Source organism: Stenotrophomonas sp. TWI700 (assembly GCF_039673645.1).
Lineage (GTDB): Bacteria > Pseudomonadota > Gammaproteobacteria > Xanthomonadales > Xanthomonadaceae > Stenotrophomonas > Stenotrophomonas maltophilia_AA.
On the sequence record NZ_JBDJMB010000005.1, the window covers coordinates 1 to 109483 of the forward strand.

At 66.4% G+C, this 109483-nt stretch carries 119 protein-coding genes and 6 tRNA genes (1 of these 125 cut by a window edge); 74 read left to right on the forward strand and 51 right to left on the reverse strand.

All coding sequences use genetic code 11. The features are described from left to right. Window positions 1–107 precede the first annotated feature (107 nt). From pstS (ABE473_RS05630) to ABE473_RS05660, 7 genes are all read right to left on the reverse strand, one after another. On the reverse strand, window positions 108–1199 hold the full coding sequence (gene pstS / locus ABE473_RS05630) for a phosphate ABC transporter substrate-binding protein PstS (protein ID WP_346488769.1): 1092 nt from the start codon (window positions 1197–1199) through the stop codon (window positions 108–110). 311 nt (window positions 1200–1510) lie between these two features. Continuing rightward, window positions 1511–2530, reverse strand: a complete 1020-nt coding sequence (pstS, locus tag ABE473_RS05635; RefSeq protein ID WP_179459336.1) for a phosphate ABC transporter substrate-binding protein PstS — start codon at window positions 2528–2530, stop codon at window positions 1511–1513. A 123-nt stretch (window positions 2531–2653) separates the two neighbouring features. Continuing rightward, a complete protein-coding gene (locus tag ABE473_RS05640; protein WP_346488770.1) occupies window positions 2654–3433 on the reverse strand; it encodes a hypothetical protein in 780 nt (259 codons plus the stop codon). 104 nt (window positions 3434–3537) lie between these two features. Next, window positions 3538–4749 carry an OprO/OprP family phosphate-selective porin gene (locus ABE473_RS05645; protein ID WP_179459334.1) on the reverse strand — a complete coding sequence of 404 codons (1212 nt, stop codon included), beginning with the start codon at window positions 4747–4749 and terminating at the stop codon, window positions 3538–3540. A gap of 179 nt (window positions 4750–4928) precedes the next feature. Continuing rightward, a complete protein-coding gene (gene nth, locus ABE473_RS05650; RefSeq protein ID WP_346488771.1) occupies window positions 4929–5603 on the reverse strand; it encodes an endonuclease III in 675 nt (224 codons plus the stop codon). Further along, on the reverse strand, window positions 5603–5965 hold the full coding sequence (locus ABE473_RS05655) for a hypothetical protein (RefSeq protein ID WP_346488772.1): 363 nt from the start codon (window positions 5963–5965) through the stop codon (window positions 5603–5605). The genes nth and ABE473_RS05655 overlap by 1 nt, the downstream gene beginning before the upstream one ends. 3 nt (window positions 5966–5968) lie before the next feature. Further along, window positions 5969–6751, reverse strand: coding sequence for an enoyl-CoA hydratase-related protein (locus tag ABE473_RS05660; protein WP_346488773.1), 783 nt, complete (start codon window positions 6749–6751; stop codon window positions 5969–5971). A gap of 167 nt (window positions 6752–6918) precedes the next feature. Here ABE473_RS05660 and ABE473_RS05665 point away from each other — a divergent pair, with 167 nt between their 5' ends. The 3 genes from ABE473_RS05665 to ABE473_RS05675 all read left to right on the forward strand — a co-directional run bounded on the left by ABE473_RS05665 (window position 6919) and on the right by ABE473_RS05675 (window position 9398). Next, window positions 6919–7620: an FKBP-type peptidyl-prolyl cis-trans isomerase gene (locus ABE473_RS05665; RefSeq protein ID WP_176989918.1), complete on the forward strand. Its 702-nt coding sequence runs from the start codon at window positions 6919–6921 to the stop codon at window positions 7618–7620. Between the two features lie 87 nt (window positions 7621–7707). After that, window positions 7708–8511, forward strand: coding sequence for a CoA pyrophosphatase (locus tag ABE473_RS05670; protein WP_346488774.1), 804 nt, complete (start codon window positions 7708–7710; stop codon window positions 8509–8511). Next, a complete protein-coding gene (locus ABE473_RS05675; protein WP_346488775.1) occupies window positions 8508–9398 on the forward strand; it encodes a sulfurtransferase in 891 nt (296 codons plus the stop codon). Before ABE473_RS05670 ends, ABE473_RS05675 begins: the two co-directional genes overlap by 4 nt. A 68-nt stretch (window positions 9399–9466) precedes the next feature. On the opposite strand, the gene ABE473_RS05680 is transcribed toward ABE473_RS05675, so the two are convergent. Further along, on the reverse strand, window positions 9467–10036 hold the full coding sequence (locus ABE473_RS05680) for an N-acetylmuramoyl-L-alanine amidase (RefSeq protein ID WP_346488776.1): 570 nt from the start codon (window positions 10034–10036) through the stop codon (window positions 9467–9469). Between the two features lie 57 nt (window positions 10037–10093). Between ABE473_RS05680 and ABE473_RS05685 the strand changes: the two genes are divergently transcribed. From ABE473_RS05685 to ABE473_RS05695, 3 genes are all read left to right on the forward strand, one after another. Then, window positions 10094–10621, forward strand: coding sequence for a hypothetical protein (locus tag ABE473_RS05685; RefSeq protein ID WP_346488777.1), 528 nt, complete (start codon window positions 10094–10096; stop codon window positions 10619–10621). Between the two features lie 107 nt (window positions 10622–10728). Then, window positions 10729–12873 (forward strand): bifunctional 23S rRNA (guanine(2069)-N(7))-methyltransferase RlmK/23S rRNA (guanine(2445)-N(2))-methyltransferase RlmL, encoded by a 2145-nt coding sequence (gene rlmKL, locus ABE473_RS05690; protein ID WP_123729701.1) that lies wholly within the window; start codon window positions 10729–10731, stop codon window positions 12871–12873. Window positions 12874–12888: 15 nt separating this feature from the next. Next, window positions 12889–13425 carry a GNAT family N-acetyltransferase gene (locus ABE473_RS05695; RefSeq protein ID WP_346488778.1) on the forward strand — a complete coding sequence of 179 codons (537 nt, stop codon included), beginning with the start codon at window positions 12889–12891 and terminating at the stop codon, window positions 13423–13425. A 96-nt stretch (window positions 13426–13521) separates the two neighbouring features. Here ABE473_RS05695 and ABE473_RS05700 read toward each other — a convergent pair whose 3' ends face one another. The 3 genes from ABE473_RS05700 to ABE473_RS05710 are packed head-to-tail and all read right to left on the reverse strand — an operon-like array spanning window position 13522 to window position 15862. Then, window positions 13522–13857: a DUF3325 domain-containing protein gene (locus ABE473_RS05700; RefSeq protein WP_346488779.1), complete on the reverse strand. Its 336-nt coding sequence runs from the start codon at window positions 13855–13857 to the stop codon at window positions 13522–13524. Next, the gene (locus tag ABE473_RS05705; RefSeq protein ID WP_346488780.1) at window positions 13854–15470 is read right to left on the reverse strand and encodes a PepSY-associated TM helix domain-containing protein; all 1617 of its coding nucleotides are present in this window, start codon (window positions 15468–15470) and stop codon (window positions 13854–13856) included. Before ABE473_RS05705 ends, ABE473_RS05700 begins: the two co-directional genes overlap by 4 nt. Then, window positions 15467–15862, reverse strand: coding sequence for a DUF3649 domain-containing protein (locus tag ABE473_RS05710; RefSeq protein WP_346478549.1), 396 nt, complete (start codon window positions 15860–15862; stop codon window positions 15467–15469). The genes ABE473_RS05705 and ABE473_RS05710 overlap by 4 nt, the downstream gene beginning before the upstream one ends. A gap of 360 nt (window positions 15863–16222) precedes the next feature. On the opposite strand from ABE473_RS05710, the gene ABE473_RS05715 reads away from it, so the two are divergent. Both ABE473_RS05715 and ABE473_RS05720 read left to right on the forward strand, forming a co-directional pair. After that, window positions 16223–18610 carry a TonB-dependent receptor gene (locus tag ABE473_RS05715; protein WP_346488781.1) on the forward strand — a complete coding sequence of 796 codons (2388 nt, stop codon included), beginning with the start codon at window positions 16223–16225 and terminating at the stop codon, window positions 18608–18610. Then, window positions 18610–19905, forward strand: a complete 1296-nt coding sequence (locus ABE473_RS05720) for an aminotransferase class V-fold PLP-dependent enzyme (protein ID WP_346488782.1) — start codon at window positions 18610–18612, stop codon at window positions 19903–19905. Before ABE473_RS05715 ends, ABE473_RS05720 begins: the two co-directional genes overlap by 1 nt. A 63-nt stretch (window positions 19906–19968) precedes the next feature. Here ABE473_RS05720 and ABE473_RS05725 read toward each other — a convergent pair whose 3' ends face one another. The 3 genes from ABE473_RS05725 to ABE473_RS05735 form a co-directional block, all read right to left on the reverse strand. After that, entirely contained in the window at window positions 19969–21261 is a 1293-nt protein-coding gene (locus tag ABE473_RS05725; protein ID WP_179459321.1) for a DUF445 family protein, read from the reverse strand. 113 nt (window positions 21262–21374) lie between these two features. Next, window positions 21375–22250, reverse strand: a complete 876-nt coding sequence (locus ABE473_RS05730) for a plasmid replication/partition related protein (protein ID WP_346488783.1) — start codon at window positions 22248–22250, stop codon at window positions 21375–21377. A 79-nt stretch (window positions 22251–22329) separates the two neighbouring features. Beyond that, window positions 22330–23682, reverse strand: a complete 1353-nt coding sequence (locus ABE473_RS05735; protein WP_346488784.1) for an aspartate aminotransferase family protein — start codon at window positions 23680–23682, stop codon at window positions 22330–22332. 114 nt (window positions 23683–23796) lie between these two features. On the opposite strand from ABE473_RS05735, the gene ABE473_RS05740 reads away from it, so the two are divergent. Continuing rightward, complete coding sequence (locus ABE473_RS05740; protein ID WP_346488785.1) at window positions 23797–25299, forward strand: aldehyde dehydrogenase; 1503 nt, start codon at window positions 23797–23799, stop codon at window positions 25297–25299. Between the two features lie 6 nt (window positions 25300–25305). On the opposite strand, the gene ABE473_RS05745 is transcribed toward ABE473_RS05740, so the two are convergent. After that, window positions 25306–25935, reverse strand: a complete 630-nt coding sequence (locus ABE473_RS05745) for a hypothetical protein (protein WP_346488786.1) — start codon at window positions 25933–25935, stop codon at window positions 25306–25308. Window positions 25936–26108: 173 nt separating this feature from the next. Here ABE473_RS05745 and ABE473_RS05750 point away from each other — a divergent pair, with 173 nt between their 5' ends. Further along, entirely contained in the window at window positions 26109–27386 is a 1278-nt protein-coding gene (locus ABE473_RS05750; RefSeq protein ID WP_346488787.1) for an MFS transporter, read from the forward strand. Here the strand turns inward: ABE473_RS05750 and ABE473_RS05755 are convergent, their stop codons facing one another. The 4 genes from ABE473_RS05755 to ABE473_RS05770 form a co-directional block, all read right to left on the reverse strand. Further along, window positions 27387–27848, reverse strand: a complete 462-nt coding sequence (locus ABE473_RS05755) for a bacteriohemerythrin (RefSeq protein ID WP_346478557.1) — start codon at window positions 27846–27848, stop codon at window positions 27387–27389. Between the two features lie 70 nt (window positions 27849–27918). Further along, entirely contained in the window at window positions 27919–29265 is a 1347-nt protein-coding gene (locus ABE473_RS05760; protein ID WP_346488788.1) for a diguanylate cyclase, read from the reverse strand. Between the two features lie 737 nt (window positions 29266–30002). Beyond that, window positions 30003–31565 carry an MASE1 domain-containing protein gene (locus ABE473_RS05765; RefSeq protein ID WP_346488789.1) on the reverse strand — a complete coding sequence of 521 codons (1563 nt, stop codon included), beginning with the start codon at window positions 31563–31565 and terminating at the stop codon, window positions 30003–30005. 663 nt (window positions 31566–32228) lie between these two features. Further along, the gene (locus ABE473_RS05770) at window positions 32229–33467 is read right to left on the reverse strand and encodes an FAD-binding oxidoreductase (RefSeq protein ID WP_346488887.1); all 1239 of its coding nucleotides are present in this window, start codon (window positions 33465–33467) and stop codon (window positions 32229–32231) included. Between the two features lie 244 nt (window positions 33468–33711). Between ABE473_RS05770 and ABE473_RS05775 the strand changes: the two genes are divergently transcribed. From ABE473_RS05775 to ABE473_RS05805, 7 genes are all read left to right on the forward strand, one after another. Then, on the forward strand, window positions 33712–34470 hold the full coding sequence (locus tag ABE473_RS05775) for a gamma-glutamyl-gamma-aminobutyrate hydrolase family protein (protein ID WP_346488790.1): 759 nt from the start codon (window positions 33712–33714) through the stop codon (window positions 34468–34470). Further along, window positions 34467–35864: a glutamine synthetase family protein gene (locus ABE473_RS05780; protein WP_176989561.1), complete on the forward strand. Its 1398-nt coding sequence runs from the start codon at window positions 34467–34469 to the stop codon at window positions 35862–35864. Before ABE473_RS05775 ends, ABE473_RS05780 begins: the two co-directional genes overlap by 4 nt. 132 nt (window positions 35865–35996) lie before the next feature. After that, window positions 35997–37103, forward strand: coding sequence for a polyamine ABC transporter substrate-binding protein (locus ABE473_RS05785; protein ID WP_102789220.1), 1107 nt, complete (start codon window positions 35997–35999; stop codon window positions 37101–37103). A 172-nt stretch (window positions 37104–37275) separates the two neighbouring features. Beyond that, window positions 37276–38409 (forward strand): polyamine ABC transporter ATP-binding protein, encoded by a 1134-nt coding sequence (potA, locus tag ABE473_RS05790; protein WP_319208268.1) that lies wholly within the window; start codon window positions 37276–37278, stop codon window positions 38407–38409. Further along, window positions 38406–39317 carry an ABC transporter permease subunit gene (locus ABE473_RS05795; protein WP_176989562.1) on the forward strand — a complete coding sequence of 304 codons (912 nt, stop codon included), beginning with the start codon at window positions 38406–38408 and terminating at the stop codon, window positions 39315–39317. Before potA ends, ABE473_RS05795 begins: the two co-directional genes overlap by 4 nt. Continuing rightward, complete coding sequence (locus tag ABE473_RS05800; protein ID WP_176989563.1) at window positions 39314–40159, forward strand: ABC transporter permease subunit; 846 nt, start codon at window positions 39314–39316, stop codon at window positions 40157–40159. Before ABE473_RS05795 ends, ABE473_RS05800 begins: the two co-directional genes overlap by 4 nt. 75 nt (window positions 40160–40234) lie before the next feature. After that, entirely contained in the window at window positions 40235–41599 is a 1365-nt protein-coding gene (locus ABE473_RS05805; protein WP_346488791.1) for an NAD-dependent succinate-semialdehyde dehydrogenase, read from the forward strand. Window positions 41600–41768: 169 nt separating this feature from the next. On the opposite strand, the gene ABE473_RS05810 is transcribed toward ABE473_RS05805, so the two are convergent. The 8 genes from ABE473_RS05810 to miaB form a co-directional block, all read right to left on the reverse strand. Then, on the reverse strand, window positions 41769–42767 hold the full coding sequence (locus ABE473_RS05810; protein ID WP_346488792.1) for a magnesium and cobalt transport protein CorA: 999 nt from the start codon (window positions 42765–42767) through the stop codon (window positions 41769–41771). Between the two features lie 15 nt (window positions 42768–42782). Beyond that, entirely contained in the window at window positions 42783–44036 is a 1254-nt protein-coding gene (locus ABE473_RS05815) for a DUF4105 domain-containing protein (protein ID WP_346488793.1), read from the reverse strand. 8 nt (window positions 44037–44044) lie between these two features. Further along, window positions 44045–44926 carry a transporter associated domain-containing protein gene (locus ABE473_RS05820; RefSeq protein ID WP_176989567.1) on the reverse strand — a complete coding sequence of 294 codons (882 nt, stop codon included), beginning with the start codon at window positions 44924–44926 and terminating at the stop codon, window positions 44045–44047. Window positions 44927–44991: 65 nt separating this feature from the next. Beyond that, window positions 44992–45585, reverse strand: coding sequence for a hypothetical protein (locus ABE473_RS05825; RefSeq protein ID WP_346488794.1), 594 nt, complete (start codon window positions 45583–45585; stop codon window positions 44992–44994). Between the two features lie 80 nt (window positions 45586–45665). Then, a complete protein-coding gene (locus ABE473_RS05830; RefSeq protein WP_346488795.1) occupies window positions 45666–46352 on the reverse strand; it encodes a hypothetical protein in 687 nt (228 codons plus the stop codon). 54 nt (window positions 46353–46406) lie between these two features. Next, window positions 46407–46892 carry an rRNA maturation RNase YbeY gene (ybeY, locus tag ABE473_RS05835; protein WP_346488796.1) on the reverse strand — a complete coding sequence of 162 codons (486 nt, stop codon included), beginning with the start codon at window positions 46890–46892 and terminating at the stop codon, window positions 46407–46409. Further along, window positions 46889–47875: a PhoH family protein gene (locus ABE473_RS05840; protein WP_346488797.1), complete on the reverse strand. Its 987-nt coding sequence runs from the start codon at window positions 47873–47875 to the stop codon at window positions 46889–46891. Before ABE473_RS05840 ends, ybeY begins: the two co-directional genes overlap by 4 nt. A gap of 328 nt (window positions 47876–48203) precedes the next feature. Beyond that, window positions 48204–49535 (reverse strand): tRNA (N6-isopentenyl adenosine(37)-C2)-methylthiotransferase MiaB, encoded by a 1332-nt coding sequence (miaB, locus tag ABE473_RS05845; RefSeq protein WP_346488798.1) that lies wholly within the window; start codon window positions 49533–49535, stop codon window positions 48204–48206. 251 nt (window positions 49536–49786) lie between these two features. Here miaB and ABE473_RS05850 point away from each other — a divergent pair, with 251 nt between their 5' ends. The 6 genes from ABE473_RS05850 to ABE473_RS05875 all read left to right on the forward strand — a co-directional run bounded on the left by ABE473_RS05850 (window position 49787) and on the right by ABE473_RS05875 (window position 54924). Continuing rightward, entirely contained in the window at window positions 49787–50740 is a 954-nt protein-coding gene (locus ABE473_RS05850) for a lytic transglycosylase domain-containing protein (RefSeq protein ID WP_346488799.1), read from the forward strand. Between the two features lie 171 nt (window positions 50741–50911). Next, window positions 50912–51532, forward strand: a complete 621-nt coding sequence (gene petA, locus ABE473_RS05855; RefSeq protein WP_176989573.1) for a ubiquinol-cytochrome c reductase iron-sulfur subunit — start codon at window positions 50912–50914, stop codon at window positions 51530–51532. A 2-nt stretch (window positions 51533–51534) separates the two neighbouring features. Further along, window positions 51535–52794 carry a cytochrome bc complex cytochrome b subunit gene (locus tag ABE473_RS05860; RefSeq protein ID WP_319208240.1) on the forward strand — a complete coding sequence of 420 codons (1260 nt, stop codon included), beginning with the start codon at window positions 51535–51537 and terminating at the stop codon, window positions 52792–52794. Window positions 52795–52831: 37 nt separating this feature from the next. Then, complete coding sequence (locus ABE473_RS05865; protein ID WP_346488888.1) at window positions 52832–53533, forward strand: cytochrome c1; 702 nt, start codon at window positions 52832–52834, stop codon at window positions 53531–53533. Between the two features lie 160 nt (window positions 53534–53693). After that, complete coding sequence (locus ABE473_RS05870; RefSeq protein WP_019186262.1) at window positions 53694–54329, forward strand: glutathione S-transferase N-terminal domain-containing protein; 636 nt, start codon at window positions 53694–53696, stop codon at window positions 54327–54329. Window positions 54330–54480: 151 nt separating this feature from the next. After that, on the forward strand, window positions 54481–54924 hold the full coding sequence (locus ABE473_RS05875) for a ClpXP protease specificity-enhancing factor (protein ID WP_179459302.1): 444 nt from the start codon (window positions 54481–54483) through the stop codon (window positions 54922–54924). Window positions 54925–54958: 34 nt separating this feature from the next. Here the strand turns inward: ABE473_RS05875 and ABE473_RS05880 are convergent, their stop codons facing one another. The 4 genes from ABE473_RS05880 to ABE473_RS05895 form a co-directional block, all read right to left on the reverse strand. Further along, window positions 54959–55315: a DUF3301 domain-containing protein gene (locus tag ABE473_RS05880; RefSeq protein ID WP_019186192.1), complete on the reverse strand. Its 357-nt coding sequence runs from the start codon at window positions 55313–55315 to the stop codon at window positions 54959–54961. Between the two features lie 84 nt (window positions 55316–55399). Further along, the gene (locus ABE473_RS05885) at window positions 55400–56404 is read right to left on the reverse strand and encodes a DUF2272 domain-containing protein (protein ID WP_346488800.1); all 1005 of its coding nucleotides are present in this window, start codon (window positions 56402–56404) and stop codon (window positions 55400–55402) included. A gap of 67 nt (window positions 56405–56471) precedes the next feature. Next, window positions 56472–57332, reverse strand: a complete 861-nt coding sequence (gene nadC / locus ABE473_RS05890; RefSeq protein WP_346488801.1) for a carboxylating nicotinate-nucleotide diphosphorylase — start codon at window positions 57330–57332, stop codon at window positions 56472–56474. Next, window positions 57329–57598 (reverse strand): Trm112 family protein, encoded by a 270-nt coding sequence (locus ABE473_RS05895; protein WP_176989579.1) that lies wholly within the window; start codon window positions 57596–57598, stop codon window positions 57329–57331. Before ABE473_RS05895 ends, nadC begins: the two co-directional genes overlap by 4 nt. A gap of 59 nt (window positions 57599–57657) precedes the next feature. On the opposite strand from ABE473_RS05895, the gene purE reads away from it, so the two are divergent. Together purE and ABE473_RS05905 are read left to right on the forward strand one after the other, a co-directional pair. Beyond that, window positions 57658–58161, forward strand: coding sequence for a 5-(carboxyamino)imidazole ribonucleotide mutase (gene purE, locus ABE473_RS05900; protein WP_019186188.1), 504 nt, complete (start codon window positions 57658–57660; stop codon window positions 58159–58161). Next, a complete protein-coding gene (locus ABE473_RS05905) occupies window positions 58158–59306 on the forward strand; it encodes a 5-(carboxyamino)imidazole ribonucleotide synthase (RefSeq protein ID WP_346488802.1) in 1149 nt (382 codons plus the stop codon). The genes purE and ABE473_RS05905 overlap by 4 nt, the downstream gene beginning before the upstream one ends. 35 nt (window positions 59307–59341) lie before the next feature. Here ABE473_RS05905 and ABE473_RS05910 read toward each other — a convergent pair whose 3' ends face one another. After that, window positions 59342–59923, reverse strand: coding sequence for a Fe-Mn family superoxide dismutase (locus ABE473_RS05910; RefSeq protein ID WP_346488803.1), 582 nt, complete (start codon window positions 59921–59923; stop codon window positions 59342–59344). 129 nt (window positions 59924–60052) lie between these two features. Between ABE473_RS05910 and grxD the strand changes: the two genes are divergently transcribed. The 11 genes from grxD to ABE473_RS05965 all read left to right on the forward strand — a co-directional run bounded on the left by grxD (window position 60053) and on the right by ABE473_RS05965 (window position 74368). After that, window positions 60053–60373, forward strand: coding sequence for a Grx4 family monothiol glutaredoxin (grxD, locus tag ABE473_RS05915; protein ID WP_176989582.1), 321 nt, complete (start codon window positions 60053–60055; stop codon window positions 60371–60373). Window positions 60374–60387: 14 nt separating this feature from the next. Next, window positions 60388–61110: an SDR family NAD(P)-dependent oxidoreductase gene (locus tag ABE473_RS05920; RefSeq protein ID WP_346488889.1), complete on the forward strand. Its 723-nt coding sequence runs from the start codon at window positions 60388–60390 to the stop codon at window positions 61108–61110. A 334-nt stretch (window positions 61111–61444) separates the two neighbouring features. Then, window positions 61445–64699, forward strand: a complete 3255-nt coding sequence (locus ABE473_RS05925) for a TonB-dependent receptor (RefSeq protein ID WP_346488804.1) — start codon at window positions 61445–61447, stop codon at window positions 64697–64699. Window positions 64700–64976: 277 nt separating this feature from the next. Further along, entirely contained in the window at window positions 64977–66365 is a 1389-nt protein-coding gene (gene ppnN / locus ABE473_RS05930; protein WP_121042205.1) for a nucleotide 5'-monophosphate nucleosidase PpnN, read from the forward strand. 161 nt (window positions 66366–66526) lie between these two features. Beyond that, complete coding sequence (locus tag ABE473_RS05935) at window positions 66527–67042, forward strand: Tfp pilus assembly protein FimT/FimU (RefSeq protein ID WP_346488805.1); 516 nt, start codon at window positions 66527–66529, stop codon at window positions 67040–67042. Then, window positions 67039–67503 carry a type IV pilus modification protein PilV gene (gene pilV, locus ABE473_RS05940; protein ID WP_346488806.1) on the forward strand — a complete coding sequence of 155 codons (465 nt, stop codon included), beginning with the start codon at window positions 67039–67041 and terminating at the stop codon, window positions 67501–67503. Before ABE473_RS05935 ends, pilV begins: the two co-directional genes overlap by 4 nt. Beyond that, on the forward strand, window positions 67500–68693 hold the full coding sequence (locus ABE473_RS05945; protein ID WP_346488807.1) for a PilW family protein: 1194 nt from the start codon (window positions 67500–67502) through the stop codon (window positions 68691–68693). The genes pilV and ABE473_RS05945 overlap by 4 nt, the downstream gene beginning before the upstream one ends. Before the next feature lie 7 nt (window positions 68694–68700). Further along, window positions 68701–69186, forward strand: coding sequence for a PilX N-terminal domain-containing pilus assembly protein (locus ABE473_RS05950; protein WP_346478582.1), 486 nt, complete (start codon window positions 68701–68703; stop codon window positions 69184–69186). Beyond that, a complete protein-coding gene (locus tag ABE473_RS05955) occupies window positions 69183–73781 on the forward strand; it encodes a PilC/PilY family type IV pilus protein (RefSeq protein WP_346488808.1) in 4599 nt (1532 codons plus the stop codon). Before ABE473_RS05950 ends, ABE473_RS05955 begins: the two co-directional genes overlap by 4 nt. A gap of 23 nt (window positions 73782–73804) precedes the next feature. Continuing rightward, window positions 73805–74221, forward strand: a complete 417-nt coding sequence (locus ABE473_RS05960; RefSeq protein WP_346488809.1) for a type IV pilin protein — start codon at window positions 73805–73807, stop codon at window positions 74219–74221. A 70-nt stretch (window positions 74222–74291) separates the two neighbouring features. Continuing rightward, window positions 74292–74368, forward strand: a tRNA-Asn gene (locus tag ABE473_RS05965). Window positions 74369–74437: 69 nt separating this feature from the next. Here the strand turns inward: ABE473_RS05965 and ABE473_RS05970 are convergent. Then, window positions 74438–74971, reverse strand: coding sequence for a GspH/FimT family pseudopilin (locus tag ABE473_RS05970; RefSeq protein ID WP_346488810.1), 534 nt, complete (start codon window positions 74969–74971; stop codon window positions 74438–74440). 152 nt (window positions 74972–75123) lie between these two features. Between ABE473_RS05970 and uvrB the strand changes: the two genes are divergently transcribed. Continuing rightward, window positions 75124–77154, forward strand: a complete 2031-nt coding sequence (gene uvrB, locus ABE473_RS05975; protein WP_346488811.1) for an excinuclease ABC subunit UvrB — start codon at window positions 75124–75126, stop codon at window positions 77152–77154. A gap of 106 nt (window positions 77155–77260) precedes the next feature. Further along, window positions 77261–77335 (forward strand) — tRNA-Val (locus ABE473_RS05980). Here ABE473_RS05980 and ABE473_RS05985 read toward each other — a convergent pair. Then, window positions 77286–78305 (reverse strand): tyrosine-type recombinase/integrase, encoded by a 1020-nt coding sequence (locus tag ABE473_RS05985; protein WP_346488890.1) that lies wholly within the window; start codon window positions 78303–78305, stop codon window positions 77286–77288. The two genes, ABE473_RS05980 and ABE473_RS05985, sit on opposite strands and share 50 nt — an antisense overlap. A 502-nt stretch (window positions 78306–78807) precedes the next feature. Further along, window positions 78808–79026 (reverse strand): hypothetical protein, encoded by a 219-nt coding sequence (locus ABE473_RS05990; RefSeq protein ID WP_313424674.1) that lies wholly within the window; start codon window positions 79024–79026, stop codon window positions 78808–78810. A 621-nt stretch (window positions 79027–79647) separates the two neighbouring features. Here ABE473_RS05990 and ABE473_RS05995 point away from each other — a divergent pair. The 10 genes from ABE473_RS05995 to ABE473_RS06040 all read left to right on the forward strand — a co-directional run bounded on the left by ABE473_RS05995 (window position 79648) and on the right by ABE473_RS06040 (window position 90886). Next, window positions 79648–82056, forward strand: coding sequence for a DNA internalization-related competence protein ComEC/Rec2 (locus tag ABE473_RS05995; RefSeq protein ID WP_346488812.1), 2409 nt, complete (start codon window positions 79648–79650; stop codon window positions 82054–82056). 3 nt (window positions 82057–82059) lie between these two features. Continuing rightward, entirely contained in the window at window positions 82060–82734 is a 675-nt protein-coding gene (locus tag ABE473_RS06000) for a MotA/TolQ/ExbB proton channel family protein (protein WP_346478589.1), read from the forward strand. 3 nt (window positions 82735–82737) lie between these two features. Continuing rightward, the gene (locus ABE473_RS06005) at window positions 82738–83160 is read left to right on the forward strand and encodes a biopolymer transporter ExbD (protein ID WP_019183376.1); all 423 of its coding nucleotides are present in this window, start codon (window positions 82738–82740) and stop codon (window positions 83158–83160) included. Continuing rightward, window positions 83157–84905: a lipid A export permease/ATP-binding protein MsbA gene (msbA, locus tag ABE473_RS06010; RefSeq protein ID WP_176989596.1), complete on the forward strand. Its 1749-nt coding sequence runs from the start codon at window positions 83157–83159 to the stop codon at window positions 84903–84905. The genes ABE473_RS06005 and msbA overlap by 4 nt, the downstream gene beginning before the upstream one ends. Then, complete coding sequence (gene lpxK / locus ABE473_RS06015; protein WP_346488813.1) at window positions 84905–85927, forward strand: tetraacyldisaccharide 4'-kinase; 1023 nt, start codon at window positions 84905–84907, stop codon at window positions 85925–85927. The genes msbA and lpxK overlap by 1 nt, the downstream gene beginning before the upstream one ends. 66 nt (window positions 85928–85993) lie before the next feature. Beyond that, window positions 85994–86767, forward strand: coding sequence for a 3-deoxy-manno-octulosonate cytidylyltransferase (gene kdsB, locus ABE473_RS06020; RefSeq protein ID WP_179459284.1), 774 nt, complete (start codon window positions 85994–85996; stop codon window positions 86765–86767). A gap of 103 nt (window positions 86768–86870) precedes the next feature. Further along, window positions 86871–88286: a hypothetical protein gene (locus ABE473_RS06025; RefSeq protein WP_346478592.1), complete on the forward strand. Its 1416-nt coding sequence runs from the start codon at window positions 86871–86873 to the stop codon at window positions 88284–88286. Beyond that, window positions 88283–90130: an excinuclease ABC subunit UvrC gene (uvrC, locus tag ABE473_RS06030; protein WP_179459282.1), complete on the forward strand. Its 1848-nt coding sequence runs from the start codon at window positions 88283–88285 to the stop codon at window positions 90128–90130. The genes ABE473_RS06025 and uvrC overlap by 4 nt, the downstream gene beginning before the upstream one ends. A gap of 9 nt (window positions 90131–90139) precedes the next feature. Beyond that, window positions 90140–90763, forward strand: coding sequence for a CDP-diacylglycerol--glycerol-3-phosphate 3-phosphatidyltransferase (gene pgsA / locus ABE473_RS06035; RefSeq protein ID WP_176989601.1), 624 nt, complete (start codon window positions 90140–90142; stop codon window positions 90761–90763). 47 nt (window positions 90764–90810) lie between these two features. Continuing rightward, a tRNA-Gly gene (locus ABE473_RS06040) sits at window positions 90811–90886 on the forward strand. An 89-nt stretch (window positions 90887–90975) separates the two neighbouring features. Here the strand turns inward: ABE473_RS06040 and ABE473_RS06045 are convergent. Beyond that, entirely contained in the window at window positions 90976–91320 is a 345-nt protein-coding gene (locus ABE473_RS06045; RefSeq protein ID WP_346488814.1) for a hypothetical protein, read from the reverse strand. 206 nt (window positions 91321–91526) lie between these two features. On the opposite strand from ABE473_RS06045, the gene ABE473_RS06050 reads away from it, so the two are divergent. The 5 genes from ABE473_RS06050 (at window position 91527) to ABE473_RS06070 (ending at window position 93734) form a co-directional block, all read left to right on the forward strand. Further along, window positions 91527–91602: transfer RNA gene (locus ABE473_RS06050), tRNA-Gly, on the forward strand. 146 nt (window positions 91603–91748) lie between these two features. Beyond that, window positions 91749–91824: transfer RNA gene (locus ABE473_RS06055), tRNA-Gly, on the forward strand. Window positions 91825–91901: 77 nt separating this feature from the next. Beyond that, window positions 91902–91975, forward strand: a tRNA-Cys gene (locus ABE473_RS06060). Between the two features lie 233 nt (window positions 91976–92208). Continuing rightward, window positions 92209–93207, forward strand: a complete 999-nt coding sequence (locus ABE473_RS06065; protein ID WP_346488815.1) for a hypothetical protein — start codon at window positions 92209–92211, stop codon at window positions 93205–93207. Further along, a complete protein-coding gene (locus tag ABE473_RS06070) occupies window positions 93204–93734 on the forward strand; it encodes a hypothetical protein (protein ID WP_346488816.1) in 531 nt (176 codons plus the stop codon). Before ABE473_RS06065 ends, ABE473_RS06070 begins: the two co-directional genes overlap by 4 nt. Here ABE473_RS06070 and ABE473_RS06075 read toward each other — a convergent pair. From ABE473_RS06075 to ABE473_RS06090, 4 genes are read right to left on the reverse strand one after another with little or no spacing between them, the layout of a single operon-like run. Then, the gene (locus tag ABE473_RS06075; RefSeq protein ID WP_346488817.1) at window positions 93731–94756 is read right to left on the reverse strand and encodes a tyrosine-type recombinase/integrase; all 1026 of its coding nucleotides are present in this window, start codon (window positions 94754–94756) and stop codon (window positions 93731–93733) included. The two genes, ABE473_RS06070 and ABE473_RS06075, sit on opposite strands and share 4 nt — an antisense overlap. A 1-nt stretch (window position 94757) precedes the next feature. Continuing rightward, complete coding sequence (locus ABE473_RS06080; protein ID WP_070427019.1) at window positions 94758–94970, reverse strand: DUF4224 domain-containing protein; 213 nt, start codon at window positions 94968–94970, stop codon at window positions 94758–94760. Continuing rightward, on the reverse strand, window positions 94960–95259 hold the full coding sequence (locus tag ABE473_RS06085; protein ID WP_346488818.1) for a hypothetical protein: 300 nt from the start codon (window positions 95257–95259) through the stop codon (window positions 94960–94962). Before ABE473_RS06085 ends, ABE473_RS06080 begins: the two co-directional genes overlap by 11 nt. Window positions 95260–95272: 13 nt before the next feature. Next, window positions 95273–95980, reverse strand: a complete 708-nt coding sequence (locus tag ABE473_RS06090) for a hypothetical protein (protein WP_346488819.1) — start codon at window positions 95978–95980, stop codon at window positions 95273–95275. A gap of 7 nt (window positions 95981–95987) precedes the next feature. On the opposite strand from ABE473_RS06090, the gene ABE473_RS06095 reads away from it, so the two are divergent. Then, window positions 95988–96485: a hypothetical protein gene (locus ABE473_RS06095; protein WP_346488820.1), complete on the forward strand. Its 498-nt coding sequence runs from the start codon at window positions 95988–95990 to the stop codon at window positions 96483–96485. Between the two features lie 38 nt (window positions 96486–96523). Here ABE473_RS06095 and ABE473_RS06100 read toward each other — a convergent pair whose 3' ends face one another. The 10 genes from ABE473_RS06100 to ABE473_RS06145 form a co-directional block, all read right to left on the reverse strand. Next, window positions 96524–96760 (reverse strand): hypothetical protein, encoded by a 237-nt coding sequence (locus tag ABE473_RS06100; RefSeq protein ID WP_346488821.1) that lies wholly within the window; start codon window positions 96758–96760, stop codon window positions 96524–96526. Next, window positions 96753–96971 (reverse strand): hypothetical protein, encoded by a 219-nt coding sequence (locus tag ABE473_RS06105; protein WP_346488822.1) that lies wholly within the window; start codon window positions 96969–96971, stop codon window positions 96753–96755. The genes ABE473_RS06100 and ABE473_RS06105 overlap by 8 nt, the downstream gene beginning before the upstream one ends. Continuing rightward, window positions 96964–97524 carry a hypothetical protein gene (locus ABE473_RS06110; protein ID WP_346488823.1) on the reverse strand — a complete coding sequence of 187 codons (561 nt, stop codon included), beginning with the start codon at window positions 97522–97524 and terminating at the stop codon, window positions 96964–96966. Before ABE473_RS06110 ends, ABE473_RS06105 begins: the two co-directional genes overlap by 8 nt. Then, entirely contained in the window at window positions 97521–98060 is a 540-nt protein-coding gene (locus ABE473_RS06115) for a hypothetical protein (protein WP_346488824.1), read from the reverse strand. The genes ABE473_RS06110 and ABE473_RS06115 overlap by 4 nt, the downstream gene beginning before the upstream one ends. Next, the gene (locus ABE473_RS06120; RefSeq protein WP_346488825.1) at window positions 98053–98235 is read right to left on the reverse strand and encodes a hypothetical protein; all 183 of its coding nucleotides are present in this window, start codon (window positions 98233–98235) and stop codon (window positions 98053–98055) included. Before ABE473_RS06120 ends, ABE473_RS06115 begins: the two co-directional genes overlap by 8 nt. After that, window positions 98223–98357: a hypothetical protein gene (locus ABE473_RS06125; protein WP_346488826.1), complete on the reverse strand. Its 135-nt coding sequence runs from the start codon at window positions 98355–98357 to the stop codon at window positions 98223–98225. The genes ABE473_RS06120 and ABE473_RS06125 overlap by 13 nt, the downstream gene beginning before the upstream one ends. Then, on the reverse strand, window positions 98354–98542 hold the full coding sequence (locus ABE473_RS06130) for a hypothetical protein (RefSeq protein ID WP_346488827.1): 189 nt from the start codon (window positions 98540–98542) through the stop codon (window positions 98354–98356). The genes ABE473_RS06125 and ABE473_RS06130 overlap by 4 nt, the downstream gene beginning before the upstream one ends. Further along, on the reverse strand, window positions 98539–98961 hold the full coding sequence (locus ABE473_RS06135) for a hypothetical protein (RefSeq protein ID WP_346488828.1): 423 nt from the start codon (window positions 98959–98961) through the stop codon (window positions 98539–98541). Before ABE473_RS06135 ends, ABE473_RS06130 begins: the two co-directional genes overlap by 4 nt. Beyond that, complete coding sequence (locus ABE473_RS06140; protein WP_346488829.1) at window positions 98958–99155, reverse strand: hypothetical protein; 198 nt, start codon at window positions 99153–99155, stop codon at window positions 98958–98960. Before ABE473_RS06140 ends, ABE473_RS06135 begins: the two co-directional genes overlap by 4 nt. A gap of 486 nt (window positions 99156–99641) precedes the next feature. Further along, complete coding sequence (locus ABE473_RS06145; RefSeq protein WP_346488830.1) at window positions 99642–100160, reverse strand: hypothetical protein; 519 nt, start codon at window positions 100158–100160, stop codon at window positions 99642–99644. A gap of 14 nt (window positions 100161–100174) precedes the next feature. Between ABE473_RS06145 and ABE473_RS06150 the strand changes: the two genes are divergently transcribed. The 14 genes from ABE473_RS06150 (at window position 100175) to ABE473_RS06215 (ending at window position 106876) form a co-directional block, all read left to right on the forward strand. Continuing rightward, window positions 100175–100720 carry a hypothetical protein gene (locus tag ABE473_RS06150; RefSeq protein ID WP_346488831.1) on the forward strand — a complete coding sequence of 182 codons (546 nt, stop codon included), beginning with the start codon at window positions 100175–100177 and terminating at the stop codon, window positions 100718–100720. A 58-nt stretch (window positions 100721–100778) separates the two neighbouring features. Beyond that, on the forward strand, window positions 100779–100964 hold the full coding sequence (locus ABE473_RS06155; RefSeq protein WP_313424187.1) for a hypothetical protein: 186 nt from the start codon (window positions 100779–100781) through the stop codon (window positions 100962–100964). Window positions 100965–100993: 29 nt separating this feature from the next. After that, window positions 100994–101185, forward strand: coding sequence for a hypothetical protein (locus ABE473_RS06160; RefSeq protein WP_346488832.1), 192 nt, complete (start codon window positions 100994–100996; stop codon window positions 101183–101185). A 6-nt stretch (window positions 101186–101191) separates the two neighbouring features. After that, complete coding sequence (locus ABE473_RS06165) at window positions 101192–101506, forward strand: helix-turn-helix domain-containing protein (protein WP_346488833.1); 315 nt, start codon at window positions 101192–101194, stop codon at window positions 101504–101506. Window positions 101507–101509: 3 nt separating this feature from the next. Next, a complete protein-coding gene (locus ABE473_RS06170) occupies window positions 101510–102397 on the forward strand; it encodes a helix-turn-helix domain-containing protein (protein WP_346488834.1) in 888 nt (295 codons plus the stop codon). Next, entirely contained in the window at window positions 102387–103040 is a 654-nt protein-coding gene (locus ABE473_RS06175; RefSeq protein WP_346488835.1) for a hypothetical protein, read from the forward strand. The genes ABE473_RS06170 and ABE473_RS06175 overlap by 11 nt, the downstream gene beginning before the upstream one ends. Further along, window positions 103040–103249 carry a hypothetical protein gene (locus ABE473_RS06180; RefSeq protein WP_346488836.1) on the forward strand — a complete coding sequence of 70 codons (210 nt, stop codon included), beginning with the start codon at window positions 103040–103042 and terminating at the stop codon, window positions 103247–103249. The genes ABE473_RS06175 and ABE473_RS06180 overlap by 1 nt, the downstream gene beginning before the upstream one ends. Continuing rightward, on the forward strand, window positions 103249–103614 hold the full coding sequence (locus ABE473_RS06185; RefSeq protein WP_346488837.1) for a Ref family recombination enhancement nuclease: 366 nt from the start codon (window positions 103249–103251) through the stop codon (window positions 103612–103614). Before ABE473_RS06180 ends, ABE473_RS06185 begins: the two co-directional genes overlap by 1 nt. Next, window positions 103611–104081: a hypothetical protein gene (locus ABE473_RS06190; RefSeq protein ID WP_346488838.1), complete on the forward strand. Its 471-nt coding sequence runs from the start codon at window positions 103611–103613 to the stop codon at window positions 104079–104081. The genes ABE473_RS06185 and ABE473_RS06190 overlap by 4 nt, the downstream gene beginning before the upstream one ends. 49 nt (window positions 104082–104130) lie before the next feature. After that, window positions 104131–104334 (forward strand): hypothetical protein, encoded by a 204-nt coding sequence (locus ABE473_RS06195; protein ID WP_346488839.1) that lies wholly within the window; start codon window positions 104131–104133, stop codon window positions 104332–104334. A gap of 31 nt (window positions 104335–104365) precedes the next feature. Further along, on the forward strand, window positions 104366–105025 hold the full coding sequence (locus ABE473_RS06200) for a hypothetical protein (RefSeq protein WP_346488840.1): 660 nt from the start codon (window positions 104366–104368) through the stop codon (window positions 105023–105025). Between the two features lie 428 nt (window positions 105026–105453). Then, window positions 105454–105876 (forward strand): type II toxin-antitoxin system HicB family antitoxin, encoded by a 423-nt coding sequence (locus tag ABE473_RS06205; protein ID WP_346488841.1) that lies wholly within the window; start codon window positions 105454–105456, stop codon window positions 105874–105876. Between the two features lie 257 nt (window positions 105877–106133). Next, entirely contained in the window at window positions 106134–106340 is a 207-nt protein-coding gene (locus ABE473_RS06210; protein WP_346488842.1) for a hypothetical protein, read from the forward strand. Next, window positions 106337–106876, forward strand: a complete 540-nt coding sequence (locus ABE473_RS06215) for a glycoside hydrolase family protein (RefSeq protein WP_346488843.1) — start codon at window positions 106337–106339, stop codon at window positions 106874–106876. The genes ABE473_RS06210 and ABE473_RS06215 overlap by 4 nt, the downstream gene beginning before the upstream one ends. 164 nt (window positions 106877–107040) lie before the next feature. Here ABE473_RS06215 and ABE473_RS06220 read toward each other — a convergent pair whose 3' ends face one another. Further along, complete coding sequence (locus tag ABE473_RS06220; protein WP_346488844.1) at window positions 107041–107253, reverse strand: hypothetical protein; 213 nt, start codon at window positions 107251–107253, stop codon at window positions 107041–107043. Window positions 107254–107397: 144 nt separating this feature from the next. Here ABE473_RS06220 and ABE473_RS06225 point away from each other — a divergent pair, with 144 nt between their 5' ends. The 6 genes from ABE473_RS06225 to ABE473_RS06250 all read left to right on the forward strand — a co-directional run. After that, window positions 107398–107694 carry a hypothetical protein gene (locus ABE473_RS06225; protein WP_346488845.1) on the forward strand — a complete coding sequence of 99 codons (297 nt, stop codon included), beginning with the start codon at window positions 107398–107400 and terminating at the stop codon, window positions 107692–107694. Between the two features lie 20 nt (window positions 107695–107714). Further along, the gene (locus ABE473_RS06230) at window positions 107715–108047 is read left to right on the forward strand and encodes a DUF1064 domain-containing protein (RefSeq protein ID WP_088432515.1); all 333 of its coding nucleotides are present in this window, start codon (window positions 107715–107717) and stop codon (window positions 108045–108047) included. After that, the gene (locus ABE473_RS06235; protein WP_346488846.1) at window positions 108047–108337 is read left to right on the forward strand and encodes a hypothetical protein; all 291 of its coding nucleotides are present in this window, start codon (window positions 108047–108049) and stop codon (window positions 108335–108337) included. Before ABE473_RS06230 ends, ABE473_RS06235 begins: the two co-directional genes overlap by 1 nt. Next, window positions 108337–108675: a hypothetical protein gene (locus tag ABE473_RS06240; protein WP_346488847.1), complete on the forward strand. Its 339-nt coding sequence runs from the start codon at window positions 108337–108339 to the stop codon at window positions 108673–108675. The genes ABE473_RS06235 and ABE473_RS06240 overlap by 1 nt, the downstream gene beginning before the upstream one ends. A gap of 203 nt (window positions 108676–108878) precedes the next feature. Next, window positions 108879–109283, forward strand: a complete 405-nt coding sequence (locus ABE473_RS06245) for a hypothetical protein (protein ID WP_253247633.1) — start codon at window positions 108879–108881, stop codon at window positions 109281–109283. 16 nt (window positions 109284–109299) lie between these two features. Further along, on the forward strand, window positions 109300–109483 hold the 5' portion of the coding sequence (locus ABE473_RS06250) for a terminase TerL endonuclease subunit (protein ID WP_346488891.1). 1640 nt of this gene lie beyond the right edge of the window; the window shows 184 of its 1824 coding nt (coding positions 1–184); it begins with the start codon at window positions 109300–109302; its stop codon lies beyond the right edge, outside the window.

Genomic DNA, 109483 nt, shown 5'->3' on the forward strand with positions numbered 1-109483 from the left:
GTGGTCGGGCGGGGCGGCGCCGGCCTCCGGGTGGGGTGGGGGGGGGGGGGGGGCCCCCCCCGCCACTACGATCGGTCAGGCCCGCGCCGCGCGCGGGCCTGCCTTTTTCACTTGAACTCGCTGGTCCAGTACGCTTCGATCTGGGTCACCAGCTCGGCCGGCAGCGGCACGTAGTGCAGTTCGTTGGCCTGGGCCTGGCCCTTCTCGAACGCCCACTTGAAGAACGCCAGGGTGTCCTTGCTGCGCTGGGCATCCTTGGGCTGCTTGTGCATCAGCATGAAGTTGGTGGCGGTGATCGGCCATGCCTGGTCGCCCGGGGCATTGGTGATGACCAGGTTGAAGTCCTTGGCGCTGGCCCAGTCGGCGCTGGCGGCGGCAGCGGCGAAGGTTTCCGCGCTCGGCTGCACCCAGTTGCCGGCGGCGTTCTGCATCGAGGCATACGGCATGCCGTTCTGCAGCGCGTAGGCCAGTTCGACGTAGCCGATCGAGCCCTTGATCTGCTTCACGTACGACGCCACGCCTTCATTGCCCTTGCCACCCACGCCATCCGGCCACTGCACCGAGGTGCCTTCGCCGACCTTGCTCTTCCAGTCCGGGCTGACCTTGGAGAGGTAGTTGGAGAAGTTGAAGGTGGTGCCTGAACCGTCCGAACGGTGGACCAGGGTGATCTTGCCGTCCGGCAGTGTGACGCCCGGGTTGGCGGCGACGATGGCCGGGTCGTTCCAGGTCTTGACCTTGCCCAGGAAGATGTCGGCCAGCAGGGCGCCGCTGAGGCGCAGCTTGCCGGCTTCCAGGCCGTCGATGTTGACCACCGGGACTACGCCGCCGATCGCCGACGGGAACTGGCCGAGGCCGGCCTGGGCCAGCTCTTCGCTGCTCAGCGGCTTGTCGGAGGAACCGAAATCAACGGTGCCGGCCTTGATCTGGGCGATGCCGCCACCCGAGCCGATCGACTGGTAGTTGATCTTGGCGCCGGTGGCGGTGTTGTAGTCGGCCGACCACTTGGACACCAGCGGGAAGATGAAGGAGGCACCGGCACCGGAAATCTCGGCGGTGAGGCGGTCGCCTGCGGCGGGGGCGGCGGCGGGCGCGTCGGTGGCCGGCGCGGTGGCCTGGCCTTCAGCGCCCGGCTTGCAGGCGGAAAGACCCAGCGCGATGGCCAGGGAAAGGGCGGCGATGCTGGCCGTGTGCAGTTTCATGCGTCACTCCATAGCGGGATAAGAGCCGGTCTTCCCGGCGACGCGACTATGAAATGATGTTTTTGTTACAGCTTGATGACGCCGTGACCGGGCGCACGCAAAGCCTTGCGGCACAAGGGCCGGGCTCGCAGGGGCAGGCAATAAAAAGGCGCGGAGCCTTGCGGTCCGCGCCCGATGGCGCCGGAAGGGGGAGAGAGGACCCTCCGGCGCCATTGCACTGTCCGGTGGGTTGCGTCGGGGGCGACGCGTACCGACCCACGGTCGGTACCTACCGGTAGGTCACCACCGTGGGTGGTGACGCCGTCGATCGATCAGTACTTCAGGTTCTGCGACCAGTAGGTCTCGATCTGCTTGACCAGGGTGTCCGGCAGCGGGACGTAGTCGAGCTGCTTGGCCTGGGCATCGCCGCTCTTGTAGATCCAGCGGAAGAACTCCTGGGTGGCCTTGGCATTGGCCACGTTCTTGGGCTGCTTGCGGACCAGGATGAAGTTGGTGGCGGTGATCGGCCACGCATCGGCGCCCGGGGCGTTGGTCATGACCAGGTAGAAGTCCTTGGCGCTGGCCCAGTCGGCGCTCGCCGCCGCGGCGGCGAACGAGGTGTCGCTCGGCAGCACGATCTTGCCCGCGGCGTTCTTCATCGCGGCGTAGGACATCTTGTTCTGCAGCGCGTAGGACAGTTCGACGTAGCCGATGCCGCCCTTGATCTGCTTCACGTAGGCGGCGACGCCTTCGTTGCCCTTGCCGCCGATGCCGACCGGCCACTGGACCGACGTGCCTTCACCGACCTTGGTCTTCCACTCCGGGTTGACCTTGGACAGGTAGTTGACGAAGTTGAAGGTGGTGCCCGAACCGTCCGAGCGGTGCACGACGGTGATCTTGCCGTCCGGCAGCTTGACGCCCGGGTTCAGCGCGGCGATCGCCGGGTCGTTCCAGGTCTTGATCTTGCCGAGGAAGATGTTGCCCAGGGTCGGGCCATCCAGCTTCAGCGCGCCCGGCGCGATGCCGGCCACGTTGATCACCGGGACCACGCCGCCGATGACCGACGGGAACTGGGCCAGGCCGGCTGCCGCCAGTTCTTCCGGCTTCAGCGGGGCATCGGAGGAGCCGAAATCAACGGTCGCGGCCTTGATCTGGGCGATGCCGCCACCGGAACCGATGGACTGGTAGTTGACCTTCTTGCCGGTCGCGGTGCTGTAGTCGGCCGACCACTTGGACATGACCGGATAGATGAACGAGGCGCCCGCGCCGGTCACATCGGCGGCATTGGCGGCGAACACGGACGACGCGGCGAGGACGGCAACGGCGGCGCGCGACTTGAAGGCGTGGATCACGGGGTGGCTCCTGGGATGGATGAAGGTGCGGGGTGTCCCGCCCGGTGCTCATTCCATAACGGTTCGATGACAGCGCAGCGACTGTCATATGACCACCTCGTGACACGCCTTCCGGGCGGGGTGTCACAACGGCTGCAGCGCCTCCGGGACCGCGTAGCGGTGGCCGTCGAAGCGCAGCACATGGCGTTCGCCTTCCACCGGCGTGTCCTGGTCGCGGCAGGTGTCGCCGTCCATCCAGCTGTGCTTGGTGACCCGGCGTTCGCGCAGGACGAGGTCGGCCAGGCCGTGCCTGCCTTGCGGGCCGACCGCGACGGTGCGCGTCACGTCGGTGGATTCACCGGCGCAGCGGGTGTCCCATTCGGCCTGGTAGCTGCGCAGCACCATGGGAGGGCCGAGCGTGCGCAGCGTGCCTGCCTGCACCGCCAGCAGCTGCAATTGTTCTTCGCTGAAAGGATTGGGCCCGGAACCATTGCGCCGCTGCACGCGCAGGCCGAACGCGAGGGTGTCCGGCGCGAGCTGGTAACGCGCGGTATCCAGCTGCATGCCGTCGAAGAAAAACGCATCGCTTTCGAGTGCACCGGGCAGCACCGTCCATGCGCGCGTGGCGAGGGTGTCGGAATCGATCACCAGCACCTCCACGTCGCCGTCGCGGGCGTCGTTGTCGCCCCCATCGCGCCAGACCGGCGTGGCCAGCAGGGTCAGCTCGGGGCGCGCCGGCCAGCGCCGGCAGACGCTGGCGGACGTGTCACGGGTGTAGCCGGGGCGATCGGGCAGCGCGCCGTCGGCCCGCACCACGTATGCCTCGTCCGCGGCGGCCTGGGTATCGTGGCAGTCCTGCGCGTGGGCGGGCAGGGCGGCGGCACTGCACGCGACGGCCAGCAGCAGCGGGAGTGCGGTACGCATCGGGGTCCATCCATGGGGCAAAGGGCGCCCAGCATACCCGCGCACGGGCACGAAAAAAGGCGCAGCCGAAGCTGCGCCTTTGTGTCACACGCGTGTTGCAGGGCTTACCAGAAGAACTGCAGGCGCGCTTCCAGGATGTTCGGATCGTCATTCACGAACGTACGGGCGGTGGAGCTGTACTTCTTGCTGTCCACCATCACGTAGTTCAGGGCGAACTTGGTGTTGGAGCGCCAGTAGTAGTTCACGCCCACGGTCCAGATGTCCATCTTGCCGCCGAGCACGCCATCGACGATCGGCGGGCGACCGGCCACCGGATTCGCCGACAGGTTGCCGTCGTTGAGGTCCATGTGGTCGTAACGCGCGCCCAGCTGCCACATGCCGCGGCCCGGCTCGTCCGGCAGGCCGGTGGTCGGGGTGCCGCCCTTGTAGCCCCAGGTTTCGCCGGTGATGTTCCACAGGCCGCTGACGTAGTAGCCGTCGCTGCTGTAGTTGTCGCGGGTGTAACGCTTGGCCTTGCTGGTGTAGTACTCGGCCTGGGCCTTGAACGGGCCGCCGATATACATCGCTTCGGCACCGATCGTGCTGACCCGGTCGGTGTCGACCAGGTTGCCGCTGTCGACCAGGCGCGCGGTGGCCAGGTCGGCGTTGGGACGGGCGCGCACGCGCAGGGTGTCCGCATCGGTGTCGTAGTCGACATAGCTCAGGCCGAAGTGCAGGACCTGGCCCTTGTCATTGATCGGCGCCCAGGTACCACGCGCGCCGTAGCCGCTGCCATGGGCCAGGTTGCGGGTCAGCTCGCGGCCGAAGGCGCTGGCGGTGACCGACCAGTTCGCATCGCCGATGCTGTAGGCCGCGCCGAGGCGGCGGGCCACGGCATAGGTATTGGTGACCGTGGCCTTGGAGATGAAGTCGTTGTTCTTGGTGCTGGACAGTTCTTCCAGGCTGTTGGGCTGCTTGAACTGGCCGAACTGCACGAAGTGGTTGGCGTTGCCGGCCAGCTTGTACTTCAGGTTGGTGTCCAGGAACTTGTCGGCCTTGGCGTCGTAGCCCACCACCCATTCCACGTTGCCCGGGCCCTTGCCCTTGAGCACCAGCTCGGCGCGGCGCAGCTCGAACTCGCTGTTCTTGCCGTTGCCGGCGTCGCCGCCATTGAGGTCGGTCACATCGTTGTCGAACCAGTTGCCGTCGGCCTGGACCAAGCCCTCGAACGTGATTTCCGAACCGCCGATCACATCGATGGCCACTTCAGCGTGAGCGGCCGGAACGAACAGCGCAGCCACCACGGCCGCAGTAAGAAGTTGGCGATGCAGTTTCATGGAAGGAGCCTTGCAGGCAGGTGGGAAGATGCTGCGCAGGCTAATTAGTGAAGATTGCGTAAATGTGACAGTTTCAGACAAACCGTCATCTGCCGTATCCCAAGCGGCGTCAGGGGCTGCCATTTATCCCCGGTGGAGATGACCGCCGGGTTGCGTCCATATGGCAATCGCGCCCCCGTTCAGGCGGCGGTCTTTTCCTTGAACCGGCACAGGTCGCGGATCACGCATTGCGGGCAGTCCGGCTTGCGTGCCTTGCACACGTAGCGGCCGTGCAGGATCAGCCAGTGATGCGCATCGAGCAGGAACTCGGCGGGGATCACCTTGACCAGCAGGTCCTCCACCGCGCGCACGTCCTTGCCCGGCGCCAGGCCGGTCCGGTTGGAGACGCGGAAGATGTGCGTGTCGACCGCCATCACCGGTTCACCGAACGCGGTGTTGAGCACCACGTTGGCGGTCTTGCGCCCAACGCCGGGCAATGCTTCGAGCGCGGCGCGATCGCGCGGCACCTCGCCGCCGTGCTGGTTGACCAGCATCGCGCAGGCGGCGATCACGTTCTTTGCCTTGGCGTTGTACAGGCCGATGGTGGCGATGTACTTCTTCAAGCCCTCCTCACCGAGGTCGAGGATCGCCTGCGGCGTGTTGGCGACGGGAAACAGCTTGCGCGTGGCCTTGTTGACGCCGACGTCGGTGGCCTGCGCAGACAGCGTCACCGCCACCAGCAGTTCGAAGGGTGAGCTGTACTCCAGTTCGGTCCTGGGGTGCGGGTTGAGCTCGCGCAGGCGGGTGAACATTTCGATCACATCGGCCTTGGGCATGCGCGTGCTGCGTGCGGCGGTTTTCTTCATCGTGGCCATCAGGGGAAACGCCCGGCCGCCTTCGCCTTGGCGCGCGCGAGAATCGCGGCGGCGGCCGAGGGCAGGGCGGGTTTCTGGATGTCGGGTGTGGGAGGCGGCGCGCGGCGCGCCTCCCGTTCGGCGGCGCGGCGGGCGAGCCGCTGCCCGCGTTGGCGATAGCGTTCGCGTGCATCCCAGGCGCGCTGCAGCTGCTGCTGTGCGTGCTTGAGGCGCTGTGGCAGATCGGGATGGTCGGCCAGCAGGTGCTCGTCGCCCGGCTGCGGGACGTAGTCCATCAGGCCGGCCGCAAGCGCGGCGTCCCAGTGATCGTCACGCACGAGTGCCAGCAGCTGCGCTGGCGAAGCGGTATCGGAAGGCGACATGGCTCAGCGGTTCTGGAACACCGGCGGGCGGCGCGCGAGGAAGGCGCTGGTGCCTTCGCGCATGTCCTCGGTGGCGAACATCAGGCCGAACTGCGCGCTCTCGTATTCCAGACCTTCGCCCAGCGCGCACTCGCCGCCGATGTGGATGGCATCCAGGATGCCGCGCAGCGCCAGGGGCGCGGCCGAGGCAAGCTGCGACGCCAGTGCGTGGACGCGGGCATCCAGATCGGCGGCCGGGACGACCTCGTTGATGATCCCCAACTGCGCGGCGCGGGCGGCCGTGATCGGGGCGCCGAGCAGGCACAACTCCAGCGCGGCGGCGCGGCCACACAGACGCAGCAGGCGCTGGCTGCCACCGAAGCCGGGGATCAGCCCCAGATTGATCTCCGGCTGGCCGAGTCTGGCGGTCTCGGCGGCCACCCGCAGGTGGCAGGCCATGGCCAGCTCCAGCCCGCCACCCAGCGCGAATCCATTGATTTTGCCGATGACCGGCTTGGGCATCCGCTCGATGCGCCGCATCAACCCCTGGCCCAGCAGCGAGAAATCACGACCCTGAACCGCGCTCAGGCCGTTCATTTCGGCGATGTCGGCCCCGGCAACGAACGCCTTGGGCCCGGCGCCGGTCAGCACCACCACCCGCACGTCCGCATCGGCGGCGGCCGCGGCGAAGGCGGCATCCAGGGCTTCCAGCGTGGCCCGGTCGAGGGCGTTGAGCTTGTCCGGGCGGTTGACCGTCACGGTGCGTACGGCACCATCGTCCATAATCGCGATAAGGGCGTCGGCCACGGCAGGACTCCTGAAAACGTTAAAAAATAGTGATGTTGAACTCTTGAAACGAAGTCAGGTCAGAGCCTCCGTCGTTAGTGGCGGTTCAACGTTGCGGCGGCTATCCTAACCCGTCGCCTCAGGGCGGCCCAACGCGTCCTGAGTTACCACCCCTGGAGAAAAGTTTGATGAAGTTGCGTTCTATCGCGGTCGCCGTCGCGGCCCTGGCCCTGACGGGCAATGCCTTCGCCCAGGACACCTCGTCCGAAAAGGGCAAGCTGAGCTATTACTTCGGTTACGACTACGGTAACAACCTGGCTGAACTCACCGCACGCGGCGAGCAGCTGGACATCAACTCGGTGGTGAAGGGCCTGCAGGATGCCTACGCCAAGAAGCAGCCGTCGATCACGGCCGAGCAGTTGAAGCCCGCCGTCGAAGCCTTCCAGAAGCGAGAGCAGGGTCGTGCGCAGGCCGCCAAGGCCGAGTACGACAAGGCTGCCGCCGAGAACAAGACCAAGAGCACCCAGTTCCTGGCCGCCAACAAGGCCAAGGCCGGCGTGCAGTCGCTGCCGAGCGGCGTGCAGTACCGCGTGATCGAAGCAGGCAAGGGTGCCAAGCCGACCCAGGCCAGCACCGTGCAGCTGGAAGTGGCCGGTCCGTATCCGTTCGGCACCCGTCCGGCCGAAGCGCGCCCGGCCCAGCAGATCCCGGGCATCAAGGTCAGCGAAGTCGAAATGAAGGCCATGCGTGAAGCCCTGCTGCAGATGCCGGCCGGCTCCAAGTGGGAAGTGACGCTGCCGCCGGAGCAGGCCTATGGTGCCGATCCGCGCACGCCGTTCCCGCCGAACGTTGCGGTGCAGTTCGAAATCAAGCTCGTCAGCGTCAAGTAATTTCTGCACCATCAAGAACGCGCCGGTGGAAACACCGGCGCGTTTTTCGTTTCCGTGCATTCGCGCTACTGTTGAGCGGTCCAATCGATGGAAGAATCCCCGCATGCCGCGCCCACACCCTGCATCGGAATCTGCGCACTGGATCGCGCCGGTATCTGCACGGGCTGCCTGCGCACCGTGGATGAGATCACCCGCTGGCGAACCATGAGCCGACCCGAACAGCATCACGTCATGCAGCACACGCTGCCCCTGCGCGAACAACTGCGTCAATCGCTGCGCGGTTCGCTGGCCGAGCACGAACGCCTGCTGCGCGCGCTGCATCCGCTGGACCAGCCGCCACAGGACGATGGCTGGAACCGCAGCGAACTCATCGATCTTCTGCCGCCCGGCCCACCGGTCGAAGCCGCCGTGCTGGCCGGCATCATTCCGCGCGAGGGCGGCGCCCAGGTGCTGCTGACCCGGCGTACCGACACGCTGCGTCACCATGGGGGCCAGGTCGGCTTCCCCGGCGGCCGCATGGAGCCGGACGACCATGACGCCGTGGCCGCCGCGATCCGCGAGAGCGACGAGGAAATCGCGCTCAAGCACGACCAGGTGCAGGTGCTCGGGTATCTCGACCCGTTCGTGACCATCACCGGCTATCGGGTCATGCCGGTGGTGGCGGTGATCGATCCCGCGTTCGTGGCCGTGCCCGAACCGGGGGAGGTCGCGGAAGTCTTCGAAGTGCCGCTGTCCTACCTGATGGATCCGGCCAACCTGCACCACGTCGAGATCGACCATCGCGGGCGCATCCGCCACGTGCTCGAATACGGTTGGCCCGGGCAGCGGATCTGGGGCGCGACCGCCGCCATTCTCTACAACCTGCGTCGCCGCCTGGAGCAGACCGCATGACCACGCCACTGATCGATGTCACCGCCCTCGCAAAGGCCCTGGAGGAGGGCGCCACGCGCCTGATGGATGCACGGGCGACGGCCAGTGCCGCCCCGCCGCTGAAGGTGGTGGATGCGCGTTTCTCGCTGGCCGACCCGCAGTCCGGCGCGCAGTTGTATGCACAGGGCCATCTGCCCGGTGCGCTGTACGCCGATCTCAACCGGGATCTGTCCGATCTTGGCCGCACCGGCCATGGCCGTCACCCGCTGCCGGACAGCGATGCGTTCGCCGCGCGCCTGGGCGAGTGGGGCATCGGGCCGCAGACCCGGGTCGTGGTCTACGACGCCGGCGACGGCAGCATGGCCGCCGCGCGCCTGTGGTGGCTGCTGCGGCTGATCGGACATGCGCACGTGCAGGTGCTCGATGGTGGCTTCGCCGCCTGGCAGGCGGCTGGCCTGCCGGTGACGGCGGCGCTGCCGCAGGTGTCCCCGTTGCCGCCGTACCCCGGTCGTTTCGACCGCAGCCGGATCGCCTCGGTGGAGGAGGTGCACGCGCGGTTGAAGCACGCGCCGGGCTGGCTGATCGATGCGCGGGCCGGTGAACGCTTCCGTGGCGAAGTGGAGCCGTTGGATCCGGTCGCCGGCCACGTGCCCGGCGCGGTGAATCGTCCCTTCGCGTTGAACGTGCACGACGGGCGGTTGCGCCCTGCGGACGATCTGCGCGCGGCGCTGCAGCCGCTGATCGGCACCCACGCGCCGGACGAGGTGGTGTTGATGTGCGGCTCCGGCGTCACCGCCTGCCACCTGCTGCTGGCGATGGATGTCGCGGGCCTGGAAGGTGCGCGGATCTATGCGGATTCGTGGAGCGGCTGGGTCAGCGACCCGTCGCGTCCTGTCGCCACCGGCTGATCACAGGCCACGATGACGGCCACGGCCAATGGCGCGGTAGGTGCCGACCGTTGGTCGGCACACCCTCATCAGCCACGCAGTTCCTGCAACGGCACCGCGGCCAGCACGCGCGGCCACGGGAACAACGGACCCGGATCGCGCTTGCGTGGCACGCGCCGCTCCGGATCATCGCTGGCCACTTCCTCGCGCGTATCCAGCCACTCATGGCCGGCGATATGTGCCAGCGCCGGCAGCGTCCCGCACAGATGCTGCAGGAGATCGATCAGGGCCGCGATCTGCACGTCGGGGTAGGGCTCGTCCATCGCCTGGTGCCGGGAATCCCACCAGTGCGGGTAACGCCCGGTGTTGACCAGCTCGATGCCGATCGAGCGCGGATTGAACCCGCTGACCTGATGCGCGACGCGGTCCAGCGCCACGTATTGGACGATGCGCCCGTCGCGGTCGATGTAGTAGTGGCCGCTGTTGCCAGTGCCGCTCTCATACAGCACCCGTTCGCCGTAGGCGCGCGCCATGGCCAGATCAGGCAGTTCGGTGCAGTGGATGACCACCAGATCGATCTCGTCGTGCGTGCGCGGCAGCAGCCTGTCCTGGTAGGGCAGGGGCTGTGTTTCGATGGCGGGCGGGGCGCGGTCGGGCATGCGGCGATGCTAGCATTTGGGCATGAACGCTCCTATCGATTCCCGCGCGGTATGCGCATGAGCCGCGGCCACTGCATCCTCTCCCACGGCTTTGAAAGCGGCCCCGACGCGATCAAGGTGACCGCCCTGGCCGAGGTGGCCGAACGCCTGGGCTGGACCCACGAGCGCCCCGACTACACCGACCTGGACGCCCAGCGCGAGGTCAGCAGCCTGGGCGACGTGCGGGCCCGCCTGCAGCGCCTGGTGACCCTCGCCGCCGCCCGTGCCGCCGAGGGCCCGGTGGTGCTGGCCGGCTCCAGCCTGGGGTCCTACATTTCGGCCATCGCCTCGCTGCAGGTACCGGTGCGTGGCCTGTTCCTGATGGTGCCACCGACCCGGATGGGGCCGATGCCGGCCCTGGACGCGGCCCGCGTGCCGACCAGCGTGGTGCATGCCTGGCACGACGAGCTGATCCCGCCGGCCGAGGTGATCGCCTGGGCCCAGGCCCGTTCGGCGCGGCTGCTGATGGTGGATGACGGGCACCGGCTGACCGACCACGTCGAGGCCTCGAGCCGGGCGTTCGAGGAGTTGCTGGCCTCGCTGTAACCGGGCGATCCCGCCCACGTCACGTACAATGGCCCCCCGGGCTCCGTGCCCGGCTGCTTGCCGTGCCCGTGGGCACCCCCTCTCCGCTGACCTGCGATACCGATTCCGTGAAATTCTTTGTTTCCTGCGCCAAGGGCCTGGAGTATCTGCTCGCCGACGAACTGTTGGCGCTCGGCCTGGACAAGGCCACCGCCACCATTTCCGGCGTCAACGCCGAGGGCGAGCTGGCGCAGGCACAGCGCGTGGTGCTGTGGTCGCGCCTGGCCAGCCGGGTGCTGTGGCCGCTGGCCGAGTTCGAGTGCCCGGACGAGGGCTCGCTCTACCAGGGCGTGTCGGCGATGGCGTGGGAGCAGCACATCAGTCCCGAGCTGACCCTGTCGGTGGACGCGCATGTGTCCGGTACCGAGATCACCCACGCGCGCTTCGCCGCGCAGCGGGTCAAGGATGGCGTGGTCGACAGCCTGCGCGCGCAGGGCCTGGAACGGCCGTCGGTGAACGTGGAGTTCCCGGACGTGCGCATCAACCTGTCGCTGCGCAAGGGCCGGGCCACGATCTCGATCGATCTGGGCGGTGGCCCGATGCATCGCCGCGGCTGGCGCATGGCGCAGAACGAGGCGCCGCTGAAGGAAAACCTCGCCGCTGCCGTGCTGCTGCGCGCCAACTGGCCGAAGATCCACAGTGAAGGCGGTGGCCTGCTCGACCCGATGTGCGGCAGCGGCACGCTGCTGATCGAAGGCGCGCTGATGGCCGCCGACGTCGCCCCGGGCCTGCAGCGCCACGGCAGCATTCCGCCGAGCCGCTGGCTGGGCTTTGACCGCGAGAGCTGGAACACCTTGATGGCCGAAGCGCGCACGCGCGAGGAAGCCGGCCGCGGTGCGCTCAAGCAGGTCATCCACGGCAGCGACATCGATCCGCATGCGATCCGCGCGGCCAAGGAAAACGCCGAGACCGCCGGTGTCTCGCACGCGATCTGGTTCGGCGTGCGCGACGTGGCCGATGTCCAGGTGCCGCTGCAGGAAACCGGTTGCGTGGTCTGCAATCCGCCCTACGACGAGCGCCTGGCCGCCGATGCCCTGCTGTACCGCCGCCTCGGCGACGCGCTCAAGCGCGCGGTGCCGCAGTGGCGTGCCAGCCTGCTGTGTGGCAGCGCCGACCTGGCGTTCGCCACCGGCCTGCGCGCCAACAAGAAGTACCAGCTGTTCAACGGTGCCATCGAGTGTGCGCTGATCGTCTGCGACCCGATCGCGGTGCCGCAGCGCGAGAACACCGGCCAGCCACGCGAGCTCAGCGAAGGCGCGCAGATGGTGGCCAACCGCCTGCGCAAGAACATCAAGAAGTTCAAGACGTGGCGGACGCGTGAGAGCATCACCTGCTACCGCGTCTACGATGCCGATCTGCCCGAGTACGCGGCCGCCATCGATGTCTACGAAGAAGATGGCGGTGCCCGCCGTACCTTCCTGCATGTGCAGGAATACGCGGCCCCGGCGACCATTCCGGATGTCGATGTGCGTCGTCGTCGCAACGAGCTGCTGTCGGCCGCGCGCGAGGTCTTCCAGGTGCCGGCCGAGCAGGTCGCGCTGAAGTCGCGCGAGCGTGGCAAGGGCGGCAGCAAGTACGGTCGTTTCGAGCAGCGCGGCGAGTTCGTGCTGGTGCGCGAGAACGATGCCCTGCTGCGCGTGAACCTGTTCGACTATCTGGATACCGGCCTGTTCCTGGACCATCGCCCGCTGCGCTGGCACATGGCGCAGGAAGCCCAGGGCAAGCGTTTCCTCAACCTGTTCTGCTATACCGGCGTCGCCTCGGTGCAGGCCGCCGTGGCCGGTGCCGCGACGACCACCAGCGTGGATCTGTCCGGTACCTACCTGCAGTGGTGCGCCGACAACCTGGCCTTGAACGGCAAGGGCGGCAGCCAGCACCAGTTGATCCAGGCCGATGCCCTGGCGTGGCTGGAAGCAGAGCGCCACCGCTTCGACGTGATCTTCTGCGATCCGCCGACGTTCTCCAACTCGGCCCGCGCCGATGATTTCGACATCCAGCGCGAACACGTGCGCCTGCTGCGCGCGGCCGTGGCGCGCCTGAGCCCGGAAGGCGTGCTGTATTTCTCCAACAACTTCCGCCGCTTCAAGCTGGACGACGAAGCGATCAAGGAATTCGCGGAGTGCAAGGAGATTTCGCCCGAGACCATCGGTGCCGACTTCGAACGCAACCCGCGCATCCACCGCGCGTGGGAACTGCGCCGCTACGGCGCCTGACCGGAAGGGGCTGACATGGACGACAGCCAACTCCACGCCGACGGACTGCTGCTGCGGCCGTTCGAGGATGCCGACGCCGCCGCGTTCGCAGCGGCGGTGCGTGAATCGGCCGAGGGCATGCGGCGCTGGATGCCGTGGAGCTCGGTCGACTACAGCGTCGCGCAGGCGCTGCAGTGGTTCCAGGCCTGCCGGGACGGCTGGGCGGCAGGCACGGCCTGCGAGTACGGGGTATTCGACCGTGACACCGCCGCCTTCGTTGGCGGCGCGGGACTCAACAAGATCCAGACCGATCCCCGGTTCTGCAACCTGGGCTACTGGGTCCGGCGGGCGTGCCGCGGCCAGGGTGTCGCGCCCCGCGTCGTGCAGGCACTGGCCGTCCAGGCATTCGGGCCGCTGGGCCTGCATCGGGTGGAGATCGTCGTGGCCGTGGGCAACCTCGCCAGCGAACGGGTGGCGGTGAAGTCCGGCGCCCTGCGCGAGGGCGTGGCGCGCAACCGACTGGTCATCGACGACCGTCCTGCCGCCGCGCACATGTTCTCACTGGTGCCCTGATCGGCGATCGCGATGCGGTTACGCACCCGAGAGTGCGGCGGGCGTACCGCAGGAATCGATCCGAAGGGTAGAGCCACGCCATGCGTGGCTGCTCCCTCAGTGCGCGACCAGCGCCACCGCCAGCCCCACCACCGGCAACGCCCACGCCAGCGGCGCGATCCAGCGCGGGCGGTACGGATACAGCCCGAACGCGATCACCACCCCGCTGATCGTCAGCGCGCCCAGCCACAGCACCGGGCCGATCGCCCAGCCGTGGTCCAGCACGCACAGCGCGAATGCGACGGTCAGCAGCGCCCAGCCTACCCAGCGCCACACCCGCATACGGGATGCGCTCGCGCCGGCTTTGCCATGCAGGTCCAGCTGGTGCTTGTCCATGGCCAGCGACAACGCGGTGAACGCCGAGAAGGTCAGCGTGATCGCGAGCAGCATCATGCCGTGGCCTCCGCCGCGGCCGCCTGCTGGCGACGCTTCTTTTCGGCCGCGCTCAGCGGGGGCTGCCAGCGCTGCATGCGATGGCCGCAGTAGGCCAGCATCGCGCCGAAGGCGAGCATGGTCAGGTCGACACCGGCCAGCACCCAGTCACCGGTGCGCAGGGTGACGCCCAGATGCGCATGCGTGGTGAGTGCGTTGACCACCGGGATCAGGGCGAACAGCACGCCACCCAGATACAGCTGCCAGGTCCACATCATCCGCTTCGGCCAGACGAAGCCGGCCAGCAAGGCAGCGGCCCAGGCATAGAAGAAGGCATTGACCTCGGCATCGGAACGCTCGGCCATGTGGACGGGCAGCAGCCGGTTGGCCAGGAAGTAGGTCGCGAACGCGATCGGCAGGCCGGCCACCGCGCCGATGTTGAGCGCGTCGACCAGGCGCAGCCCGAAGCCGGTCCTGCCGGACTTGGCGTGCTTGGGCCGCTCCTTGACCGCCCACAGCACCACGCCGCTGGCCACCATCAGGCAGCCGATCAGCCCGGACAGGAAGAACAGGGCGCGCAGGCCCCAATCCGCGAAGCGGGCCAGGTGCAGGCCGTACATCACGCCGCGGGTCTGGGTCGCGCCGCCCGAGGCCGGGCTGGCCTCGATCAACTGGCCGGTGATGGCATTGAAACGCAGCGACGGGGTATCCACCGACAGGCGCTTTCCATCGCGCTGGGTGATGTCCACGATCGCATTGGCCGCGCCCGGGTGGTACAGGGTGAAGCCGGCCACGTCCGCGCCTTTCCATTCGGCGCGTGCGCTGTCCAGCAGCTGCTGGATCGGCAGCGGCGTGGCGCGTCCCTCGGCCGGCGTCTCGATCTCGGCCAGGCGCGCGAAGGCCTCGCTGAAGAACGCCTCCTCATCCTTGGGGTAGGCCACGCTCACGCCCCACGGCAGGTACATGAACATCAAGGTGACGATGCCGGTGTAGGTGATCATCGCGTGGTACGGCAGGGCCATCACCGCGCTGACGTTATGGAAATCCAGCCACGAACGCAGGCCCTTTTCCGGCCGGAAGGTGAAGAAGTCCTTGAAGATCTTCTTGTGCGTGATCACGCCGGTGATGATCGCCACCAGCATGAACATCGCGCAGAACCCGACCAGGTAACGCGCCCAGTACACCGGGATGTAGTGCAGGTCGAAATGCAGGCGGTAGAAGAAGTCGCCGCCGCGGGTTTCGCGCGCGGCGATCTCCTCGCCGGTGTTCGGATCGACGGTGGCATCGCCGAAGCGGCCACCGCCGCGCCGGCGGCGCTCGCCTTCCACCGGTGGCTTGACCATCGATTCGGGATTGCGCCAGAACATGCGCATCGCCGGGTTGCGCGGGTCGGGCAGGGTGACGTTCCAGCTCTCGGCCTGCGGGGCCTTGTGTTGCAGGAAGGTCAGCGCGCGCTCGGCGGCCACGTCGGCGGTGACGCTGCTGCGCGGCAGTTCCGGGCGCATCCAGCGGCTGATCTCTTCGCGGTAATAGCTGGCGGTGCCAGCCATGAAAATCAGCAGCAGCAGCCAGCCGACCAGCAGGCCGGTCCAGGTGTGCAGCCAGGCCATCGACTGGCGGAATCCATTCTTCATGCGGCCCCCTGCAGCAGGCGGGTGCCCACCCAGAACAGCACGGTCGGAACCAGGATGCCGACCCAGGCGCGCAGGGCGGTGCGGGTGGCGAACGCCCACAACGCCGCGCAGGCGCACAGCACGATCGCCACCAGCATGCCGGTCAGCACGGCCTGGCCACGCGCGATCGGCAGGGCGACGGCGAAGAACATCGAGCAGGTGGCGGCCAGTGCGTAGCCGCCGAAGATCGCGGCGAGCGAGCGTGACAACACACCCAGCCAGGGGCGGGTGAAGAAAGAACCAAGACGGTTGAACCTGGCGCTGGCGTTCGGCGTGCTGTCCACGGAAACCTGCTGATCGATCGGGGAAACGGGCATCACCGGCCGCAGCCGGTGATGAAGAATAGTGGCCATCCCTTCCAGTGTGAGAATCGGCAGCACGCGCGCGCAGCGACGCTGCCAAAGGCAGAAGGCGGTGCGAGGAACCACGGATCATGGGAGGTACACGGGACCGTCGCGCGGGAAAGCGCAGGGCCTCGGTGCGTCAATTGGCCAGGCGCACAGCGGAATGGTGAATGATAGGCATTATCATTTAGTTAGACAAGCGTCAGGGTGGTGTCGGGAGCGGGTAAACGCCGTGCGCTGGGGTACGTCCGGTGGGCTACAAGACCGTCGCCTGTGTGTCACGGCCGGGCAATATCGCGTCAACAGACTGTGAGGATGTCGTGACACGCCGTCACGGCATCCCCCCTCTGTTCGTTCGCGGAGTCGTCAGTGAATCGTTGTGCCCTTGCTGTTGCGGTGCTGTCCGTCCTTACCTTCGCCACGGCCGCCGATGCGCGCGCCGAGGCCGCCCCGGCAGGGAATGCCGCGGCCCCCGCCACCCTGGACACCATGATCGTCACCGGTACGCGCGGCAGCAACCGCACGCAGTTCGACACGCTGGCCCCGGTGGACGTGTTCTCGCAGGAAGAGATCCAGGCGATCGAATCGTCCGACCTCAACGATGTGCTGGCGCAGCTGGTGCCGTCGTTCGTGGTGCAACGCATGCCGATGAACGACGGCCTGGTGTTCGTGCGGCCGGCCACGCTGCGTGGCCTCTCGCCGGACCAGACCCTGGTGCTGGTCAACGGCCGGCGCTTCCACCGCTCTGCGCTGCTCGGTGCACGCGGTGCGCAGGGCCCGGACCTGGCCCAGATTCCGGTGCATGCGATCCAGCGCATCGAAGTGCTGCGCGACGGTGCGTCGGCGCAGTACGGCTCGGATGCCATCGCCGGCGTGATCAACATCATCCTGGATGACCGCGTCGGGGGTGAGCTGTCGCTGGGCCTCTCCGAATACAGCGAGGGCGATGGCACCGGCCGCAAGATCGGCGGCCGCCACGGCTTTGCATTGGGCGACAAGGGCAGCCTGTCGCTGTTCGCCGACTGGGACAAGTCCGATGCCACCTCGCGCAGCCGCCAGCGCGCCGATGCGATCGCCTTCCAGAACGCCCACCCGGATCTGGTCGTGCCCGATCCGGTGCAGCGCTGGGGCCAGCCCGACCTGGAAAACCGCCATTTCGGCTTCAACCTCACCCTGGCCTTGAACGACAGCGTCGACCTTTACGGCTTCGGTCTGTACGGGCACAGCGAAGGCGTCAGTGATTTCAACTGGCGCAATCCCGATGGCACCGCCTCGGTCTACAACCGCAGCCGCGTGTTCCCCGGCTGGGATGCGCGCAGCCTGTACCCGACCGGCTTCAGCCCGAAATACGGCAACGAGCAGGACGACCTGCAGGGCGTGCTCGGTCTGCGTGGCTACTGGGGCGAGCGCTGGCGCTGGGATGTGAGCGGCTCCTATGGGCGCAACCGCATCGGCTACACGCTGGGCAATTCGATCAACGCCTCGCTTGGCCCGGACAGCCCCACCTCGTTCTACCTTGGGCGCCTCTCGCAGGAAGAGAAGAACCTCAACGCGGATCTCGTCTATTCGCTGCCGGTCAGCGCGCTGGCCGCGCCGATCAACATCGCCTTCGGCGCGGAGACGCGCGAGGAAACCTACGGCGTGGATGCCGGCGATCCGGCGTCGTACGCGATCGGCCCGGGGGCGGTGACCGGCCTGGCCGGTGGTGCCAACGGTGCGCCGGGTTTCAGTGCGGCCAATGCCGGGCGCTGGAGCCAGCGCAGCCGCGCGGCCTACATCGATGTCGAAGCCCCATTGACGGCACGCTGGACCGTCGGCGCGGCGACCCGTTACGAGCACTTCTCCGCCTTTGGTGAAAGCGTGGACGGCAAGCTCTCCAGCCGCTTCGAGTTCACCCCGGACCTGGCGGTGCGCGGCTCAGTCTCCACCGGCTTCCGTGCGCCGACCCCGGGCCAGCTCTATACGCAGAGCACCCAGCAGGGTCTGGACACCGTGACCCTGCAGGTGTTCACCACCGGCCGCCTGTCGCCCAGCGACCCGCTCGCGATCCAGCTCGGTGCCAAGCCGCTCAAGCCGGAGCAGTCGCGCACCGCCTCGCTCGGCCTGACCTGGAAGAACGACCTGGGCTTCTCCGGCTCGGTGGACCTGTACGACATCAAGGTCACCGACCGCTTCAGCCAGTCGGCCTCGTTCGCGGTGCCGGCCGGCGTGCCCAACCCGCTGGCGTACACCTCGGTGAGCTTCTACACCAACGATTTCGACACCACCACGCGCGGTGTCGATGTGGTCGCCAGCCACACCACCGCACTTGGCGCGGGACGACTGAGCACCACGCTGGGCTACAACTACAACCAGACCCAGGTGGACAGCGGTGCCACCGGCGTGGCCACCAATGAAAGCCAGCGCCGCATCTTCGAAGAGCGCCTGCCGCGGCAGAAGGCCACGCTCGGCAGCACCTACGCGTGGGGTCGCTTCAGCGTGCTCGGCAAGCTGCGATACTACGGGGCATGGACAGACTCTTCGGGCAATGCCACCGGCGACATCTTCCAGCGCTTCGGGGCGATGAGCTTCGTCGATCTGGCGGTGAGCTGGAACGTCACCGAGCAGCAGACGCTGCGGATCGGCGCGGACAACCTGTTCGACCGCTACCCGGACGAGGCCAGCTTCCAGGCCAGTCGCGGCCTGATCTATTCGCGGAACGCGCCGTATGACACCGACGGCCGCAACCTCTACGCCGAATACCGGATCCGCTACTGATGGACCGGCAACGACGCTCTCTGCTGCGTGGCGCACTGGCCCTGCCGGTCGCCACGGTACTTTCCGGCACGACCGCCATGGGTGCTGAACCGATGGCGCTGCCGGCAATGGGCACGCGTACGCCCACAGAGCTTGCCGCCGACGAAACCTGGTGGGCGCAGGTCCGCGCGCTGTACGACCTCACCGATGAGGTCGTGATGCTGGACAACGGCTACTGGGGCGCGATGGCGCGCCCGGTGCTGCAGGCCTACCAGCAGGCCACTGCCACGGTGAATGCCGGCAACGCCTGGTTTGGGCGCCTGGCGTTCCCGCCGCTGTTCGAACAGGCCCGCGTGCGCCTGGCGCAGGTGCTGGGGGTGGAGACCGACGAGATCGTGCTCACTCGCGGTGCGACGGAAGCGATGCAGGTGCTGATCGGCAGCTACCGTGGGCTGTCACCGGGCGATGCGGTGATGTACGCGGACACCGACTACGACAGCATGATCAGCGCGATGCAGTGGCTGCAGGCGCGGCGCGGTGTGCAGCCGGTGGCGATCACGCTGCCCGAGCCGTTCGACCATGACAGCATCGTGGAGACCTACCGCCGCGCGCTGGCCGCCAACCCGCGCGTGCGCCTGCTCCTGCTGACCCACGTCAACCACCGCAACGGGATGCTGCTGCCGGTGGCCGAGATCGCCGCGCTGGCCCGGGCGGCCGGCGTGGAGGTGGTGCTCGATGCGGCGCATGGCATCGGCCAGGTGGATACGCCGCTGCGCGCGCTGGGCGTGGATTTCATCGGGATCAACCTGCACAAGTGGATCGGCGCGCCGGTCGGTGTCGGCGCGCTGTATGTCCACCGCGGACGGGTGCGTGATCTGGATCCGTACATGGGCGAGCAGGACCACGACGACATCCGCACCCGCGTGCACACCGGCACGGTCAACTTCGCGGCGTACATGGCGCTACCGGTCGCACTGGACCTGCACGAGCGCATCGGCGTGGCCAACAAGCGTGCGCGCCTGCTGCGCCTGCGCAATCAGTGGATGGACGCGTTGCGCGGCGACGCACGCATCCAGCTTCTGGGCTCGGACGACCCGCGGCTGTCCAGTGCGATCACCTCGTTCCGGCTGCGCGGGCAGACCACGATGCGCGACAACACCGCCACCTCGCAGCGGATGGTGAAGCAGTCAGGCGTGTTCGTGGTGCCGCGCGAGGGGTTGGCCTCCGGCGCCTGCCTGCGGGTGACGCCGGGGATCTTCAGCACGCCGGCGCAGATGGACGCACTGGTGGCGGCGGTACGCGCGGTCGCCGGCTGAGGCACCCGACGACGCTGGCGGTGACCTCGCCAGCGTCCGGCGGCAGGCCCGACGCGGGTCGGGCTACCAGTGGAACCACACCGTCAGCGCGTGCAGGATCACGCCGATCAGACCACCCACCAGGGTGCCGTTGAAGCGGATGAACTGCAGGTCGCGGCCAACGCTCAGTTCCAGCTGCTCGACCAGGTGGCGTTCGTCCCAGCTCTTGACCGTCTGCGCGATGTGCTCGGTCACGCCGCTGCGCAGCCGGGTGGTCAGGCGCTCGGCACCGTCCATCAGGTGCTGGTTGAGCGCCTCGCGCAGCGAAGGGTCGGCCTGCAGCGCCTCACCCACGGAGGCCAGGCTGCGGCGCAGATGGCCGGCGAGCGCAGAGTCCTCGCTGGCCAGGTCGGCACGCAGGCTGGCGTGGATGCGCGCCCACAGGCCCTGCACGTACTCCTGCACGGCCGGGTGGTCGATCACCTGCTGCTTGAGCTGCTCCACTTTCTCGGCCAGGGCCGGGTCTTCGCGCAGGCGCTGGATGTAGTCGCTCAGCCAGGTTTCGTAATCGCGGCGCAGCGGATGCTCGGGCTGGGCCAGAATCTGCTGCAGTTCTTCCAGCACCGCGTGCGCCAGTCGCTCGGCCAGGGTGTCACCGATCTCGTCGATCGGTTTGACCCAGTTGACCGTGCTGGCCAGCTTGGGCCACTCGCGCTGGATGTAGCCCACGATCAGCGTGGAGGCGCGGTCTTTGACCTTCTCGTTGCCCAGCCACTCGCTGATCCGGGTCAGGCCTTCATCCAGCACGCGCTGGTGGCGGTTGTCGGCGGTCAGCAGGCCGAGCAGTTCACCGGCGGTGGCGGCCGCGTTCCACTGGCGCAGCTGCTGGATCACGAAGCCCTGGATGCTGCGCCGGACCGCGGCCTCATCGAGGAAATCCAGCGCCTGCAGCGCCCAGCCGCGCGCCATGTCGGCCAGCATGCGGGCGCGTGCGGGTTCGGCGAGCCAGCTGCCGAGGCGGCTGGCCGGATCGAACACCTGCAGCCTCGCCAGCAGCGCCTGCGGTTCCAGGAACTGGTCGCGCACGAACAACGCCAGGCTGTCGGCAATGCGGTCCTTGCTGCGCGGGATGATGGCGGTATGCGGGATCGGCAAGCCAAGCGGCCGCCGGAACAGCGCGACCACCGCGAACCAGTCGGCCAGCGCGCCGACCGCAGCGGCTTCGCAGAAGGCCGAGACCCAGGCCCAGATGCCGCGTTCGCCGTGCCAGTGGCTGACCGCGAATCCGGCCAGCATCGCCACCAGCATGGCCAAGGCGATCAGTTTGAGGCGGCGCAGCTGGGCGCGGCGCGGGTCGGGCGGGGAGATCGGCGTCATCCCGGCAGTCTAACGACCGCAGGATGATGGCGAGGTAGTGCCGGCCGCTGGCCGGCAACCTGCCCCCCCCATCCGAAGGTCAATCGCGTTGCCGGCCCGCGGCCGGCACTACCTCAGACGTCCGCAACCTGCTTTCGCAGCGCGGCCAGCTGCTGGCGCAGGGTGTCGTTCTCCAGGGTCAGCGCGATGATGCGCTGGCGCAGTTCGCCCGGGCCTTCGCCCAGCGCGTTGAGCGCATCGGCGATCTCGGCGGCGCGGCTGGGGTCGACCTCGGCGTCGCCATCGGCGCTGTGCAGCACCTCCTGGGCCGGCTTGCGCGGCTTGCGCTTGGACTCGCGCACGCGCTTGGCGGCCTGCTTGAGTTCGTCCTTGCCGGCGGCGGCCGCGGCGCGCTGTTCGTCTTCGGGCAGGTCGGCCACGGCGGCCGCGGCGCTGATCGAGATCACCCCGGTCTTGACTGCTTCCACCAGCTCCGGCGCGGCCTGCTTGTGGATGCGTTCGATCATCGTCACCTGGCTGCTGCTCAGGCGCGCTTCGCGGGCCATGTCGGCGCGGCTGACCTTCGGCGCGGCGGCCCATGGCGGGCTGTCCTCGTCACCGGCATCGGCCGGGCCGCTGATCTCGCCGTCGCTTTCCTTCTGCAGCTGGGCCTGGTCGGCGCGATGACGCTCGGCCAGGATGTCGCGCTTGCGCAGCGCCAGCACGCCGCGCTGGAAATCGGAGACGCTGCGGCGGCCCAGGTGCTGTTCGATCATCCACAGGTGGACGTCGTCCATCGATTGGAACCGGGTGTTCTGGATCGTCTGGAACGGCAGGCCGTGTTTCTGGCAGATGCCGTAGCGGTTGTGGCCGTCCACCAGCACCTCCCCCCACAGCACCAGCGCATCGCGGCAGCCCTCGGCGAGGATGCTGCGCTCCAGGGCGTCGTGCTCGTCCGGGGTCAGCGGGTCGATGTAGGCCTTGAGTTCTTCTTTGACGACAATGTCCATGCAATCCGGTACGCGAGCGAAACGTGACCGACCATTGTAAGGATCGCGGCGGCCGCCGTCGTCGCCGACGGATTCAGGCTCAGCCGGTGGCGCGGATCATCTCGCCCAGCACGTCCACGATCCGGTCGATGTGGCTGCGCTCCAGGATCAGCGGCGGCGACAGTGCGATCACATCGCCGGTGCACCGCACCAGCAGCTGGCCGTCGCGGAAGCAGCGCTCGAACACCTCGTAGCCGCGGGCGCCCGGGGCATTCTTGCGGGGCATCAGCTCGACCGCGCCGATCAGCCCGAAGTTGCGGATGTCGATCACATGCGGCAGCCCGCGCAGGCTGTGCAGCCGTTCCTGCCAGTAGTCGCCCAGCTCGAGGGCACGCTCGAACAGATGCTCGTCGGCGTAGGTATCCAGGGCAGCCAGGGCGGCCGCACAGGCCAGCGGATGACCGGAATACGTATAGCCATGGAAGAACTCGATCGCGGCCGGCGGACCCTGCATGAACGCACCGTGGATCGCATCGCTGGCCAGCACCGCCCCCATCGGCACTGCGCCGTTGGTCAGGCCCTTGGCCAGGGTCAGCAGATCCGGGGTGACCCCGAAGCGCTGCGCGGCGAAGGCGTTGCCGACCCGGCCGAAGCCGGTGATGACCTCATCGAACACCAGCAGGATGCCGTGCTGGTCGCAGATCTCGCGCAGGCGCTGCAGGTAGCCCGGCGCCGGCAGGATCACGCCGGCCGAGCCGGCGATCGGCTCGACGAACACCGCCGCGATGGTGGACGCATCGTGCAGAGCGATCAGCCGCTCCAGGTCCTCGGCCAGCTCGGCGCCGTGGCGCGGCAGGCCGGCACTGAAGGCATTGCGCTGCAGATCGAGCGTGTGACGCAGGAAATCGCTGCCCGCCAGCAACGGCCCGAAGCTCTTGCGGTTGTTGGGCAGGCCGCCGATCGACAGGCCGCCGAAGCCGACGCCGTGATACGCCTTCTCGCGGCCGATGAAGCGGGTGCGGTGGCCCTCGCCGCGCAGGCGATGGTAGGCCAGCGCGATCTTCATCGCGGTGTCGACTGCTTCGGAACCGGAATTGGTGAAGAAGGCATGGTTCAAGCTGCCCGGCGCCAGCGCGGCCAAGCGCTGGGCCAGCACGAAGGGCAGCGGCGAGCCCATCTGGAAGGGCGGCGCGAAATCCAGCGTGGCGGCCTGCTGCTGGATCGCCTGCACGATCCGCGGTCGCGCATGCCCCGCGTTGCAGCACCACAGTCCCGCCGCGCCATCCAGGATCGCGCGGTCGTCGACGTCGTGGTAGTACATGCCCTCGGCGCGGACCAGCAGGCGCGGGGAGGCCTTGAACTGGCGGTTGGCGGTGAACGGCATCCAGTACGCGTCCAGGTCCGCAGGCGCTTGGCTGGCCAGGGTCGACAACGACGATTCGGGACGAGGCATGAGGCACTCCGCAGGGGCGCGATGGTCACGACTTTATCGCACCCGCCTCACGTCATCCCGTGACGGCGGCGGGTATAACCGCCTTACCCGAATGACACCGCGAGGATGACGCCCATGACCACCGCACGCACCCGTGACGACTGGCAGCGCCAGGCCGATGCACTGGCCTTCCAGGGGCAGGCCTTCATCGATGGGCGGTATGTCGATGCCGCCAGCGGCGCGCGCTACGACTGCATCAGCCCGATCGACGGCCGCGTGCTGGTGCAGGTGGCCGACGCCGATACCGTGGATGTCGACCGTGCGGTCGCGGCGGCGCGGCGCAGTTTCGACGCAGGGGACTGGTCGCGGGCCGCACCGTCGCACCGCAAGCAGGTGCTGCTGCGGCTGGCCGATCTCGTTGAACGGCACGCCGACGAACTCGCGTTGCTGGAAACCCTCGACATGGGCAAGCCGGTGCGCGACGCGCGCCAGGGCGACCTGGCCGGGGTGCTGCGCTGCCTGCGCTGGACGGCCGAGGCGGTCGACAAGGTGTACGGCGAGGTCGCCCCCACGGCGCTGGACACGCTGGGCCTGATCACCCGCGAGCCGGTCGGCGTGGTGGCGGTGATCGTGCCGTGGAATTTCCCGCTGCTGATGGCGGCGTGGAAGATCGCGCCCGCCCTGGCGGCGGGTAACTCGATCGTGCTCAAACCGTCCGAACGGTCGCCGTTGAGCGCGATCCGCCTCGCCGCACTGGTCGCCGAAGCCGGCGTGCCCGATGGCGTGTTCAATGTGCTGCCGGGCCATGGCGAGCGCACCGGCGAACCGCTGGCGCTGCACATGGACGTGGATGCGCTGGCCTTCACCGGCTCCACCGCTGTCGGTCGCCGGTTGCTGCAGTGCGCGGGTAAATCGAATCTCAAGCGCACCTGGCTGGAGTGCGGTGGCAAGAGCCCGAACCTGGTGTTCGCCGACGCGCCGGATCTGGACAGGGCCGCGCAGGCGGCCGCCACCGCCATCTTCTACAACCAGGGCGAGGTGTGCACGGCAGGCTCGCGCCTGCTGGTCCAGCGCTCGATCAAGGATGCCTTCGTGGCGCGGGTGCTCGCACAGGGCCGGCACATGCAGCCGCAGCATCCGTTCGAGCCGGACGCTGCGATGGGTGCCCTGGTCGATGAGGCCCACGCGGGCCGCGTGCTGGACTACGTGGCACGCGGCGAGGCCGAGGGCGCGCGCCTGCTGCTGGGCGGCAAACGGCGCGAGGTGGTGCCTGGCGGCAGCTATGTGGAGCCGACGGTATTCGATGACGTCGATCCGCAGCACACCATCGCCCGCGAGGAAATCTTCGGGCCGGTGCTGTCGGTGCTGACCTTCGATCACGAAGAGGACGCGTTGCGCCTGGCGAACGACTCGGTCTACGGCCTGGCCGCCGGTGTGTGGACGCGCGACCTGGGGCGTGCGCACCGCGTGGCCCGCGGGCTGCGTGCGGGCAGTGTCTGGGTCAACCAATGGGACGGCGGCGACATGACCGCGCCGTTCGGTGGCTACAAGCAGTCCGGCATCGGCCGCGACAAATCCCTGCACGCCTTCGACAAATACACCGAGCTCAAGGCGACCTGGATCCATCTGGGCGGATGAGGCACCTCAGCAGTCCTGGCTGTGGCCGATCAGCGACTCGCGCAGCAGGTCGCGATCCCTTTCGTCCACGGCGTTGCCCAGGTAATCGATCTGCTGCCGGGTGAGTCCGCACTGGTCCACCATGTAGCCCGGCGGCCAGGCACCGATCAGCTGGAAGATGCCCTGTACGATCTGCTCCGGCGTCATGCCGGCCTTCATGCGGAAGCGCTCGTGCCGGGGCTGGAACGCCGGGTGGATATCCCGGTTGCCCAGCACGCGCGGCACCAGTGACGCGGCGTCGATGCCGCTGCCGGTCAGCGACGACGGCACGCTCAGGTCCAGCGGCATGGGCAGGGCCAGTGGATCCACGGCGGCGTGCGATGCGGGGGTTGGTGTGGTCGCGACGGGCGCAGGCAGGCGCCGCGATGCCGCGGCCTGCGCCGGGGAGGGCAGGGGGGCCGTCGAGCGCGGGGGAACCGGTGCAGGCAACGGCTTCGGCAACCAGTACAGCGCCAGGCGCGCTTCATCAGCGGCAACACTGGGGGCCGGTGAACGCAGCAGCACGCCCAGCATCAGTCCGTGCACCACGATTACCACGCCGATGGCGGCGGGCTGTGTCCAGCGCGAGGCGATGGCACTCTTCCTTGAAGCAGACATCCGGGACCGTCCTGGTGGGGTGAGCGCGGTGAGACCGGGCGGTGCAGGGGAAGTTCCTGCCCGATGCGCAGGTCGCCGACCCGGTCACAGCCTGACAGTCTCGTCTGCAACCATCGCGGCAGGCCCGGGGTCGGCGTGGCAGAATCCGGCAGCTGCCTATTCCTGCGTACCCGATGTCCACACCTGCTGTCGCCCCTGTCGTGAACTCCCCCCGCCGCATCCTGCTGGCGAGCCTGATCGGCACCACCATCGAGTTCTTCGATTTCTACATTTACGCCACGGCGGCGGTGCTGGTGTTCCCGCACCTGTTCTTCCCGGAGAGCAGCGACGGGGCGGCGATGCTGCAGTCGCTGGCGACCTTCGCCGTCGCGTTCATCGCGCGGCCAGTCGGCTCGGCGGTGTTCGGCCACTATGGCGACCGCATCGGGCGCAAGGCCACCCTGGTGGCGGCGCTGCTCACGATGGGCATCTCGACCGTGGCGATCGGTCTGCTGCCCACGCATGCCAGCATCGGTCTGGTGGCGCCGGCGCTGCTGGCGCTGTGCCGGTTCGGCCAGGGCCTGGGGCTGGGCGGGGAGTGGGGCGGCGCGGTGCTGCTGGCCACCGAGAACGCACCGCCCGGCAAACGGGCCTGGTACGGCATGTTCCCGCAGCTGGGCGCGCCGCTGGGCTTCCTGCTCTCGGCCGGCATCTTCCTGCTGCTGGGGCGCGCGATGAGCGAGGCCGAGTTCCTGCAGTGGGGGTGGCGCGTGCCGTTCCTGGCCAGCTCGCTGCTGGTCGGCATCGGCCTGTGGGTACGCCTGAACATCCACGAGACCCCGCAGTTCCAGGCCGCGCTGGACCGCAACGAACGGGTCAAGCTGCCGATGTTGACCGTGCTGCGCGAGCATCCGCTGACCCTGGTGCTGGGCACCCTGGGGGCATTCGCCACCTTCGTGCTGTTCTACCTGATGACGGTGTTCACGCTGGGCCATGGCACCACCGTGCTGGGGTATTCGCGTGAGCAGTTCCTGCTGCTGCAGATGGTCGGCATCCTGTTCTTCGCGGCGGGCATTCCGATTTCCGCGCTGTACGGCGACCGCTGGGGCACGCGCCGCACCATGATCGTCGCCAGTGGCCTGATCCTCGCCTTCGGCGTGGTGTTCGCGCCGCTGTTCCAGGCGGGCAGCCCGTGGCTGGTGCTGGGCTTCCTGGCGCTGGGCCTGTTCCTGATGGGGCTGACGTATGGGCCCTGCGGCACCTTCCTGGCCGAGATCTATCCGGTCCAGGTGCGCTATACCGGCGCGTCCTTGTCGTTCAACCTGGCCGGCATCCTCGGTGCCGCACCGGCGCCGTACGTGGCCACCTGGCTGGCCGAACGCTACGGGCTGGTGGCGGTGGGTTACTACCTGTGCGTGACCGCGCTGATCACCATCGTGGCGCTGCTGGCGATGGGCCGGCGCGGGCGCTGATCAGCGGAAGAAGCGCTTCAGCGTGCGGCCCAGCCAGCTGCCCTGCTGGTGGTCGCGCGCGAACTGGTTGAGGTGCTGCTTGACCTGCGGCGCGTAGGCCTTGTCATCGCCACGGATGTGGTTGAACAGCCAGCGCGACAGCATCGTGCGCAGCTCTTCGGTGACGTCTTCGCCGGCCTGGAAGCGCAGCCGGTACTCGCCCACGCGCTTGCCGAAGATTTCATGCACGCGCTTGTGCGCCGCGCAGAACGGGTAGCCGGCTTCCTCCATCAGCTCTTCTTCGAAAGCGAAGTGGGACATCGTGTAGTCCACCAGCTCGTCGATCACTTCGGCCACTGCCAGCCGCTCCAGACTCTTCTGGGCGACGTGCAGGTGGTTGAGCATCTCCACGATGCGCATGTGCTGGTGATCGATGACATCGATGCCGATGTTCAGATCGTCCTGCCAGACCAGAAGTGCCATGGTGCGTTCCCCGCGATGTTCAACTGGGGGCGACTCTAGGCAGTCGCGGTCGGCGCCGCGTTGATCTCGATCAAGGCGCCAGGGCAGGCTCGCGCTGGTGTGGGCCGGTGGCCACCGTGGCGCAGTGGACCCGGTTGCGGCCCCCCGCCTTGGCCAGGTACAGCTGCCGATCGGCCTCGGAGATCAGCCGGTGCAGCGAATCGCGGTGCGGGCGAAGGCAGCACAGCCCGATGCTGACCGTCATGCGCAGGGTGGTATGGCCCAGGTCGACCTCCAGCGCGGCGATCGTCTGTCGCAGTTCCTCGAAGTAGACCAGCGCCGCCTCCTGGTCCAGGCCCGGCACCAGCAGGCAGAACTCCTCGCCACCGAAGCGCGCGACCAGATCGTCCTGGCGGGCGTGCTGGCCGACCGCCGCGGCGACCGCGCGCAGCGCATCGTCACCGGCCTCATGCCCATGGGTATCGTTGATGTGCTTGAAGTGGTCGATGTCGATCATCGCCACCGCGACCTGTTCACCGTCCAGGTGCAGCTGCGGCAGCTGGCGCTGGCTCTGCTCCAGGAAACACCGGCGGTTGGGCAGGCCGGTCAGGAAATCACGGGTGGCCAGGTCCTGCAGGGTGCCGATCAGCTCGAGCTGATCCACGTTCTGCGAGACGCGGCAGAAGAACTCTTCGCGCGAGAAGGGCTTGCGCAGGAAGTCGTTGGCGCCGTTCTTGAGGAAACGCGGGATCAGCGATGGATCGGTGTTGCCGGAAATGCCGATCACCGCCAGTTTGTCGCGCGAGCGCATCGTGCGCAGGCGTCGGGTGAACTCCACGCCCTCCATGCCGGGCATTTCCTGGTCGACCACGGCCAGCCGGATCGCCGGATGGGCCTCGATCGCCTTGAGCCCCTCGGCACCGTCGGCGGCCTCGTAGACGTCGTGTCCGTACATGCGCAGCAGCGAGGCGGCGTACATCCGCGCCGACATCGAGTCGTCCACCACCAGGGCGGCGATGCGGCGGTTGCGCTCCAGCCGCTGCACCAGCCACACCAGGTAGTCGATGCTGCCGGGCGTGTTCTTGAGTACGTAATCGATGATCTGCTGCTGCAGTACGCGCTTGCGCAGGTCTTCGTCGTAGACGCCGCTGACCACCACCGTGGGCAGCCCGCGCGACAGGAAGTAATCGACCACGGTGTCGCGGTCGCCATCGGCCAGGACCAGCCCGGTCAGGACCAGGAACCAGCCCTGTTCCTCATCGAGCAGCCGCCCGGCTTCGGCCAGGCTGGTCGCCACCGAGACCGGCAGCTCCAGCCGCTGCTCGATCGCCTCGCGCAGCATGCTGGTGAACGTGCGCGAGTTTTCCACCAGCAGGATCCGCTGGGGCAGGGCATCACCGGGGTCGCTGAGAACAGCGCCCTGCAACAGTGCCGGCATGAGGCGTACGCTCGGTTCCGAGTGGGTCGGGACAGATAGCGGCGGTTTCACACGCAACTTTAGGGGCAGGGGTGCTGCGTAACGTCGCAGCCTCGGCCTGGTTGCCCGGTGGGCGTCGTACTGTACCGGCCGCTCGGCCGGCTTCCGTTGATCGATGGATGCCCGCTTGCCGTTACTATCGCCGAAGTTCCCCTCAACGTTTTAATCAGGAGGTAAATGTGCGCATTCCAAGGATTGTTGGTGTTGTGGGTATCGTAATTCTCGCGTCGGTTCCGATGGTCGGGATGGCGCAGTCAGATGGTCACGGGACTCATCTTGCAAAAAGTGGTCTGGGCAGGGCGCAGCCGACAGCTGTCAATCTGAGTCAGGATCCGCAGTGGCGCCTGTATGGGTTCCAGCGCGATGGAATCTCGTACTTCCAGGTAAATGATCTGTTGGGACGTGTGCAGGTGATCATCGGAAATGTGGATGATGCATTCTGGACCTTGCCCGCTGGCGAAAGCTCGGCGAGTGTGTCGTTGCCACTGCAACGCGTACAACTCCCGGCAAATGCAGCGAGGACCGAAATCTATCGAGGCCCCCACTTCTCGCTGGTCCTGTATGGACGCGGTGCCGATGCTGTGTGGTCCGTCGAGGTCGTAGACCAGCAGCCCTAGCATTCTGATAGACAGCCAGCGTTGAGGTGCTGCCGCCCAGGGGGCAGCACCTCAATGCACCTTGGTAGGTGTCGAACGGACCTATTGTCCTGGTCGAGTACTTTCCCTTACCCACGTCTGTGGGGGCATGTTCGTCGCTTTGGCGGACGACCGCGCGGCGGTCTCCGCGAGTACTATCCTGACCCGATTGCGGCGGCACTGTACGAAGCCGCCGTAAGCGAGAGGCAGGCCCGCCAGATGCTCATCCACCATGGCGACAGTTGTCCCGGACAACGGCTGCACCGAATCAAGCAGTGCCACCACAATCAGGATTCCCCGCCGCGACCCGAAACGCCCGCAGCGCGCACGAACCACTATCTGTCCGAACTCATGTTCCAAAAGCAGGGACACCGCCTCAGTGAGTGCCCGATAGGCAGCCAGTTGCAGTCCTGTACTCAACATGCAGGGATCGCCTTCCAGGCGAGGTCGCGTCATCCGGTTGCTCTGGTCCCAGGATTCTCGTACGCCGCCGGCCTGCAGGGCAACGTAGAGACCCAGATGATCCAATGTGGTGGGATAGACCATGCTTGCCTGGGTACGGAACTGATGTGAATGCACCGCTGCAGTGTTCAACAGTCCGCTTGCTATTTCATGGTGGCCCTGCAGTTTCAGCCAGTTCACCACTTCTCTAAGCGATACCTCAATGCCGTCGCCGAGCTTCCTGATGTGGAGCGCGCGTTCGCGAAGGCCTTTTTCACTGGCGATATGTGAGTTGCGGGCCAGCTTTAGTGCATTTCTCTCGCCATCGTCACGGATCCGGTAACGATGGTAATAGTGCGTAATGCGCGAGCCGAACAGAAGCAGGGCGATACTGGCAACGGCCATGACCATCTGCGTCGTAAATGTCGTCGGATCGAATGCCAGGGGATACGGCTTTGGCGTCGTGAGGCCAATGATGAGATTGAGTGACGGGACGGCTATTGCGGCCCCACGCCAACCAAGCAGGCAGGTAAGAGCGATGGCAGGCAGTGCCATCAACAGTTGCAGGCTGCTCTTGGCCGTGGCCGACTCTTCGGGAATCATCGCAGAAGCGATGCCAGTCAGGATCATGAGCGCGAGTGCGGCGATACTCGGTGTCAGGAAGCGACCTGTCCACGGCAGTTCTGCGCGCCTACTGGCCCAAAGCAGGGCAAGAGGGACGACCGTCAGAATGCCGATGAAGTCGCCGACGATGTAGCGCGCCGCGCCGGTGAGTAACGGTACATCTGGCGTCGGCCACAGCAGGTGCATCAGGACCAGGTTCAACGACGTGACCGCTACGGCCGATGTCGCGCCAACTGAAAGCAACCAGACCTGCGTGGTGGTGGCCACCATCCTGCGATGCAGTCGCACGATCATTGCAACCGTTGGCATCAGTGAGACGGAGGCGAGGATGACCCACGTCAACCCATACTTTTCCACCATCGGGTAACGCATCTGGGCGAAGTAGGCGTATTCGCCGAGAAACAGGTACGGCCACAGTCGTGGCGGGCAAAGCAGCAGCGCGGCCACGCGTATGCCCGCAGGCAGGTAGAACTGGTCGAGGGACAGCTTGCGTGCGCCCCAGCATGCAAACGCATAGATGACTGCAAGGACAAGCCCGATAGGCTCGATGCGCAGGTTCAACTGAAGTCCATTTTTCCACCATTCTCCTCGCATCGGCTTCCCCTGTTCGTGCCTTCTACTTCCCTGTGTAGCAATGCCCGCGATGAGATTGGACGGTATCTATACCCGCCGGATTATGCAATTGCGAAACTGATCCGCCGTGGTGCCGACGACACGGTGTGGATTCGCGCGCGGCACGCATAGCGCTCATGGGCGTGACACATATCTCATTTTTTATGAAATCCTTCACGCAGGCTGTGGGGCCGCGTTCGAAATGCGCCGCAGTCACGCAGGTGAATCCCGGTTCTCGAGGAGTGCCAATCTCAGCCGCTGCAGGCGTTGATGTGACGCATTCTCCACGCTTCGTCGTTATGGGACGCGCGACGTACACAGCGCGGGAGATGCTGCGATACCGTCTACTGGCCCCTCGGTCTGGATGTGGCGGGATGTGGAGAGCCCGTTTTCAGATGCCGCGCCGTGTCTCATTTTTCCGATGCCGGGTGTCAACGCAGCGCGAGTAAATGATGGGGCTTATGATCTTCACAATTCCCGGCTTGGCGGCCACGACGCACATTGAGTGGCTGAAAATGTCGAATCGACGCAAGGGCTCCAACCCGTCACCGCGCAGCACCCGGCCGGCACCGCCGCCGAACCCGCCACCCCCGCCGAAAGCCCCTTAAGCCCTCACCACAACGCATCGCGCAGCTTGTACCAGGACATCGCCGCGACCAGCAGCGGCGTCCGCAGCATGCGCCCGCCGGGGAAGGGCCGGTGCGGGATGCGTTCGAACACGTCCAGGCGCTCGGCCTGCCCGGCGATGGCCTCGGCCAGCACCTGGCCGGCGAGCCCGGCTGCCGCCACGCCGTGGCCCGAGAAGCCCTGCGCGAAATAGACATTCGGGGTCAGCCGGCCCCAGTGCGGGGCGCGGTTGCGGGTGATGTCGACATAGCCACCCCAGACGTACTCCAGCTCCACATCGGCCAGCTGCGGGAACACCGAGCGCATGCGCCGGGTCATGACGCCGCGCAGCCCGGGTGGGGGCAGGGCGGAATAGCTGGCCTGGCCGCCGAACAGCAGGCGGTGGTCGCGGCTCAGCCGGAAATAGTCCAGCGCCCAGCTGACATCGGCCACGGCCATGTCGTTGCGGATCAGCGCCTGCGCCCGCGCCTGCCCGAGCACGGTACTGGCGCCGATATACGTGCCCACCGGCATGATCCGCGATTCGAGCTCGGGCGCGATGCCTTCCAGCCACGCGTTGCCGGCGATCACCACATGGTCGGCCGTTACCGTGCCGTGCGCGGTGCGCAGTTGCGGCCGCGCCCCTCGGATCAGCTGCAGCACCGGCGACTGTTCGTGGATCACCGCCCCGGCCCCCTCGGCCGCGCGCGCCAGGCCTTGCGCATAGGCCAGCGGATGCAGGTGGCCGCTGTGGGGATCGAACATGGCCCCGCGATAGCGCGGGCTGTCCAGCTGTCCGCGCAACTGCGCGCGGTCCCACCACTCCAGGGGATAGTCGTAGCGCTGGGCCAGATCGATCAGCCCGGCACGCAGCATGCGCTCCTGGCGGGGTTTGATCGGCACGCTGGCGTGGCCGTCGCGCCAGTCGCAGTCGATCTGGTGGCGGGCGATGCGGTCGCGCAGCAGGCGCATGCCGTCGCGTGAAAACGCGAACAGCGCCCGCGCGTCCTCGGCGCCGACCAGATGCTCCAGCGTATCCACTTCGCAGCCGTAGCCAACGATGGCCTGGCCACCGTTGCGGCCGGAGGCGCCCCAGCCGACCCGGTGGGCCTCCAGCAGCACGACGCGATAGCCACGCTCGGCCAGGGTCAGGGCGGCGGACAGCCCGGTGTAGCCGGCACCCAGCACGCAGACATCGGCGTTCAGGTCGCCGGCCAGCGGGACACGCAGCGAGGTGCCAGGCACGCTGTCGGCGTACCAGCTCGGCGCGTGCGCTTCGCCGGCGGCGGTCACGCCGGGCACCGGCGGAAAAAGGTGAGGACGACAATCATGGACAGAGGATGCCAGCAACCGACGCGCGGAACAGTACGCAGTCTGTCGCAGCCTTTGCCGCCGGCATGTGATGGGTCGTGCTTCGCCAGCGGGGCCGCGTGTTGCGCGGGGTCTGCGCGCAGGGGTAACGTGGCCGCAGGTCATCCGAGCATGACGCATGGTCTCGCCCCCCTGGGTCGGCCTGCCCACCGACAGCACGATGCTGGGCCATCATCGCTTCGCGGCGGCGGGTGAGAAGTACCTCCGCGCGCTGGTCGAGGCGGCCGGTGTCACGCCGGTGCTGCTGCCCAGCCTGCAGCCGCCATTGCCGGCCGCGGATTGGCTGGATCGCCTGCAGGGCGTGCTGCTGACCGGCGCGGTGAGCAACATCGAGCCGCATCTGTATGCCGGCCCGCCCAGTTGGCCGGGCAACCGCCATGATCCGGCCCGTGATGCGAACGCGCTGTCGCTCCTGCACGAGGCGCTGGCGCGCGACCTGCCGGTGCTGGCGATCTGCCGCGGTTTCCAGGAGTTGAACGTGGCCCTGGGCGGCAGCCTGCATCCGCGTGTGCACGAGGTGCCGGGGCTGAGCGATCATCGTGAAGATCCGGACGCGCCCGTCGAGGTGCAGTATGGTCCTGCACATGACATCCGGCTGTCCGACGGCGGTTGGCTGGCCGGCTGGGCCGGCGCGCCCACGGCAACGGTCAATTCCGTGCACGGGCAGGGCATCGATCGCTTGGCCGAGGGGCTGCAGATCGAGGCCGTCGCCGAGGACGGCCTGATCGAGGCCGCGCGCAGCACCACGCATCGTTTCGTGCTCGGGGTGCAGTGGCATCCGGAGTGGCGGGTGGCCGACAATCGGTTCTATCACAGTATTTTCCATGCCTTCGGCGATGCTTGTCGCCGCAACTCCCTTACAGCAGACCGGTCATGACCACCCGAACGCGTTCGCGCAAAGCCGCCGCCCCCAAGCCTGTTCCGCAGGAGAGCACGCTGCTGCGCTGGCTCAAGGACCGGCGGATCACCGAGGTGGAGTGCCTGGTGCCGGATATCACCGGCAATGCCCGCGGCAAGATCATTCCGGCCGACAAGTTCTCCCACGATTACGGCACGCGCCTGCCGGAAGGCATCTTCGCCACCACGGTCACCGGCGAATTCCCGGACGACTACTACGAGCTGACCTCCCCCTCGGATTCGGACATGATCCTGCGCCCGGACGCGGACACCGTCCGCATGGTGCCGTGGGCGACCGATCCGACCGCGCAGGTCATCCATGACTGTTTCACCAAGACCGGCGAGCCGCATGAGCTGGCCCCGCGCAACGTGCTGCGTCGCGTCCTCAATGCCTATGCCGAACTGGGCCTGCGCCCGGTGGTGGCACCGGAGCTGGAGTTCTTCCTGGTCCAGAAGAACACCGATCCGGACTTCCCGCTGCTGCCGCCCGCCGGCCGCTCCGGGCGACCGGAGACGGCGCGCCAGTCCTACTCGATCGATGCGGTCAACGAATTCGATCCGATCCTCGATCTCATGTACGACTACTGCGATGCGATGAAGCTGGACGTGGACACGCTGATCCACGAATCCGGCGCGGCGCAGCTGGAGGTCAACTTCACCCACGCCAACGCGATGGACCTGGCCGACCAGGTGTTCCTGTTCAAGCGCACCATGCGCGAATCGGCGATGCGCCACGGCATCTATGCGACGTTCCTGGCCAAGCCGATGGAAAACGAGCCGGGCAGTGCGATGCACATCCACCAGAGCCTGCTGAAGATCAGCGACGGCAGCAATGTGTTCACCGGCGAGCACGGCGGTGAGGATTTCAGCCCGCTGTTCGGCCACTACCTGGCCGGCCTGCAGAAATACGTGCCGGCCGCGATGGCGTTCTTCGCGCCAAACGTCAACTCCTACCGCCGGCTGATGTTCGGCGAAGTCTCGCCCAGCAACGTGCACTGGGGCTTCGACAACCGCACCTGCGGGCTGCGGGTGCCGCTGGACACGCCGGAGAACATGCGGGTGGAAAGCCGGTTCGCCGGTTCGGACGCCAACCCCTACCTGGCCATCGCCGCGACCCTGGCCGCCGGGCTGCTCGGCATCCGCGAGCAGGGCTCGCCGACCGCGCCGATCAGCGGCAGCGCCAAGGAGCTCGGCTACGACCTGCCGCGCTCGCTGGGCGAGGCGCTGGACGGGCTGGAAGGCTGCCCGGAGCTGCGCGAGATGCTCGGCGAGCGCTTCTGCCGCGCCTATGTGTCGGTCAAGCGCAAGGAATACGAGACCTTCTTCCGGGTGATCAGCTCCTGGGAGCGCGAGTTCCTGCTGCTCAACGTCTGACCCCATGCACCCCATCCGGCATGGCCGTGAGGGCCGTGTGCTGGGAAAATGGGGACATGCCCGGTAGGCTGGCACCCGTTGCGCCGGTCTGGCCGGTTCCCCCCAACTCGCACCTGACCTGTGGAGAGTCCGATGAAGCTGCGAATCCTCACCCTCGGCATTGCCGTATCCGTGCTGACCGCCTGTGGCGGCGGTGACAAGCAGGACGACGCCAAGGTGCTGAACGTCTACAACTACAGCGATTACATCGCCGAAGACACCATCCCGAATTTCGAGAAGGCCACCGGCACCAAGGTGACCTATGACGTGTTCGACAGCGACGAGATGGTCGAAACCAAGCTGCTGGCCGGCAACAGCGGGTACGACGTGGTCGTGCCGACGCTGAACTTCTTCGGCCGCCAGATCAAGGCCGGCGTGTTCCTGCCGCTGGACAAGAGCAGGATCCCGAACCTGGCCAATCTCGATCCGAGCGTGATGAAACGCATCGCGCAGCAGGATCCGGGCAACGAATACGGCGTGCCGTACATGATCGGCACCACCGGCATCGGCTACAACGTGGAGCTGCTCAAGCAGCGCTTCGGTGGCAGCACCGAGATCGCCAACAGCTGGGACCTGATCTTCAAGCCCGAAAACATCGCCAAGATGAAGGACTGCGGGATCACGATCCTGGATACGCCGTCGGACATGATCCCGATCGCGCTGCATTACCTGGGCGAAGATCCGCACAGCCAGGACCCGGCCACGCTGGAAAAGGCCGCTGCGCTGCTCAAGACCATCCGCCCGTACGTGCAGAACTTCCACTCCTCGCAGTACGTGGGCTCGCTGGCCAACGGCGGTACCTGCCTGGTGGTGGGCTGGTCCGGTGACATCATCCAGGCCCGTGACCGCGCGGCCGAGGCCTCCAATGGCGTGACCGTGGCCTACTCGATCCCGCGCGAAGGCGCCCCGCAGTGGTTCGACATGCTGGCCATCCCCAAGGATGCCAAGCACCCGGAGGCCGCCTATGCCTTCATCAACTACCTGCTGGAGCCGAAGGTCGCCGCGGCCAACACCAACTTCATCCATTACGCCAACCCGGTGACCACGGCCACGCCGCTGGTGGACGAAGCGATCCGTACCGACCCGACCATCTACCCGCCGGCCGATGTGGCGGCGAAGATGTTCACCTATTCGATCAACACGCCCGAGGTCGACAAGCTCTACACCCGGCTGTGGACCGAGGTGAAGACCGGGCGCTGACCCGCCCTTGCGACGCCGGCCCCGTGCCGGCGTCGTCGTTTCAGGGGGAGGGGCGGCAATCCGCCCCGGGCCCGGCAAAGCGGGCCGCCCGACCGGGTAGCGCATGACGCCACGACGACCGGTAAAATGGGATGCTCCCCCCGTCCTGCCGCCGCTCCCGGAGCCGCCCCCCATGCCATTTGAAGCCAAGCCGGAAGGCGCGGTCCTCCCGGTCCTGGAACCGGGCTACCTGTCCATCCGCGCGCTGCGCAAGGAGTTCGACGGCTTCGTCGCGCTCGATGACGTCACCCTGGACGTGCGCAAGGGCGAAATCTTTGCGCTGCTCGGTGGCTCCGGCAGCGGAAAATCCACGCTGCTGCGCTGCCTGGGCGGCTTCGAGACACCGACCCAGGGCACCATCGACCTGGACGGCCAGCGCATCAATGCGCTGCCGCCGTACCAGCGCCCGATCAACATGATGTTCCAGTCCTATGCGCTGTTCCCGCACATGACGGTGGAGCAGAACATCGCGTTCGGCCTGAAGCAGGACGGCATGGCCCGCGATGCGATCAACCGCCGCGTCGGCGAAATGCTGGAGCTGGTGCAACTGGGCAAGCTGGCCAAGCGCAGACCGCACCAGCTGTCCGGTGGCCAGCAGCAGCGCGTGGCGCTGGCGCGGTCGCTGGCCAAGGGTCCGAAGCTGCTGTTGCTGGATGAGCCGATGGGCGCGCTCGACAAGAAGCTGCGCTCGCAGATGCAGCTGGAGCTGGTCAACATCATCGAGACCACCGGGGTGACCTGCGTGATGGTCACCCACGATCAGGAAGAGGCCATGACCATGGCTACCCGGATCGCGGTGATGGACGCCGGCTGGATCCAGCAGGTCGGCAAGCCGGATGAGATCTACGAGCAGCCGGCCAACCGCTTCGTGGCCGAGTTCATCGGCTCGGTGAACCTGTTCGATGGCGTGCTGGACGAAGACCTGCCGGAGTACGTCACCGTGCGCACGCCGCTGTTCCCCGCGCCGATCTACGTCGCCCACGGCATCACCGGCTACGAAGGCCAGCCGGTGGCGTTCGCGCTGCGCCCGGAGAAGGTGATGATCGGCAAGGACGAGCCGGCCGGCGACACCAACAAGGCCCAGGGCGTGATCGAGGAGATCGCCTATTTCGGCAGTCACTCGGTGTTCCATGTGCGCCTGCCGAGCGGGGCCAAGGTGCTGTCCAACTTCGCCAACTCGCAGCGCTGGGCCAGCGATGGCCTGACCTGGGGTGACACCGTGTGGGTGCACTGGCGCGACAACGACGGCGTGGTGCTGACCTCATGAGCGCGACCGGCTGGAAGCGCTGGCTCCCGGGCACGCGCGCCGGCGTGATCGCCGCGCCGTACCTGTGGCTGCTGCTGTTCTTCGCGGTGCCGTTCGTGATCATCCTGATGATCTCCTTCGCGCGCACCCAGGTCGGCTCGCCGCCGTACACCTGGCTGCTGGAGTACGTGGACGGCGCCTTCTCGCTCAAGCTCAACCTCGGCAGCTACGCGGCCCTGGTCAAGGACAACCAGTACCTGCTGGCCTACCTGAGCTCGATCAAGATCGCGGTGATCTCGACCCTGCTCACCCTGCTGATCGGCTACCCGATGGCCTACGTGATCTCGCGGATGAGCCCGGCCGCGCGCAACGTGGCGATGATGCTGGTGGTGCTGCCCTCGTGGACCTCGTTCCTGATCCGCGTGTATGCCTGGATCGGCATCCTCGACCGCAACGGCCTGCTCAACCAACTGCTGCTCAAGATCGGCGTGATCGATGCGCCGCTGCAGATCCTGTACACCCCGACCGCCGCCTACATCGGCATCGTGTACTGCTATCTGCCGTTCATGGTGCTGCCGCTGTACGCCAACCTGGTCAAGCTGGACAACCGCCTGCTCGAGGCCGCCTACGATTTGGGCGCCAAGCCGTGGCAGGCCTTCCTGCGGATCACGCTGCCGCTGTCGCGCACCGGCATCATCGCCGGCTGCATGCTGGTGATGATTCCGGCCGTGGGTGAATTCGTGATCCCGGAAATGCTGGGCGGGCCGGACACGCTGATGATCGGGCGCGTGCTGTGGGGCGAGTTCTTCAACAACCGCGACTGGCCGACGGCCTCGGCGGTGGCGATCGTGATGCTGGCCCTGCTGCTGGTGCCGATCCTGCTGTTCAACCGCATGCAGCAGCGCGAGCTGGAAGGAAAGCTGGCATGAGCATGGTGCGCAGCAACCGCTGGCTGGGCTGGAGCCTGCTCGGGCTGGGCTTCGCCTTCCTGTACCTGCCGATCCTGTTGTTGATGGTGTACTCCTTCAACGCCTCCAAGCTCGCCACGGTCTGGTCGGGTTTCTCCACGCGCTGGTACGGCGAACTGTTCAACAACCGGCAGATCCTGGATGCGCTCTGGATCAGCCTCAAGGTCGCATTCTGGACCGCCTGTGCGGCCACCGTGCTCGGCACGATGGCGGCGATGGTGATGACCCGCATGCGCCGCTTCCCGGGCAAGACCCTGTTCGGGGCGTTGATCACCGCGCCGCTGGTGATGCCGGAAGTGATCCTGGGCTTCTCGCTGATGACCCTGCTGGTGGCGATGGGCGGCATCCCGGGCTTTCCCAGCCGCGGCGTGACCAGCATCTGGATCGCGCATGTCACCTTCACGTTGTCCTTCGTGACCGTCGTGGTGTCTTCGCGCCTGCAGGAGCTGGATCGCTCGCTGGAAGAGGCCGCGATGGATCTCGGTGCGAGCCGGCTGAAGGTGTTCTTCCAGATCACCCTGCCGATCATCGCCCCGGCGCTGGTGGCCGGCTGGCTGCTGGCGTTCACGCTGTCGCTGGATGACGTGGTGATCGCCAGCTTCGTGGCGGGGCCGAACTCGACCACCCTGCCGATGAAGGTGTTCTCCTCGGTGCGGATGGGCATCAAGCCCGAGATCAATGCGCTGGCCACCCTGATGGTGCTGGCGGTGTCGATCGCGGCGGTGATCGGGTGGTACATCACCGCGCGCACGGAAAAGCGTCGCCAGCGCGACATGCAGATGGCGCTGCAGGACCCCGGCTGAACGTCATCCCGATCCGGCAACATCCGGCTCACGGGGTCGGGCGCACACTGCGGGTCTGACTTTCGGAGACCCGCGATGACCGCTGACATCATCAATCCCGCGACCGGCCAGGTCACGTATCGCCATGAACTGCTCACCGCCAAAGAGGTCGAGCAGCGCCTGGCCGCTGCCGCCGAGGCGTTCCCGGCCTGGGCAGCGCGCTCGCTGCAGGAGCGCGGGGCGATCCTGCGTGCGATCGCCGCCCAGTTGCGCCAGCGCAAGGGCGACATCCAGCAGGCGATGACCAACGAGATGGGCAAGCTCAAGGGGGAGGCGCTGGGCGAGATCGAGAAGTGCGCCGAGGCCTGCGAGTTCTACGCCGACCACGCGGCCGATTACCTCAAGCCGCAGCTGATCGATACCGAAGCCCAGCGCAGCTACGTGCGCTATGAGCCGATCGGCTGCGTGTTCGCGGTGATGCCGTGGAATTTCCCGATCTGGCAGGTGTTCCGTTTCCTCGCCCCGGCGTTCATGGCCGGCAATGTGGCCCTGCTCAAGCACGCCAGCAACGTGCCGCAGTGCGCGGACCTGATCCTGGCCGTATGTCGTGATGGAGGCCTGCCCGAGGGCGTGTTCGATGTGCTGCACATCGACAACGACCAGGCGGCCGAGGTGCTGCGCGACAAGCGGATCAAGGCGGTCACCCTGACCGGCAGCGAACGCGCCGGGCGGTCCATCGCGGCCAATGCCGGTGACCAGCTCAAGAAGTGCGTGATGGAACTGGGCGGCAGCGACGCGTTCGTGGTGCTGGCCGATGCCGATCTCGAGAAGACGGTCGCCGCCGCGGTGAAGTCACGCTTCGACAACAGCGGCCAGACCTGCATCGCGGCCAAGCGCTTCATCGTGGTCGATGCGATCGCCGATGCGTTCGTGGAAAAGTTCGTTGCCGCGGCAGGCAAGCGCGTCTACGGCGATCCGCAGGACGAGACCACCACGCTGGCGCCGATGGCACGCGCGGACCTGCGCGACGAGCTGCACAAGCAGGTGCAGGACAGCATCGCCAAGGGCGCCACGCTGCTGCTCGGCGGCGAGCCGGTGGCCGGCTCGCACGCGGGCTACCCGGCAACCATCCTGGACAACGTCACCCCCGGCATGCCGGCCTATGACGAAGAGTTGTTCGGCCCGGCGGCCGCGATCCTGCGGGTCGGCGACGAGGCCGAGGCGCTGCGCGTGGCCAATGACACCAGCTTCGGACTGGGCGGCAGCGTGTGGACCACCGACCCGGTGCGCGGCGAAGCGATTGCCCAGCAGCTGGAATGTGGTGCCGCCTTCGTCAACGCCATCGTCAAGAGCGACGTGCGCCTGCCGTTCGGCGGCAGCAAGCGCTCCGGTTTCGGCCGCGAACTGGCCGAGCACGGCATCCATGAGTTCATGAACATCAAGACGATTTACGTGGCCTGATGTATGAACCGGGTAGTGCCGGCCGCTGGCCGGCTCACGACCATGCCCCGGACGGCCGGGAGCATCAAATGAGGGTCATGCCACCCGAGGAGCCGGCCAGCGGCCGGCACTACCCACCGTCGTGGCCAATGGTCGCCACCGTAGCGACCAACGGTCGCTACCTACCCACCTACAGCCAGCGGGCGCGCTTGAACAGGCGGTACAGGCCCACGCACACCGCGCCGACGCCGATGATCATGGCGGGGTAGGCCCAGGGCTTGTCCAGTTCGGGCATGTGGGTGAAGTTCATGCCGTACCAGCTGGTGATCAGGGTCGGGGCGGCCAGCAGCGCTGCCCACGCACCCAGGCGCTTGACCGTCTCGCCCTGGGCCAGGGTCACCAGCGACAGGTTCACGCTCAGCGCGGTCCCGAGCATCTCGCGCAGGGTGTCGATCACATCGCTGATCCGCACCGCGTGGTCGTGCACGTCGCGCAGGTACAGCTTCACTTCGTCCGGCACCAGGTCGCCCTGGTAGCGCTTGATCTGCGAGAGCATGTCCTGCAGTGGCGCGACCGCCATGCGCATCTTGTTGAGCTCGCGCTTGAGTTCGTACAGGCGCACCACGGTATGGCGCTTGTAGTTGTCGGAGAAGATGTCTTTCTCCAGCAGCTCCAACGTGTCGCGGTAGCCCTGGGTGATCGGCAGGTAGTTGTCGACCACGAAATCCAGCACCGCATACAGGCAGTACGACGGCCCCATCGTGCGCAGCAGCTCCGGCTCGCGCTCGACGCGGGCGCGCGGTGCCGCGTAGGACAGCGAGGCGCCATGGCGCACCGTGACCAGGAAGCGCGGCCCGAGGAAGGCATGTGTCTCGCCGTACTGGATGCGCTCGTCGACCATCTGCGCGGTGGTCACCACCACGAACAGCGAGTTGCCGTACGCCTCCACCTTGGGCCGTTGATGGGCATTGCGCGCGTCTTCGATGGCCAGTGAGTGCAGGCCGAATTCTTCCTGCAGCTTCAGCAGTACGCTGTCCTGGGGTTCGTAGAGTCCCACCCAGACGAAGCCGTTGTCGCTGGCGATCACATCGCTGATCGCGTCCAGGCTGATGTCGTGGCGTTTGCCCTGGTCATCGTAGTGAACGCAGTTGATGACGCAGGCGGGATTTTCGGGTGTGACGGTATCCATGCCGGGCATCGTGCGTCAGCGGCCCGTGACGGGCGGGTCACGGCGGGCCAGCGCCCACGCCAGTGCCACGTGGATCGGCAGCAGCAGCACGATCCACTGCAGGTTGTACTGCGCCTGCAGCGTGAGCCAATGCAGCACCAGGCCCAGCAGCGAGAGGCCAGCGACCGCCCACAGCACGATCCGGAACCACGCACGCGGCACGCGGCCGCGCAGCAAGGTGATCGCGCCGGGCAGGAGCAGCAGGCACAGCGGCGACAGCTGCAGCAGGTTGCGGTTGGCCCAGGCGGCCTGGTGCGCGCTGAAGCCCCACAGGTAGGTCAGCAGGGCGCCGCCGATCCCGCAGAACAGCCAGAACGGCAGCGCCAGTCCGCCGAGCAGGCGGCGCCGACGGCGCAGTGCGACCACGCCCGCGGCGGCGATCAGGCCGCACAGCAGCCAGGGCCACCAGCTCCGGGGCGACTCGGCCGGTTCCGGGGCGATCCGGTGCGGCAGCAGTTCCTGCTCGGCCTGTACCAGCGGGCGACCTTCGCTGTTGCGCGCCTGGCGCAGCGCATCGGCCAAACGCATCGGCACGAACGCTTCCTGCCAGCGCGACAGCGGCTGGTCGGCGAACGGGCCCAGGCCGATATCGAAGCCCAGCCACATCCACGGCGACGGCGACGCCAGGCGCACCGATTCACTGCGGTAGGTGTTGCCGCGCGAGCGCCCGGACAGCTGCGAATGCAGCCCGCCGCCGAGCGCGCCATCGATCGCATCGCGGACCATGGTCGCGCAGTTGGCGGTGTAGTAATCGTAGTGGTAGCGCGCGTTTTCCGGCTTGGCGCGCTCGGCCAGCGAGGCGGCCAGGGCATGCGCCTGGTCAGGCGTCAGGTCGAGCCACTGCACGCTCGCGCCGCGACCGCTCTCCTGGTAGTACGACAGGTCCTGCCCGAGGGGCAGCGCGACCAGGTAATACATCATGTCGCCGCGCACGAAGTTGCCGATGAAATCGGATTCGCTCGGGTCGAAGTAACCGAAGTTGTAGGAGGTGGCGTCGCCGGTGACCGGGTCGACCACGACCAGGGCGTCATGCCCGAAGCGTTCGAAGAAGATCTCGCCCGGCTGCATGGTGACCACGCCGACGCGCGGCGCGGCGGCGGAAGCCGGGGCATCACTGACCGGCGCGGCATCCTGCGCGGCCAGCGCCCCGAAGGGCAGGCTGGCCATCGCCATCAGCGACAACACGAACAACAGGCGGCACAGCGACCACCGATTCAAAGGGGGCCGCATGGCGTGGGTCAATCCTCGTTGTGGGTGTCGGGCGGCAGTACGGTCACGTGGAACGCCTGCACGCGGCGGGCATCGGCACGCGCGACCCGGAACACGAAGCGGTCCAGGGTGAGTTCGTCGCCGGTTTCCGGCAGGTGCCCGATCGCCTCGGTGACCAGGCCACCGATGGTGTCGTAATCATCATCGGGGAACGTGGCGCCGAAACGCTCGTTGAAATCCTCGATCGCGGTCAGCGCGTCGACCACGTACTGGCCGTCGGCCTGGATCGCGATCTGCGAGGTGTGGTCTTCGGCTTCGTCGTGCTCGTCGTCGATCTCGCCGACGATCTGTTCCAGCACGTCCTCGATGGTGACCAGCCCAGCGACACCGCCGTACTCATCGACCACGATGGCCATGTGGTTGCGCGAGAGCCGGAACTCCTTGAGCAGCACGTTGAGCTTCTTGGCCTCGGGGATCAGCACCGCCGGGCGCAGCAGCTCGCGGATGTTGGCCGGCCCGTTGTCGGCGACCACGCCGCGCAGCAGGTCCTTGGCCAGCAGGATGCCGAGGATGTCGTCCTTGTTGTCGCCGTGCACCGGGAAGCGCGAATGGCCGGATTCGACCACCTGCTTCATCAGTTCAAGGAAGGGGGCTTCGACCGGCAGGGAGACCATCTGCGAGCGCGAGATCATCACGTCGCCGACGGTGAGCTCGGCCACCGCGATGGCACCTTCCATCATCCGCAGCGTGTCGGCGGCGATCAGGCCGTCTTCGTGCGCGGTGTGCAGGACCGCCACCAGCTCGTCGCGGGTGTGGGGTTCGCCGGAGAAGGCAGAGGTCAGGCGTTCGAGCCAGCTGCGCTTCTTTTCATTGTGCTCCTGGGTGGAGCTACTACTGTCGTCTTCAGACATCTCTGGAAAAAAAGGCACCCGGCGTGCCGGGCGTTGGATTTAGTCTATCAGGATGCGGGCGCCTGTCAGCGGCCTGCCGAGGGCGGATTCACGCCCGGCGCGGGGCCCGGGGCGGCGGCCGGGGCCGGGGTCTCCTCTTCCGGCGGCAGGTCCAGGCTGTAGGTACAGCCGGCCAGGGTCCTGCCGGGGTGGGACTTGACCGTGGACAGGCTCAGGATCACCGACTCGATCAGGGCCTCGCCGGTACGCGGGTCGGTGACGTCGCGGCTGACCAGCTCGCGCCCGGCCATGAACTTCTCCGGGGTATCCACACCGTCTTCCAGGGCCAGGCGCTTGGCCAGCGGGCGCGGATCGGCCAGGTCCAGGATCGCCATGATGCTGGCCCCGGCCACCGTGATGTACTCGGCGCGCTCGCCGAAGACCGTGATCGGCGCGGCCAGGCGGAATTCGGTCATGAACTGGTTGGTCTGCGGCAACGGCTGCAGGCCGTTGGCGACCGCCTTGAGCGGGTCCGCCACGACCGGGGCGACGGCATCGTAATCGCTCACGCTCTTGCGGCATTCAATCAAAGCGGGCAGGTCCAGCGGCGCCGCGTCGGCAAACGCCGGGGCAGGCAGCAGGCCGAGCAGGCCCAGGCAGGCAAATCGCAACGGGGTCATCGGAACAGGTCCATCAACAGGCGTGCACGGCACGGACGCGGCGACGATCATAACGGGGGGCGGTCCCGCATGGCAGGCCGTCAGCGACGGCGCAGCAGCCAGCGCAGGGTGGCGGTGAAGGTGACGACCGCAATCCCCGCCGCGCACAGGACCAAGGCCGAGGCGCCCAGATGGAGCACCTTTGGGCCGCTGGCGGTAAGCGTGATCAGCGTGCGGCCGAACACCAGCGCGAAGGCTGCGGCGAGGACGAACAACAGCGCCACCTGCACCGGCCGTGCGCGGAAGACCGGGGACTGTGCGGGCGGGGCACCATCGCGCCGGGCCCAGCGATACAACGTGCGCCAGCCCGTCGGTGCGGCCAGTGCCGCCGCCAGTCCCGACCAAGCCACCACGCCCAGGCCGGTGGCGCTGAGCGCGGCGTCGCCTGGGCCGGCCAGCAGGCGGGGCAGGACCAGGCCCGCCACCACGCTGGTCAGCAGGCCCACGACGAATACGCCGGCAGCCACGCCGTCCAGGCGGTCGGCCCAGTGTGCGGGCAGGGGCGCGCGCCGTTGATGTGCAGCCCACCAGCTGCGCGCCGGGGCCAGGGACAGCAGGGCGATCACCGCCGAGAGCGCCAGCATGCCCAACCGGATCGCACCGGGATCGCGGCCTGCCGGTGTCAGTGCCGGCAGACCTGGCGCGCCGAGGGCGGAATACACCACGCCGGCCAGCGACAGTGCGAGCAGCAGGGGGCCCAGTGCCGAGCGGCGGTCAGGTGACGGCATCGCGGCATACATCCTTGTAGGGCACAGGGATCAACACAGGTATCGAGGGGGCGCTCAGCGCTCGCCGGCATACGGATCGGCGATGCCCAGTTCAGCCAGGATGTCACGCTCCAGCTGTTCCATGGCATCGGCTTCCTTCTCGTCCTCATGGTCCCAGCCGAGCAGGTGCAGCACGCCGTGCACGGTGAGGTGCGCGTAATGGGCGTTGAGCGCCTTGCCCTGTTCGTCCGCTTCGCGGGCGACTACCGGGGCGCAGATCACCAGATCGCCGAGCAGGGGGAACTTGACGCCCTTGGGCAGGCCCTCCGGCAGTTCGGCCGGGAAGCTGAGCACGTTGGTGGCGTAATCCTTGCCGCGGTAATGGCGGTTAAGGGACTGGCCTTCCTTGGCGTCGACCAGGCGGATCGCCAGGTCGGCCTCGCGGATGCGGTCCTTCAGGGCCGCGGCAACCCACTTGCGGAAGCTCACCGCCGACGGCAGGCCGGCGCGGGGCAGAGCGTAGTTGATCGCGACGTCCAGTCGCACGGGACCACGGGTCATGGGGTTGCTCCGGGTTGGACCTGCTGCAGATCGCGGCGGTCGTAGGCGCCGACGATACGGGCCACCAGCGGATGCCGGACCACGTCGCGCGCTTCGAAGAAGGTGAAGCTCACGCCCTCCACGTCACGCAGCACATCGATCGCATCGCGCAGGCCCGATTTCACGTGCTTGGGCAGATCGGTCTGGGTGAGGTCGCCGGTGACCACCGCCGTGGAGCCGAAGCCCAGCCGGGTCAGGAACATCTTCATCTGCTCGACCGTGGTGTTCTGCGCTTCGTCCAGGATCACGTACGCATCGTTGAGCGTGCGCCCGCGCATGTAGGCCAGCGGCGCGATCTCGATGACGTTCTTTTCCAGCAGCTTGAGCACTTTTTCCACGCCGAGCATTTCATACAGCGCGTCGTACAGCGGGCGCAGGTACGGGTCGACCTTCTGGCTCAGGTCGCCGGGCAGGAAGCCGAGCTTCTCGCCGGCCTCCACCGCGGGGCGGACCAGGATCAGGCGCTGCACGCGCGCTTCGTTGAGCGCTTCGACCGCGCTGGCCACGGCCAGGAACGTCTTGCCGGTACCGGCCGGGCCGATGCCGAAATTGATGTCGTGTGTGGTGATCTGGTGCAGGTAGCGCGCCTGGTTGGCGCCGCGGCCGCGCACCGTGCCGCGCTTGACCTTGATCGCCACGTCCTGGGCCTCGTAGGCACGCTCGACCACATGCTCCACGTTGGCCTGGTTTAGCCGCAGGTGGATGGCATGGCTGTCGAACACCACGTCGCCGGCCTCGGCGTACAGCGCTTCGATCAGGGCCTGCGCATCGGCGACCACGGCCTTGGGGCCGGTCACGCGGAAGACGTGGCCACGGTTGGCGATTTCCACGCCGAGTTTGAGTTCCACCTGGCGGAGATGTTCGTCGAACGGGCCGGCCATGTTCGCCAGGCGTTCGTTGTCTTCCGGGGTGAGGGTGAAGTCGCGTTGTGCGAGTGCGGTCATTGCGTCCGGCGGCCGCCGGTCCAGCCGACCGGGCCGCAAGCAGGGAAAGGGAGAACAGGGTAGCGCGGGTATCGGGCGGCCGCTACTTTTCCACACCGCCTGTGCAACGCCGGTGCAGCAACCTGTGGATAGCGCTCGCCAGCCCTTGTGCGGCAAAGGGTTCGATCGGGCGGTCAAAAAAGCGTCAACGATGCGTGCGTCGTGGCCCGGTCATCCACATCCCCTGTGGGTGGGCACGGGAGAAAGGTGTGGATAAGCCGCTTCACCCCAATGCTGTCAATGGCCGCGAGCACGTGATCATTTCATGACCAGTGCGCGCGGCACGCGGCTAGTCGGCGGTCACCATCCGCGCACGCAGCGAATTGCTGTACGCCTCGGTGATCACCACATCGACGAACTGGCCAATCAGGCGTGGGTGCCCCGGGAAATTCACTGAGCGCATGTTCTCGCTCTTGCCGGTCAACTCGTTCGGGTTGCGCTTGGACGGACCTTCCACCAGCACGGTCTGCACGGTGCCGACCATCTTCTCGGAGATGGCCGCGGCCTGCTCGTTGATCCGGGCCTGCAGGCGCGACAGGCGCGCGTGCTTTTCCGCATCGGGGGTGGTGTCTTCCAGATCGGCGGCGGGGGTACCCGGCCGGCGCGAATAGATGAAGGAGAAACTCTGGTCGAAGCCCACGTCCTCGATCAGCTTCATGGTCTTTTCGAACTCGGCGTCGGTCTCGCCGGGGAAGCCGACGATGAAATCGGAGCTGATCGAGATGTCCGGGCGCACCGCGCGCAGCTTGCGGATCTTGGACTTGAACTCCAGCGCGGTGTAGCCGCGCTTCATCGCCGACAGCACGCGATCGCTGCCGGCCTGCACCGGCAGGTGCAGGAAGTTGGCCAGCTGCGGCACATCGCGGTACGCGTCGATCAGCGAGTCGCTGAACTCCAGCGGATGCGAGGTGGTGAAGCGGATCCGGCCCACGCCGTCGATCTCGGCGATGGTGCGGATCAGCAGACCCAGGTCGGCGAACTCGCCGTCGCCATACGGGCCGCGGTAGGCGTTGACGTTCTGCCCCAGCAGGTTGATTTCCAGCACGCCTTGGGCGGCCAGCTGCGCGACTTCCACCACCACGTCCTCGAACGGGCGGCTGACCTCGGTGCCACGGGTGTAGGGCACCACGCAGAACGAGCAGTATTTCGAGCAGCCTTCCATGATCGAGACGAACGCGGAGGCACCCTCGGCGCGCGGTTCGGGCAGGGCGTCGAACTTCTCGATTTCCGGGAAGCTGATGTCCACCTGCGACTTGCCCGATTCACGGCGCTGGCGGATCAGCTCCGGCAGGCGGTGCAGGGTCTGCGGGCCGAACACCAGGTCCACGTGCGGCGCGCGCTTGATGATCGCCTCGCCTTCCTGCGAGGCCACGCAGCCGCCGACCCCGATGATCACGCCGCGGCCGTTGTTCTTCAGTGCCTTCCAGTAACCGAGCTGGCTGAACACCTTCTCCTGGGCCTTCTCGCGGATCGAGCAGGTGTTCATCAACAACACATCGGCCTCGGCCGGGTCGTCGGTGAGCTCGAGTCCTTCCGAGGCGGCGAGCACGTCGGCCATCTTGGTCGAGTCGTACTCGTTCATCTGGCAACCGTGGGTCTTGATGTACAGCTTGCCGCGCACGGGTCCGGTCACCTGCGGCCTGGCGCCGGGCAGGGGGAGCAGGTCGGGGCGGGGGGCGGTGCTGGCAGGAGCAGAGGCAGGCAGGGTAGAACCGGCCGAAGTCGGCGCGGTCGAAGCTGGCGTCCCGGTCATGGCGCTTATTCCAGTCGGGTGGGCGGGCAGGCAGCCGGATGGCTGCGGTGAGCAGGCCATTGTAGCCGGGTCGGGCTCCCCCCTTGGCAATCCCCGGCGAATTGGGGACACTCCCGCTCATGAAGGGGATGTTGGGGATCGCTGCGCTGGCCTTGGCTGCGCTGACCGCTATGCCGGCCAGTGCGGGCACGCTGTACAAGTGTGTCGGCAGCGACGGCATCCCGAGCTATGTGAGCAAGCGTGTGAGCGGGGCCAGCTGCAGCGTGATCAGCAGCTACCGGCCGGACCGCAGCGCGCCTCGCCGGGCCCTGCCGCCGCCGCCCGCGCCGGGCCCGGCGGCCCCGATCGCCAGCATGACGTCGGCGCCAGCCCCCGTCCGGGCCGACAGCGTCACCTCCGCCACCGCGATCACACCCGCCCCGGCTCCGGCCACGGCCACGGTGCTGACCGCACCGTCCGCCCCGTCCGCTGCCACCGGCAAGGCGGGGAAGGTGCGCAGTGGCCAGCTTTACTCCTATATGAAGGACGGCGTGCGCCACTACACCAGCGCACGCCCGGCCGGCGTCGCCAGCCTGGGCCAGGTCCGCACCATCCACTACAGCTTCATCGAGCGCTGCTACGCCTGCGGGGCCAATCCGGCGGTCAACTTTGGCTCGGTACGGCTCAACACGACGGCCTACCAGAGCGAGATCGCCGCCGCGGCCCGCGAGTTCGGGGTGGAGGAGGCGGTGGTCCGCGCGATCATCCACGCCGAGTCGGCCTACAACCCGACCGCGCTCAGCCGTGCCGGCGCGCAGGGGCTGATGCAGCTGATGCCGCCGACCGCGCGCCGCTTCGGCGTCAGCGACTCCTTCAATGCCTCGCAGAACATCCGCGGCGGCGTGCAGTATCTGTCCTGGCTGCTCAAGCGCTTCAATGGCGATCTCACCCTGGCCGCGGCGGGCTACAACGCGGGCGAGGGCGCGGTCGACCGCCACGGTGGCGTGCCGCCCTACAGCGAGACCCAGTATTACGTGAAGCGGGTGGCCCTGTTGGCCGACCGCTATCGCGGCGCGGTGGCCAGCCATCAATAACCCATGGCGCCGGTGGTACCTGATGCCGTACTGTCGGGGTAATGTCGTTCCGTAGTACCGCGTTGTGTGGCCGACTTCGGTTCAGCTACACTCGCGGCTGATTCAATGTGGACTGGCCCCCACCGGTCTGCTGGCAGCCTCAAGCTACCTAAATCAATATCGGAGTGCCGGATGGCCAACGATGGGGTAAACGATCCAGTCAACACTGGACGTCGACGGTTTCTTTCCGCCACCACTGCGGTGGTCGGAGCGGTCGGCGTCGGATTTGCAGCGGTACCGTTCATCAAGTCCTGGAATCCCAGCGCCCGCGCCAAACTGGCCGGTGCACCGGTGATTGCCGACATCAGCGCGCTCCAGGAAGGCCAGCGACTGGTCATGGAGTGGCGTGGACAGCCGATCTGGATCGTCAAGCGTTCCAAGGCCATCCTCGAGGCGCTGCACGGACTGGACGGCCGCCTGAAGGATCCCGGCTCGGGCGAGAAAGAACAGCAGCCCGAGTACGTGCTCAAGCAGAATCCCGAATTCCGCTCGATCAAGGCCGAGGTCTCGGTGCTGGTCGGGCTGTGCACCCATCTGGGCTGCTCGCCGGAAATGGTCGCCGAGATCCGTCCCGAGCCCTACGATCCCCAATGGAAGGGCGGCTACTTCTGCCCCTGCCACAAGTCGCGCTTCGACATGTCCGGTCGTGTGTTCAAGGATGTTCCGGCACCGATCAACCTGCTGGTGCCGCCGCACCATTACCAGGACGACAACACCATCATCATCGGCGTTGATCCGCAGGGGGCGGCTTGATCATGGCCAACATCCTTTCCCGCACCGCCACCGGCGTCGCCGACTGGGTCAACGCGCGCGCACCGGGCCTCATGCCGGTCTATCGCAAGCACGTCAGCGAGTACTACGCGCCGAAGAACTTCAACATCTGGTACTACTTCGGCTCGCTGGCGCTCCTGATCCTGGTCAACCAGATCGTCACCGGCATCTTCCTGACGATGCACTACAAGACGAACGCCGCCGAAGCGTTCGCCTCCATCGAATACATCATGCGGGATGTGGAGTGGGGCTGGCTGATCCGCTACATGCACTCCACCGGTGCTTCGCTGTTCTTCATCGTGGTCTACCTGCACATGTTCCGCGGCCTGCTCTACGGCAGTTACCAGAAGCCGCGCGAACTGGTCTGGATCCTCGGCATGCTGATCTACCTGGTGCTGATGGCCGAAGCCTTCATGGGCTACGTGCTGCCGTGGGGCCAGATGTCGTTCTGGGGCGCGAAGGTGATCATCTCGCTGTTCGGCGCGATCCCGGTGATCGGCACCGGCCTGACCGAATGGATCATGGGCGACTACCTGCCCAGCGACGCCACCCTCAACCGCTTCTTCGCCCTGCACGTGATCGCACTGCCGCTGGTGCTGTTGCTGCTGGTGGTGCTGCACCTGGGCGCCCTGCATGAAGTGGGCTCCAACAACCCGGACGGCGTGGAGATCAAGAAGGGTCCGAAGGGCAACCGCTGGTCGGCCATCGCGCCCACCGACGGCATTCCCTTCCATCCGTACTACACGCTCAAGGATGCGGTCGGCGCCGGCTTCCTGCTGATCATCGCCGCCTTCATCATCTTCTTCGCCCCGGCCTTCGGTGGGCTGTTCCTCGAGCACGACAACTTCACCGAGGCCAACCGCCTGGTGACGCCCGAGCACATCAAGCCGGTCTGGTACTACACCCCGTACTACGCGATGTTGCGGGTGGTGCCCAACAAGCTCGGCGGCGTGATCGTGATGTTCTCCGCGATCGCCATCCTGTTCCTGGTGCCGTGGCTGGATCGGGCGCGGGTGAAGTCCTACCGCTACCGCGGCCTGCTCTCGCGCGGCCTGCTGGGCATGTTCGCGGTGTGCTTCGTGTGGCTGGGCGTGATCGGCTCGGGCCCGGGTACGGACGCGCACGAGACCTACATCGGCCGCGTGCTGACCTTCCTGTATTTCGCCTTCTTCATCACCATGCCGCTATGGACCAAGCTGGACAGGACCAAGCCGGTACCGGACCGGGTGACCACGCATGACTGACCACTGGATTGTCCGGCTGGCCTGCGCGGCGGCCCTGATGCTGGGTGTCGCGGCAGCCGATGCCGCCGAGGGTGCCAAGACCCTGCAGGCAGGCAATGACTTGAGCGATCGTGCCTCGCTGCAGCGCGGCGCGCAGCTCTACATGAACTACTGCTCCGGCTGCCACGCGCTGAAATACCTGCGCTACTCGCGCATGGCCGCCGATCTCGGGTTGAGCGAAGAGGAGGTCATGAACAACCTCAACTTCACCGGTACCCCGATCGGCGAACCGATTCCGGTGACGATGCCCAAGGCACAGGCCGAGAAGTGGTTCGGCAAGATGCCGCCGGACCTGAGCCTTATCTCGCGCGTGCGTGGCAGCGACTGGGTCTACACGTACCTCAAGTCGTTCTACCTCGATCCCACGCGGCCGCTGGGCTGGAACAACACCATGTTCCCGAATGCCTCCATGCCCAACCCGCTGTGGGAAATGCAGGGGCTGCAGCACGCCGTGCATGGCAAGGCCGAAGGGCCAGGGCTGGACGCACCGGTGGTCGGCCTGAAGATCGAGCAGCCAGGCAGCATGGATCCCGGCCAGTACGACCAGGCGGTGCGCGACATCACCAACTTCCTGGAGTACGCCGGTGAGCCGGCCGCCCTGAAGCGCCAGAAGCTGGGCGTCTGGGTGATCCTGTTCCTGGCGCTGCTGACCTTCCTGGCGTACCTGCTCAAGAAGGAATACTGGAAGGACGTCCACTGAGCCGCCGGACGCCGTCCTGTGTCGATCGTTCCTGCCGTGGGACGATCGACCTATTGGCTTTTGTGATGTGCGGTTGCACACTCGGGTACTGTGACGACCGTCGGCAATGGGCTGGCGGCGCCGATACGACCGGCGGTTACCGGACGTTGGAGAGCCTTTGATGGCGGCGAGCGTACGCATGCGGAACACCCTGACGCTGTTTTCCTCGAACGACGATGTCCTGTGCCATCGCGTGCGGCTGGTACTGGCGGCCAAGGGCGTCACTTATGACTCCGTGCCGGTCGACCCGCAGAACCCGCCCGAGGATCTCATCGATCTCAATCCGTACCATTCCGTGCCCACCCTGGTGGAACGCGAGCTGGTGCTGTACGCGGCGTCGGTGGTCAGCGAGTACCTGGACGAGCGCTATCCGCACCCGCCGTTGATGCCGGTCGATCCGCTCTCGCGGGCCCGCATCCGCTTGGCGATGCTGCGCATCGAACACGACTGGGTGCCGCAGGTGCAGGCCATCCAGCTGGGCAACAAGACCCAGGCCGAGGCCGGCCGCAAGCGGCTCAAGGAACTGCTGACCAGCGCGGTCCCGCTGTTCAAGGCCAGCAAGTTCTTCCTCAATCCGGAAATGAGCCTGGCCGACTGCGCGATGGCGCCGATCATCTGGCGGCTGCAGGCACTGGACGTGCCGCTGCCGAAGGATGGCAAGTCCATCGAAGACTACGGCAACCGCATTTTCCGCCACCCGGGCTTCATCCGCAGCCTGACCGACCAGGAAAAGAAGCTGCGCGACCTGCCGGTCTGATCGGCGGGACGCAGGCCGCGTGCGGCACCGGTGGACTGAACGAAATCGCGGTGCCGGTACGCGCCATGGCTGACCTGCGGGTGGGCGGGCGCGTACACTTGCATCAGGCAATCCGGATCAAGACCAGCCGAGCACGGCTCGGCTCTACCACATGACTGAAGACACTTTTCGCATGACCAGCCACCGTCCGTACCTGTTGCGGGCCCTGGTGGAATGGATCAATGACAACGACCTGACGCCGCATATCCTGGTCGACGCCGGCATGCCCGGCGTGCAGGTGCCGCAGAGTGCGGTCAAGGACGGCCGCGTCGTCCTGAACATCGCCGAGCGCGCCGTGGTGCGCCTGCATATCGACAATGACAGCGTGAGCTTCTCGGCCCGCTTCTCCGGCACCAGCTACCCGGTGCACGTGCCGATCTCGGCCGTGCTGGCCGTGTATGCCCGCGAGACGGGGCAGGGCATGGCGCTGCCGGACGATATCCCGGGCCACGAGCCGGGCCCGGATGACGAGCTGCCGCCGGACGATTCACCAACCCCGCCGGATGATGCACCGCCCAAGCCCAGCGGTCGCCCGCATCTGCGGGTCGTCAAATAAGACACACCATGGCCGCCGCAAGGCGGCCATTTCATTAAACGTCTTCAGCATCCCGGGTATCGATATCGCGTCGGATCTCACTGATCCGCGCCGCCGACGGGCCCACGAACGTGATCAGCTGATCACCGCGCAGCACCATGCGCCCGCTGTGGCGGTCCACGCCATCGTGCGAATACTCGAACTTGAAGGTGCGCTCCCAGCCCAGCCAGCCGTTGTCCTTGCGGCACACGCGCAGGCCGGTGGCGTGCACGCTCTGGTCCAGCCACTGTACGTCGGCCGCGCGGCAGGCATTGCGCCCGAGCACGCCGGCACGTTCGGCAGCGGCACGCGAAGAATTCCAGAAGGCGTAGGCGAACGCGCCCGCAATCATCAACAGGATCAAACTGGGCATCGGTGACTCGGCGCGGTCAGGGAGGACGGTCCCTCCAAGATGGCGACGAATGCGGCCAGGATCAAGCCGTGCAGGCGTCGACGATCAGGGCGTGCGGGGTGGCGGGACCGGTACGGGTTGTGGCGCCGGGATCGGCGGTGTCATCTTGCCCGGCGCTGGCATGTCGCCCGGAACGGGCGCGTCCATCGGCATCGTCGCTGGGGCGGTCGCGACCAGCTTCAGCAGTGCGGCCCAGTCCTGGCGGTTGAAGCTGCATTCCTCTTCGCGGCCCGGCGTACAGCCCAGATCCACGCCATCACCGGCACTGGCCTTCGCGGGCGGCAGCTCGACCCGGCCGCTGCGGTCCAACGACAGCTTGCGCAACGCCACGGTGTTCATCACATTGCCGCCGATCAGATACAGCGTGCGGTCGCCGCCCATGTTGGCCGCGATCACCACTTCGCAATGCGATTTCCAGTGCGTCACCGCGCCGTTGCCCAGTGACTGCACCAGGCCGCTGTAGCTCAGGGTCTCGCGCCGGTCGCGTAGGTAGCACAGCAGGTCGCCCGGCGCCGGTTTCTCCTGCGCCGGGTCGGTCATCCGGTACGGTCCGCTGTTCTGGTACGCCGCGCGGATGTAGTCGATGTGCCGCGGCGAACGCGTGAAGCCGGGGACCGAGGCGCGGGTCATCACCCAGGAAATGAAGGCGGCCGACCACGGGTTGTCCACCAGGAACGCACGGCAGTCGGTGTCGGTGTAGCGCGTGCCCGGTGGGGCCATGCAGCTCGATGCGCCGGGCTGGCTGCCCATCGGCGACAGCGTGCCGCTCTGCCGCCAGTAGCCGACCACCCGCTGCCAGGCAACCAGGCCGTTGTCGGCCAGGTGTACGTCCTCGGCTTCGGTCACGCTCAGGCTGGCCGCGCGGCCATCGCGATCGATGAAAGGGCGGTACCAGAGGCGGTGTTCGTTGCAGGCGGTCTTGACGATGTTGATCGCCAACGGGCTGAGCCCGAAGCGCGGCGGCACATCGCAGACCTCGGCGGCGGCGGCCCGTAGGGGCATGAGCGCGAGCAGGGGAGACAGGCAGGCGAGAAGCGGCAGGCAGCGCATGCGTGCAATCCAGGTGGGGGCAGACGCAGCCTCGCAGACCGCATCTGCCCATACCGTGAAAGCGGCATTACCCCTGCGGCGGCGGACCCAGTTTCAACGACAGGTCGATCGCCTGCACATGCTTGGTCAACCCGCCGATCGAGATGCAGTCCACGCCGTCTTCGGCGATCGCGCGCAGCCCGTCCAGCCCGACACTGCCGGAGACTTCCAATGGAATCCGCCCGGCCGCGATGCGCACGGCCTCGCGCCGCATGGCGGCGTCGAAATCATCGATCAGGATGCGGGTGCAGCCGACCTCCAACGCCTCGCGCAGCTGGTCCAAGTCCTCGACCTCGACCACCAGCGGCAAGGCCGGCCATTGCGCACGCGCCGCCAGCACCGCCGCGGTCAGCGAGCCGGCGGCACGGATGTGGTTTTCCTTGAGCATCACCGTGTCGAACAGGCCGAGGCGATGGTTGTCGCCGCCGCCGCAGCGCACCGCGTACTTCTGCGCCACGCGCAGGCCGGGCAGGGTCTTGCGGGTGTCCAGGATCCGCGCGCCGGTACCGGCCACCGCCGCGACGTACTGCGCGGTGGTGGTCGCCGTGCCGGACAGCGTCTGCAGGAAGTTCAACGAGGTCCGCTCGGCGCTCACCAGGCTGCGGTTGCGGCCCTGCAGGAGGGCCAGCACGGTACCGGCGGCGACGTGGTCGCCCTCGGCCACGCGCCAGTCGATCCGTACCTGCGGGTCGAGCGCCTGATGGGTCGCATCGAACCAGGGGCGGCCGGCGATCACCGCGTCCTGCTTGCACAGCAGGTAGGCGGTGTCGGGGCGGTCCGGGAGCAGGGCGGCGGTGACATCACCGCTGCCGATGTCCTCGGCCAGTGCACGGGCCACATCGGCGGCCACCAGGGCGGCCTCGGGGGCCGGCACGGGGAGGTGGCTCATTTTTCCGGGAAATCGGCGATCTGGGCGGTGGCGATGGCCTCTTCGGCCAGCAGCACCGGGATGCCGTCGTCCACGCGGAACACCTGCTTGCGGTCGCGGGTCAGCAGGGCCTCGCGCAGCGCCTGGGCCTGCGGGCTGCCATCGGCCTTGAGCACGGCACCGCTGCCGATCGCGCGGTTGAGCGCGTCCAGGCCGGTGGCGTCGAGCAGGGACAGGGGCTGGCGCGTATCGGGCGAGCACAGGAGGTCGAGCAGCTTGCGATCCATGGATTCTTCGTCTTGCGTGGAAGACGGCTAGAATACGTCTTTAAGGCAGGTGACGGCCAATGACCCTCAACCAAACCGCGCCGCTCGTCGGCATCGTCATGGGTTCCCGCTCGGATTGGGAAACCATGCAGCACGCCGCCCAGAAGCTGGATTCGCTGGGCGTTCCCTATGAAGTGAAAGTGGTCTCGGCGCACCGCACGCCGGACGTGCTGTTCACCTACGCCGAGCAGGCGGGCCAGCGTGGCCTGCGCGCGATCATCGCCGGTGCCGGCGGGGCCGCGCACCTGCCGGGCATGATCGCCGCCAAGACCGCCGTGCCGGTGCTGGGCGTGCCGGTGCAGTCCAAGGCCCTGAACGGCATGGATTCGCTGCTCTCGATCGTGCAGATGCCGGCCGGCATCCCGGTCGCCACCTTCGCCATCGGCAATGCCGGCGCCTCCAATGCGGCGCTGTTCGCGGCCGCCATGCTGGCCTCGGACCAGCCGGCGATCGGTGAGGCGCTGGAAGCCTTCCGTGCCCGCCAGACCGAAGACGTCATGGCCCACGACGATCCGCGTCAATGACCCCCAAGACCGTTGGCATCCTGGGCGGCGGCCAGCTCGCCCGCATGATGGTCCTGGCCGGTGCGCCGATGGGGCTGCGCTTCGAGCTGTTCGACCCGGCTGCCGATGCCTGTGGCGCCCAGGTGGCGCCGCTGCAGGTGGCCGCGTTCGAGGATGAAGCCGCCTTGGCCGCCTTTGCCGCCCGCGTGGACGTGGTGACCTTCGATTTCGAGAACGTGCCGGCGCAGAGCGCGACGTTCCTGGCCGAGCGCGTGCCGGTGCATCCGAATCCGGATGCGCTGGCCGTGGCCCAGGATCGGCTCAGCGAGAAGACCCTGTTCCAGTCGCTGGGCATCCCGCTGCCGCCCTTCGCCGACATCCGCAGCCGCGACGAACTGGCGGCCAGGGTCGCCGAATTCGGCACGCCCTGCATCCTCAAGACCCGCCGCCTGGGCTACGACGGCAAGGGTCAGTTCCGGATCCGCAGCACCGCCGACATCGACGCGGCCTGGGACACCCTCGGCAGCCAGGTCGAGAAGACCGGCCTGATCCTGGAAGGCTTCATCGCCTTCGATCGCGAGGTCAGCGTGGTGGCGGTACGCGGGCAGGACGGCGAGTTCCGCGCCTGGCCGATCACCGGCAACTGGCACGTCAATGGCGTGCTCTCGGCCAGCCTGGCCCCGGCACGGCTGTCGGCGGCCCAGCACGAGGGGGCCATCGGCTACGCCCGCACCCTGGCCGAGCGCCTGGACTATGTGGGCGTATTCGCGCTGGAACTGTTCTGCCGCGGCGACGAGCTGCTGGCCAACGAGATGGCGCCGCGGGTGCACAACTCCGGCCACTGGACCATCGAAGGCAGCGAGACCTCGCAGTTCGAGAACCATCTGCGCGCCGTGCTCGGCCTGCCGCTGGGCGATACGCGCATGCTCGGCCACGCCTGCATGCTCAACTGGATCGGGCAGATGCCCGACGCCGGTGCCGTGCTCGGCCAGGCCAGCGGCCATTGGCACGATTACGGGAAGCAGGCGCGGGACGGACGCAAGGTCGGCCATGCCACGCTGCGCGACGATGATGCGGCTGCGCTGGCCGGTGCATTGGAGACGGTCGGTGGGCAGCTTGATCGTGGTGAGCAGGTTGCGCCGGTGATCGAGAGCCTGCGCGGTTAGAGGCCCGGTAGTGCCGGCCGCTGGCCGGCACCGCCTCAATCGCGCAGCTGCGCGGTGACGAAATCCCAGTTCACCAGCTTCCAGAACGCCTCCAGATAGCGGGCGCGCTCATTCTGGTAATCGGTGTAATACGCGTGTTCCCACACATCGCAGGCCAGCAGCGGTGTGCTCTCGCCGGTCAATGGCGTGCCCGCGTTGCGCGTGACCTGGATCGCCAGTGCGCCGTTGGGGTGCTGCACCAGCCACACCCAGCCCGAGCCGAACAGGCCCAGCGCCGCGCGGTCGAAGGCCTCGCGCAGCCGCTTGGCGTCCCCGAAATGTCGGGTCACCCGTTCGCCGAGCCGGCCCTGCGGATCGCCACCGGCGCGCGGGTGCAGGCACTGGAAATAGAACTGGTGGTTCCAGGCCTGCGCCGCTGCATCGAACAGGCTGCCCTGGCTCTGGCGGACGATGTCCTCAAGCGGCAGCTCGGCCAGCTCCGTGCCATCGATACGTGCGTTGACCGCCTCCAGATAGGCCCGGAAGTGCCGCCCGTGATGCAGGTCCAGCGTCTCCGCCGACAGGTGGGGTTGCAGGGCGGCGCGGTCGTAGGGAAGGCGAGGCAGTTCGAGGGGCATGGGCACGAAAGATTGGGAGGGGAGAGCGCCGACAGAGTGCCCACCGCGCGAAGGGAGGGCATACAATGGCGGTCAGGGAAGTCTATCCGACCGGTGAGGCCGGGTTGTCCCATTGGAGGGAGAGTCGTTGTGGCGGTGATGCAGCAGATCCAGTCCGAAGTCGAACGTTACCCCCTCGTGTTGTTCATGAAGGGCACTCCTCAATATCCCATGTGCGGCTTTTCCAGCCGTGCCCTCCAGGCGTTGATGGCCGCCGGCGCGATCGCGCTGCGCACGGTCAACGTGCTGGAAGAGCCTGAGATCCGCGCCAACCTGCCGCGCTTCTCCAATCTGCCGACCTTCCCGCAGCTGTTCATCCACGGCGAGCTGATCGGTGGCTGCGACATCGTGCTGGAGCTGTTCGAATCGGGCGAGCTCAAGCGCATCGTCGAAGAGGCCTCCCAGCCGTGAGTGCGGTCCCGTCCATGGTGGTCGGGACCGGATCGCTCGCCGATCGCGTCATTCTTGTTGCCGGGGCCGGGGGAGGCTTTGGCAGCGCCGCCGCCGTGGCCTGCGCGCAGGCCGGGGCCACCGTGGTGCTGCTGGGGCGCAAACCGCGCCGACTGGACCGGGTCTATGCCGCGGTCGAAGCCGTCGGCCCCGAGCCGCTGCTCTACCCGCTGGATCTGGAAGGCGCGACCCCCGACGACTACGCCACGCTGGCCGAGCGCCTGCAGTCCGAGCTGGGCCAGCTGGACGGGGTGCTCTACTGCGCGGCCGATTTCGCCGGGCTGACCCCGTTCGAACTGGCCGATCCGGCCGCCTTCGCCCGCGCGGTCCACGTGAACCTGACCGCCCCGGCCTGGCTGGCCCAGGCCTGCCTGCCGCTGCTGCGCCAGCGCGACGATGCCGCCCTGGTGTTCACCGTGGACGATCCCGCGCGGGTAGGGCAGGCCTACTGGGGCGGCTACGGTGCGGCCCAGCATGGGTTGCGCGGACTGATCGCCTCCCTGCATGACGAACTCGGCCGCAGCCCGGTACGGGTCAGCGGCCTGCAGCCCGGCCCGATGCGCACGGCCCTGCGCGCCCGCGCGTTCTCGCTGGATGAGGACCGCACCGCCCGGGACCCGGCCGACTGCGCCGCCGCGGCGGTCCTGCTGCTGTCCGCTGCGGGCGCCGCGTACCGCGGCCAGATTCTCGACGCCTGAGGGCGTCGCCCGCAGGGCCCTTGGTACCGACTTGGTAGTGCCGGCCGCTGGCCGGCTCCCGCCAACCGACCCCACCTGAAACCCGCTGCCACCCTGCATTCAGCCGGTCATAAACAGATGTGAAGATAGCGTCACGATTCCGTTGTGAAGGCGTGTGTTTTGTCGCCAAACCGTCACAATCCAAGGCTATCGTGTTAATCTAGTGTTAACCGTTGCGGCTGAAACCAGCTCGCGGCTAGGGAACCCAGATAAAAGTCCAGTCAGCCGCCAGCAAGGCTGCTTGGGCGCGTTTTTTTCTCCGCCATCGCCAATCTCGCATCGAGGCTACTCCCCAATGACCCACTCCCGTTGTCTCCGGATGTCCAAGCTGACGCTTGGTCTCGTGGCTGCACTTGCCGCCGCTCCCGCCTTCGCCCAGAGCACCTCTGCCGGTGTCGGCGGTCAGGTCACGTCGGCTGCAGGCGCGCCTGTCGCTGGTGCAGAAGTCACCATCACGCACACCGAGTCGGGCACGGTCAGCCGCGCCACGACCGATGCATCGGGTCGTTACAACGCGCGCGGCCTGCGCGTGGGTGGTCCGTACACCATCACCATCAACAAGCCCGGTGAAGGTACCAAGACCGAAGAGGGTGTGTACCTCAACCTGAACCAGGTGAACACGATCAACGCCAACCTGGCGGGTGACATCGCGGCCACCAACCTGGGCGCCGTCAACGTCGTCGCCGTTGCTGGCGGCCTGGACGTCTTCAGCGCGACCAAGATGGGCACCGGCTCCAACGTGACCCGCGAAACGATGGACGCGCTGCCGTCCGCGAACCGCAACATCCAGGATTACGTGCGTCTGGACCCGCGCATCTCGCAGGTCAGCAAGGCTGACGGCGCGATCTCGGCTGGCGGCCAGAACACCCGTTACAACGCCATCCGCATCGACGGTATCAGCGCCTCCGATCCGTTCGGCCTGGGCTCCAACAACCTGCCGACCGAGCGTCAGCCGGTGTCGATGGACGCCATCCAGGAAATCAACATCGACCTGGCCAACTACGACACGACCATCGCCGGCGGTACCGGTGCGGTGATCAATGCTGTGACCAAGTCGGGCACCAACGAATTCCATGGCACCGTCTACGGTTCCTACCGCGACAAGGACATGGTCCGTTCGCGTCTGGAAGGTGACAAGCAGGACTTCAACGGCTTTGAAGACGAGAAGACCTATGGCATGACCTTCGGCGGCCCGATCGTCAAGGACAAGCTGTTCTTCTTCAGCAATTACGAGAAGTTTGAGCGTAGCGGCGGCGGCGTTAGCCTTGGCGAAAGCCCGTACAACAAGACTGGCGGCATCAGCGATGCAGATATCGCCCGCGTCCAGAAGCGCATGTCTGATCTTGGCTATCAGGTCGGCGGCGTAGGTGCGCTGAACAACAAGACCGAGATCGAAGAATACGCGGTCAAGCTGGACTGGAACATCAACGAGAACCACCGTGCGGCCCTGCGCTACAACAAGATGCAGCAGGACGTGGTGCGTTTCCCGAAGGTCAGCAACAGCGAAATTTCGCTGAGCGATTTCTGGTACACCCAGCCGACCGAGTATGAAACCTGGATGGGTGAGCTGTTCAGTGACTGGTCCGAGAACTTCTCGACCGAGTTCAAGGTCTCGCACAAGAACTACTCGTCCAACCGTGTTGCGGCTTCGCATCTGCCGCAGATTCGCGTGCGGTTCGACAACAACAACTCGCTGTACCTGGGCACCGAGCAGAATACCCACACCAACCTGGTCGAGTCGAAGGAGCTGAGCGCCTTTGGTGCCGGCACCTGGTATGTCGGCGACCACACCGTCAAGTTCGGCTTCGACTACACCGACAACGACCTGATGAATTTCTACGGCCGCAACCTTTACGGCGCGTACGAGTTCGCGAACCTGGCTGCGTTCGAAGCGGGCACCCCGTCCGCGTATCAGGTGCGCGTGCCGCGTGCTGGCGGCAGCCTGGCTGACATTCCGGCGAAGTTCCACCTGAAGAATACGGGTCTGTTCATCCAGGATACCTGGGCGATCAACTACAACCTGAGCCTGATGTTCGGTGTCCGTGTGGACATGCCGGACTTCAGCACCCAGCGCCTGTACAACCCGCGTATCGAACAGCTGTACGGCTTCAACAACACCAAGCTGGTGGACAAGGAGCTGTTCCAGCCTCGCGTCGGCTTCAACTACACCTTCGACAGCGATCGTCCGACCCAGCTGCGCGGTGGCGTGGGCCTGTTCGGCGGTGCTGCACCGAATGTGTGGCTGGCGGGTGCCTACCAGAACACCGGTCTGAACTACGCCGAGTACAACCTGACCCGCAACCCGGGTGGCTTCAGCTTCGATGCCGACAATCCGCTCATCCCGGACCCGTCGCTGGCCTCGGCCCGCCAGAACGTCGACCTGATCGCTCCGGGTACCCGTTTGCCGTCGGTGTGGAAGGCCAACCTGGCCTTCGATCATGAGCTGCCGTGGTACGGCATCGTGGCCTCGGCCGAACTGCTGGTCACCAAGGTCAAGGATGGTCTGTACTTCGATCGTCTGGACGTCATGACCCCGAACGCCAACCGCTCTGTTGGTCAGGACGGCCGTGCGCTGTACTGGAACGACTTCGGCATGAATGGTGCCAATGCCGGCAGCAACGGCATGCAGGCTGGCCAGAAGAATGGTCGCGCCTGCTCGGCCACCGATCGGACCTGCCCGGGTGACCGGGTCAACCGTCCGGGTGATATCGGCGACGTCATCCTGCTGCGCAACACCGACAAGGGTCGTGGTTCCCAGGCGACTTTCGCGCTGGCCAAGCCGCTGACCGAGAACTGGGGCTGGTCGCTGGGTTATACCTACACCCAAGCGGAGGAAGTGAGCCCGCTGTCCAGCTCGCAGAACACCTCGAACTGGAACAACACGCTCAGCCTGAACGCCAACGACAACGTTGCGTACAACTCACGGTACGCGATCAAGGACCGCATCACCGGCACCATGGAGTGGAAGCACAACTTCTTCGGTGACAATGCCACCCGCGTCGGCTTGTTCTATGAAGGCCGTTCGGGTCGTCCGTACAGCTATGTGTTCTATAACGATGTGAACGGCGACGGTGCAGCTACCAACGATCTGTTCTACGTGCCGAAGGGCCCGGGTGACGTGCTGTTCACCGGCGGCGCGGCGATGGAGAAGCAGTTCTTTGACTGGCTGGCGCAGAATCCGGAGCTCGATGCCTACCGTGGCAGCGTGGTTCCGGCAAACGAGCACCGCGCCAAGTGGGTCAACAGTTTCGATGTTCGTATCAGCCAAGAGTTCCCGGGCTTCGTGAAGAGCCACAAGGGTGAGATCGCGCTGGACATCATGAATGTCGGCAATCTGCTCAACAAGAAGTGGGGTCTGATCGACGACTACGGCTTCTACGCCACCCGTCGCGTTGCCAACTACTCTGGTATCGACCCGGCTACCGGCAAGTACCTGTACAACTTCACCGGCCGTACCGACAACTCGTCGATCCAGGAAAACAACAACGACAAGGGCAACACCGCCGTGTCGCGCTGGTCGATGCAGCTGACCCTGAAATACAAGTTCTGATCTTTCAGAACCTGAAGCAGTAAGTGGACGCGGCCGGGGAGACCCGGCCGCTTTCTTTTTTTGGCGGCATTGCCAGCGACAGGGCGCATCGGTTTCCTTGCCAAAATGTCTCTGAGGATGTATCGTCAATCGGTTGCGCGAAAATCGGCGAAACTGCGACGGCCCAGCGCCCCTGTCGCGGTCAGGACACATCCAACGGTCGGGTTTCCCGGCCGTTTTGCTTTTTAAGGGGGCAGCGGTACAGTCGGTAACCTTGAGGAAAGCGAAAAAGATGGACATGACGATCAACGAAAAACCGGCGCGTACGCTGCCGGTGCAGGACGCGCGGATCTACCCGCGCGGTGGGCTGGATGTGCTGTCGCGCGCCGAAGTAGCGCGCCTGCGGGACGCCTCCGGTGGCGGCATGCACGAGCTGCTGCGCCGCTGCGCGCTGGCCGTGCTGACCAGCGGCAGCGCCTCCGACGATCCGCGCGCGGCGCGCGATCTGTACCCCGATTTCGACATCCAGGTGGCGCAGCAGGACCGCGGCGTGCGCATCGACCTGGTCAATGCGCCGGCGATGGCGTTCGTGGATGGCGAGATCATCCGCGGCGTCGCCGAGCTGCTGTTCGCCGTGGTCCGCGACCTGGCCTACATGGCCATCGAGATGGGCCCGGCCTACGCGGCCGAGCTGGAATCCTCCGAAGGCATCACCAACGCGGTGTTCGGGCTGCTGCGCAATGCGCGCATCCTCAACCCGGGTGACCCGAACCTGGTCGTGTGCTGGGGCGGTCACTCGATCGGCCGCGATGAGTATCTGTACACCAAGCAGGTCGGCTACGAGCTGGGCCTGCGTGGGCTGGACATCTGCACCGGCTGCGGTCCGGGTGCGATGAAGGGTCCGATGAAGGGCGCCACCATCGCCCATGCCAAGCAGCGCAAGACCACCACGCGGTACATCGGCCTGACCGAGCCGGGCATCATCGCCGCCGAGTCGCCGAACCCGATCGTGAATCACCTGGTGATCATGCCGGACATCGAGAAGCGCCTCGAAGCGTTCGTGCGCATCGGCCACGGCATCATCGTGTTCGCCGGCGGCGTCGGCACCGCCGAGGAGATCCTGTACCTGCTGGGCATCCTGCTGCGCGACGAGAACAAGGACCTGCCGTTCCCGCTGATCCTGACCGGCCCGACCGTGGCCGCGCCGTACTTCGAGCAGATCGACCGCTTCATCCGCCTCACCCTGGGTGAAGAAGCCGCCAGCCGCTACGAGATCATCATCGGCGACCCGGTCAACGTGGCCCGCAAGATGGCCCAGGGCATAAAGCGCGTGCGCGAGCACCGCCTGGCGCAGAAGGATTCGTTCTTCTTCAACTGGTCGATCGAGATTCCGTGGGAGTACCAGCAGCCGTTCGTGCCGACCCACGAGGCAATGGCCGCGCTGGACCTGCACCACGGCCGCCCGCCGCATGCCCTGGCCGCCGACCTGCGTCGTGCGTTCTCCGGCATCGTCGCCGGCAACGTGAAGGAAGACGGGATGCGTCGCATCGAGCAGTTCGGTCCGTTCGAGATCCACGGCGATGCGGACATGATGCAGGCGCTGGATGAGTTGCTGCGTGCCTTCGTCGAGCAGCGCCGCATGAAGATCTCGGGCGAGTACCAGCCCTGCTACAAGGTCATGGCCTGAGGCCCTGACCGGGCCGGCGACGGGCAGGGGCCTGTCGCTGGCATTGTTCTGCGTCAACTGATTGACGCCTGTCGCCTCCGGGCGACCGTTCGTCCTGCCGCCGCTTGCTGATCGGCGGCGGGGCGTTCATCTTCTGTGTCATCAACGCTGGGGAGCGTTTCATGTCTTTGCGCCGGTCCAACGGCTTTACACTGATCGAGTTGATGGTCACCATCGCGGTGCTTGCCATCCTGATCACGCTTGGCATGCCGAGCTTCCAGGGCGTGCTGCGCTCCAATCGCGCGGCCACCACCACCAACGAATTGATGGCCTCGCTCGCACTGGCGCGCAGTGAAGCGCTGAAGAACACCCGCGGTGCCGGCGTGTGCGCCTCCACCGAAGGCACCGAATGCAACGGCGACAGCTGGGGCGACGGCTGGATGGTCTGGTCCGATGCCGACGGCAGTGGCAGCTTCGACGCCGGCGAGCAGGTCCTGCGCTACTCGGCCGGCTCGCCCAAGATGCTCGGCAGCAAGGACAACCTGATCGTGGCCTTCGATGGCCGGGGTCGCAATCGCGCCGCCGCGGCGCTGGACATCACCCTGAAGCCTGACGAATGCGGCGACCAGCCCCTGCAGCGCACGCTGCGGCTGTCGGCGGTGGGGCAGGTGCGCGTGGAAAAGGAGAGCTGCAAGTGAGGGCAAGACACCTTGGCGCGCGTCGCGCAGGGCAGGGCGGCTTCACCATGATCGAGGTGCTGATCGCGATCGTGGTGATGAGCATCGGCCTGCTCGGCTTCGCTCTGCTGCAGACCATGAACGTGCGGTTCGTGCAGAGCGCGAACTTCCGGACCCAGGCGACCAACCTGAGTTACGAGCTGCTGGACCAGATCCGGATCAACCGCATCAACGCCGGGACCTACGTCGGCACCTATGCGGCAACGACCAAGGCCGCCGATTGCGTCTCACCCACCGGCGCGGAGATCACCAAGGATGCGTACATGACCGACTGGCGCTGCCGGCTGGGCAAGGCGCTGGGCGACGAAGCCAGCGCCAGTGTCACCCGCGACGGGGACGAGATCACGGTCAACGTCAGCTGGGGCGATGAGCGCTGGCTGGATGCGGCCGATACCACCTTCTCGGCGAGGACCCGGCTGTGAGGCGGGTGCCTGCCTTCCATCGCACCAGCGCGGGCCTGTCGCTGGTCGAGCTGATGATCGCCATGGTCATCGGCCTGGTCCTGCTGCTGGGCCTGATGCAGGTGTTCGCCGCGTCCCGCACCGCCTCGCGCCTGTCCGAGGGCCTGGCCCGTGTGCAGGAGAACGGCCGCTTCGCCATGGACTTCCTGCAGCGCGACCTGCGCATGGCCGGCCACTTCGGCTGCGTGAACGACCAGAGCCACAGCATCAACAACCCCGGTTCGCTGCACACCACGTTCACCGCCGGTGCCCACCCTGCGCTGGACTTCACGCAGTCGATCCAGGGCTATGAGGCCACCGATACCAAGCCGGGCGATCCGCTGACGCTGAGCGCCACGCCCGCGACGGGCGGCGTCGAGTACACCCCCGCACTGCCGACCGAGTACGCCGCGGCGCTGACCAACCGCGTCGACGGCAGCGACATCGTCGCACTGCGCTTCCTGGTGCCCGATGGGGTACCGGTGACCGCCATCGGCGGCACGGATGACAAGCCCACCTTCTCGTTCGATACCGGTCGCTGGGCAGTGCTGCAGAGCGGGGTGCCGACGCCGGGCCTGTTCGGCGTGGCCGACTGTGTGTCGGCCACGGTGTTCCAGGCCAGTGCCGTCAGCAGTACCGCCGGCACCGTGCGTTTCGACACGGCGCCGAACAACAGCACCAGCTTCGCGACGTTGTATACCGCCGGCCAATCGGTGCTCTACCGCGCCGAGAGCGTGGTCTATTACATCGGCTACGACGCGACGACCCGCCAGAGCTCGCTGTATCGGGTGCGTTTCGATGCCGCACCCGGGGGCGCGCTGGCGGCCGGTCAGCCCGAAGCGCTGGTCGAAGGCGTGCGCAACATGCAGCTGCTGTATGGCCAGGACCACAAGCTGAGCGCGACCGGCGCACCCAGCGGCTTCATCGACCGCCAGGGCACCGCGGCGGACGTGGACGCATCACTCGGCCCGGCTGACGCGGCATGGCGCCGGGTCGGCGCGGTGCAGCTGGGCCTGGTGCTGGAAAGTCCGGATCCCTCCGCGGCGGCGCAGGCCAATACCGCTGCCGCGTTGACCGCGCTGGGCGTGACCTTCACCGCACCGAAGGACGGCCGGTTCCGCACGGTCTACCAGACCACGATCGCGGTGCGTAACCGCCTCTACGGCAACTGAGGTCTCCATGGCCATGCGTCGCAAGCCCTTCACCGCCCCCCGCCGCCAGGATGGCGCCGTGCTGTATGTCGCCCTGATCATCCTGATCCTGCTGGCCCTGCTCGGCGTGGCCGGGATGCAGGTGACCGGCATGCAGGAGCGCATGGCCGCCAACTACCTGCGCACCAACCTGGCGTTCCAGAACGCCGAGGCCGATGCGCGTTCGATGGAGAGCACGATCGAGACGACCCTGGCCGGCGGTGAGACCTACAGCGCCGACCAGGAAGAGTGCAGCCCGATCTTCGATCCGCTGACCTGGGCCGACGGTACCAGCGACGCGAAGGCCACCTATACACGGCGGATGGACAAGTGCTTCACGGCCGGTGGCAGTGTCGTCGAGGGCCAGCCAGAGAACGAAGACACCGGCAACATCTACCAGATCACGGCATTGGCCAGTGATGACCCGGACAACCCCTCGGCCAGTGCGGTCGTCGATACGATCTATATCCCATGACCTCTGAACGCTTCCAACTCAGCAAGCGCACCGTGACCTGGCTGCGCATCGGTTTCGGTGTCCTGGTGCTGGGCTTTCTGCTCAGCCGCGTGGTGCCGCTGCGCGCCGCGCTCGGCGATTACGACCTCGCCCAGGAACCGCTGTACACCAAGCAGAGCCAGCCGCCGCTGATGATGATGGTGATGTCGCGCGATGAGCAGCTGTTCAACAAGGCCTACAGCGACTACAGCGATCTGGACGATGACAAGATCATCGATACCACGTACCAGAACAATTTCTCGTATTCGGGCTATTTCGACTCGAACCTCTGCTACAGCTACAACTCCGGCAGCGGCGTCTTCAAAGCGTCGGGTCCGGCGACGGGGGCGGGTGAAAAGAAGCACGAGTGCAGCGGTGCATGGTCGGGGAATTTCCTCAACTGGGTGACGATGAGCCGTCTGGACGTGATGCGCTACGTGCTTTATGGCGGGCAGCGTTCTGTCGACGACCCCAACAAGACTGTGATCGAGCGCGCTCAGATCCCCAACGACCTGCATGCGTGGGTCAAGGTCTATACCGGTAAGGACATCAACAAGTTCACGCCGCTGAGTGGAGACGCCTCGTTCTGCAATGCCAGCATTGAAGCGGGTGGCGCGCCGCTCATGCGTGTGGCCAGCAGCGTCTTCACGGAGTGGGCCTCCACCGCGTCGTACCAGTGCGGCTACAACCGCACCGGGGAGGAGGCTTCCGATTCGCCCCAGGGCAAACCAACCGACTACACCGTACGCGTGGAAGTGTGTGATCCCGGCAAGGATGCGCACCGCGAGAGCTTCTGCCGCAAGTACAACGACGGCACCACCGATCACTACAAGCCCAGTGGCCTGCTGCAGACCTACGGCGAAAGCGGGCGCCTGCGCTTCGGCCTGGTCACCGGCACCTACTCCAGCCCCCGCGATGGAGGCGTGCTGCGCAAGAACATCGGCAAGATTGCTGGCAACGGCAGCAAGCTTTGCGACGCCGGCGACGAGATCAATCTGGCCACCGGGCAACTGTGCCTGAAAAAAGACAGTGGTACGGAAGGGATCATCAACACGATCTCCAACTTCCGCATCGACCAGTGGAACTGGAGCAGCAACTGGAACGACTGTAACGACTACAGCATTCTCAACCGCCAGGGCTTCGGCGACCGCGGCAATCTGCTGGATCCTGGCGCGTCAGGCGACAAGGCCAAGAAGTGCAGTGCCTGGGGTAACCCGCTGGCGGAGATGTATGCCGAGGCGCTGCGCTACGTGGGTGCCGGGACCAAGGTGTACGGCGATACCGGAGACCTGTCCGGGCTCCCGAAAGGGGTGGAATGGAAGGATCCGTATCGCTCCCCTGCGCAGGGGGGCAATTCCTACTGCGCGACCTGCAACATCCTGGTGATGTCGTCGGGCCTGCCGTCGTTCGACAGCGACAACATCGGTTCGGTGGGCAATCTTGCATCGGCGGTCTCGGCGACCGATGCCCTCGGCGCGGCGGAAGGCATCCATGGCAAGAGCTACATGGCGGGCCGGGTCGGTAATACGCCGCGCTATGCTTCGATCAATACCCATGAAGACATCTGCCAGGCGCTGACGGTCAACAACCTGAGCCTCGTGCGTGGCATCTGCCCGGACATCCCGTCCACCGAGGGCAGCTATCTGATGGCGGGGTTGGCCAAGGCCGCCGCGGAAACGGATATGCGCCCGGGCCTGAAGGATAAACCGTCGGATTACAAGCTCACCGCGACCACCTACACCGTGGCCATGGCCGAGAACCTGCCGCGGTTCGACATCAGCGTTGCCGGCGGCACCATATCGCTGTCGCCCCTCTGCCAGGCGAACAACACCGAAGCAGCCAAGATCAACAGTACGGGGTGGCGCAGCTGTTTCCTCGGCGCGGTCGGCATTGGCACGAAGACTTCCAGGGTCAAGCCCTATCATGTGTATGGACGTCCCTACCGTGCCGATGGCCAGTCCGGCAGTTTCTCGCTGGTCTGGGAAGATTCGCTGTGGGGTAACGACCATGACAACGACGTCGTGTCCATGATGAGTTACTGCGTCGGCGCCGCCTGTGGCGACAAGACCGGCATCGCCGACATGTGCTGGCGTTCGGTGGACAATGCGGTCTGCAAGAACCAGCTGCTGAATGCCACGATCGGCCCCGATGAGGTGCTGGTGCGGCTGGAGAACCTGTCGGCGTACGCGGGCAACGCCATGCTGACCGGGTACACCATCGTTGGTTCCAACGCCGCCAGCAACGTACAGCGCCTGCTGCTGCGTCCCGGCAACAAGAACGGTTCGGTGCTTTCCAGGCTGGTGAATCCGCCTCCGGAATGGGCAACGCCCTCCGTCGTCCGTTACAAACTCAGTGGTGCCCAGGCCAACCAGCTCGAGAGCCCGCTCTGGTACGCCGCCAAGTACGGCGTTCCCAGCGGCAAGTGGGATACCAAGGAAGCCGGTGTGCCGGACAACTACTTCCTGGCGCGCAACCCGGCCAAGCTGAAGGCGGCGCTGGAGGCCATCTTCGAAAGCGCGGCCGAGGGCGATGCGCCCGTAGGCGGCGGTGGTTCCGGCGCCCGCATCAGTACGGGATCGTTCACGGTGTCGGCCAGCTACAAAGTGCCCTCGGGCACGAACGACTGGACCGGCGACGTGGTCGCGACCAAGGTGGGTTCGCTTGGCGCCGATGGCGATGTGCTGTGGCGGGCGTCGACCAAGATGAGCTCCAGCGGCCGCAACATCGTCGTGGCGACCGCGCCGACGACGGTCAACGCACGCGGTCAGCTGGTGCCGGTAGCAGCTGCACCGTTCGAAGCCAACAACGTCCCGGGCAGCGATCGCGCCGCTCAATTGGGCAACATGGGCTTCAGCAGCTCGGTCCCGAACTGGTTCGGCTCGCATACCGTCGCCGATCTGGTGAACTACCTGAAGGGTGCAGCGTTCAGTGGCTTCCGTTCGCGCAGCGCCATCCTCGGCGACATCGTCAATTCGACGACCGAGATCGTGTCCACGGCCAACAACTTCGGTTACGGCTCCTGGACCACGTCGCCCGAATGGAAAGCAACGCTCGGCTCCCGCTACACCGCCTATCTGAAGGCAAAAAAGGCCGCCGGTGGCCCGCCGACGATGCTGTACGTCGGTGCCAACGACGGCATGCTGCATGGCTTCAACGCGTCCACGGGTACCGCGGCAGGCAGCGAGGTGATGGCATTCATTCCGTCCTCCTCGCTGCAGCACATGGCGGAGCTGGCCAACCCGAGCTATGCGCACCGTTATTACGTCGATGGTCCGCTGACGTCCTCGGATGTCTACTACGGGGATGCGTGGCACACCGTGCTGGTCGGTTCGACCGGGGCCGGCGGCGCCAACCGTGCACCGAATGCGACGGCCGCCGGCAACGGCTCGATGTTCGCGTTGAACGTGAGCAACCCGAGCGGCTTCACCAAGGATGACGTGCTGTGGGAGATCTCGGGCAAGACCGATTCGGACATGGGCTTTGCACTGGGCAAGCCGGTGATCGTGCCGGTCAGCGGCGGCGATGCGAATACCGCACCGCGCTTCGTGGCGCTGTTCGGTAACGGCATCAATGCCTCCAGCGGCAAGCCGGTGCTGTTCGTGGTGGACATCCAGACCGGTGAGGTGATCGGCCGGATTTCTCCCAGCGGCGGTGGCTATGCGCTGCGCAACGGCCTGATGAACATTGCCGCCGTGGCCGCCAACAACACCAACCGCATCGTCGATACGGTCTATGGCGGCGACATGCAGGGCAATCTCTGGAAGTTCGATCTGCGCGACGCCGATCCGACCAACTGGACCGTTGCCTATGGCGGCGCGCCGGTGTTCACCGCGACCCGCAACGGCGTGGCCCAACCGATCACCGGCGGTTTCGAGGTGACCCGAGCGGCCGGCCGCGGCTACAACATCCTGTTCGGCACCGGGCAGTACTTCGCCAGCGATGACAATGCCGTCAGCTCGAACTCTCCGATCAATTCGCTGTACAGCGTCTGGGACAACCTGAGCACGACCGTCGGCAGCAGGAGTGACCTGGTGGCCCAGGAGATCACGCTCGGCAGCGATGGTTACCGTTACGTCAGCAAGAACGCAGTCAGCTACGTAAGCAAACGCGGCTGGTACGTCGACCTGATCGTCGGCGGTACCGTCGATGGGGAGCGCTTCATCGGCAATCCGCGCATCCAGAGTGGTGCGGTGTACTTCAATACCTACGTGCCTGGGCAGGCCGTCTGCGGTGGCGGCGGTGGCGTCAACTGGCGGTATGCGCTGAACCTGCTGACCGGCGCCGGCGCGCTGGGCGGGCTGAGCGACACGCCCGGTGGGGATCCGCTGTGCACCGGCAACTGTGGGGGCGCGAAGCTGACCAGTGGGGGCAAGGACAGCAACGGACCGCCCATGAAGGACAACAGCATCTTCGTCCCGGACAACAAGAGCAACATCTGCAAGGCGGGCGATCCGGGCTGCACGATCGACGAGCAGCTCAAGAACGACATCTGCACCTATGTGCTGCGCACCGGTAGCGCCGATCCGTTGTACATGCCGCGTCCCTGCGGTCGCCAGTCCTGGCGGCAGGTGCGCTGATGACCCTCCTGACGAGAAAGACGATGCGCACCTCCTTCCGCCGCCGGGCCGCGGGCTTCACCCTGATCGAACTGATGATCACGGTGGCCGTGGTCGCGATCCTGGCAACCGTGGCGCTGCCGGCGTACCAGGACTCCGTGCGCAAGTCGCGGCGGGCACAGGCCAAGGCCGATCTGGTCGAACTGGCCCAGAACCTGGAGCGCTACCACACGGTGAACAACACCTATGCCGCCGCCACGCTGGCCTTCGCGCAGTCGCCGCGCGAAGGCACCGCGCATTACACACTGGCGTTCGACAAGGATCCAACGGCCAGCACCTTCGGCATCCAGGCCACCCCGGTCGAGGGCGGCAGCCAGGCCAAGGACAAGTGCGGCACGCTGGCGCTGGACCAGGCCGGGCGCAAGACGCCGACCGAAAAGACCGTCTCCGGTTGCTGGTGACGCGGCTGTTCCATCCGATGGACGCGAGCGCTTGCATCACACCGCCGATGCTGGCTAGAATGCGCACCCCGCCCGAATAGCTCAGCCGGTTAGAGCACTTGACTGTTAATCAGGGGGTCGTTGGTTCGAGTCCAACTTCGGGCGCCAGATCTACAGAAGCCGCGAGCAATCGCGGCTTTTGTTTTTTGTGTTTCCGGCGGGTCGGCGATGCCTGCCTCAGCAGCCCACGGGACGGCGGGGCCGCTCGCTGCGGATGCGGCCTTGCCGGCTGACCACGACCTTCCCTTGAGCGCTGCCGTCCAGGCAGAAGATGACCGACTGATTGCTGCCATTGAGCTGCCCATCCGGCCGGAACTGGATGATGGGCTTGTGCTGGCTGCCCCGGGCGCTCAGCCTCGAACGGGCCTGCTGCTGCACCAGAATGGGGTCCTGGGCCGGTTCCTGGCCCGAGGGCGTCGCGGCGCCATGGAGCATCCAGCCCCGGCTCCAGTCCCGGCCACAGTGGACGCCATCGTCGGTCGGGCAGACCGTGATCCGGCGCCGCTCGGTGATCGCCGTATTGCGTGCGGTGGCCAGCGCCGAAGCGAGCTGCATGCGCAGGCTGTCGGCCTGCAGGCGGTCCCGGGTCTGCTGCATAGCCGGCAGGGCCATGCCGGTGAGGATGCCCAGTACCGCCATCGCGAGCAGCGCATGGATCAGGGTCACGCCCGCGCAGGCGGCGCGGCGGGGCAGGGAGCGGGGCTGGTTCACGGTGGACGTCCGGCGCGCGGGAAGGGTCCACTCTGGCCGCCTGAACGCCCCGCCGCCGCCGGTTCATGCCGCATTCTGCTGTCGGTGATCCCATCAACCGGCCGTCACCAAGGCGGCCGTTATACTGGGCGCTTCCCGGCAGTGGCGGCACCATGAGCGATCGTTTCCAACTTGTATCCCCGTATTCGCCGGCGGGCGACCAACCGGCGGCCATCGAGAAACTGACCGCCAACTTCGAGGCGGGCATCGCCAAGCAGACCCTGCTCGGCGTCACCGGTTCCGGCAAGACCTATACGATCGCCAACGTGATCCAGCAGGTGCAGAAGCCGACCCTGGTGATGGCCCCGAACAAGACGCTGGCGGCGCAGCTGTACGGCGAGTTCAAGTCGTTCTTCCCGCACAACGCGGTCGAGTATTTCGTCAGCTATTACGACTACTACCAGCCCGAGGCTTACGTGCCCTCGTCGGACACCTTCATCGAGAAGGACAGTTCGATCAACGAGCACATCGAGCAGATGCGGTTGGCCGCGACCAAGACCCTGTTGTCGCGCCCGGACGCGATCGTGGTGGCGACGGTGTCGGCGATCTACGGCCTCGGCGCGCCGGAGGATTACCTGTCGATGCGGCTGATCCTCTCCACCGGCGAGCGGATCGACCAGCGCGACCTGATCAAGCACCTGACCCAGCTGCAGTACACCCGCAATGAGTTCGAGCTGCACCGCGGCACCTTCCGCGTGCGCGGCGAAGTGGTGGACGTGTTCCCGGCCGAGTCGGACAGCGAGGCGGTGCGCATCGAGCTGTTCGAAGGCGAGGTCGAGCAGATCAGCATGTTCGATCCGCTGACCGGCGAGAGCCTGCGCAAGATGATGCGTTACACGATCTATCCGAAGACCCACTACGCCACGACACGCGAGCGGGTGCTGTCGGCGGTGGACACGATCAAGGCGGAGTTGAAGGTCCGCCTGGAGCAGTTGTACGAGCAGAACAAGCTGGTGGAAGCGCAGCGCCTGGCGCAGCGCACCCAGTTCGATCTGGAGATGATGGCCGAGGTCGGCTACTGCAACGGCATCGAGAATTACTCGCGGCATCTCACCGGCAAGAATGCCGGCGATCCGCCGCCGACCCTGTTCGATTACCTGCCGCCGGACGCGCTGCTGGTGATCGACGAATCGCACGTGACCATCCCGCAGATCGGCGCGATGTTCAAAGGCGATCGCTCGCGCAAGGAGACGCTGGTCGAGTTCGGTTTCCGCCTGCCGTCGGCGCTGGACAACCGTCCGCTGCGGTTCGAAGAGTGGGAAGAACGTTGCCCGCGCAGCATCTACGTCTCGGCCACGCCGGGCCCGTATGAGCTGCGCGAGACCGAGGGCGAGATTGCCGAGCTGGTGGTGCGTCCGACCGGCCTGATCGATCCGGTGGTCGAGATCCGTCCGGTCGGTACCCAGGTCGACGATCTGATGTCCGAGGTGAACGAACGCATCAAGCTTGGCGACCGCGTGCTGGTCACGACGCTGACCAAGCGCATGGCCGAGAACCTGACCGAATACCTGACCGAGCACGGCATCCGCGTGCGTTACCTGCACTCGGATATCGACACCGTCGAGCGCGTGGAGATCATCCGCGACCTGCGCCTGGGCAAGTTCGATGTGCTGGTCGGCATCAACCTGCTGCGCGAAGGCCTGGACATGCCCGAAGTGTCGCTGGTGGCAATCCTGGATGCGGACAAGGAAGGCTTCCTGCGCTCGACCGGCTCGCTGATCCAGACCATCGGCCGCGCCGCCCGCAACCTGCGTGGCAAGGCGATCCTGTATGCGGACAAGATGACCCGCTCGATGCAGGCGGCGATCGACGAGACCGACCGCCGCCGCGCCAAGCAGGTCGAGTACAACGAACTGCATGGCATCGTGCCCAAGTCGGTACTGCGGCCGATCACCGATGTGCTGGAAGGCGCGCGATCGGAAGCGGCTGAGAAGGAGTCGCGCGGTAAAGGGAAGGGCAAGGGCAAGGGCGGCCGCGTGGCCGAAGAGGCGGCCGATTACCGCACGATGGAGCCGGCCCAGATCGCCAAGCGTCTGCAGGCGCTGGAGCAGCAGATGTACCAGCACGCACGTGATCTGGAGTTCGAGGATGCTGCCCGCGTCCGCGACCAGATCCGCACGTTGAAGGAGGCCAGTCTGGGTTGAACAACGCGTTGTGAAATATCTTCACAAAAGTGTTGCGCTTTCCAGGGGGCGTCCGTAATATACGCGGCCTGCACCGACGCATTCGCAGCGGGGCAGGAAGCAAAACGGGCGGTTAGCTCAGCGGTAGAGCACTACCTTGACATGGTAGGGGTCACAGGTTCGAACCCTGTACCGCCCACCACTCTCAGGCCAGATGCACCAAGGCTTGAAGTGGAAAGAGCAGTTTGAGGGGTCATGCAAGGTGACCCCATAGTGACCCCAAGCAGGGCACGAATCTTCGGAACATCCCTCCCCAGATCCTCAATGATTTCAGTCAGCGCCGCGCGTGCCGGGCCCATGTAGGCCGGGTCAAATTTCGCGTATGTGTCCGTGGTGCCGCCGGCGTGGTGGCCCAGCAGTCCAGAGACCTCCGAGGCGGGTACACCGCGCTGCCGCAGCCACGTGGACAGGGTGTGCCGCACCGTCTTGGGAACGAACCACAGCGGCAGCAGGGCGCGCTTCCGCAGCTTCCGCCAGGTCGTCTTGAGCGACTTGATGTGCCGGCCGTGCCAGTGGACCAGGTGGGCCTCGGTTTTCACCGTTCCCAGGTAGGCCTCCAAGGCCGGCAGCAGCGGGACCGTGGGACGGTACTTCTTGGTCTGCCGCCGCCCAGCCGGGTTCAGGTTGACCAGCCGGGCCGCCGTGTCGATCTGGAACCGCTGCAGGTCGCGCGCTGCGTCGCCGCGGCAGGCCGTGCACAGCCGGATCAGGAAGTAGGCCCAGACGTGTTCGGGCATCTCGGTATTGAGCAGCCGCACAATCTGGTCACGGGTGGCGTAATGCGGGTAGGCCTCCCCGACAGGGGGTAGCTCCACGAACGGCACCTGCGTGATCTCCCCGCGCTTCCAGGCCCGATTCATCGCGGATTTGCCAACGCCCAGCATCCGGCGCACGTAGCCGTCGGTGTAGTCCCGTTCGGCCAGCCACTTCATGAAGTCTTCCTGGCGCGCGATGGTCACGTCGGCCACGGTCGCGGCCGGGCCGAAGAACTCATTCCACAGGTCCACCCCTCGACTCGCACTGTCGTTGCTGGCAAGGGCGTCGCCGTGCTGGTGCATGTAGCGGGTCAGGACTGTGCTCACCAGCACGTCGGACGGCGCCTGGTCCTTCATCGCGGCGTTTTCCACGGACCATTGGGGCTATCTTGGCTTCGTCAGGATCTCTTGTGCCAAGCGAAGCGCGCTGCTTGCATCCCGTGGCATCGCGCCACGCCCGATACCAGACGGTTGAGCCTTTGCGTTGCTCGAGCCAGTAGATGACGGCTGTGTTGGAAGCGGGACGTCTCCAGGCCGTATACCTCAACCAAGCCTCGGGACGTCTGGTTGCTGCGGTCGGCTCCTCGCTGCACTGCTGCGACGAACTTCACCTGCGGGACTTGGGGAGGCTGTAGAAGTTGGAATGTCGGCACGAAGGCAGACGGCTGCCGTGGACAACAGGTAGCCCACCAGCTGGAGGAAGCGCATGCCAGATTGGCATGAGCGTGCCGCCGGCTTGGTGGTGGGCAATCGCTACGAGTTCACTGCCGTGGAAGATGCCGAACAGCCCCGGCTGGGGCTAACCAGCGCGGGGATTACCTTCTCAAGATCGATGAATGGGTAGTTCTACTTCCTGTTCTTACAGAGCTTCCAGCACACGTTCTGTCGCAAGCCGTTCCACTTCGCGGAATGTCAGGTCTCTGGGTGCTGGATGCTGGAACGTCACGGTCACCCTGCTTGAAATGTGGATCGTGCCCTCAGCGCTGTCAGATGCCTCGATGCACAAAACGGCGCCAACCGAATGGGGCATGTCGTGCTCGTCGTCGTACGCGGAGAAGGATTCCAGCTTCAGTTTCATTACAGAACAATTGCTCTAGATATGGAGGACGCCGGATGGTAGCAGACGCGTTTCCCTGGAAGCCGACCAGCACCGGTGGCGGCACGGCCAACGCTGCGCCGCCCGGATACTGGAGGGTGTGCCGCTGAAGGAGACTGTTGCGCGGCTCGTCGGCGACCCGCCGGCACCACCGGCCAAGCCCAAGCGGAAGCCGGTCGAGACCCCGCAGGAGCGGAGGTTGCGGGAGGCATTGAAAGCGCTTCCTTTGACTGACCCCAAACTGACCCCAGGCCACGGGCAAGTCGTTGATTTCCGTAGGCCGCCAATGATCGCGGGTGATCGGCTTAGTCGTTGTTTCCGTTGATCTTCCGCGACCTTGACATGGTAGGGGTCACAGGTTCGAACCCTGTACCGCCCACCACTTCAGTCCCGGAGACTGCAGTGGAACAACAGAAAAGCCAGCCATCAGGTTGGCTTTTTTGCTATGTGCGTTTGGTTGGTGACATGAAAGGGCGCGCTTCTCCACTGCGGTGTGATTTCCCCTTGGCGCTTCCTGTGCGTATCCCGACAACGTAGTGCATACCCCTCTGATACCCGGCATGTAGCGAACGACCGACACTCTGGTTTTCCAGGGCGCTTCGCATGCTGCGAGTGCTGCACGCCAGTGTCATGGCAATGCCGACGCATCTTCCGATCTTCGGCAAGGCCTGTGTCGTGGCCCTGCTGGCCGGCGTCTGCGCGACTGTGTTCGCGCCCCGGCTGTTGCCGGCGGGGTGGGGCGTGGCCGCGGCGTCGGTCGGCATGCTGCTCTGGATCCTCCCCTCCCGCCTGCGCCTCCTCGGCGCCGCCCTTTTCGGCCTCGGCTGGGCCGCCTTCCACGGCCACGCCGGGCTCGCGCAGCAGCTTCCCGCCGGCAGCGCGCCGGTGGACCACGTTGTGCAGGGACGGGTGACCAGCCTGCCGGTGCACGGCCCCGGCGGCACCCGCTTCGGCTTCCGGGTGGACGATGATCCGGCGATGCCCGCCGAGCTCCGTGGCCGCGACCTGGCCCTGGGCTGGTACGACGGATTCCGTGGCGCGACCGATGATCGCCGACGCACGCTGCGCGCGGGCGAGCGCTGGTCGCTCGGCGTACGGGTCCGGCCCCCGCGCGGCCGGGTGAATCCTGGCGGGTTCGATGCCGAGGGCTACGCACTCCGGCAGCGCGTTGCCGGGAGCGGGTACGTGCGCGAGCCCGCCCAAGCGACTGCGCTGGCCGCGCCAGCGGGATTGCCCGCATGGCGCGAAGAGATGGCCGACGCGATCGCCACGGCGGTCGAGAGCGACGGCCGCCGCTTCGTCCAGGCACTGGCGCTGGGTGACACCCGCGGCCTGAGCCCGGCCGACTGGGACGATCTGCGCGCGCTGGGGGTGACCCACCTGGTGGCGATCTCCGGTTTCCATGTCGGCGTGGTGGCGGGCGTTGCCGCCGTGCTGGCGGGCGGGCTCTGGCGCTGCCTGCCGCTGCTCGGCCTGCACTGGCCGCGGCCGATGGGTGCCGCGGTAGCCGCCGTCGCGGGCGCGGCGCTGTACGCGGCGGCGGCCGGCTTCGCGCTGCCCACGGTGCGGACCGTGCTGATGATCGCGGTGGTGGCCGCTGCGCGTTGTAGTCGGCGGCGGGCGACCGTGGCGCAATCGCTGGCGCTGGCCGCGCTGGCGATGCTGCTGTTCGATCCGCTCGCTGTGCTCGCCCCCGGTTTCTGGCTGAGCTTTGCCGGCGTGCTGTGGCTGATCTGGTGCCTGCCGGGGCGTGAGGAGGGCTGGCTGCGCGGTTTTCTGGGCGCGCAGGGCGTGGCGACGGTGGCGCTGCTGCCGCTGACCGTGGCGCTGTTCGGGCAGGCCTCGCGTGCGGGGCCGCTGGTGAATCTGGTGGCGATTCCTTGGTGGACGATGGTGGTGGTGCCGCTGGCGCTGCTCGGCACCGCGCTGGAGGCGCTGATCGACGGGGCGGGGCGCTGGCCGTGGCAGCTGGCGGCGTGGTGCTTCGAAGCGAGCTGGTGGCTGTTCGGGTATGCCGCGCGCAGCGATCTCTCGCTGTGGTGGCTGCCGCAGGCCAACCGCTGGGCGTTGATCTCGGCAGTGTTCGGTGTGTTCTGGCTGTTGCTGCCGCGCGGCAGTGGTGGCCGCGTGCCGGCCCTGCTGCTGTGCCTGCCGCTGTTGTGGCCGGCGCGGCATGGCCCGGGCGAGGGCGAGGTGGAGCTGATCGTGATGGATGTCGGGCAGGGCCTGGCGGTAGCCGTGCGCACGCGCCGGCACACGCTGCTGTACGACACCGGGCCCGGGGCCGACGATGGCTTCGACGCGGGCGAGCGGATCGTGGTGCCGACCCTGCGTGCGCTGGGGCAGGGCCGTCTGGACCGGATCATGATCAGCCACGATCACCGCGACCACACCGGCGGGCTGCGCGGGGTCCGCCGCAGCTTTCCGGGCGCGATGCTGCAGGCGCCGCCCGATGCGCTGCGCGGTCGGGCCTCGGCCTGCCATGCCGGGCAGTCCTGGCAGTGGGACGGGGTGACGTTCCGGGTGCTGCATCCACCGCGCGACGAACCGCAGTCCACCAACGACAGCAGCTGCGTGCTGCGGCTGGAGACGCCGCACGGTGCAATCCTGCTGGCCGGTGACATCGAAAAGCGCAGCGAAGCCCTGCTGGTCCAGCAGGCGGGCGCACGCCTGGCGGCGGAAGCGGTGGTCGTCCCACACCACGGCAGCGCCGGTTCGTCCACGCCGGCGTGGGTGGCCGCGGTCGCGCCGCGGCTGGCGATCGTCTCGGCGGGTCACCGCAACCGCTTCGGTCATCCCCGTGCCGAGGTGGTGGAGCGCTGGCAGGCGGTCGGCGCCGAGGTGCTCACCACCGCCGACAGCGGCGCGGTGCGGGTCTGGCTCGGGCGTGAAGGCCTGCAGGTGCGTGAACAACGGGTTTTCGAGCGGCGTTGGTGGGATGCCGCGGAGCGGAGCCGGCCGGCTGCTATCCTATCGGCGATCAAACAGGCGGCCGCTGGGCCGGAGGATTGAAACGTGTGGGAACTGGTCAAGGCCGGTGGCTGGCCGATGCTGCCGCTGCTGCTGTTGGGCGTACTGGCTTTGGCAATTGTCCTGGAGCGTTTCTGGACCCTGCGCCGCAATGAAGTCCTGCCCCCCGGGCTGGGCCAGGAAGTGCGCAACTGGGCTGCGCGCGGCAAGCTCGACCCGAGCCATATCCAGTCGCTGCGCGGCAATTCGCCGCTGGGCGCGCTGCTGGCCACCGCGCTGGAAGCACGCAATCGCCCGCGCGACCAGATCCGCGAGCGCATCGAAGATGCCGGCCGGCACCTGGTTCACCGCATGGAGCGGTTCCTGAACGCCCTGGGCACGATCGCCTCGGCCGGCCCGCTGCTCGGCCTGCTCGGCACGGTGGTCGGCATGATCCAGATGTTCATGGGCATCCTCGACCACGGCGTGGGCGATGTGAACCAGCTGGCCGGCGGTATCGGCAAGGCGCTGGTCTGCACCGCCACCGGCATGATCGTGGCGATCCCCGCGCTGATGTTCCATCGCTACTTCAAGGGCCGCATCGCCGGCTACGTGATCGACATGGAGCAGGAGGCCTCGGCCCTGCTGGACGCGCTCGATGGCCGCCCGGGCGTGATGAACAACGCCCCGCGCGCCGCCGGTGCTTCGGCCGGCGCCGCACCCGTGACGGTCAAGGGCTGACGGATGCGCATCCGCAATGACCGGATCCAGGACGAGCCGCATATCGATCTGGTTCCCCTGATCGATGTGATCCTCGTCCTGATCATCTTCTTCGTGGTCACCACCACCTTCGATGCGCGCTCGACGCTGCAGCTGCAGCTGCCGACCGCCAGCCAGCAGGACACCACCGAGCCGCCGCGTTCGCTGAGCGTGCTGGTCAACGCCGAAGGGCGTTACTTCATCAACGACCAGGAAGTGCTGCGTACCGACGTGGAGTCGGTCAAGCAGACGATCGCCGCCGTGGCCGGCAGTGATCGCGAACAGACCGTGCTGTTGCGCGCCGACGCGCGTACGCCTTACCAGGCTGTCGTCACGGCCCAGGATGCCCTGGGCCAGCTGGGCTTCCGCCGCATCGCCATCGCTACCGCGCCGGAGGTGCGTCCATGAGCAAGAAACATTCCCCCGTCTGGCCGATCTACAAGCGCCTGCTCGGGTATACCGGTGCCTATTGGGTGTTCATGGTCGCCGCCGTGGTCGCGATGGTGGTCGAGGCCCTGGCCGGCTACAGCTTCACCAAGCTGATGGAGCCGCTGGTCAACCGGGGGTTCGTCAACCCGGAGCCGCGCATGGCGGTGATCCTGCCGCTGACCATCCTCGGGTTGTTCATGATGCGCAGCCTGGCCACCCTGGTCAGCGACTACGCGCTTGCCCGCACCGGGCGCAGCGTGGTGCGCGACCTGCGTGAGCAGGTGCTGGAGAAGTACCTGCACCTGCCGTCCTCGCATTTCGATGCCGAAGCCACGCCGGTGATGGTCAGCCGCCTGAACTTCGATACCGAGCAGGTTACCCAGGCCAGCGCCGATGCGCTCAAGACCCTGGTGGCCGACACCCTCACCATCATCGCCATGCTGGTGGTGATGCTGCAGATGAGCGTCAAGGTCACCATGGCGATGCTGGTCGTGGTGCCGCTGATCGGCGTGATCGTCTCGGTCGTCGGCAAGCGTTACCGCCGCATCAGCCGCGGCATCCAGGACGGCATGGGTGGCATGGCGCAGACCGCCGAGCAGTCGTTGGCCGCGCAGCAGGAAGTGAAGGTGCATGGCACCCAGGCGCACGAGATCTCGCGCTATTCGCGTCTGGCCAACCGCATGCTCGGCCTGAACATGAAGGTCGAGACCACGCGCGCGCTGGCCTCCAGCACGGTGCAGTTCCTGGCCGCGCTGGCGCTGGCGGTGATCGTGTGGGTGTCCACCCGCGAGGCGCTGGCCGGCAAGCTCAACGCAGGCCAGTTCATGGGCCTGATGACCTCGATGATGGCGATCATTCCCTCGCTGCGTCGCCTGACCAGCGTGCAGACCTCGATCTCGCGCGGCGTGGCCGCCGCCGAGCGCCTGTTCGGGATTCTGGACATGCCGGTCGAGCGCGACGAAGGCATCCAGCGGATCGGCCGCGCACGTGGCGAGCTCGCGTTCGAACACGTGATGCTGCGCTACCGCGAGGACACCGGCATCGCGCTGGATGACATCAGTTTCGTGGCCAAGCCGGGCACGGTAACGGCGATCGTCGGCCGCTCCGGCAGCGGCAAGACCAGCCTGATCCGTCTGGTGCCGCGCTTCTACGAACCCAGCGGTGGCCGCATCACGCTCGACGGCGTGGCGCTGGATGATTATCCGTTGGCCGACCTGCGCCGCCAGGTCGCGATGGTCGGGCAGAAGGTGATGCTGTTCGATGACACCGTGGGCGCCAACATCGCCTACGGCATGGACGCCACCGAAGAACAGATCCGCGCGGCGGCCGAAGCGGCCAATGCCTGGGAGTTCATCGCGCGCATGCCGCAGCAGCTGCAGACGCCGGTCGGCGAGAACGGTGCGCTGCTCTCCGGCGGCCAGCGCCAGCGCCTGGCGATCGCCCGCGCGATCCTGCGCGACGCGCCGATCCTGATCCTGGATGAAGCCACCGCCGCGCTCGACAACGAATCCGAGCGCCTGGTGCAGGATGCCCTGCAGCGCCTGATGCCCGAGCGCACCACGCTGGTGATCGCGCACCGGTTGTCCACCATCGAGCATGCCGACCAGGTGCTGGTGATGGATCACGGCCGCATCGTCGAGCGTGGCACGCACACTGAACTGCTGGCGCTGGGTGGCCTCTACGAGCACCTGCACAAGATGCAGTTCCGCGAAAGGCAGCCTTGATGGCCGGCAAGGGTACGCACACGCCGTCGTACTGGTATGACGGCACCGCGATTCCGTTCCTGGCACGCCTGGCGTCACCGCTGTACGGGGCGGCCATCGCGCTGCGGCGGATGGCGTATCGCCGCCGCTGGCTGAAGCGGCATCCGCTGCCGGTGCCGGTGGTGGTGGTCGGCAACATCACCGCCGGCGGCACCGGCAAGACCCCGCTGACCATCGCGCTGGTCAACCGGCTGCGCGAGGCCGGCTGGAAGCCGGGCGTCGCCAGCCGTGGCTATGGCCGCGAGGACGCGGGCACGCCACGCTGGGTGCTGGCCACGACCGATACCGCGATCGGCGGCGACGAGCCGGTGCTGATCGCCTGGAAAACCGGCGTGCCGGTCCGGGTCGATGCGGACCGCGTCGCGGCCGGCAAGGCGCTGGTCGAGGCGGGTTGCGACATCATCGTCTGCGACGACGGCCTGCAGCATTACCGGCTGGCGCGTGACATCGAGATCGAAGTGGTCGACGCCCAGCGTCGCTACGGCAATGGCCGGCTGATTCCGGCCGGGCCCCTGCGCGAGCCGGCCAGCCGTGCGCGCGACTGCGACTTCCGGGTGGTCAACCTGGGCCAGGCCAGCGATGGCACCGAAGCGCAGACTGCGTGCGGTTTCGGCGAATGGCCGATGCAGCTGCGCATCGACAGCGCCCAGCCGCTGCAGGGCGGCCGCGCGCGGCGCCTCGCGCATTTCCAGGGGCAGCGCGTGCACGCGGTGGCCGGTATCGCCAACCCGCAGCGCTTCTTCGACATGCTGCGTGCGCATCGCATCGGCGTGGTGCCGCATGCCTTCGCCGATCACCATGCCTACCAGCCGGCCGATCTGCGCTTCGGCAGCGAACTGCCGGTGCTGATGACCGAGAAGGACGCGGTCAAGTGCAAGGCCTTCGCGACCGAATGGCACTTCGCCGTGCCGCTGTCGGCCGAACTGCCGGCGGCGTTCTGGATCACGCTGCTGGACCGCGTCGAGAAACTCGGCAAGCGTTGACGGGCCCGGTGCCGCGTGCGGCACACTGAGGCCCTGACTGCATTCCTTCCGTACAGGTCGTCCCCCATGAGCGCTTCCGTCGAGTTCGTCGTCGCCATTCCCGCCCGCTATGCCGCCTCGCGGCTGCCGGGTAAGCCACTGCGCCTGCTCGGCGGTGAGCCGCTGGTGCTGCGCGTGGCGCAACGCGCCCTGCTTGCCGGTGCGCGCGAAGTCTGGGTCGCCACCGATGATCAGCGCATCGCCGATGCCCTGCAGGGCCTGGCCGAGGTGCGCGTGGCGATGACCTCCACCGCGCATGCCTCCGGCACCGATCGCCTGGCCGAGTGCGCAACGCAGGCCGGCTGGGCGGATGACACGCTGGTGGTGAACCTGCAGGGCGATGAGCCGTTCGCCCCGGCCGAGGGCATCCGCGCAGTGGCCGAAGCCCTGGTCTACAGCGGTGCGGAGATGTCCACGCTGGCCACCCCGGTCGAGGACGCCGAAACCCTGTTCGATCCGAACGTGGTCAAGGTCGTGCGCAGGCAGAACCTGGACGCGCTCTACTTCAGCCGTGCACCGATTCCGTGGCACCGCGATGCGTTCGCGCGCTCGCGCGACACCCTGGCCGGCCCGCACTGGCTGCGCCATATCGGCATCTACGGCTACCGCGCCGGCTTCCTGCGCCAGTTCGCCGCGTTGCCGCCCGGCACGCTGGAGCAGCTGGAATCGCTGGAGCAGCTGCGCGTGCTGGAAGCGGGGCACCGCATCAGCGTGGCGCTGACCCCGTCCGAGTTCCCGCCCGGCATCGATACGCCGGAGGATCTGGAGCGCGCAGAGGCGTGGTGGGCCGCGCACCCGTGACCGGGGCGGTCGTCCGCCGCGGCGGCCTCCGCCGCACGCCGATGGACCACTGGATGACCGTGGCACGACGGATGCATGACGCCGAGTCCGGCATAATCGGGGCATGAACGTCCAGCCCGTCCAGGATCTGCCTGAATTCGCCACCTGGCTCAACGCCCCGCCGACCACCCTCGCCGAGCTGCAGGGACGGCCGGTGGTGTTGGCCTTCGTCAATGCCGCCTCGGTGTGGTGCGCGCAGCGGCTGGCCGAGCTGGCCCAGTGGCAGTCGCGCAACCCGGGCAAGCTGCAGCTGCTGGTGCTGCAGGTGCCGCGTTTCGATGGTGAACGCGATCCCGCGCAGTCGCTGAAGCTGCTCCGGCGCCAGGGCCTGAACGCCCCGGCGCTGCTGGATGCGGAGTGGGACGGCTGGCGCCGCTTCGGCGTGACCGCGTGGCCGACCCTGGTCCTGCTGGATGCCCAGGGGCGCGAGCGCGAACGGCTGGTCGGCCTCGGCGGCGAACTGGAGCGCGCCCTCACGGCGCTCTGCGAAGGCAGTTCGCGGCCGTCCGATGAGGACCTGCACGGCGCCCGCGAACTGAGCCCCGAACCGCGCCTCGCGCTGCGCTTCCCGACCGGGCTTGCGGTGACCACCGAGCGCCTGTACATCGCCGATACCGGGCATCACCGCGTGCTGGAATGCAGCCACGGTGGCCGCGTGCTGCGCCAGTTCGGCATGGGCACCGCCGATTTCATGGACGGGGGCCAGGCCGAAGCAGCCTTCCACCACCCGCAGGGCCTCGCGCTGGAGCGCGAATGGCTGTACGTCGCCGACACCGGCAATCATGCGTTGCGCCGCATCCATCTGCTGTCCGGCCAGGTCGATACGCTGTGCGGCACCGGGCGCCCCGGCGAGCCGATCGAAGGGCCGGTGGCAGATCCGCGCCGTACCGCGCTCAACCACCCGCAGGGCCTGGCGGTCGCCGACAACCAGATCCATATCGCGATGGCCGGCGACAACCGCATCTGGAGCTATCACCTCGGCCAGCGCAGCCTGCAGTGGCGCGCCGGCAGCGGTGCGATCGACGCGCGCGACGGTAGCGGTCATCTGGCCGCGTTCGCGCAGCCGTGCTCGGTCGCGGCGGTCCAGCAGGTGCTGTACGTCTGCGATGCACTCGGCTCGTCGATCCGCGCCATGCAGCTGCGCGGCGATCTGGTGCAGACACTGGTCGGGCAGGGCCTGTGGACCTTCGGCGAACAGGATGGCCCGCGGGCCTCGGCGCTGCTGCAGTATCCGCAGGCGATCGCGCTGAGTCCGGATGCCCCGTTGCTGTGGATCGCCGATGCCGGCAATGGCCGCCTGCGCACGCTGCGCCTCGGCGGGGGCGAGCTGAGCACGCTGGAGCTGCCGCGTCGCCTGCATGGCCCGGCCGGCCTGGCGCTGGGCGGCGGTGCGGTCTGGATCGCGGAGACCGACGCCCATGCCGTCCTCCGTTTCGACCCCGTCAGTGGTGTCCTGAGCGACGTGCCGATCAACGAATGACTGTTTCTTCCGCCCCCGCCTTCGATGGCAAGGCATTTGCGGCCCACCTGAGCACCGCCCCCGGCGTGTACCGCATGTACGCTGCCGACGACACCCTGCTGTACGTCGGCAAGGCGCGTGCGCTGCGCAACCGCGTGGGCAGTTATTTCAACGGCACGCCCAAGACCACGCGGATCATGTCGATGCTGTCGCAGGTCGCACGCATGGACGTGACCGTGACCCGCTCGGAAGCCGAGGCGCTGCTGCTGGAAAACCAGCTGATCAAGTCGCTCTCGCCGCGCTACAACGTCTCCCTGCGTGACGACAAGACCTATCCGCACGTGCTGCTGACCCGCGAGCAATGGCCGCGCATCGCGCTGCACCGTGGCCCGCGTGCGGTGCCGGGGCGGTACTTCGGGCCGTACCCGGGCGTCACCGCGGTGCGTGAAACGCTCAACCTGATGCACAAGCTGTTCAAGCTGCGCAGCTGTGAAGACAGCGTGTTCCGCAACCGCTCGCGGCCCTGCCTGCAATACCAGATCGGCCGCTGCAGCGCGCCGTGCGTGGACCTGGTGGCGGCGGAGGACTATGCCGAATCCGTGCGCCGCGCCTCGATGTTCCTGGAAGGCAAGAGCGACCAGCTCGCGCGCGAGCTCGGCACCCAGATGCAGACCGCCAGCGAAGCGCTGGAGTTCGAGCAGGCCGCGCGCCTGCGTGATCTGATCGCCTCGCTGCGCAGCATGCAGACCCGTCAGTACGTGGACGGCCGCGCTGCCGACCTGGACGTGCTCGCCTGCGCCACCCAGGGCGCCAGTGCCTGTGTGCTGCTGCTGGCCTTCCGTGATGGCCGCAACATGGGCACGCGGCCGTTCTTCCCGCGCACCAATGGCGAAGAGAGTGCCGACGAGGTGCTGGGCGCGTTCGTGTCCCAGTATTACGCCGAGCACGCCCCTCCGCGCGAGATCCTGCTCGACCGCGAGATTCCCGATGCCAGCCTGATCGAATCGGCGCTGAGTGCCTCCGCCGAGCACAAGGTGCAGCTGCGGTGGAATGTCCGTGGCGAGCGCGCCGGGTATGTGGAGCTGGCCGCGCGCAATGCGCAGATCACCCTGGTGACCGAACTGGGCAGCCGCACCGCGCAGCACGCGCGCAGCGAAGACCTGCGCCAGATGCTCGGCCTCACCGAGCAGGTCAAGCGGGTCGAGTGTTTCGACATCAGCCATACCATGGGCGAAGCCACCGTGGCCTCGTGCGTGGTGTTCGATGCCGCCGGGCCCGTGCGCAGCCAGTACCGCCGCTTCAACATCAGCGGGATTGAACCGGGCGATGACTATGCCGCCATGCGCCAGGCGATCGAGCGGCGCTTCCGCCGTGCAGTCGAAGAGGATGGCGTGCTGCCCGATCTGCTGCTGATCGATGGTGGCGCCGGCCAGTTGGCCCAGGCGCAGGCCGCACTGGCCGATCTGGGCGTGGAAGGGGTGATGCTGGTCGGCGTGGCCAAGGGCGTGGAGCGCAGGGCAGGGCATGAAGCCCTGGTCATGCCGGACGGCCGCGAGCTGCGACCGGGCGCGGCCTCACCGGCGCTGCAGTTCATCCAGCAGGTGCGCGACGAGGCCCATCGCTTCGCCATCACCGGCCACCGCGGGCGCCGCCAGAAGGCCCGCATGACCAGCAAACTCGAAGATATCCCCGGCATCGGCCCGCGCCGGCGTGCCAGCCTGCTCAAACATTTCGGCGGGCTGGTCGGCCTGAAAGCCGCCGGCGAAGCGGAAATCGCGAAGGTGGAAGGCATCAATGACGCCCTCGCTGCGCGTATCTACGCTAACCTTCATGGACTGCCCACGCCCGACGCGGCGGGCGAGTAGAGAGACGCAATGAAGTTGACCCTCCCCACCTGGCTGACCCTGCTGCGGATCGTGATGATCCCCGTGCTGGTGCTGGTGTTCTATCTCCCCTACAAGTGGACCAATTTCGCCTCCGCGGCGATCTTCGGCCTGGCCGCGCTCACCGACTGGCTCGACGGCTGGATCGCCCGCCGCTACGACCTGCAGTCCGCGTTCGGCGCGTTCCTGGATCCGGTCGCGGACAAGCTGATGGTGGCGGTGGCACTGTTCCTGATCGTGCAGGGCCATCCCACGGCGTGGATGGCGGTCTGGGCGGCGGTGATCGTAGGCCGTGAGATTGCCGTCTCCGCACTGCGCGAATGGATGGCGGAAATCGGCCAGCGCGCCAAGGTGCGCGTGGCTGTGATCGGCAAGGTGAAAACCACCGCGCAGATGGTCGCGCTGCTGTGCCTGCTGTATTCGGTCGCACCGCACACCCCGATGCAGGACATCTGGATGGGCATCCAGGTCTTCCATATCGGCGACTGGACCCTGGCGATCGCCTCGATCCTGACGCTGTGGTCGGGCCTGCAGTACCTGCACGCGGCCTGGCCGAGCCTGCGCGAAGACGAGCGCCTCGCGCGTGAGAGCGCCAAGGCGAAAAAGAATGCGTAAAGGGCTGTTGACAGCCCTGCATTTGGCTGTAGAATTTCGCCTCCCAAGCGGGAATAGCTCAGTTGGTAGAGCGCAACCTTGCCAAGGTTGAGGTCGCGAGTTCGAGTCTCGTTTCCCGCTCCAGATACTGTTTCCATCGCGATCCGTCGCGAACGGAAACGCCGAAAAAAGCGACCTTCCGGGTCGCTTTTTTCGTATGCGCGTGTCTGCGGTCAGTGGCGCGTTCCGATCCGGACGTTGCACCACGTGCGGATGTTCCCGCGGTCGAACCCGGGACAGCTGTTTTCGATGGGCAGGTACACGTAGAGCGCCTGCTCCGTGTGCGCGAAGTGGTAATAGTTCGTGCGGTCTTTGCCGTACAGCCAGTAGTTCGATGAGCCCGGGTTGATGACGTAGGGCTCGAACGAGAGGATCGATGATTCGGCCGGGATCACGTTGCTCCTGTCGGTCAGCATCATCCAGGCATTGGAGACGACGTGGGTGGTCGCGCCGACGATGGCGAGGGCGCCGATCAGGGCGGCGGTGGCGAGGCTGGCAATGCGGAGAGGGCGTCGCATGCGGTGATTCATGGATTGACCGGGGAGGGGCAGGGCAAGGCCGGCAAGTGCCCCGGGGCGGCCCGGAGCAACGCACGGAATTGCCGCCAAAAGGATGTTGACGACGTGAAGGAATTCCGACAGAATAGCGCTCCTTCGACGCAGGTCGAGGGGCCGACAGCCTCCAGCGCCCCAGGGTGCGGTGCGGTCGGGGCAAGTGAAAGTCTGCGGGAATAGCTCAGTTGGTAGAGCGCAACCTTGCCAAGGTTGAGGTCGCGAGTTCGAGTCTCGTTTCCCGCTCCAGATTTCGACAGGGCCCCCTTGGGGCCTTGTTTTTCTCCGCGGTGGCACGCGGGCATCCGGTCCGGCGGCATCGACCGGGATGTGAAAAAAGGTGTGAAAAAGCTGGCGTGTTTCGAGTGGTTTCGGTAACATGCACGCTTGATTTTGCGGGAATAGCTCAGTTGGTAGAGCGCAACCTTGCCAAGGTTGAGGTCGCGAGTTCGAGTCTCGTTTCCCGCTCCAAATCCTGACCAGGCCCCGTTCTCGGGGTCTTGTTTTATCGGGGCACGCAACACGCCTTCGATGATCGTAGGGTCACCGGCCTGGTGGCAGAGTGGTCATGCAGCGGACTGCAAATCCGCGTACGCCGGTTCAATTCCGACCCAGGCCTCCATTAAGAATCAAACACTTAGCCCGCTCAAAGCGGGCTTTTTGTTTTCCGCAATTTGGGGGCTTTTCCGCAACTTCTTCGTGGATGGCACTCGCGACCCCGTTTGGACCTGGTTCGAGGTCCACATTTATCTGCTGTCAGATTGACGCCGACGGGGTCTCACCCCATGCGATGGGGGTCTGTCAGCATCCTCGCCAGTGGGTATAGTTGTCCCTCATGGACCAAGGGGGCACAGGATGTCGAAGTTCAGTACGAGGTTTTACAGAGTCACCCACGCGGGCTACTTCAGGTACGGAGTTCAGGAGCCTGAGCTAGGTAATCTCGAGTTTTTCTTGGAGGAGCTTAGTGAGTACGCGGATGGGAAGACGCTCGAAGAGACGAAGGTCGAAGGAAGCGGCGATCGCTTAACGACGTATCTCTTCGATGTCAAAAAGCATGGTAGCTGCTGGGTCATTGTCCTCTGGAACGAGGTGCCGGCAGAGGACGGTGCGGTGGCGTCTGTTCCAGGCTCGGCGATGGTGGGCGGGGCGACGGTCGTGGCCAATCCTGTTGCTGCCAACAGCATCCCGGGGTTCCCGACTTACTTCCTGTTCATTCCAGAAGCGGACCTTGTTGCCACAGTGAGCAGCGGAGACACCGTGTTGGGGCTGCCGCAGTTTAAGCACTACGCGCAATACTTCTTGGAGAACTCAACAAGTTTGGTGGCCTTCGCGGAAGAAGACGGCGAGGTTGAAGTGCTGGGCTACCTGGATGCTGAAGGTGAAGTGCTTAACAATCTCCGTGCCAGATTCGAAATCCAGCTGAAACGTGGCGGCAAGCAGACCGCAGCAATTATTCAGCGTGCGGCCTCTATTCGTTCAATTCTACGAGTTGCTGAGATCAAGACGATCACCCAGCCTGACCGCGCAAGGTTCCAGAGGTTCTTGGATTTTTGGGGTATGACTGCGCAACCAGCGAGCAAGGTCGTTCGTATCCGCCAAGAGATTCCTGTGACGGTCACCGCTGAGCAGGTGCGCACGATGATTGAGGACATTGAAGAGTCTCTCGTCCCGAAGCGGAACGATCTGGCGTTCAAGTTTGAAAGGGATCCGAAACCCTACTGGCTTAGTGGTGGTATTCCGACCGGTAGCTATGAAGTTGCGGTCGACAAGGCAGATGGAGTCTTCCCTGCCGAAGAGCTGGCCAAAGCGTTCTCCCGCAAAAAAACACAGATTATTAACGACGCGAATCCATGAGTCTCTGGCAAAAAATTGTACTGGTGACCGTATGGGTAGGAGTGCTTGCAGCAGCACTCCTCTTGGGCGGTGCCGTACCTTTTGCAGAACAATGGCCGTTGTATGAGGCTTTGAGGAATACGGCGGCGATCATTTTCGCCGTCGTGGGTGCTTGGCTAGCGATCGTCTACCCTGAGCGACTTAAAATGTCACAGGGAAAGGCCCCTGGTGCGGAGCCAAAAAGCCCGGATAAGCTTGTCAAGTTGCTGGAGCCGATCGTCAATTCAACGGTCATTCTGGCCGTTGTATTGATCGTGGGCCTCATCGCACCTTTGATAAAGACTGCTCCTTTCGTAAGGGAGCACGTCGAGGTTTTTAGAGCGATCTCGTTCATCATTTTGGCGTCACTTACGCTATTGCAGGTCTGCACAGTGATTCTCACTCTGATCCCAGCGAGCGATGTGAGGGACCAAATACTTGGCGAGAAGGCTGTAAAGCACACAGTCGCCTCGGTTTTTTCTCGTGGCAAACGGAAGAACCGTGGTTAGCGGGTAGGTGTTACCTTCGTTCCTCGGCGGTTTCGAGTGTAATGCTCGGTCATGACCACGGACGAGTGACCCATCTGTTTCTGCGCTGCGCGCACATCGCCAGAGGCATCTGCCTTGTCTGTGGCGGCCTTTGCCCGAAGGTCGCGGAACTGCAGGCCGACCACGCCAGCCAGCTCGCACGCTTTCGCCCACTTCCTGGACATCGCGTTCACTCCGATCGTCCGCCCATTCTCATTCACGATCAGGCGAGTGCTGTGTACCTTGTACGCAGACTTCCTTGCCCGGATACGCCGCAGCAGTTCTTCCAGCTCGCCGGCCACCGAGATCCGCAGTTTGGCGCGCGTCTTCGCCTGCTGCACGTTGAGAACCCCATCCCGAACGTCCATTTCCGAAAGCGACAGTACGTCTGACGGCCGCTGGCCCGTCAGGTACGCGAGGTCCATGGCATCCCGCAGGCATGCATCCGCCGCCTGCCAGATCGCCGCGAACTGGTCATCCTCGACATATGCGTCGCGCCCGGTCTCCTTGAATCCCTTGATGCCCGCGCACGGGTTGGGTAGCGCCGTGTACCCCTTGTCACGCGCGAAGTTCCAAATGTGCGAGAGCAGCGCCTTCTCGCGGTTCGCACGCACGTAAGCGGTGTCGGCCTTCGTCCGCCAAGTCATGTACTGCCGAACATCGACGGGCTGGATGCCCTCCAGGGGCGCCGGCGGGTCGTCGAAGAACTCCTTGAGCTTGGCGATTTCCTTCTGATTGTCCGCCAAGGTACGCGAGGCCTTCCGCACTGCGACCTCGGCCATGTACCGGTCGGCGACCATGGCAAAGGTCAGCACCGCTGCCTTGGGCAGATTGGTCTCGTGCTCGAGCTCGGCCCAGCGCTTGATGGCCAGGCCGTAATCGGTCCCCAGCGAGGTCTCGCGGCGCGGCTTTCCGCCGTGATCATAGAAGTAATACGTGACCTTGCCGCGCTGGCGCACACGGAACCGGGGGATGGCTCCTAGCTTGGTGGGTTTCCTTCCCATTTCAGGCCGCCTTGTTCGACTTCCAGGAGCCGGCACCGGCCGGCGTCGCGCGCTCAGTCTGCTCCAGGCTGGCCCTTATCACCACGGGCCAGCCGTGGGCGTCCAGATAATGCCGAATGCCGTTGCGCTGGAGAAAGGTGACCTGTCGCGCTTTCTGAGGGGTGCGGCACAGCTGCCGGACCTCTTCACGCGACAGGCAGATATCAACTGCCATTTGCCAGCCTCCCTTCGCCCGGGATCGCCAGACGCATCTGGATGACGTTGTCCCCCGGCGCCGCAATCGCGGGCAGTACCTTTCGCGCGCTGCGGGCAGGGCGGTTGATGCGCCGCCATTCGGCCAAGGCCTCGCCGGGCTCTGCGTGCTTGCTGGTCGCGCGGCACCGGCACTCGACGAAGTGGCCGCCGCCGGCGGCCAAGCCGCGCAGGTCGTGGATGTGCCGCGCGCTGTGACCGGCGGCGCAGTCCGGCAGCGGCTCGGGGTGGCTGATGTGTCGCTGGGTCATAGTGCCTCCAGGGTCAGGCGGCTTTCTTCGGCCGCGAGGATGAACTGCGCCGCTTGGTGGGGATTGATTGCATTGCCGTAACCGCGCAGGCGCACCACTCGGGCGGATACCCCATGAGCCAGCGGGAATGTTCCGGGTTCAACTGGCCGCCACTTTCCATCCCGGCATCCGAGCCAGTCAGCAGCTGCCCAGAAGCCTTGAAGCGGGCTGGACCGATCTGTTGCACCTGGTGCGCCAACATCGTGACCGCATCCCCGCCGACCGTCTGTTGCTTCCGTGCCACGAAGTTCTCCGCCGATCCGCCGGGTTCGGTCGCTGTCGGCGTCCCCCATCCGGCCCAGTGGACCTTCGACCCGAGCCCACAATCGTTGCCCCGATAGACCCCCGTCGCCGCACTGAGGCGCTGTTTGCGTGCCCAAACTTTCTCGGGGTCCGTGTTCGGTTCCATGGCGCAGGGTGTTGGCCACCCGGCAAGCATCACAAAGTCGTTCAGATCGTTCGATCGCTCCGGATTCAACGCTCTCTTCGCCTGACCTCCCCCCGATCCGTCGCTGGCTTGTGGGGTCGGCCATCCGCACAAATGCACTGCAATGTCGGCCGTGCTGATTTGGGGGTCGGACGCCTTCCGATTGCCGATGATCGGCGGCCGCGGCTTCGCATCGACGATCGTGCTGTTCGGCGTCGGCCAGCCGACGCACACAGTGCGGACTTGCTTGTCCAAGGAGGCAGTGTTCTGGTTGATCCCGCTTCCCTTTCCGTCCGATGCTTGGGGCGAAACCCACCCAGTAGGTACGGTCTCGGATATGCGGCGCGCCGATGCCCGCAGACGGGAAAGCAATCGCCCCCCCGGCATAACCCAGTGCTTCCAGGTCAGTGAGTACAAGGTCGAGCCAAGGGCCTGCAGCCGCGCTTGCAACCTGTTCTCCAATGACTGCTGCAGGGCGACACTGCTGGATGAGCCAGTGGAAGTGGGGCCAGAGGTGCCGCTCGTCAGCAAACCCATCGCCTTTGCCTGCCGAGCTGAAAGGCTGGCATGGGCAGGAACCAGTCCAAACCTGTCTGTCTTCGGGCCAGTCGGCGAGTTGCAGTGCCAGGGACCATCCGCCGATACCGGCGAAGAAGTGGCACTGTGTGTAAGGGGCAAGGTCAGCTGGTGCAACATCTTCAATACTCCTTTCATCTACAAAGCCGGCCGGAATTTGTCCGGCGGCGATCAGCTCCCGTAGCCAGGCGGCTGCTTTAGGGTCGAACTCGTTGTAGTAGTTCACCGGTCCTCCCGCAACCTGGTGCGCAGGTCACGCGGCGGCTTGACGGTGGCAAGGGTGGTGGTCTTGGTGCGCAGGGCGCGTGCGATGGCACGCAGCGCAATGTTCGCCTCCCGAACCCACCCAAGCCGCTGATCCATGCGGTTGGCGCGGAGATCTCTGGCAGCGTCAGTAGAGCCGACGCGCCAGTACTCCGCAGCCAGCAGCTCGCGCGCCTGCTGTTCGATATCAGCCATTGGTCGGCTCCCTTGCTTGGTCGAGTTCGCTGGCGCCCATCCGCAGCAGCTTGTGGGCGATGGCGTAGGTTTTCGGGTCCAAGTCGTCTGCGTGCTCAGTGGCTTCGAAGAACATCACGGCGAATGCAGCGATCACGCGCGCGTCCGGGGAGGCATCGGCGCTGTTGAGGATACGCATGGACTTCTCGCGGTTGAGTTCGATCTCAGGCATTCGCCACCCCCGGCGTTGCATCGCGCTGGCCGATCAGGGCGTCCACGGCTTCATCCACGCTTGTGTATTCCTGACGTGTGGGGCTGGGAATGGCCGGGGCGTCGCCCTTGAAGTCGATCCACGTCCAGCGCTTCAGCTGCTCGTCTTCGTCCCATTCAACCGACAGGAGGGGCGCGATGGCGCGCCAGCGTGCGGCGTCCTGCTGCTGCCCCAGGTCGATGCCCTGCGCGGGCTGGATCTTCAGGAAGGCTGGCACCGAGTACCGCCGGACAGACGACCCGCTTGCCCCTTGGTCGCGAAGTGCGGTCGCCTTCTGGCGTGCAGAGATCACGCGGGCCGAGTCTTCTTCATGGACCCACGCCACCGGCACCTGCGCCCCCGGCTGGCAGGCGGCGAGGTGCTGGGCGAGCGCGCATGCGAAGTCGGCGGCCAGTTCAGTCGCGATGTAGGTCGCGAAGTCGTGTCGACCCATCTCGCGGGCGAAAAAGTGAGCGATGTAGCAGCGGGCGCCATCGCTAGTGCTGAGCGCCGCGGCGGGCTTCTCGGTCGTCATGGCTTGCTTCCTTTCTCGTGGTCTTTGATGCGGTCGATGAGGTAGGTGGCTTCCTTCCGCCATTTGTCGCGGTCGAAAGGGTTGAGGTTCTTGGCGAGGTAGTGGAGCTGTTCGAGCGGCTGGATCAGCCAGGTGATGCGGAAGGGCATAGATGAGCGGTGGTCGCGGAGCGGGGCATGCGGCCGGCAGTCCGGTCCTGCGAGCCATTCGGCTTCGTCGCAGTCCAGGCATCGGCCGTCACCGTTGCTTCCGGGCGGCCATCGGTGCTCCTGCCTTCCGACCGGCGGGTGCAGGTAGAGCGCGCGGATGATCAGATTCCGCCGCCGGGGGTTGATCACGTCCTCGGGCTCGGCTTCTTCCCAGGGCTCTCTGCTGCCGCGGCGCCGGCACTCGTGCCGGACCGGCTTCTGCGAGCCATACAGCTGCTCCATGAAGACCTTTGCCCAAGCAGCGGCAACCTCAGCCGGCACGGGCTCGCCGGCGGCGCCAGCGCGGCGCATGGCGCGCACGGTGGAGGCCACGGTCGGATCAGCCATCGCGGCCGCGCCTCCACGCCGCGGGCACCTGGGTGGCGCAGAGGAGGGCGCCCATGAGCAGGTAGACGCCGGTGTCTTCGATGCCGGCCCAGGCCATGGCGAAGGCGACGGCCGCGAGCAGGGCGCCCAGCAGCACTAGCCCGCCGGCGCGCCAGTGGCGGATCAGCCCGCGCATCGGATCTGCTCCATCAAGGCGGCGAAGTGCTCGTCGTGGCGGCGCTGCAGCCAGGCGGCCGCCACCAGTGCGCCGGCGACGAAGCCGACGATCAGGCCGAAGGCGAAGTCGATCCCGCTCATGCTGCATCGCCTCCCGGCGCAGGACGGGCGGCGAGGGCGCGCGCTGCCATGCGGTTCTGGACGTCTTTCGAGTACCCGGCCCGGACCAGCTGGCCGACGGCGGCGCGGGAATCCCAGCCGCATGCGATGGCCTGCCGGCGGACGGACTGGGCGCGGTAGAACTGCTCGGCGGTCGTGACGCTCATGGGGCGACTCCTTTGATGAAGCTGAAGTTGCAAAGACCCCCGCAGCGGCCCCAGCGAGCATCGTCGCGAAGAGCTTTGATCTGGTCCTGCACCTCGGCCGTACGCTCGCCGACGAGATGAAAGGTCGTCTCGTGGCAGCCGGGAAATACCGACAGCTGCTCGGCAAGCCAGGTCGCGCGGAAGGCAGTGCGCAGCCCGCGTACGACGCATGCGCCGCTGGCTGTGTGGGTTACCTGCCAGTCGCCGATTTCTGTCTCATTGCCGCTGCCCATCAGCGTGGTTTCGTCATCGCTGTAGACGTGGTGGCAAAAGAACGGTCCGACCACGAAACCCGTGAATTCGTTGGGCGTGGTGGCATCCGGGCGCAGGGCGTCTTCCCCGCGTGGGAGCATGAGTGTTTGTGCGATCGCGGCACTCATGCCGCGGCCTCGCTGCTGACGGCCTGGCGCAGCTCGGCTGCCGCGCGCTGCAGATCTGCGGCGGCGGCGTCGGCTTCCTCGGCGGTGAAGTAGACGCGGCCGGCGGCACCGACGTGCATCGCGACTTTGTTGGAGATGGGCTGCGCTTCGAACCGGACAGGCCCGGTCGAGCTGCTGAGGGTGAGGGTGGCCATGAAGTCTCCGAGCCCCGGCCCGGATGGGCTGTTACTGGGGCAACGAGGCCACATTACCGAAACGGTTATAGAGCGTCAATACCGAAACGGTAATTCTTTTGCCCGCAGCATCCTAGGATCCGACGCGCGGTAAAAAAAAGACCCCGCAGGGCGGGGTCTTTTGCTGGGACAGGGCCTTATCCGTACCTCGCCCGAAGGAGGCCGGCATCTTCGAAGGTCACTCCGTCCCGGATGCAATCTAGGGCGCGTTCCAAATCTTGGTGCAGCGCCACCAGTTGATCGTCGCTGAGTTCCTCTATTCCAGCCAATCCAAAACACGCTTGGTCAATCAATAGCTGCATCGACGGACCCCAGTGATGCCGGTAGTGCCGGATCATTCGGTAGTGCGAGTCTCTCGTGATGCTGTCCATGCCTTGACGCATGGGTTTTGTAACCAATCGAAGCCGGGGTGAGGCTGGCCGTTGATCGCCACCTCCATCCATCGCTTTAGCCAGTCGCTTTGCCAGTTCCTGCAACTGGTCCTCTCGTAACGCCATCCTTACCCCCTTTTTGCTCCAACCGTTCAACAAACGCACGCATGAAATCGAGCACATTGCTGTCGTCCAGCGACCTAGCCTCCGCCACGATGGTGTCGTAGGCGACGGCCAGGGCCTCTGCATCGATGGCTGGCACGGGGCCGCCACCGCGGATCTCCGACACCAACTGCAGCAAACGTATTGCAGAGCGGAGAGTAGGGACATCAAGTCCCAAGGCGTGAGATTCGCCGGCTGGCCGATCCAGCGTGCCGCTGGGAATGCCCATCGCAGCTTCGAGGTCGCGTGCCAGTCGATGACCTATCCCTTTCGGGTTGGCCTCCGATATCCACTGGCTCACCTGGGGTTGTTGCCAGCGCGAACCGCCGTACTGGCGCGCCCATTCGGCTGGACCACCGGCCGCGGTCACGCGGTCGCGCATGTTGATGGTTCTGAGGGTGCTCGCATCCATGGCGGCAATGGTCCTATCCATTACCGTTTCAGGAAATGACCGAAACGGTATTGCAGTTGCATAACCGAAACGGTAATGTTGGCCTCATGAACCTTACCGACTACGCCACTTCGAAGGGGGGCACCGCCAAGCTCGGTTGCCCGATTCTGGCCAGCACGGCCACCGCTGCTAAGTGCAGTGCCGCCACGCTGTACATGATCGCGCGAGGCCATAAGCAGGTGAGCGCCCAGCTGGCCGTGCGCATCGCCGCTGCGACCGACAACGCGGTCACCGCCAGCGACTTGCGCCCAGACCTTTTCGGCGTAGCCGCGACGACCGTGCTGGGACCGGTGGCACCGGCGGTGCTGGCAGTCCCAATGACCAAGCGCGCGCTGCGCGAGAAGTTGGGGCTGGGCAATGACGGACACCTGGCAAAGGTGCTGAAGCTGTCCGTTGCCCAAGTCGAGGCTTGGCCGGAAGAGCAGGGCGTCCCGGCCCTCCCGCAGGTTGTCCAACTGCTCGGCGTGCAGCCGCAAGCAAAGGCTTCTGCCGCGCCGGAAGACGTGGATACCGATCGAATCGTTTCTGTTGATGCGGCTTGAAGTGCCGCGCGCTGAAGTGCGTGTTTTCACCCATCCCTCCTGAGGCTTTCATACGGACATGTACGCAGACCCTTCGAACATTCGTGATAACCCGATCAAGGTCCGGTTCAACGACTCGGAAAAAGCTGTGATCGAGGCCTTGGCGAACTTCAATGGCCGCCAGCCAGCTGTGTTCGTGCGCGACTTGGTGCTCGCTGGCCTGGCGTCATTGGAACAGCGTAGCTCTGATGCAGACGCCGCCTGAAGGGCCAGAAGAGTCCCGATGGAGGGCCTATGGAAATACTGCTGTCGCGCGACGAGCGAAAACGGCTTGAGCAGTACGCAGCCCACGCGGGGATGACCCTGGAGCAGGCCGCAACGGAGTTGGCACGCGCCGAATTGGGGCGGCGCTACCGACTGTCCCGGAGTAATGGCGATGTCGTCCCTTTTCAGGCCCTCAAGCGGCCCGATGAATCAACGAGGTAGTACACGATGAGCAGCCGTCTCGCGCGCTCGACTGATATCAGCACCAGCCATGAAGCCGCCGCGCAGGTCGTGTCCAGCGGGCTGCAGACCCTCCAGCAGGACCACGCCGTCGGCGCCATCAAGGCGCATCCGGGACTGACGAGCATGGAGCTGGCCAAGGCCACCGGCCACGACCGCTACATGCTCGCCCGCCGCCTCCCTGAACTGCTGGAAGACGGCCGCGCATGGCGTGGTCCGAAGAAGCCGTGCGCGGTCAGCGGCCGCAGCGCTTGCACCTGGTGGCCGGTGGCCCCGGGCGACAACTATCCACTGGCGATCTGAACCATGTCTACGATCATCATGAGCCAGTGCTGGCCGCTGCAGAACCTGAGTGTTACGCAGAAGGCTGTGCTCATCTCCCTGGCCGATCAGGCCAACGACGACGGCGTGTGCTGGCCGGCCGTCGGAACCATCGCCAAGCGCTGCTGCATGTCGGCGCGCGCTGTGCGCGATGCAATGGATCACCTCGAGCTGGTCGGCCTGCTGTCGCGCGAGCGCCGCTTCAACAGCAGCAGCGTCTACGCGGTAACTCCAGCGAAGTTCGATGCGTCCGCTGCCCCTTCGAAGAGCAAGCGAAAGGCCGGAAAAGCGGGGGATGCACCGGGTGCAGGTGATGCGCCCCATGCAGGGGGTGCGCCCGCTGCACCCGGGGCTGCGCCCGGTGCAGGGGGTGAGGCAGGGGGCGCAGGTCTGGAGGTGCGCCCCGTGCCGCCTAACCGTCATATAACCCCCATTGAACCGTCAGAAGAACCGCAAGTTCCGGCGCTGGCCGCGCCGATGTCGAAGGCGGCCCTCGAAGCGCAGATGCAGGAAGCCTGCAAGCAGACGTGGGCTGCCTACCGCACGGCCTACCGCCTGCGGCACGGCGTGGACCCGGTGCGCAACGCCAAGGTGAACACCAACGTGCGGGACTTGGTGAAGCGGCTGGGCCGGGAAGAGGCACCGCAGGTGGCCGGCTGGTTCCTGGGCGTCAACGAGCAGTACGCCGTGAAGCGCATGCACGACCTGGGCGTGTTGCTGGCTGGGGCCGAGGCATACCGGACGCAGTGGGCGACCGGCCGGCAGGTCACGACGACCAGTGCCCAGCACACGGACCAGACCCAATCGAATCTGAGCACCGCCGACGAAGCCAAGGCGCTCTTGCGCAAGGGGAGGGCGACCAATGCTGGCTGATCACGAACAGGACCGGCTCGTCGAGCTGCTGGTGGTAACGGCTGAGGTGATCGGCGACCAGCTGCGTCCCACCACCGCTGCGTACATGGTTCGGGACTTGTCCTGCTACCCGCTGGCGCAGCTGGAGCGCGCGCTGGAAGGCTGCCGCCGCGAGCTGAAGGGCCGCCTGTCCCTCGCCGCAGTGCTGGAACGCATCGACGACGGCCACCCCGCACCGAACGAAGCATGGGCGGTGGCCATCCAGGCAGCGGACGAACGCAACACCGTGGTCTGGACCACGCTCACCCAGCAGGCATGGAACACGGCGTTGCCGCTGGTCCAGGCGGGCGACAAGATCGCTGCACGCCAGGCCTTCTTGGAGACGTACACCCGGCTGGTGAAAGAGGCGCGCGCTGCACGCCTGCCGGCCAGCTATGCCCCGTCGCTGGGGTTCGACCTCACCAGCCGCAATGCGGCGCTCACGGATGCCGTGAGCAAGGGGCTGCTGGCGCACGACCAGGTGAGCGACCACCTGCAGCTGACCGCGGCGACGCCGGCCTTTAATCCGGTGGCTCTGTTGGCTGGGAAGGTCGAGGCCTCCCCGGGCGCCAACGCGAAGATCCGCGCGCGTCTGGAGGAACTGGCACGGGAGCTGGCCGCCTGATGCGCTCGGACAACAACCAGCTGGACATCTTCGTCCACGACCCCCGCCTCAGCGCCGCTCGGGAGGCGCCCTTGTGGCGTGCCGCCGCTGCGCAGGCCCTGATGGACTTTCAGTTCAGCGCAGTGGTGCGGAAGGACCGCCACGACTACTACCTAGCGAAAGCCGTCGAGCTGGAAGAAGTCGCCGCCCAGTCCAAGGCCGCGGCCTGATGTGGTCCAGCGCTCCACCGCCGACGAAGGCCGAGGCCGCGCGGATCGAGCTCGCCAAGACAGGCCCCTGCATGGCCTGTCTGATCCGGTTCTCCGAGGGCCTGATGGCTCAGCGCCACGTCGTCTACGGCTGTGAATACAACCACGCCAAGTCGGGAAACATCCGGCGCGGCCATTTCTTCGGCTACGCGCTGTGCCAGTGGCATCACCAGCGCTACCGGCACGAGCACATGACCCAGCAGCAGATGGTGGACCGGTGGGGACCGCCGCTGCACTGGTCGAAGAAGTTCCACGAGGCATTCGGCTCGGACGACGAGCTGATCGATCAACAGACCTACATCAACGAAATCAGGATGGCTGCGTGAGCGAGAGGAACAAGACATACGCCGATCAGGTTCGTTCGGCGTTCGACGAGGCCCCGGCGGAGGGACTGGGTTACGCCAACCTATACGAGAAGCTGGCCGCCGATGGCATGGACATCGAGCGCGGCAAGGAGCGCATCTGCAGCGTGCTGCGCTACTTGGTCGCCCGGGGCTACCTGATCAGGAGGGGTGAGCGTGAGAACGCCCGGTTTCGCCGGAGTGGCGCGGCGATGGCTAGGCCACGTCTGACTGATTCGCAGCGGACAGAGCGCAAGGCGGCAAAGAACCGTCGTCGCGGGGAGAGGATTCGGGCTGCGCGCGGCGTGGCGGTCGGGGTGCGCGCCGCGATGATCCCCAAGCCGGTCCTGGCAGCTCCCACGGCCAAGCCAGTGGTCGAGACGTTCGAGCAGTGGCGGGCCAGAGGCGGGGAAGTGGAGCGCCTGACTGCAGCCTGGGAACGGACGGGGTAGTGGGGCGGGCGTCGCGATCGGTGCGACGCACTGGGAAGAAGCTGGACGGATGGACCTGACCCGCTACGACGACAAGGCGCTGGCGCTGCTGAGCAGCATCCAGCAAGACATAGCCGCGATGCGATGGACGAGGGCGTGGACCGCCCCAGCCGTACGCCGCGAGGCAGAGCAGGCACTGCGCCGGGCACGCGCGCTGCGCCGTGAAATCAATCGACGAGAGCAAAAGGGGAAAGGCCATGGGGAATGTACGTGAGCTGCTGTCCAGCCGGATGGGGCCAACAACCGTGAAATTCGACACCGGCCGCGGCGGCACGCCGGACCTGACCACGCAGGACATCGCCGCAGCGCTGGGTATGGTGCCTGCCGGCCTCGGTCGTGAGTTGCTGGAGGCGCTGTGGTGGCCAGAGAGTGCTGCGCGTCGCACCGACCATCTGCGAAAGGCTGTCATCGCGCTGGTGGCTCCGGAATACAACCGACACCAGCAGATGCTGAGCTTGGCGCGGACGGAATACGGCATCGCCAAAACCTGCATGGGCTGGGCGGGCAATGCGGTTACGGACATGCAGCGCCGAGAGTTCGCGCGCGCTGAGGCAAAGCTTGAGGCCACGCGCGCGCTCAGCTGGCCCATCAGCACCATGGAGCAGCTTGGCGGCCTGGCGGTGGCTGTGATCGGTGAATTGGCGGCCGCCGGCTGCTGTAAGCAATGCGAGGGTGCGCGGACGCAGGCTGCATCGGAAGGCACAGGCGTCGTGGAGTGCGAAGCATGCGGCGGCAGTGGCCTGGAACAGCTGAGCGGTAGGAAGCGCGCAGCCGCTATCGGGGCCGATTGCTCGGCGTACAGCAGGTTTTGGCAGCCGGTGTACGAATGGATGCTGGTCCAGATGCGAGCGGCAGAGGGCGAGGCGGCGCGGCAGCTCGGACAGGCGCTTTCGCGCGCTGCATAGCGATGACTTGATAGGTCATCGGAAGCGCGGGCATTCTTGTCACTATCCAGACGCAAGCCCCGGCCAAGCCGGGGCTTTTTCTTTGCCCGCCCTCCAGCTATCTGCGTATCCGGCGAATCAGTTGAAATGACTTAAGCAAAAGTGTTTACAAGATAAGCAATAGTGTTTAGAATAGCCTCCAAGGACACACTAACAGGAGGCTGATGAAGACAAGCGAGTTTCGGCGGTGGTTGCAGGCCCTAGGCGTGGTGATGAAGGAAGGATCGAATCACACCAAGCTGTACTACGAAGGGAAGCAAACGGTACTGCCTCGACACGCTGCTGAGATGAAAGAGGGCACACGGAAGGCCATCATCAAGCAGCTAGGAATCAAGGAGCCGCCCCGATAAGGGGCGGCAGCTTGAGACTCGCGAAGTCCATCTGATCACATGCTCTATCCAGCAAAACTAGCGCCGGAAGACGGCGGGTTCGTGGTGACGTTCCGGGATATTCCCGAAGCGATCACGCAGGGCGATTCGAGGGAGGAGGCCATTGCGATGGCAGCCGATGCCCTCGCGACGGCAATGGAGTTCTACTTCGAGGATCGAAGGCCGGTTCCGGCCCCGTCCGAAGTACGACGGGGCGAGGTCGGCATTCCGTTGCCGGCTGGATTCGCCGCGAAGGTTCTTTTGTTGAATGAGATGATCGCCAAGAAGGTGACACCCTCAGAGCTGGCCCGGCGCCTGGGGACATCCCCCCAGGTGGTCAACCGGATTGTGAATCTGGGGCATGCGACGAAGATCGATACCATCGACGAGGCGTTGCGCGCGCTGGGGGCGAGGCTCGACCTCAGCGTTCACCAGGCCGCGTGAGGTAAGGCCGGAGATTCCGGAGAAGTAATCAGCAGGCCCTCCCCGCAACGGGAGGGCCTGCTGCTATGTGGCCGACCGGAAACCACAAGCGGCAGGCAAGAGAAAGCTATCTGTCGGATAGGGCGTGTTCCAGACGCCTGTCCATCCACCAGCCAACGCCCGCATTTACCCCTCGCGCCAAGACGGCAGCGGGGCGGGCACCTATTGACCAAACCGGGAGGGGCGAGATGCCGAACCGGATAAACCACGGGGCAACCATGCGGGACGAAATTATCAGCACCGCGGCGAGTGCTGCGGCGAAGGCCACGCCGCCGGTCGCTGTGGCCGGGGCCGTCGCCGGCGGCGTCAACCTCGACCGTTTGGTCGTGATCCTGACCGTCGTGTACCTGGTCGGCCAGATCACCTATCTGGCATGGCGCTGGGTCCGCGAGTGGCGGCAGGCAGCGAAGGCGGCAAAGGTATGAACAAGCCAACTGGGGTGCCAGTTCGTGTTCTGGTTGGCGGGCTGGTGCTGAGTGCTGCCGGATTCGCCTCTTGGTTGGGCTATGAGGGATTCACCGAGCGCCCAGTCATCCCAACGAAAGGCGACGTGCCGACAATCGGCCACGGATCCACGCGCTACGAGGATGGCACGCCGGTCCGGATGAGCGATGTAGCCATCACCAGGGAGCGCGCCGCAGCGTTGGCCCGCAATCTGCACAGCGAGGAAGAAGCACGATTCAGGGCCTCAATCCCCGGCGTGATGCTGACCCAAGGCGAGTACGACCTGTACGTCGACTTCACCGGGCAGTACGGCATCGGCAACTGGCGGGGCTCTTCCATGCGCCGGGCTCTGCAGGCGGGGCAGTACCGCGCGGCATGCGATGCGCTGTTGCTGTGGAAGAAACAGGCAGGCCGTGATTGCTCCCAGCCTCGCAACTGGGGCCCGCAGGGCTGCAAGGGCGTATGGACCCGACAGCAAGAGCGGCACGCCAAGTGCGTTGCCGAGCTTGGACCATGAGTCGGGGCCACGTCGTGGCTGGGCTGCTGCTCGCGTGGGGCGCGTCCTGCGTCTTCTCGTTCGCGGCGGGCTGGGCTTGGCGCAGCGATCGCGCTGCCCTCAGTGGCGCTACAGCCGACATCGCCGCTGGGCGTGAGGCGCTTGCCGGTGAGCAGGTGGCGCGGTCAGCTGATCGCGATCAAACAACGGGTGTGCAGCAGGCGGGAGACTCCGCCGATGAGCGAGAGGAAAGGATCGATGCTGAGTATCAAGAGCGGATCGCTGCTGCTGTCGCTGGCCGTGATGGCGAGCTTGGCCGGTTGCGCGGCCACTGGGCCAGTTGCGAAACCAACCGCCTGGCCGACGGTGCCGCCGCTGCCGCAGCGACTGCTGAACAAGACCGACTACGCAGGCTCGGTGCGGCAGGAATTGTACGGGCCTGCGAGCTCGCGCAGTCCGAGCGAGACGAAACCGTAGACCGATACCGGGCCGTCGAGACGGCCATCAACGGCGCGAAGCGCCCCTGATCCATGGAGATCACCATGTCCCGAACCATCAAAGTTCTCGGCGTCACCCTGTGGCCGCCTATCTCCCAGCGGCTTGCCCAGCGCCTACGAGCCGTTGAGGCGGACGGTGAGGCCCTGCGCAGCGAGCTCAACGCGGTCAAAGCGCACTGCGAGAATGTGGATTCCGCCGCCGGCTCGCAGATCACCTCGCTCAGCAGCCAGCTGGCCGCGGTCAATGGGGTTCTGATCGAAGTGCAGGGCCGCTTGCCGCCGCTGCCGAAGGCCAAGAAAGCCAAGGCCAAGGCCCAGGTCCGCCGCCGCAGCCCGCGCTGATGTCGGGGAAGGGCAAGGCCATGTTGGCGCTGGGCCGGCTCAAGGTCGGCCAGATGAACAAGACCGAGTCAGCATATGCGGAACGGTTGCGCGCGCTGCAGTTCGCCGGCGAGATCCAGTGGCACCGGTTCGAGGGGCTGAAGGTGCGCCTGGCCGACAACACGTTCTACACCCCGGACTTCGCGGTGATGGCTTCGGACGGCGTCATGGAATGCCACGAGGTGAAAGGCCACTGGCAGGATGACGCGCGCGCCAAGATCAAGATTGCTGCGGCCATGTACCCCTTTCGTTTCATCGCGGTGAAGGTCAAGCCCAAGCGGGACGGTGGCGGCTGGGCAGTGGAGGAGTTCTGATGGACGTTGCACAGATCGAAGCGTTGGCTAACGCCCTGAGCGCTGAGCAGGCTGCGCGCGCTGTAGCCGATGCGGCCTTGGCTGCGCGCATCGACGCCAGCACGGATACCCGCATAGACCGCTTGGTCGGGGTCATCGAGCAGCAGGGAAAGCAGATCGCCGAGCTGGGTATGCACGTCGGACTGCTGGTGCAGGCTGTCGCGCAGCTGCTGGGTGAGGAAGCGGGCGCACCAGTGCAGGAGGAAGGCGCCGCGCCCGAGCGTGTGGACCTGGACGGGAATCCGTACTGATGGCCACCGGCTCAAGCCAGCGCCGCGGACGGACCCGGCAGACCGGCGGCAGTGCCTTTGCGCATCTGTACGGCACCGCCCGCTGGCAGCGAACGCGTAAGGCTCAGCTTGAACGTGAGCCGCTGTGCAGCAAGTGCAAGGCCCGAAAACACGTAACGGTGGCGACGGTCTGCAATCACACCAACGGACATCCACCCGGAGAGACCGAGGAGATGTTCTGGAACGGACCCTTTGATAGCCAGTGCGCCAACTGCCACAGCAGCGACCAGGCGCGCATAGAGCGGGGTGGGGTGCATGTCCGCGGGTGTGACAGCGACGGATGGCCGATCGAAACGTGAGGGCCGGTGCGAAACGCCGACCGATGCACTTCTCCACAGAAACCTGAACGAAACTCCCCATTCAGGTAGGGGGGGGTGAATTTATGGCGTTCGGCGCCTCCTAGACCGACCTCCCCCCTTTCCTTTCGTATCCACAATTCACGGGACGACCCTGCGAGGGGCGCCCGACCCGTCGAAAACGCGCGGATTTACAGAGGTTTTTCATGGCCAGGCCCCGATTGCCCGTCGCAAAAGCCGCGACCGGCGGTGCGGCCGTCAAGAACCCAGGGCGCCACGCCGGCAGGAAGAAGCCGAAAGGAACGCGGGCGCTGGGCGAGCCCTACAAAACAATGACGGCGGCGCAGAAGCGGGCATGGGCGGAGTTCGAGCAGGAGATGCCGTGGCTCAACGCTTCGCATCGTGTCCTGCTCAGGCTGGCGTGCTTCTGGACGGCCAAGATGGACGACCCCGAGGCTGACTTCGGTGTGTCTGCAACCCAAGCGCTCAGCTCGATCCTCTCGAAGCTGGGCGCCACACCGGTGGATGAGTCAAAGGTTTCGCATGGCACAGACGAAGACGACCCCGACGACGAGTTCTTCGGGGGCGCCGGCGCCGGTCGATCGCACTAAGGCCTACGCCTTGGACGTGCTTGCCGGTCGCATTGTGGCCGGGCCGCACGTCCGTAACGCCTGCAGGCGCCACCTTCAGGACCTGATGCAGGGACCCGAGAGGGGGCTGCGCTTTGATCTGGAGGCGGCCGAGTTCGCGTTCGGCTTCTTCGAACGGATCCTGCGGCTTTCCGAGGGCCAATTTGAAGGTCGCAAGTTCG

Bases quoted from the DNA above. Each gene is read 5' to 3' on its own strand.
- ABE473_RS05860 (WP_319208240.1), top strand. From the start codon at position 51,535: ATGGCCAACATCCTTTCCCGCACCGCCACCGGCGTCGCCGACTGGGTC.
- ABE473_RS06195 (WP_346488839.1), top strand. From the start codon at position 104,131: ATGGACCTGACCCGCTACGACGACAAGGCGCTGGCGCTGCTGAGCAGC.
- ABE473_RS05725 (WP_179459321.1), bottom strand. From the start codon at position 21,261: ATGACGCCGATCTCCCCGCCCGACCCGCGCCGCGCCCAGCTGCGCCGC.
- ABE473_RS06185 (WP_346488837.1), top strand. From the start codon at position 103,249: ATGTGGTCCAGCGCTCCACCGCCGACGAAGGCCGAGGCCGCGCGGATC.
- ABE473_RS05865 (WP_346488888.1), top strand. From the start codon at position 52,832: ATGCTGGGTGTCGCGGCAGCCGATGCCGCCGAGGGTGCCAAGACCCTG.
- ABE473_RS06150 (WP_346488831.1), top strand. From the start codon at position 100,175: ATGACCGAAACGGTATTGCAGTTGCATAACCGAAACGGTAATGTTGGC.
- ABE473_RS06175 (WP_346488835.1), top strand. From the start codon at position 102,387: ATGCTGGCTGATCACGAACAGGACCGGCTCGTCGAGCTGCTGGTGGTA.
- kdsB (WP_179459284.1), top strand. From the start codon at position 85,994: ATGAGCGCTTCCGTCGAGTTCGTCGTCGCCATTCCCGCCCGCTATGCC.
- nth (WP_346488771.1), bottom strand. From the start codon at position 5,603: ATGGCCACGATGAAGAAAACCGCCGCACGCAGCACGCGCATGCCCAAG.
- ABE473_RS06215 (WP_346488843.1), top strand. From the start codon at position 106,337: ATGAACAAGCCAACTGGGGTGCCAGTTCGTGTTCTGGTTGGCGGGCTG.
- pstS (WP_346488769.1), bottom strand. From the start codon at position 1,199: ATGAAACTGCACACGGCCAGCATCGCCGCCCTTTCCCTGGCCATCGCG.
- ABE473_RS05815 (WP_346488793.1), bottom strand. From the start codon at position 44,036: ATGCGGCCCCCTTTGAATCGGTGGTCGCTGTGCCGCCTGTTGTTCGTG.
- ABE473_RS05935 (WP_346488805.1), top strand. From the start codon at position 66,527: ATGTCTTTGCGCCGGTCCAACGGCTTTACACTGATCGAGTTGATGGTC.
- ABE473_RS05645 (WP_179459334.1), bottom strand. From the start codon at position 4,749: ATGAAACTGCATCGCCAACTTCTTACTGCGGCCGTGGTGGCTGCGCTG.
- ABE473_RS05800 (WP_176989563.1), top strand. From the start codon at position 39,314: ATGAGCATGGTGCGCAGCAACCGCTGGCTGGGCTGGAGCCTGCTCGGG.
- ABE473_RS05830 (WP_346488795.1), bottom strand. From the start codon at position 46,352: ATGCCGTCACCTGACCGCCGCTCGGCACTGGGCCCCCTGCTGCTCGCA.
- ABE473_RS05655 (WP_346488772.1), bottom strand. From the start codon at position 5,965: ATGTCGCCTTCCGATACCGCTTCGCCAGCGCAGCTGCTGGCACTCGTG.
- ABE473_RS06210 (WP_346488842.1), top strand. From the start codon at position 106,134: ATGCGGGACGAAATTATCAGCACCGCGGCGAGTGCTGCGGCGAAGGCC.
- ABE473_RS05785 (WP_102789220.1), top strand. From the start codon at position 35,997: ATGAAGCTGCGAATCCTCACCCTCGGCATTGCCGTATCCGTGCTGACC.
- ABE473_RS05705 (WP_346488780.1), bottom strand. From the start codon at position 15,470: ATGAAGAATGGATTCCGCCAGTCGATGGCCTGGCTGCACACCTGGACC.
- ABE473_RS06125 (WP_346488826.1), bottom strand. From the start codon at position 98,357: ATGAGCGGGATCGACTTCGCCTTCGGCCTGATCGTCGGCTTCGTCGCC.
- ABE473_RS05640 (WP_346488770.1), bottom strand. From the start codon at position 3,433: ATGCGTACCGCACTCCCGCTGCTGCTGGCCGTCGCGTGCAGTGCCGCC.
- ABE473_RS05925 (WP_346488804.1), top strand. From the start codon at position 61,445: ATGACCCACTCCCGTTGTCTCCGGATGTCCAAGCTGACGCTTGGTCTC.
- ABE473_RS05825 (WP_346488794.1), bottom strand. From the start codon at position 45,585: ATGACCCCGTTGCGATTTGCCTGCCTGGGCCTGCTCGGCCTGCTGCCT.
- nadC (WP_346488801.1), bottom strand. From the start codon at position 57,332: ATGAGCCACCTCCCCGTGCCGGCCCCCGAGGCCGCCCTGGTGGCCGCC.
- potA (WP_319208268.1), top strand. From the start codon at position 37,276: ATGCCATTTGAAGCCAAGCCGGAAGGCGCGGTCCTCCCGGTCCTGGAA.
- ABE473_RS05805 (WP_346488791.1), top strand. From the start codon at position 40,235: ATGACCGCTGACATCATCAATCCCGCGACCGGCCAGGTCACGTATCGC.
- ABE473_RS06245 (WP_253247633.1), top strand. From the start codon at position 108,879: ATGGCCAGGCCCCGATTGCCCGTCGCAAAAGCCGCGACCGGCGGTGCG.
- msbA (WP_176989596.1), top strand. From the start codon at position 83,157: ATGAGCAAGAAACATTCCCCCGTCTGGCCGATCTACAAGCGCCTGCTC.
- ABE473_RS06120 (WP_346488825.1), bottom strand. From the start codon at position 98,235: ATGCGCGGGCTGATCCGCCACTGGCGCGCCGGCGGGCTAGTGCTGCTG.
- ABE473_RS05750 (WP_346488787.1), top strand. From the start codon at position 26,109: ATGTCCACACCTGCTGTCGCCCCTGTCGTGAACTCCCCCCGCCGCATC.
- ABE473_RS06155 (WP_313424187.1), top strand. From the start codon at position 100,779: ATGTACGCAGACCCTTCGAACATTCGTGATAACCCGATCAAGGTCCGG.
- ABE473_RS05775 (WP_346488790.1), top strand. From the start codon at position 33,712: ATGGTCTCGCCCCCCTGGGTCGGCCTGCCCACCGACAGCACGATGCTG.
- ABE473_RS06130 (WP_346488827.1), bottom strand. From the start codon at position 98,542: ATGAGCGTCACGACCGCCGAGCAGTTCTACCGCGCCCAGTCCGTCCGC.
- ABE473_RS05720 (WP_346488782.1), top strand. From the start codon at position 18,610: ATGGACCGGCAACGACGCTCTCTGCTGCGTGGCGCACTGGCCCTGCCG.
- ABE473_RS05960 (WP_346488809.1), top strand. From the start codon at position 73,805: ATGCGCACCTCCTTCCGCCGCCGGGCCGCGGGCTTCACCCTGATCGAA.
- ABE473_RS05850 (WP_346488799.1), top strand. From the start codon at position 49,787: ATGAAGGGGATGTTGGGGATCGCTGCGCTGGCCTTGGCTGCGCTGACC.
- lpxK (WP_346488813.1), top strand. From the start codon at position 84,905: ATGGCCGGCAAGGGTACGCACACGCCGTCGTACTGGTATGACGGCACC.
- ABE473_RS05950 (WP_346478582.1), top strand. From the start codon at position 68,701: ATGGCCATGCGTCGCAAGCCCTTCACCGCCCCCCGCCGCCAGGATGGC.
- ABE473_RS06160 (WP_346488832.1), top strand. From the start codon at position 100,994: ATGGAAATACTGCTGTCGCGCGACGAGCGAAAACGGCTTGAGCAGTAC.
- ABE473_RS05735 (WP_346488784.1), bottom strand. From the start codon at position 23,682: ATGCCTCGTCCCGAATCGTCGTTGTCGACCCTGGCCAGCCAAGCGCCT.
- ABE473_RS06180 (WP_346488836.1), top strand. From the start codon at position 103,040: ATGCGCTCGGACAACAACCAGCTGGACATCTTCGTCCACGACCCCCGC.
- ABE473_RS05985 (WP_346488890.1), bottom strand. From the start codon at position 78,305: ATGAAGGACCAGGCGCCGTCCGACGTGCTGGTGAGCACAGTCCTGACC.
- ABE473_RS05955 (WP_346488808.1), top strand. From the start codon at position 69,183: ATGACCTCTGAACGCTTCCAACTCAGCAAGCGCACCGTGACCTGGCTG.
- ABE473_RS05990 (WP_313424674.1), bottom strand. From the start codon at position 79,026: ATGAAACTGAAGCTGGAATCCTTCTCCGCGTACGACGACGAGCACGAC.
- ABE473_RS05840 (WP_346488797.1), bottom strand. From the start codon at position 47,875: ATGACCGCACTCGCACAACGCGACTTCACCCTCACCCCGGAAGACAAC.
- ABE473_RS05700 (WP_346488779.1), bottom strand. From the start codon at position 13,857: ATGATGCTGCTCGCGATCACGCTGACCTTCTCGGCGTTCACCGCGTTG.
- ABE473_RS05895 (WP_176989579.1), bottom strand. From the start codon at position 57,598: ATGGATCGCAAGCTGCTCGACCTCCTGTGCTCGCCCGATACGCGCCAG.
- ABE473_RS05870 (WP_019186262.1), top strand. From the start codon at position 53,694: ATGGCGGCGAGCGTACGCATGCGGAACACCCTGACGCTGTTTTCCTCG.
- ABE473_RS05795 (WP_176989562.1), top strand. From the start codon at position 38,406: ATGAGCGCGACCGGCTGGAAGCGCTGGCTCCCGGGCACGCGCGCCGGC.
- ABE473_RS06100 (WP_346488821.1), bottom strand. From the start codon at position 96,760: ATGGCTGATATCGAACAGCAGGCGCGCGAGCTGCTGGCTGCGGAGTAC.
- ABE473_RS05910 (WP_346488803.1), bottom strand. From the start codon at position 59,923: ATGCCCCTCGAACTGCCTCGCCTTCCCTACGACCGCGCCGCCCTGCAA.
- ABE473_RS06205 (WP_346488841.1), top strand. From the start codon at position 105,454: ATGCTCTATCCAGCAAAACTAGCGCCGGAAGACGGCGGGTTCGTGGTG.
- ABE473_RS05885 (WP_346488800.1), bottom strand. From the start codon at position 56,404: ATGCGCTGCCTGCCGCTTCTCGCCTGCCTGTCTCCCCTGCTCGCGCTC.
- purE (WP_019186188.1), top strand. From the start codon at position 57,658: ATGACCCTCAACCAAACCGCGCCGCTCGTCGGCATCGTCATGGGTTCC.
- ABE473_RS06240 (WP_346488847.1), top strand. From the start codon at position 108,337: ATGGCCACCGGCTCAAGCCAGCGCCGCGGACGGACCCGGCAGACCGGC.
- ABE473_RS06165 (WP_346488833.1), top strand. From the start codon at position 101,192: ATGAGCAGCCGTCTCGCGCGCTCGACTGATATCAGCACCAGCCATGAA.
- ABE473_RS05880 (WP_019186192.1), bottom strand. From the start codon at position 55,315: ATGCCCAGTTTGATCCTGTTGATGATTGCGGGCGCGTTCGCCTACGCC.
- ABE473_RS06115 (WP_346488824.1), bottom strand. From the start codon at position 98,060: ATGGCTGATCCGACCGTGGCCTCCACCGTGCGCGCCATGCGCCGCGCT.
- ABE473_RS05685 (WP_346488777.1), top strand. From the start codon at position 10,094: ATGAGCCGCGGCCACTGCATCCTCTCCCACGGCTTTGAAAGCGGCCCC.
- ABE473_RS05665 (WP_176989918.1), top strand. From the start codon at position 6,919: ATGAAGTTGCGTTCTATCGCGGTCGCCGTCGCGGCCCTGGCCCTGACG.
- ABE473_RS05675 (WP_346488775.1), top strand. From the start codon at position 8,508: ATGACCACGCCACTGATCGATGTCACCGCCCTCGCAAAGGCCCTGGAG.
- ABE473_RS06140 (WP_346488829.1), bottom strand. From the start codon at position 99,155: ATGGCCACCCTCACCCTCAGCAGCTCGACCGGGCCTGTCCGGTTCGAA.
- pgsA (WP_176989601.1), top strand. From the start codon at position 90,140: ATGAAGTTGACCCTCCCCACCTGGCTGACCCTGCTGCGGATCGTGATG.
- ABE473_RS05695 (WP_346488778.1), top strand. From the start codon at position 12,889: ATGGACGACAGCCAACTCCACGCCGACGGACTGCTGCTGCGGCCGTTC.
- ABE473_RS05730 (WP_346488783.1), bottom strand. From the start codon at position 22,250: ATGGACATTGTCGTCAAAGAAGAACTCAAGGCCTACATCGACCCGCTG.
- ABE473_RS05810 (WP_346488792.1), bottom strand. From the start codon at position 42,767: ATGGATACCGTCACACCCGAAAATCCCGCCTGCGTCATCAACTGCGTT.
- ABE473_RS06235 (WP_346488846.1), top strand. From the start codon at position 108,047: ATGGACGTTGCACAGATCGAAGCGTTGGCTAACGCCCTGAGCGCTGAG.
- ABE473_RS05755 (WP_346478557.1), bottom strand. From the start codon at position 27,848: ATGGCACTTCTGGTCTGGCAGGACGATCTGAACATCGGCATCGATGTC.
- ABE473_RS06080 (WP_070427019.1), bottom strand. From the start codon at position 94,970: ATGGCAGTTGATATCTGCCTGTCGCGTGAAGAGGTCCGGCAGCTGTGC.
- ABE473_RS05745 (WP_346488786.1), bottom strand. From the start codon at position 25,935: ATGTCTGCTTCAAGGAAGAGTGCCATCGCCTCGCGCTGGACACAGCCC.
- ABE473_RS06230 (WP_088432515.1), top strand. From the start codon at position 107,715: ATGTTGGCGCTGGGCCGGCTCAAGGTCGGCCAGATGAACAAGACCGAG.
- ABE473_RS06105 (WP_346488822.1), bottom strand. From the start codon at position 96,971: ATGCCTGAGATCGAACTCAACCGCGAGAAGTCCATGCGTATCCTCAAC.
- ABE473_RS06135 (WP_346488828.1), bottom strand. From the start codon at position 98,961: ATGAGTGCCGCGATCGCACAAACACTCATGCTCCCACGCGGGGAAGAC.
- ABE473_RS06225 (WP_346488845.1), top strand. From the start codon at position 107,398: ATGTCCCGAACCATCAAAGTTCTCGGCGTCACCCTGTGGCCGCCTATC.
- ybeY (WP_346488796.1), bottom strand. From the start codon at position 46,892: ATGACCCGTGGTCCCGTGCGACTGGACGTCGCGATCAACTACGCTCTG.
- ABE473_RS05680 (WP_346488776.1), bottom strand. From the start codon at position 10,036: ATGCCCGACCGCGCCCCGCCCGCCATCGAAACACAGCCCCTGCCCTAC.
- ABE473_RS06045 (WP_346488814.1), bottom strand. From the start codon at position 91,320: ATGCGACGCCCTCTCCGCATTGCCAGCCTCGCCACCGCCGCCCTGATC.
- ABE473_RS05905 (WP_346488802.1), top strand. From the start codon at position 58,158: ATGACCCCCAAGACCGTTGGCATCCTGGGCGGCGGCCAGCTCGCCCGC.
- ABE473_RS05740 (WP_346488785.1), top strand. From the start codon at position 23,797: ATGACCACCGCACGCACCCGTGACGACTGGCAGCGCCAGGCCGATGCA.
- ABE473_RS06085 (WP_346488818.1), bottom strand. From the start codon at position 95,259: ATGACCCAGCGACACATCAGCCACCCCGAGCCGCTGCCGGACTGCGCC.
- ABE473_RS06070 (WP_346488816.1), top strand. From the start codon at position 93,204: ATGAGTCTCTGGCAAAAAATTGTACTGGTGACCGTATGGGTAGGAGTG.
- ABE473_RS05670 (WP_346488774.1), top strand. From the start codon at position 7,708: ATGGAAGAATCCCCGCATGCCGCGCCCACACCCTGCATCGGAATCTGC.
- ABE473_RS05760 (WP_346488788.1), bottom strand. From the start codon at position 29,265: ATGCCGGCACTGTTGCAGGGCGCTGTTCTCAGCGACCCCGGTGATGCC.
- ABE473_RS06065 (WP_346488815.1), top strand. From the start codon at position 92,209: ATGTCGAAGTTCAGTACGAGGTTTTACAGAGTCACCCACGCGGGCTAC.
- uvrC (WP_179459282.1), top strand. From the start codon at position 88,283: ATGACTGTTTCTTCCGCCCCCGCCTTCGATGGCAAGGCATTTGCGGCC.
- ABE473_RS06145 (WP_346488830.1), bottom strand. From the start codon at position 100,160: ATGGATAGGACCATTGCCGCCATGGATGCGAGCACCCTCAGAACCATC.
- ABE473_RS05875 (WP_179459302.1), top strand. From the start codon at position 54,481: ATGACTGAAGACACTTTTCGCATGACCAGCCACCGTCCGTACCTGTTG.
- ppnN (WP_121042205.1), top strand. From the start codon at position 64,977: ATGACGATCAACGAAAAACCGGCGCGTACGCTGCCGGTGCAGGACGCG.
- uvrB (WP_346488811.1), top strand. From the start codon at position 75,124: ATGAGCGATCGTTTCCAACTTGTATCCCCGTATTCGCCGGCGGGCGAC.
- ABE473_RS06005 (WP_019183376.1), top strand. From the start codon at position 82,738: ATGCGCATCCGCAATGACCGGATCCAGGACGAGCCGCATATCGATCTG.
- ABE473_RS06110 (WP_346488823.1), bottom strand. From the start codon at position 97,524: ATGACGACCGAGAAGCCCGCCGCGGCGCTCAGCACTAGCGATGGCGCC.
- ABE473_RS06075 (WP_346488817.1), bottom strand. From the start codon at position 94,756: ATGGGAAGGAAACCCACCAAGCTAGGAGCCATCCCCCGGTTCCGTGTG.
- ABE473_RS05820 (WP_176989567.1), bottom strand. From the start codon at position 44,926: ATGTCTGAAGACGACAGTAGTAGCTCCACCCAGGAGCACAATGAAAAG.
- ABE473_RS05920 (WP_346488889.1), top strand. From the start codon at position 60,388: ATGGTGGTCGGGACCGGATCGCTCGCCGATCGCGTCATTCTTGTTGCC.
- ABE473_RS05780 (WP_176989561.1), top strand. From the start codon at position 34,467: ATGACCACCCGAACGCGTTCGCGCAAAGCCGCCGCCCCCAAGCCTGTT.
- ABE473_RS05710 (WP_346478549.1), bottom strand. From the start codon at position 15,862: ATGGCCACTATTCTTCATCACCGGCTGCGGCCGGTGATGCCCGTTTCC.
- ABE473_RS05995 (WP_346488812.1), top strand. From the start codon at position 79,648: ATGCTGCGAGTGCTGCACGCCAGTGTCATGGCAATGCCGACGCATCTT.
- ABE473_RS06170 (WP_346488834.1), top strand. From the start codon at position 101,510: ATGTCTACGATCATCATGAGCCAGTGCTGGCCGCTGCAGAACCTGAGT.
- petA (WP_176989573.1), top strand. From the start codon at position 50,912: ATGGCCAACGATGGGGTAAACGATCCAGTCAACACTGGACGTCGACGG.
- ABE473_RS06025 (WP_346478592.1), top strand. From the start codon at position 86,871: ATGAACGTCCAGCCCGTCCAGGATCTGCCTGAATTCGCCACCTGGCTC.